Consider the following 113,097-nt stretch of genomic DNA (forward strand, 5'->3'; position numbering starts at 1 on the left):
CTGCCGTGCCATGATAATGTCCCTTCCTGCCATCGCTGCCTCCTTACTTAAAAAGAAGCAGTTTAGCACCTCCTCAATAGGACATTTCTAAATTGGCAACTGAGGACATTATCATTTTGGCGTTACATGAGGCGGTAAAAACGGCCACTATCCTCTCACGCACCCGCACTTCGCCCCCTGCCAGGCGTCCCGCAGCGCGAAGCGGTGTTCAATATCGCGGATGATCTCCTGCCTGTTCCTGCCCCAGAGCGGCGCGATCAGGATATCGTCGGGCGCTGTCGCAAAGAGCCGCTGCAGCACGATATCCGGGGAGAGGCGTTCGATGAAGTCGACGAGGAAATCGAGGTACTCCTCGTAGCCGAAGACCGGGAAGGGCTCCCGCTCGTACAACTGCGCGAGGGGCGTGTCTTTCACGACCTGGAGCTGGTGGATCTTGAGAAACCGCAGGGGGAGGTTCGAGAGTTCGTCAGCCATGGCGAGCATCTCTTCCCTGGTCTCGGTCGGAAATCCGACGATGATATGGGCGCCCGTATGGATACCCCGGTCCCTGGTGAGCGCAAGGGCGTTGAGGAAGGTCCGGTAGTCGTGCCCTCTCAGGATGAAGTCGAGCGACTTGTCGTAAACGGACTGTATGCCGTACTCGACGAGGATGAAATGATCCCTGGCGAGACGCTCGAGGAGCGCGATCTTCTGCTCGTCGATGCAGTCCGGCCTGGTGCCGATCGCGAGGCCTATGATCGAGGGTACGGCGAGCGCCTCCCGGTAGACCTTCTCGAGCTCCTCTATCGGGGCATAGGTATTCGTGAAGGGCTGGAAATAGACGAGGAACCTGCCCGCCTTGTAACGGCCCGAGAGGTAGCGGATTCCCCGCTCGATCTGGTCGGTGAGCGATATCTCCGGGGTGCACGCGGAGGGCCTGAAGCTGTCGTTGTTGCAATAGATGCAGCCGGTCACCCCGAGGGTGCCGTCCCTGTTGGGGCAGGTGAAGCCTGCGTCCACATTCACTTTATAGACCGTCGTGCCGAAGCGCTTCTTCAAATAAGGCCCGAATGCGTTAAATCTGCTCGCCATTATCACTCAATTATCAAGTTTTGATCGCCCGAATGTCAAATAACCGGGCAAAACATCTTTGTTTATAAAAGGGAAAGAATTATTTTTTCTGTTTTATCATTGTCCATGTTTTGCTATAATTTGTAATAGTTTCATTTTTCTCTAAATTTCTTCCTGGGAGGGTACATGACTATACAAGGACTCATGGAACAGGGGTTGAAGGATGTCGTCGAGGTGAGGGATGGAGCGGTAGCGGTAAAGGACAGGAACGCCGTGCGGAACATGATGGATCAGTTGATCTACAACGCGGTGTTCGAGCCTGACGACGAAAAGAGAAAGGCGCTCTTCATCCTGGTCAAGGAGATCGCCAAGGCCTGCGGCGCCGTGCCTGCGTCGATTCAGGGGCTGTATGAAGAGATGGGGAGAAATTATCCGGGATTCACGGTCCCGGCGATGAATATAAGGGGGCTTACCTACGATACCATACGGGCGGTCTTCAGAAAGGCGCAGGAGCTGAAGTGCGGTGCTATGATCTTCGAGATCGCCCGGTCCGAGATCGGCTACACGAAGCAGCGGCCGCTCGAGTACGCGACCGTCGCCCTCGCCGCTGCGGTGCGGGAGGGGTACGAGGGCCCGGTCTTTGTGCAGGGAGACCACTTCCAGCTCGTGAGAAAGAACTACCTGAGCGGCCCGGATCTGGAGATCAACTATATCAAAGGGCTCATCGCCGAGGCGATCGAGGCCGAGTTCTACAATATCGATATCGACACTTCGACGATCGTCGACCTCGACAAGCCTACGGTCAAGGAGCAGCAGCGGCCCAATTTCGAGAGGACGGCGGAGCTTGCGGCGCATGTCCGGCAGATGCAGCCGGCGGGCATCGATGTCTCGATAGGCGGCGAGATCGGCGAGATCGGCAGCAAGAACAGCACGGTCGAGGAGCTCGAGGCCTATCTCTCCGGCTTCCAAGAGACCTTCAAGGGCGCAAAGGGCCTGAGCAAGCTGAGCGTCCAGACCGGCACCAGCCACGGCGGCGTAGTGCTGCCCGACGGTACGCTCGCCAAGGTCAAGATCGATTTCGACACCCTCCGGATACTCTCCGACCGGGCGCGGAAGCAGTTCGGACTCTCGGGCTGCGTGCAGCACGGCGCCTCCACGCTTCCGGAAGACGCTTTCAACATGTTCCCCGAGACCGGGACCTCGGAGGTCCACCTGGCGACGGGGTTCCAGAATATGGTTTACGACAGCAAACACCTTCCCAAAGAGTTCAGGGACGAGGTCTATGCCTTCATCAAGACCGAATACGGCAAGGAGTGGAAGGAGGGCCAGACCGAGGAGCAGTTCTTCTACAGCACCAGAAAAAAGGGCTTCGGGCCCGTAAAGAAGAAGTGGTGGGACCTTCCGGCCGACGTCAAGGGTCCGATCATGAAGGAGCTGGAAGAGAAGTTCGGCCATCTCTTCGAGAAGCTCAAGGTGACCAACACCGTCGATATCGTGAAGAGGACGGTGAAGCCGGTGGCGGTCAAGAAGGAGATCAATACGAGCCTGTTGGGCTTGTAGTCCCGTCTTGCTGTCGAGGGGTTGAGGCCGGCGCTCTCTTGAGCGCGGCCTCGGCCCTTTTTACCATTAATACCCGCTCTTTTCCGGAGGTTGACCATGGAACGGCAGGACGTGGACCCGGGACTCCCCCTCATCCAGGATGCTGACCTGAACGGCAAGGTCGTCCTGGTCAGGTTTGACCATAATGTCGTCAAGGACGGCGCGATCAAGGACCCCTACCGGATCGACCGCTCGATCGGAACGCTCTTCAATATCGTCGAGCGCGGCGGCAGGCCGATCCTGATGACCCATGTAGGACGGCCTAAAGATAAAAAGACGGGGGAGATCACGTGCAGACCCGAGGAGTCGGTGGAGCCTATCGTCGAGTACCTCGAGCACAAGCTCCACACGAGATTCCATATCCCCCGGTTTGCCGTGGATCCGGCCCTCGGCATTACGAGCATCGATACCTCGATCAATATCGCCATACGCGACCTGAGGGCGCGGAACATCGGCGGCATCTACCTGCCCAATACCCGCTGGTTCCAGGGGGAGGAGGCGAAGGGCGAGGCGCGGGAGCGGCTCGCGCTCCAGCTCGCCGGCCTTGCCGACATCTATGTCAACGACGCCTTCGGCTCGTGGCAGGCCCACGCCTCGACCTATGAGGTGACCAAACATCTCCCTTCCTACGCGGGGTTCCTGATGCAGCAGGAGATCGCCAGGCTCAACGCGGTCATCAACCCCGAGCGCCCCTTCGTCGCGGTCGTCGCCGGCGCGAAGTACGACACGAAGATAGGCCCGCTCTACGCGATCTATGATAAAGTAGATAAGCTGATCCTCGGCGGGGTGATCTACAACGCCTTCCTCTGCGCGAAGTACGGGGTGACCGTGAAGGGGGTCTCGGAGAGCGATATCATCGCGGCAAGAGAGCTGGTCGAGAAGGACCGGGTGAACCGCAAGATCGTCGAGCTTCCCTATGTCGTGGAGTCCGATACGCTCGAGGGCAAGGTGGAAGGGAAGTACCGGACGCTCTCGATACGGGATTTCAGGCAGGGCGCCGGCTATAAGTACCTGCTCGACATCGATCCGAAGTCGTTCGAGGACCGGCTCGTCTCCGAAACGATCTCGGCGGCGAGGACGATCTTCGTCAACGCCGTGATGGGATTCACGCCCCATTTTACCGAGGGCTCGGCGGCGCTGGACGGGACGATCGACCAGAACAGGAGCGCGCTCAAGATGTACGGCGGCGGCGATACGCTGCAGGAGTTCAAGAATCTCTGCCCCGGTCTTTACCTCTCCGTGCTGGATAATGCACAATATTACTTCTTCACCGGAGGGGGGACCGTGCTGACCGCCATCGAACAGGGCAGCCCCTACGGCCTCAAGCCGGTGCAGGCCCTGCTCGAAAACAAGAGAGTTACGGTTCGCTAGCTTTTTGTCGATAATAGATATTACGGGTAGAGGAGGAAGTAATGGCGAGCATCAAGAGGATCGGTGTCATAACCAGCGGCGGTGATTGCGGCGGCCTCAATGCGGTCATCAAAGGGATGTCCCGCGAGGCGTATTTTCACGGCATCGAGTCGGTCGTCATCCCCAACGGCTACGCAGGGCTCTACAACCTGGTCGATCTCGAGAATGTCGTGCTGCTCAATGCGGAGCGGGTCAGCAGGATCGAGGCCTCCCTCGCAGGCTCCGAAGCGGGCCACTCCCGGGTGAAGATCAGCAAGATAGCGGACCCGAACAAATACGAGCGGATCAAGGCAGGGCTCAGGAAGTTCGGCATCGACGCCCTCGTTATCAGCGGCGGCGACGATACGGGGAGCGTGGTGGTAGACCTCAACTCCCAGGGCATCCCCTGCATTCACGTCCCCAAGACCATGGACCTCGACCTCCAGCCCTACAGCGTCGGCGGCGACTCCTCGGTGAACAGGATCGCCGAGTTCACGAGGGACCTCAAGACCACCGGGCTGAGCCATAACCGTATCCTCATCATCGAGGTCTTCGGCCGCTATGTTGGCCACACCGCGCTCCGGGGCGGCGTGGGCGCCGAGGCCGACTGCATCCTCATCCCCGAGATCCCGGTCGATCTCGATGTCGTCTACGACCACATGAAGACCACCTATTGCAATAGAGTGCTGCGGAGCGATGTGAAGGCGGGAACGTATATGATCGTGGTCGCCGAGGGTATCAAGAACGCCAGCGGCGAGATGCTCTTCGACGAATCCGCAGGCGTCGACGCCTTCGGCCATAAGAAGCTCGCCGGCGCCGGAAGATTCGTGCGCCAGCAGATGGAAAAGCGGTTGAAGGGCGACCCCGAGATCAAGGAGTTCATGAAACAGACCGGCATGTTCGCCCCCGGCGTCTACGAAGTGCCGGAGGCGCGCGAAGTGACGCCGGGCCACCTGGTGCGGTGCGGCGGCTCTTCGGCCTATGATGTCAATTTCGGCTACAAGGCAGGCGCTGCCTCGGTGCTCCTCCTGCTCCAGGGCAAGGCGGGCGTCACCGTCGTGGATGTCAACGGCCATAAGATCTGTTACATGCCTACGGCCGAGGCGATCAGGCGGCGTGAGGTCGACCTCAACGAGATCGCCCTGTATGAAAGCCTGGGCACCTGCTTCGGGAGAAAGCCGCAGCCCTTCGCCTTCGAGCTGATCGAGAAGAGCGGAGCTGTCGGCAGACACCTGTAAGGCCCCGGGACGCGAGATATGAGAGGATGGTAATGAATAGAAAGGAAAACGGGATCGTAGGGATAATCGTGGGCGGCGGTCCTGCGCCCGGCATCAACGGCGTCATCAACTCGGTTACGATCGAGGCCGTGAACCAGGGCAAGAAGGTGGTCGGCATCAAGGGGGGGTTCAAACCCCTTTTTGACGGCAATACCGATTGCGCGCTGCCCCTTACTATCCAGGACGTCTCGAGGATCCACACCCAGGGCGGCTCGATCCTGAGGACCTCCCGCGAGTATCCCGACAAGGTGAAGCAGAAGTTCAAGACGCTGATGTCTACGCTCAAATATATGGGGATCCAGCACCTCGTGACGGTCGGCGGCGAGGGCACGCTCTTCATGGCCAACTGGATCGAGCGTGAGTCGCGGGGATTGATGAATGTCGTTCATGTACCCAAGACTATCGATAACGACATTCCGCTGCCGGGCGGCGTCGCCACCTTCGGGTACCAGACGGCGCGCCATATCGGCGTCCAGATCGTCCAGAACATCATGGAAGATGCGAAATCGACGGGGCGGTGGTACTTCATCACCACCATGGGCAGGCATGCCGGCCACCTTGCCCTCGGTATCGGCAAGGCCGCCGGCGCAACGCTCACCCTTATCGCCGAGGAGTTCCCCGAAGAGAAGCTTTCGCTGAAGAAGGTCTCCGACCTGATCGCCGGCTCGATGATCAAGCGGATGGCCTACGGCATCGACCACGGCGTGGTCGTCCTCGCCGAGGGCGTCTCCGAGAAGTTCGACCTCGAGGAGCTGAGCCAGCACGAGCAGCTCGAGAAGGACGAGACCGGAAGGATACGCCTTTCGGAGATACAGCTCGGCCGCGTCCTGAAGAACTTCGTGCACAGGACCCTCGATGGCCTGGGGATGAAGGTGACCGTCGTGGACAAGAACATCGGGTATGAGCTGCGGGCCGCTCCGCCCATCCCCTACGATCTCGAATACACGCGCGACCTCGGCTACGGCGCTATCCGCTATCTCCTCAAGGGCGGCACAGGGGCGATGATCGTCCTGATGGACGGCCACCTGAGGCCGATCCCCTTCGTCGAGGTCGTGGATTACGCGACGGGAAAGGTAAAGGTCCGGACCGTCGATATCACCTCCGAGACGTACGAGGTCGCCCGCAAATACATGATACGGCTCAAAAAGAGCGATTTCGAGGGCGAGACGCTCGAGCGTCTTGCCCATACGGTCAACCTCTCCCCCGCTGCATTCAAGGACCGCTTCGAGTATCTGGTCGGTCTTCCCAGCCCTGCCTCCTTCGGTTCATAAATCGGGCCGGTACGCCTCACCACAGGCGCACAGCAATTTCTGGTATCCGGGGAGATAAAAGATCTCTCTGCGTTCCCCTCTGACTGCAGGACCGGCCGGATTTTACCTGCTCCGAGGTGGTCTTGCGGATTTTCCGTCCCTCGTGCTGCCCGGCCCTGTCGCCGCAAAGCTCGGCATTCTTGATGCTGCAAACGGCGTTCCGCTCGAGCAGCCCTTTTTTCATGAAAAAAGAGCGCTATCCGCACCGCTGCCCCCGACGAAGAAGTTGACAATCCGTCTTCTTTCGCTAAAATTTATTTTGGGAGGTAAGTAGAAGCTTGCGTCCTAGCGACTTCAATCGGTATCGTTTCAACCGGGCGATAAGGAGACGGATTGTCAATTTCATGACATTGATTGAAATGACATGGTTCGTGTCAAAACAGGCAGGCCAAAAATGATTCATATAGCGCTCTCTAATATTAAGTCTTTTTAATTTTAAGCACTTTCGAGTCCGGCATCTATTATGCATACAAGTTTTAACCTAAGTTGCCTTTGGAGCCGGGCTTTTTTGATGCCCGCAACGGTGTATATAGGGATAGAGCCGCTCAGCCGGATGCGTTGCCGGCTGGAACCGGCCGGAACAGGAAAGAGGGGGCAGCGAGACGAGACATCGAACAGGACGCTTGGAAGGAGGTGGAAGGGGGACACGCCGGCAGAACAGACTGAAGCCGTCGATTTAGGGGCTGTGACCGTTTCCCCGTAAAGAGGGGGAAAACAGCGGGTTGAACCAGAAGGCGAAGAGCCCGGTTTTCGGAAAAAAACAACAAGAGCGGAGGCTGGTTATGAGAGGGAAGACAACGCGTACTAATGCTTTGAGCAGTTCTTTTTTCAAGGGACTTCTTGCAGTGGTGATGCTCCTTGCCTGGGGGCTGGGGGCGGTATCGGCAGAGGCGATGCCGATCGAGTACCGGTTCTCGGGGCTCGCAGACGGTGCTTTTTATACAGATCCTGCCATGCCTACTGACTTTACAGACAATCCTTTTGTGATCTCATTCAAAACCGATACGAGCGCCATAGATTTTTCAATCCCGGATACGGCGTTCATTTCCGGGCTCAATGGCACGGTATCATTGATAGGCTTAGGTAATTTTACCTTTGCCGGCTTGCTCACGCTCTACAGTATTATCCCGGAGGGTACCATCGGTGTGGCTGATGAGAGCACGCAGACCGATCTTTTTGCCATGCCTGCGGTGGCCCCGGGATATGATTTATCGACGTACTTCACCTCCCCGATTACCGATGTCGTTAACTGGAGTTTTGCCGATATCTCGATGAATGACGGATTCTTCCTGACTCTGGAAGCGTACGATGTAACGTTCTCGGCCGTCCCCGAGCCCTCTTCCGTGCTGCTTCTGGGCGGCGGAGCGCTGGGACTGCTCTTCTTCGGCAGGAAGCTCAGACGGCAGCATAACCCATAGGAGGGAGGATGCTATGATAACGAGACGTCAGTTCCTGAAATATTCGGCGATTGCAGGAGCGGCGGCAACGCTCCCCCTGGGGTTCGGCGTGCGCCCCGCGCGCGCAGCGTTTCTCGGCAGCCCGTCACTGCAGAAGTTCGCACAGCAGCTGCGCGGCATCGAAACGATCCCCGTGGCAGCCTCGGACGGAACGAGGATGTGGGGCAGCACGGAAGCGAAACACTACACCATCAGTATTACGCAGATCCAGGATACGCTCCATCCTTCCTTCGCGCAGTCGACCACGCTCTGGGGCTTCCATCCCGAGAACGTCCTTGTTCCGGGCACCGCGACACCGCGCCATCTCGGCGGCATCATCGTCACCAAGAAGGGCATGCCGGCTCAGATCACCTTCAAGAACAACCTTCCGTCTGCGCACATTCTCCCCGTGGATAACACGGCCACTCCCGGCAAAACGCTCGCCCACAACCGGGCAGCCGTGCATCTCCACGGCGGGCTGGTTCCCTGGATCAGCGACGGCGGGCCCTTCGACTGGTGGACTCCTGCCGGGGTGAGGGGCGACAGTTTCATGCACCATGTGCTGAATCCGTCGCTCGCTCCCAATGAGGCTGAGTACTACTACCCCAATAACCAGAGCGCGCGCATGCTCTGGTACCACGACCATGCCTGGGGCATCACGCGCCTGAACGCTTACGCCGGCATAGCGACGGCCTACATCATCAGGGACGACTTCGAGAAGGGGCTCGTCACGAACAACGGGCTGCCGGACTATATCGAAAACGGCGGTTTCGAGCTGCCGATCGTCATCCAGGACAAGGTCTTTGTCGGCTCGGATATCGGGACGACCGATCCCGGCTGGACGGCTCTCCCGGTGCCGCAGACCGCCGGGAGCCTCTGGTACCCCCATGTCTACGATTCGAGCATATTCAAGCTGAAGCTGGGCGGTAATCCCCCGGCCGTATCGCTGGTGACCGAGTTCTGGGGCGACACCATGCTCGCCAACGGCACGGTCTATCCCGAAGCGACCGTAGAGGCGCGGCCCTACCGGCTCAGGCTCTTGAATGCCTGCAATGCCCGGTACCTGAACCTCCAGCTCCTGGTCGAGCAGGGCCCCGACAGCGTCGCGTACGGCATCAACAATGATCCGCTGAACGCAGCGGGACCCGATTTTCTCCTGCTCGGCACAGAAGGGGGGTTCCTCCCCAGGCCGGTGCTTCTTCCTGGAAAGAGGGCGTTCGACCCGGTTGCGGTCAACGGCGCCCTGCTCCTCGGTCCGGCCGAGCGCGGCGACGTTGTCGTGGATTTCTCGAACTTTGCAGGCCAGAGCCTTATCCTTTACAACGATGCTCCGGCGCCGTTCCCTGGCGGCGACCCGCTCTTCGACTTTATCAGCGGACCGGCGAACGGCTTCGGTCCGACGACCCGGCAGATCATGCGCTTCAACGTCGTTCAGGCGCAGGGCACGGTCGCGCCGGTCACTATCTCGACATCGACGGACCTCACTGCCGGCAATGACCCGCTCTTCTTCGACCCCTACGCACCCGGCCAGACGGCCTATCCGGTGTTCAATCAACCGGTAACGCGGACGAGGAATCTCACCCTCAACGAGGCCTTCGACGAATACGGCAGGCTCATGCCGCTGCTCGGCACGACCACGCCGCTCAGGAGAGGGACCTACGGGAGAAAGCTCGACGACCCGGCGACCGAGACGCCGACCGAAGGAGACGTGGAGGTCTGGAACATCTTCAATCTCACGGGCGATACCCACCCGATCCATTTCCACCTGGTGAACGTACAGGTCATCAGGAGGCAGTCGTTTAAGCTCTACCTCGGCCGCTTTGTCCTCACCGGCACTGCGCGCCGCCCCGAGCCTTACGAGTACGGATGGAAGGAGACGGTGAATATGCATCCCGGCGAGTGCATCACCCTGATCATGCGGTTCGATCTGCCCCAGGTGCCCTTCACCGTTCCGCCGAGCCCGAGGACCGGGGGCAATGAGTATGTCTGGCACTGCCACATACTGGAGCATGAGGAGCACGACATGATGCGGCCCCTCGTCGTGGCCTCCAAGCCGACGACGCCGTAGTGCGCCTTTGCAGAGTATCGAGGAGCCCCGCACAGCGGCTGTGCGGGGCTTTTTGCGGACGGGAGTAAGCCGGCCGGTGACGGCCCCGCCGTTGCGGAACAGTAACAGTAACAGTAACGAGGTATAATACGCTGCATGAAAAAGGGCGCTTACGGGCTTGTCATCATTGCCGTCGCTGTCTTCGCTTTTATTGCCGGCTCGTGGTATGCCCGGTCCTCGGGGAAACACCCAGGGGCAAAGGAGCGCGCGGTCCTTTACTACGTCGATCCCATGCATCCTTCCTATAAGTCCGATAAGCCGGGCATTGCGCCCGACTGCGGCATGAAGCTCGAGCCCGTCTATGCCGAAGGGAGCGGGCAGGCCGAGGGAGAGGACGAGCGTGCCCGGCAGGCCCCCGGCGCCGTGCAGATCAGCCTCCAGCGGCAGCAGCTCATCGGCGTGAAGCTGGCCAAAGTGGAAAAGAGGGCGACAGCCCACTCGCTGAGAGTGCTCGGCAGGGTGGCGGTTGATGAAACGAGACTATACCGCATTAACGCCACTATCGAAGGCTGGATAACGAGGACCCTGCCCATTGCGGCCGGTGACTTCGTCAAAAAGAACCAGATCCTTGGCGCCTTCTACAGTACGGAATTCCTTTCGGCAGGCAAATCGCTGCTCTATGCCCTCGGCTCCAGGGACCGCGCAGCGCCCCGCGACGTGCAGAGCCTGGTGCGCGCCGAGCAGGCGGACCAGCTCGACCTCAGCATCCAACAGCATGTGGACGCCCTCAAGAATTTCGGCATGAGCGAAATGCAGATCCAGGAGATGATCAGGACACGGAAATTCACGGAAGATGTCTATATCGTCTCTCCTGCCGACGGCTTTATCGTCACCCGTAATATTTCTGACGGACAGCGCTTTGAAAAGGGCACGGAGCTCTTCAAGATCGCCGACCTGAGCCGCGTATGGATACTGGCCGATATTTATGAAAACGAGGCGCACTTTCTGAAGCCGGGCATGACGGTGCGCGCCTCCCTGCCGAGCCAGAAGATATCTTTCCCGGCGAGGGTGAGCAGCGCCCTGCCCCAGTTCGACCCGGTCTCGCGGACCCTCAAGGTGCGGCTCGAAGCGGACAATCCGGGTTACCTCCTCAAGCCGTACATGTTTGCCGACATAGAGCTGCCGGTTACGATGCCGCCGTCCCTTGTCGTTCCTGCCGACGCTGTCGTCGACTCCGGCATGAGAAAGCTTGTCTACGTCCACACCGGCAAGGGGCATTTCGAGCCCCGCATGGTCGGCACCGGCTGGCGCATGGGGAACCGGATAGAGATAACAGGCGGCCTGATGCCGGGAGAGGAGATCGTCATCGCCGGCAATTTTCTTGTCGACTCCGAAAGCCGTATGAAGGCGGCGGCAGCGGGCATCTACGGCATGTCGGCCAAAGATCCCGTCTGCGGCATGTATCTCGACGAGGGAAAGGCGAGGGCCGCGGCCAGACAGAGCGACTACCGAGGTGCAACCTACTTCTTCTGCTCTCCTGAATGCAAGCTGGACTTCGAGAAGGATCCGAAAAAGTATACCGCCGGAGGGAGCGGCAGCAGCAAACCCCGGAGCAGCCGGGGCGCCATGAATCCAGGCCATACCGCTTCCCCAGGCGCCGGCCATGATTAACCGCATCATCGACTTTTCGGTCAGCAACAAGCTCATCGTCTTCATCCTCGTGGCCTTTGCCGTCCTGGCGGGGTGGTGGTCGATGAAGAGCGTGCCCCTCGATGCGATTCCTGACCTCAGCGACACCCAGGTGATCATCTATTCGCGGTGGGACCGGAGCCCGGATATCATCGAGGACCAGGTCACCTATCCGATCGTCTCGGCCATGCTCGGCGCGCCGCGGGTGAAGACGGTCCGCGGCTTTTCGGACTTCGGCTATTCTTTCGTCTATGTCATCTTCGAAGACGGCGCCGACATCCACTGGGCGCGGTCGCGCACCCTCGAGTATCTTTCCGGCGCTCTCTCCCGCCTCCCCGAGGGAGTCAGGACAGAGCTCGGGCCTGACGCCACAGGGCTCGGCTGGGTGTTCCAGTATGTCCTCGTCGATACGACCGGCAAGCGGAGCCTCGCCGAGCTGCGCACCTATCAGGACTGGTATCTCCGCTACCATCTGAAGTCCGTAACCGGTGTCGCCGAGGTCGCGCCGGTCGGCGGCTTCGTGCAGCAGTTCCAGGTGAATGTGGACCCCAACCGGCTGCAGGCATACGATATCCCTATCAGCCGCGTGGTCGAGGCGGTGCGGGGCGGCAACAACGAGACCGGGGGACGGCTCATCGAGTTCGGCGGCACCGAATACATGGTGCGCGGCCGCGGCTATGCGACCTCCCTTGCCGATATAGAGAATACCGTCCTTGTTACGAGCGAGAACGGCACGCCGATTCGCGTCAAGGATATCGGGCAGGTGGCGCTCGGACCCGATCTGCGGCGGGGGCTCTCGGATCTCGACGGAGAGGGCGAAGCGGTGTCCGGCATCGTGGTCATGCGGCATGGGCAGAATGCGGTCGAGGTGATCGAGCGGGTCAAGGCGAAGCTCGAGGAGATCGGGCCCGGTCTGCCGGAGGGGGTCAGGATAGTCCCGGTCTACGATCGCTCCGAGCTCATTCAGAGGGCCGTCGACAACCTGCGGTCCACCCTGATCGAGGTGATCGTCACTGTCTCTCTCGTCGTCTTCGTCTTCCTCTGGCATATCCCGAGCGCGATGATCCCGGTGCTGACCATCCCTATTGCCGTGATCATCGCGTTCATTCCCTTCAAGGCGTTCGGCATATCGGCGAATATCATGTCCCTCGGCGGCATCGCCATCGCCATAGGCGCGATGGTCGATGCGGCGATCGTCGTCGTTGAGCAGACGCACAAAAAGCTCGAGCATTGGGAGCAGGGCGGCCGCAAGGAGGATCGCCGGACCGTTATCGTTGCCGCGGTAAAAGAGGTGGCCGGGCCGAGCTTCTTTGCCCTGCTGGTCATAGCGGTCTCGTTCCTGCCGGTCCTCACCCTCGAGGCCCAGGAGGGCCGCCTCTTCGAGCCCCTCGCGTATACCAAGACATTCTCAATGATCGTTGCCGCGGTGCTGGCGATCACCCTCGATCCGGCGCTCCGGCTGGCGCTCACGAATCTGAGGAGCTTCGGCTTCAGGCCGTTCTGGCTCTCGAGAGCAGCGAATGCGGTCCTCGCAGGGAGGATCCACGCGGAGGAGAAGCATCCCGTCAGCCGCTTCCTGGTGAGGGCGTACGAGCCTGTTGTGCGCTTCTCCTTGCGCTCCAAAAAGGCGGTCATCGCGGGCTCGGTCATCGCGACGCTGCTTACGGCAGCGGTCTTCATCTTCCCGATGTTCGGCATCACGCTCTTCCCCTCGATCCAACTGGGCAGCGAGTTCCTGCCGTCCCTGGATGAGGGGGCGCTGCTCTATATGCCTTCGACGATGCCGGGAATATCAGCCACCGAGGCACAGCGGCTGCTCCAGATTACGGACCGGATCATCAAGCGCTTCCCCGAGGTGGATCGCGTGCTGGGCAAGGCCGGCCGTGCAGAGACATCGACCGACCCGGCGCCGCTCTCGATGCTCGAGACCGTCATCACGCTGAAGCCGAAGTCGGAGTGGCGGAAAAAGGAGACCTGGTATTCGGCATGGGCGCCGGCATGGGCGAAACCGGTGTTCCGCCGCATCACTCCGGACCATATTGCCCGGGAAGAGCTGATCGAGGAGATGAACCGGGCGCTCCGGATCGCCGGCGTATCGAATGCCTGGACCATGCCGATCAAAGGGCGCATCGACATGCTCACCACCGGCATACGCACTCCCGTCGGACTGAAGATTTCGGGTGCGGACCTCTCGAAGATAGAGGAGATCGGGACGCAGGTCGAATTCTATCTCTCTTCGGTGAAAGGGACCCGAAGCGTCTTTGCCGAACGTACGGGAGGCGGCTATTTTCTCGACTTCGCCTGGAACCGCGAGGAGCTCTCCCGCTACGGCCTGAATATCGATGAGGCCCAGGCGGTGGTGCAGAACGCGATCGGCGGAGAGAATGTGACGACCGTGGTGCAGGGCCGCGAGCGCTACCCGGTGAACGTACGATACATGCCTGACTTCCGCTACGATATCGGGTCGCTCGGCCGCGTGCTGGTGCCTGCCGCCGACGGCAAGAGACATATCCCCCTCTCGCAGCTCGCTGAGATCAGGGCCGAAAGCGGCCCCTCGATGATCCGGAATGAGAATGGCCTGCTCACGGGATATATCTATGTCGATATCGCGGGACGCGACCCGAGCGGCTATATCAAGGAGGCGGGCCCCCTGCTCAGGGATTTCGTATCCCTGCCGCCCGGCTACGCGATCGCCTGGAGCGGGCAGTACGAGGCGATGGAGCGGTTCTGGCAGCGCTTTCTCCTGGTGGCGCCGCTGACCGTCTTCCTGATCCTCTTCCTCCTCTACCTGAATACGCGGTCCTTTGCCAAGACATTCATCGTACTGTGCGCGGTCCCTTTTTCGGCGATCGGCGCATTCTGGTTTCTTTATCTCCTCGACTATAACATGAGCGCCGCCACCTGGGTCGGCCTCATCGCGCTGCTCGGCGTTGATGCCGAGACAGGGGTCTTCATGCTCCTCTATCTCGACCTGGCGTATGCCGAGGCGAAAAAGGAGGGGCGGATGAAGAGTCTCGCCGATCTGCGGCAGGCGATCATGAACGGTGCGGCAAAGAGGCTCAGGCCGAAATTCATGACCGTCGCGACCATGGCGATAGGGCTCGTCCCGATCATGTGGGCTACCGGCGCGGGCTCGGATGTGATGAAGAGAATCGCCGCCCCGACGATCGGCGGCATCTTCACCTCCTTTCTGCTCGAGCTGGCGGTCTATCCCGCGATTTATGAAGTCTGGAAGTGGGACCTCGGCCTCAAGAGGCAGTCCCGGCCCGAGATGGCGACTGATGGCCGGGCAGCTCTGCAGCAGGACGGAGACGACCTGATCGATGCAAAGGGAGGCGGCTGATGAGCGGGCGTTTTGTGTATTGGCTTAAGCGGGTCGTGGTTGTTCTTCTGTTCATAGCGGGCATAGGGGGCTCTCTGCCGCCCGGCGCCGAAGGGATGCGGGGCTCGACGCTGCAGATCGGCGATTCCCCTCCGAAGATCGTCCTGTCGGATGTGCAGGGCCGGCCGGTTGCGCTTTTCGACGAGATGCGGGGCAAGGTGGTTGTCCTCCATTTCTGGGCGAGCTGCAAGCAGTGTCTCGAGGAGGTGCCGCTGCTCAACTCTTTTTACCGCAGCCATAAGGATAAAGGGCTCGTGATCCTCGCCGTGAACGTCGGGCAGTCCAAGGAGTGGATCGAGAAGTTCTTGAGGGAGGTGAAGGTCTCCTACCCGGTGCTGCTCGATGCGAATATGAAGGCGGCGCGCAGCTACGGAGTTCGGGCAGTGCCGCAGACCTTCATTATCGACAGGAAGGGGCTCATACGCTACAAGATCCTCGGCGGCGTTACCGAGAAGACGCTGAAGCGAAGCGTTCTCGGCCTCCTCTAAGGCGGAACGCCCTCCGGATTGAAAAACGGCGATTGAAGATATAGTATTATCTAAAGTCCTGATTTTAGGCATGGCCTTGCATCTATTGTTTGAGGAGGAATACGTATGAAGAGAGCGAGCATTGTTACTGTCGTGTTCTTACTCGCCGCAGCAGCGGCAGTCGCCTTCGCGCAGGAGGACATCAAGAAGGCGCAGGCGTGCAAGTATTGCGGCATGGACCGGGAGAAGTTCAGCCACAGCAGGATGCTGATCGATTACGACGACGGTGTTTCAGTAGGGACCTGCAGCATTCACTGCGCTGCCGTCGATCTCTCCCTCACTATCGACAAGACGCCGAAGATGACGGGCGTCGGCGACTTCGCCACGAAGAGGCTCGTCGATGCTGAAAAGGCGTACTGGGTGCTCGGGGGCAGCAAGCCGGGCGTGATGACGAAGCGGGCGAAGTGGGCGTTCGGGCAGAAGGGCGATGCCGAGGCCTTCATGAAGGAAAACGGCGGGAAGCTGGTCACCTATGACGAAGCGATGAAGGCAGCCTACGAGGACATGTACCAGGATACGAAGATGATCCGGGACAAGAGGAAGATGATGAAGATGAAGAGCACGGAGCGGCACGCGCAGTAGCCGCGTGTGGTGGTCTAACGATGATGAGATCGTTTATGAAGAGGCCGGAAACGGTAATAGGCGCAGCCCTCGTGGCAGTACTCTTCACGCTATCGCCCTTTGCTGCCGGTTCCGCCGAAGGCCCTCTCAAGCCCTCTCCGAAGGACAAGTGCCCTGTCTGCGGCATGTTTGTCGCCAAATATGTCGACTGGATCGCCGGCGTCACGTTCAAGGACGGCTCCTCCGCGATATTCGACGGGGCAAAGGATATGTTCAAGTATCTCTTCGCTATAAAGAAATACGCTCCGGCACGGAACCGGCAGGATATCGAAAAGATATACGTCACTGACTACTACACCCTGAAGATGGTCGACGGAACCAGGGCTCATTATGTGATCGGCAGCGATGTCTTCGGCCCCATGGGCAGAGAGTTGATTCCCTTTGCCAGGGAAGCGGATGCCCGCGAGTTCCTGAATGACCATAACGGCAAAAGGATACTCACCTTCAAGGAGGTCACGCAGGGTATCGTCGCCTCGCTCGACTGAGACGGCGCACGGCTGCTGATCCGGAGCCTGCCTGCATCAAGGTTTTGTAGAAGGAGATAAAAATTCGTATAATTTTAGTAACGTTATGCGAAAACGGAGGATGTCATGGCACGTGTCTACCTGCTGGTCAATGTCTTGCCGGGGAAGGATGTTTCGATCAGGGATTCGCTCAGGGGAATAAAGGGAGTGGTGAACGCGGACCTGGTGACCGGCCCTTATGATATCATCGCGGTGCTCGAGGCGCCGGACTCCTCTGAGATCTTCAATAATATCATTAAGAAGATCAGAAGGCTGAAGGGCATAAACCGCACCGAGACCTTTGTAGCGATCGAGTAGTATGCAGCCTCCCGGCGCCGATATAGAGCGGGCTGAGCGGCTGAGGGAGGTCTTCCAGAACCTCTACGAGGTGAACAAGAGAATCCCTGTCATTGTCGAGGGCAGAAGGGATGTGAGCGCCCTCAGGAAGATCGGCCTCATCGGCGAGATCATCCCCCTCCACGGCGGCAAGGGGTTCTACGAGTTTTCAGAGGATATCGCCGAGCGTTTTCACCGGGTGCTCCTCCTCATGGATTGGGACGAGAAGGGGGAGCAGCTTCTGAAGACCCTCTCGGTGCACCTGAAAGGCCATTGGGAAGAGTTCGCCCCGTTCAGGGAGATCATAAAGGTGCTCTGCCAGAAGGATGTGAAGGATATCGAGGGCGTCCCCGTCCTCCTCGAACGGCTGGCCGGCGCTGAGGTGACCGTGGGCGAGCCGGAAGAGGGCGAGGGGTTCCGGGACGATTTATGATACAATCCTTCGGGCAGAGGGGCGAGGAGCTCGCCGTCGCCTATCTGAAGGGCCGGGGGTATGCCATCCTCCACCGCAACTACCGGACCCCCCTCGGCGAAGCGGACATCATCGCCAGGCACGAGGGGGCGCTCGTCTTTATCGAGGTGAAGGCCCGGAGCACCGTCGCCTTCGGCCAGCCGTTCGAGGCGGTGGATCTCCGCAAGCAGGAAAAGCTCAAGAAGATCGCTCTTTATTATGTGAAGCATAAGAAGGTCGATGCGCCGGTCCGGTTCGATGTCATAAGCATCATAGCCGGGAATGGAAAGGAAGAGATAAAGCATATAAGGGAAGCCTTTTGAAGGCCGTAACGCGTGATGCGTAAAGCGTAACGGGATAGGGGAGTCTTACCGGTGACCGATTCAGTACCGATCACGCATCACGGATTACGGATCACGAAATCATGTTTGTTTACCTGAACGATAAGGTTGTGCCTGCTGCAGAGGCGAAGGTCTCGGTCTTCGATCACGGTTTTTTGTACGGTGACGGGATCTACGAGACCCTGCGCGTTTATGACGGCGTCGTCTTTCTCCTCGACGAGCACCTGGAGCGGCTCTACCGCTCCGCCTCGCTGATAGGGCTCGATGTCCCGAAGGACATAGCCGGGATAAAGCTGGCCCTCTACGAAACGCTCCAGGCGAACGAGCTGAAAGAGGCGTATGTGCGGCTGACCGTTTCGCGGGGCGAGGGCGAGATAGGGCTCGACCCCGCGCTCTGCCGGCAGCCGACCTTCGTCGTGATAGCCAAGGAGCTGAAGGAGTATCCCCGCTCCTACTATAGTGAGGGGATCGATATCATCATCGCGGAGACGAAAAGAAACCATCGCGAGGCCCTCAACCCCCAGATCAAGTCGCTCAACTTTCTGAACAACATCCTCGCCAAGATCGAGGCCAGGCATGCCGGGGCCTACGAGGCGATCATGACCAATGTAGACGGCTTTCTTGCCGAGGGCACCATCAGCAATATTTTTTTCGTAAAGGACGCGGTCCTCTGTACGCCCTCGATCGAGGTCGGCATTCTCGACGGCATAACACGGCGGCTCGTCCTGGACCTGGCGACCCGCACCAGTATCGAAGTCAGAGAGGGCGCATTCACCCCCGACGACCTCTTCAACGCAGCGGAAGTGTTCATCACCAACACCACCATGGAGGTAATGCCGGTGAGCAGGGCGGGGGGGATATCGTTCAGCGTCGGGGAGACGGCAAAGCTGCTCCACACCTTGTATCGACAGGAGGTTAACGGGTATGTCAGAGAGAAAAAGGGAGAGGGCCCCTCGCTATGGCAGTAAGAAGCTTGCTCCTTCGGACCTTGCGCGGTACATCGACCAGAGCCTCTTGACCCCCTCGGCAACCGAAGCCGATATCATAACGCTCTGCAAAGGGGCTATCAAGTACAACTTCTACGCTGTCTGCGTCCAGCCCTACTACGTGCCGCTCTGCAAGGCCATCCTGACCGGATACGATACAAAGGTAGTGACGGTGATCGGCTTTCCCCACGGCATGACCATGAGGAACGTCAAGGTCTACGAGGCGGGCCAGGCGGTGCTCTTCGGCGCGCAGGAGCTCGACATCGTCGTAAATATAGGGGCCGTGAGGTCGGGCAATTTCGACTTCGTCATAGAGGAGGTTACCGAGGTCGTGAACGCGACGAGGTCCGCGGCCCACAAGATCATCCTCGAGACCTGCTACCTCGATGAACGGGAAAAAAAGGCCGTCGCCGAGATCGCCGCCGCCTGCGGGGCGGGGTTCGTCAAGACCTCCACCGGGTTCGGGACCAGGGGCGCGACGATAAAGGACGTGAAGCTGCTCAGGGAGATCGTGAAAGACCGTGCGGGAATCAAGGCCTCCGGCGGCATCAAGACCCTTGAGCAGATGGTCAAGTTCATCGATGCGGGGGCGTCGCGCATCGGCACGAGCGCAGGCGTCGAGATCATGAAAGAGGCGCTGATCGCGTAACAAGTACACGGAGCGGACACCCCCGCGGCAGAGACCGCAGGGGTGTTTGTTTTTTGGTATAATGGAACATTACCTGGGGAGGTAATGTATGGGAAGCCATGTTCTAAGACCCCTCTTTGTGGTCGTCGGGCTGGTGGCGCTGGTCCTGATCGCCCGGATCTTTGTTGTGCCGGAGGATTTCGGCGTCGGCGCGCGGGGGTACATGTACGGCTGGCACCGGCCGGGCAACGAAGAGGACTGGAAGAATTTCACGGTCAAATACCGGACTGCTGAATACTGCAACGGCTGCCACGCCGATAAGTACACGAGCATCGGGCAGTCGGCCCATGCGGCCATCAGCTGCGAAAACTGCCACGGCCCTGCCGGAGAGCACCCCTCCGATCCCCCGAAGCTCGCCATCGACAGGAGCAGGGAACAGTGTCTCAGATGCCACTATCCGCTTCCCTATGCTGCGAGCGGAAGAGGGGGTATCAGGGGCGTAGACCCCGGGCAGCACAATCCGGGCGTCGAGTGCTCGGCATGCCATAATCCGCACCATCCTTCGCTGGAGGGCCTCAAATGATTACGAGAAGGAATTTCCTGCGCTCCGCGCTCGCGGGCGCTGCGGGGCTGGCGCTGCCGATCACCGCGCTGGAGCTGCTCGGTCCCCGCCGGCTGCGGGCCGAGAGGTACGATTCGTCCGGGGTGCGGTGGGTTTTTCTCGTGGATACGTATAAATGCGTCGGCTGCGGCCTCTGCGTCAAGGCCTGCAAGCAGGAGAACGAGATCCCCTATGATGCGAACGTCACGCGGACCTGGGTCGAGCGCTACGTCCTGACCAGGGACAACAGGCTCTTCGCCGATTCGCCGAAGGGCGCGCGGGACGGCTTCATCACGAGCAGGATCGACCTCGGCCAGGGCAGGTACCAGGATATAAAAAAGGAAGACATAAAGAAGGCGTTCTTCGTTCCCAAGCTCTGCAACCAGTGCGAGAATCCTCCCTGCGTGCAGGTCTGTCCCGTGGGCGCGACCTACCAGGCGGCTGACGGAGTGGTGCTCGTCGACCGGAAGTGGTGCATCGGCTGCGGCTACTGCATCATGGCCTGTCCCTACGGCGTGCGCTTCTTCCATCCGAACTACCATGTTGCGGAAAAATGCAACTTCTGCTACCACCGGATCACCAGGGGGATGAAGAGCGCCTGTGTCGATGCCTGCCCCTTCGGCGCACGGCAGATCGGGAATATCAAGGACCCGGACGACCCGGTCACGAAGGTCATCATGACCGAGCGGGTAGCGGTCCTGAAGGAAGAGTACGGGACCAAGCCGCAGGTCTACTACCTGGGCCTGAGCAAGGAGGTGCGTTAGCCATGGTGCATGGAGAGGCCTGGACCCTGAAAGAGCTCTTCACCTATCCGAACGAGTATATCTACTGGAGCATCCAGATCGTCATGTACCCCTTCATGACCGGTCTCGTCGCCGGCGCCTTCGTGCTCTCGTCGCTCTACCATGTCTTCGGCATCAAGAAGCTCAAGGATATGGCGCGGTTCTCCCTCGTCTTCTCGTTCGCGCTTCTGTTCGTAGCGCCCATGCCGCTCCTTTTCCACCTGCAGCAGCCGCTGCGGGGGCTGTATGTCTTCATGACCCCGCACTTCACCTCGGCGATCGCGGCCTTCGGCATCGTCTTTTCGACCTACGGCGCGATAGTGGCGTCGGAGCTCTGGTTCGTCTACCGGAGGCATTTTGTCGAGGCCGCGCTGCCGCTCAAGGAGAAGTCCGGCAAGAGCCCGGTCGAGTGGTTCACGTATCTCGTCTTCTGCGCCTTGACGCTCGGCGTGTATGACGTGAGCGAGAAATCCCTCGAGAAAGACGAAAAGGCGGTCAAAGTCCTTGCCGCTGCGGGCATCCCGGTGGCGCTCTTTCTCCATGGCTACGCGGGCTTCATCTTCGGCTCGGTCAAGGCGAACGCCCTCTGGATGACCCCGCTCATGCCGGTGATCTTCATCATGTCCGCGATCGTCTCCGGCATCGCCCTCTGCATGTTCACCTATATCGTTGCCATGGAGCTGAGAAAGCTGTTCAGTGCCTCAAGGAGGCGCGCTGCGTTCCGTGCTCTCCCTGCCGATCACTCCCCCGCTCACCAGGGCAGGTCACTGCAGGGCGCCGAGCCCGGAGTGATCCAGATTACGTCGCGCTACTTGCTGCTCTTCCTCGTCGCAGCGATAAGCCTCGAGCTCCTGGACCTTATCTTCAGGGGCTATACGGCGGTGAAGTCGTGGGATGTCCTGAGGAGCGTCATCTACGGCAAGGATTTCATCAGTATCTTCATCCTGCAGTACGGGCTCGGCAATCTTGTCCCCCTGATTCTTTTCCTCATGCCCGGTCTGACGGTGCGGCGCGCCCTGCTCGGAACGCTCCTTGTGCTCTTCGGCGTTTTCATGATGCGGTGGAACGTGGTCATCGGCGGCCAGGCCTTCTCGCTCACCTTTGCGGGATACATGCACTATCACCTGCCGATCATCCCGCACGACTACGAGACCTTCAAGGAAGGCCTCGCCGGTGCGCTCACCGTAGGGCTCATGCCCTTTCCCCTCTTCTGGGTGATGTCGAAGATATTCCCCGTGTTCGACAGCGGCGGGAGACATGAGTGACAGCCGCCTGAGCTTTACCCGGGGATCGGCGAGTTGAAGTACCTCCTTACCCTCGTCATAGCCGGCCTTATCATCCTCTGGATCAACTATCAGTCGCTGCCGGTCAGGAAGCTCCGGGAGCGGATCGGTGAAAAGAAGTTCTGGCTCCTCATGCTCTTCGAGGTGGTGCTGCTGGCGCTGGTGCTCTCGCTCTTCCGGTTCGCCTATTCGCTCATGTTCCGCATCGCCATAGCAGCCCTTGCCGTGGGCATCAGCCTGATGGTCATTACCTATCTCTACGGGAAGAAGAGAAAGCAGTAGGCAAGGGCTTATTCGGGTATCTGGCTGTAGAGGTATACCGACACGACGGCGAAGAGCGCCGGAACGATCCAGGGAGCTACAGCGGCCGGGATGGCGCCGGCATAGCCCAGCGAAAGGAACAGGGAGTAGCTGAACCAGTAGAACAGGCTTATGACGAGCCCCAGGCCCGCTGCGATCAGGCCGCCGTGCGTGGCGAAGCGGGCGGGGATGATCCCCCTGAGCGCCTTCTGGTCGCTTCCTGCGGAGAGCGATATGCCGAGGAGCAGCATGAAGAGGTTGACGAGCGGATAGGAGAGGCGGGAGCTGATATCGACGACGAGCTTCGGGTTCTTGAAGCCCGCCTCGGTGAGCCGCTTCTGGTAGCCCACCAGCTCGATCATCGTCATCTCGCTGAGCTCCCAGAGGTCCTCCTGGAATATCTTCGGCGACCCGATCAGGGGATACTGCAGTTCGGGCATCCTCGTGACCGTGCCGGCAGCGATATCCGAGACAGCGACATCCTTGAGCTTCCAGGTGTCTCCTTCCCATTCGGCGAGCTCGGCGTCGATCCGCTCTTTCAGCCCGTCTGCATCGAGCCTGAAGATGCTCACTCCCTTCGAGAGGTTCTGTTCGGGCAGGTAGAGGCCGATGCGGACGATGGAGCCGTCCTTGCTCCGCATATAAAGCGTGCCTTCTTTGAAGGTGACGCCCTTTTTCTTTTTGGTTATCTGGTGCTTGAGCGCCCGCACCTCCTTTGACGTAAGGGGAACGACGATCTCCCCCAGGACGAAGCCGAAGAAGGTCAGGAGCACGCCGATGCCGACAAAAGGCAGGAGCATTCTCTTCATCCGGCCCGAGGCCGCCTTGATGATCACGATCTCCTTCCGCTTGATCGCCTGCGAGAAGACGAAGAGGCTGCTCAGGAGCGTCGCCATCGCCAGCAGGTAGTGCAGGTTCCGGGGGATGGTGAGGACGATATAGCCCAGCAGCATCCCTATCGAAGGCTTGTGGGGCATGAAATCATCGATCCGGTCGATGAAGCCCATGATGCTGAAGACCAGGGCTATGCCGAAGCCGAGGACCAGCAGGGTGGTGAGGAACTCTTTGATATATAACTTTTGTATAAGCAGCATGGTGAATTACTTCCTGCTCACCCGCTCGAAGACGACGAGGGAGCATATCGTCAGGACAGCGAACGAGAGCCACGCGCCGGCAGCCGGCGGCACCTTGCCGGTCCTCGCCAGGTTCTCTCCATAGAGGAGCAGCATATAATAGAAGGCGAAGACCGCCAGCCCCACCGTAAGCCCGCCCAGCCTTCCCGATTTGCCGGCCATCAGCGAGAGCGCAGGCCCCAGGAATACGAGGACGAGGCAGATCGCCGGCATCGAGATGCGCCTGAAGAACTCGAGCATGAGCGGCGTGCCCTTGTCCGGGGCGCTCCGCGCAGCGCTGAGCAGCTCGAAGGGAGTGAGCTCGCTGTTTTTCCGTTCCGACGGCTCGACCGAGGGGGTCAGCGTGAAGTGGTACTTCCCGAAGGATATCTCGGTAAACGTATTTTTCCTGGTGATATAGATATGGCCGTCCAGGAGAGAGAAGCTCAAGGTCTCCTCTTCAGGCGCCAGCCTCCCCTCCTTTGCGACAATCACCCTCTGCTCCTCTTTCTTCCGCTCGTCGACGATGAATATCCCCGAGAGCCTGTCGGGAGAGGGCTTCTCTTTCACGAGGATGACGATATCCTTGAAGGCGGTATTGAAGATGCCCTCCTCTATGGTCATCGGCGCCCGCCGGGTGAGGATCTCGACCAGGCTCTGCCGCATCGCCGTGCTCCCCTTGGGACCGAGGTAAAAGCTCATGCCGAGGCTGAGGACGAAGCAGGCGACCCCCAGGTAGAGCACCGGGGTAGAGATGCCTTTGAACGACATGCCGCTGCCCCGGAGGATGACGAGCTCGCTGTCGGCGTTCATCCGTCCGTAGGCCAGGAGCACCGAGAGCAGCAGGGCCATGGGAATGGTGAGAATGAGGAGCTGGGGCTGCAGGTAGAAAATGATCCGCGAGATATCGAGCAGGGAGGCGCCGACCCCCGAAAGTATCCTGCTCAGGCGCAGGATCTTCTCCATCATGAGCGTGAAGTTCAGGAAGAGCAGGGAGAGCAGGAACGAGGTGAGGAGCTCCTTGAGTATAGAGCGGTGGAGTAAAAGCATAACGGATTATTATAAATCATTTCCGCGGAGAACGCGCAGGCTGCGCCGGGGCTTCGGGAGACGGCTTACTCTTTTGTCTCGGCGGCCAGGCGTGCGACCTGAATGACGATATTCCTGGAGGTCTTGCCTCTGATCTTCCTGAAGTGCCTGAGGAGCGCGCTTTCGTCCGGAGCTGCATAAGGAGGGCGCTCTTCGGCGATCATCATCGTCGGAGCCGGGGCGGATTCGAAGAAATACACGACCGGCACCGAGAGCGCCTCGGCGATGATCTGGATGTTCTCCGCATTGAGCTTGTTCCTCCCGCTCTCGTACCGCTGCACCTGCTGGTAGGTGACCCCGAGCATATCGGCAAGCTCCTGCTGCGACAGCTTGAGCTCGCTCCGCCGCTTCCTGATCTTCTCGCCGATCTCCCTGCTGGTGACAAGCTTGCGTTTACGCATGACAGTTCACTATACCAAGCTCCTTTTTCGTTTACTACGAACTGTAGCGTGTATTGACATTTGCAACTCAAAAAGTGTATAAAAGGTGGATTTGGGATCGGTTCCCGGCGCCGTTAAGGGCGCGGATGCTGCAGTTCGCCCAAAAGAAGGGGGGCTTTTTGGGGATGTTAGTGAGAAGGGCGGTCGCCATTGATGACGAACAGGCGGTGCTGTCGACGATCGTCGAGCTGACTGCGCTGCTCGGGCTTGAGGTGAAGGGGTTTTTGTGCCCTGCAGCCGCCCTTGCCTATATAAGGGCCAACAGGGTCGACCTCATTCTTACCGACTTCAGGATGCCCGGGATGGATGGGGTGGAGCTGGTGAGAGAGGTCCGCAAGATCGACGGCGATGTGCCGATCGTGATGATCACCGGCAATGCGGAGGACGAGGAGCTGCGCCGGAGGGCATGGAGCAGCGGCGTCACCGATATCCTCGGCAAGCCCATAGACTGCCGGCGCTTCGATGCGATCATCCGCACGATCATGAAGTAGCGCTGCGCCCTGAGCCGGGAGCGCCTTCCCGCCTTTCTGCCAGTCCGAAGATACCGGCGGAGCCCCTCTTCGATTGCTTTTTAAGGCGGTTTCTTTTATGCTAAAGGTATAAAACTTCCGGAGGTACACTTATGATTACGATTACCGATAAAGCTGCCGAGAAGGCGAAATCCATACTGGCGGCCGAGGGCAAGGACAGCTGGGGCCTGAGGATCTACAGCGCAGGCGGCGGCTGCTGCGGGCCGTCATACGGCCTCGATATAGACGAGAGGCCCCTTGCCGACGACGAGGTCATCGAGCAGGCCGGCCTGAGGGTCTTCGTGGACAAGAATACGGGCACGACCCTTGCCGGCATGCAGCTCGACTATCTCGAGGACGGCGAACAGGAGGGCTTTATCCTCACCGGCGGGTCTGCTCCTTCGTGCGGCCCCCAGAGCAGCGGCGGTTGCGGATCGGGCTGCAGCAGCTGCGGGTAAAGACCGTAACGCTTGATGCGTGATGCGTAAGGGGTAAAAGGACGAAGAGAATAACAGCTTAATAGCCTCGTTACGGATTGCGCGCCACGGATCACGGGTTTGAATGTTTCCTGTACATAGATACAGAAGGCTCAGAAAGAACGAAGTCATCAGGAGCATGGTCAGGGAGACGGCCATCGCTCCTGATGATTTTATTTATCCCCTCTTCGTGACCTTCGGCAAGGGCGTGAGGAAAGAGATCTCCTCCATGCCCGGCTGCTACCAGGAGTCGGTCGATGAGGTCGTAAAGCACGCAAAAGAGGTGCACGCCCTCGGCATCCCCTCGATTATCCTCTTCGGCATTCCCGGGCAGAAGGACGAGCTCGGCACCGCGGCCTATGCGGACAACGGCGAGGTCCAGCAGGCGATCAGGGCGGTCAAGGACGCTGTCCCCGATCTCTATGTCATCACCGATGTCTGCATGTGCGAGTATACGAACCACGGCCATTGCGGCTTCATCGAAAAGGGAGAGGTCAACAACGATAAGACGCTCAACCTCCTCGCCATGGAGGCGCTGTCCCATGCGCGGGCAGGCGCTGACATGGTCGCCCCTTCGGATATGATGGACGGCAGGGTCGAGGCGATACGGAAGGCGCTCGACAGCGAGGGGTTTTCGGGTGTCCCCATCATGTCCTATGCCGCAAAGTATGCCTCGGCATTCTACGGCCCCTTCAGGGAGGCGGCTGAATCGACGCCGCAGTTCGGGGACCGCCGCTCCTACCAGATGGACCCCGCCAACCGGCGCGAGGCGATCAAGGAGGTCGCCCTCGACGTTGCGGAAGGCGCCGATATCGTCATGGTCAAGCCGGCGCTGTCGTACCTCGATATTATCTCCGATGTCAAGGCATCCTTCGGCGTGCCGGTCGCGGCCTATAACGTAAGCGGCGAATATTCGATGGTAAAGGCCGCCGGCAAGATGGGCTGGATCGACGAGGCCCGGGTGATGATGGAGATCCTCCTGTCGATCAAGCGCGCCGGAGCCGACCTCATCCTCACCTACTTCGCCAAGGACGCGGCAAAGCTCCTGAACGCCTGACCATAATAATTTCCGCAATCTTCCCGTGCTTTGCGGGGGGGCTTTGTATGCTGGCGCCCGTTCCTCCCCGAACCGAGAAAAAGCCGGCCTCTGTCGTCATCGATTCCCGTCCCTCTCTTTCGATTAAGATATCCGCCTTTCTCACGAAAATAATCTATAAATAACTATAAGTGCTATTCACATGCACACACAAAGAGAGGTGCTTCGCCATGGGATTTACGGTAACCATCAGCAAGAAGCTCAGGGGTTCCTTTACTGCGCTGGTCTGTTTTCTGGTCCTGGTCACGATCCTGGGGTTCAGCGGAATTACGGCGGTGAAGAAGAGGCTGGATCATATCGTCCAGGACCGGGTCGAGAAGATAATCCTCTCGGCCCGCATGTCGGATTCGATCCTGACCGCGGCCCGCATGAGCCGGATGATCCTCATCATCGAAAGTCACGCCAAACGGACCGAGCTCTCTGAAAAGATCAGGGCCGAAAACAGGAAGTTCGGCGAGGCCCTTTCCCAGTTCGAGAAGATGAAATTCACCGAGACCGGGCAGAAGCTCCTCGCGGAGCTCAAGAGCGCCTATGCTCAGGCGGTGCCGATAGACGAACGGCTTATCGATCTGGCCCTGAAGTACGAGAATGAGGAGGCCCGGGCCCTGCTCCTCGCCGAAGCGGCCCCTGCCATGCAGCGGGTGGAGGATACGCTCGAAGCAATTATCAGCCGCCAGGTCGCCAACAGCAAGACCGAGAAGGAGCAGGCAGAGCAGGCGATAGCCCGCGTCCGGATAATCGTGCTCGCGGTCGGGCTCTCGGCGGTGCTCCTGGTCATCGTTATGGGGTATCTCATTCCCAAGGGGATCATAACGCCGCTCAACCAGGCGCGGGCCGTTATGCAGGAGATGGCTGCAGGAGATCTGACCGCAGCCGTGGAAAACGGGAAGGCTGACGAGACCGGGCAGCTGCTGCGGACCATGTCTTCGATGAGCGCCAGCCTTAAGACCGTTATCGCGGAGGTCAAGCAGACAGCCGACAGCGTCGCTGCAGCGAGTCACCAGTTGGCCGCCGGCGCGGACCGGATGTCGCAGGGCATCGGGAACCAGTCGACGCGGTCCGTCCAGATAGCTACCGCTTCGGAGGAGATGTCCCAGACGGTCGTTGATATGGCGAGAAACGCCGCGAGCATAGCCGAATCCGCAACCAGGACCCTCGAGGTTGCCCGCGACGGACGCGCCATCGTCGGCAAATCGATCGAGGAGGTGAACCGCATCGCCGAGACGACGGAGCAGACCGCGCGGAATATCTCATCCCTGAGCGAGCGCTCCCGCCAGATCGGCGAGATCGTCACTGTTATCAAGGATATCGCCGACCAGACGAACCTTCTCGCCCTGAACGCGGCGATCGAGGCCGCCCGCGCCGGGGAACAGGGGCGCGGCTTCGCCGTGGTCGCCGACGAGGTGAGGAAGCTTGCGGAGCGGACCTCCCGGTCCACTGCCGAGATAAGTGAAATGATCGCGGCAATGCAGGGCGACGTGGAAGCGGCGATCCATGCCATCGGCAGCGGCAAGTCCAACGTAGAGAGCGGCGTCTCCCACGCGCGCGAGGCGGGCGATGCGCTCAACTCGATTGTCGCATCGGTGAATGAGCTGCAGGGCATGGTGCAGCAGATCGCGTCCGCAACCGAAGAGATGTCGTCCGCCGCCGAGCAGATCAATATAGATATCAAGTCGATTGCCGATGTCGCGAGCGAAAACTCGGGGACCTCCGGCCAGGTCTCGGATGCGGCGCAGAACCTCGAGCGGACCTCCACCGCCCTCCAGGAGATCGTGGGCAGGTTCAAGGTTTAGGGAGGGCGTTCCGGACCCGGGCACCGAAGGGCGCCGCGCGCGACGGAACTGCCCGCCTACAGGGTTTTGTATGCCGACGCCCTCTGCGTCCAGCGGCTTGCAGGGAACCGGCTCAGGAGGAGGCTGTACGCCTCTTTCATGGCATCGACGCTTTTGGTATGCATGTACTTGCAGAGCCCGCGGTAGTAGATCGCCTCGGGGATCGAGACGCCTTCAGGGCAGTCCGCAATAACTCTCTCCAATATGATAGAGGCGCTATTGATGTTGCCCAGGGCAAAATGCATCTTGGCGATCGCGAGGATCAGAAAGGAGATGAAGTCCTCGGGAGAAAGATACCCCCTCGCGCAGCAATACGCCTCTTTGCTGCTGTCGATGACGATAAACGACGGCGTTCCCGAGACGATGAATTCCGCCGGCAGGCCCGCCTCCCCGGTTATTGTCCATTGGACCGTTATGAAGTTATTCCTGAGAAAGTCTACGGTCCGCTCGTCGGCAAAGGTGTCTACCTCCATCTGCCGGCAGACAGGACAACGAGGATCGATGAACGACAGCAGGATCGGTTTTTGAGCTGCCTCCGCTTCCCTTACAGCAGTCTCAAGGCGTTTCTCCCAGAGTGGCTCCCCTTGCATGACTCCGCCTCCCCTTTTCATCGTGCACGGTGCAGCTGAAAGGCTCTCTGCAGCGCGGTGCATGGAGTTATTCCGCTCCCCTGACCAGGCGCGCCATATCTCCGCGCTCGGTAAGCAGATCCAGCAGGACCTCTTTCATGATCGTGCAGGCCTCGGTGATTTTATAATGGGCAATGTGATAATAGACCACGGCGCCCTCCCTCCGGCAGCTCAGGATGCCTTTGGCTCTCATCAACGAAAGGTGCTGGGAAATATTCGATGCGGGCGAGCCGAGGAGGCTGATGAGCTCGCCGACCGACTTTTCTCCCTCCTCGAGAGCATCGATAATCTCGATCCTCAAGGGGCTCGAGAACACTTTGCATACTTCAGCCTGCATCTCATATATAGATTTAGGACCGTTCATAACTCCTACTTTATACTCTTTTAGACGCAAGTTCAAGATTTTGAGCAGTTGCAAAACAAAGAAATAATAAGATTGTTGATCCCAGCCTGTCGAGAGGTCGGGGACGATACAGAGGGGGCATACTCGGAAGCTTTACAATACAACGGAGATCAGCCGAAGACCTTGCCGGGGTTCAGCATGCCCTTCGGATCGAACACCCTTTTGATCTCGCGCATCAAGCCGAGCTCCCTCTCTTTTATCTCCATCCCGAGATAGGGCGCCTTGGTCAGGCCGATGCCGTGCTCTCCGGAGAGAGAGCCGCCGAGCCCGAGGGCGGCTTCGAATATCTTTTTTGTGAGCGCGCGACCTTTTTCGTACTCCTCTTCCTTTTTGCTGTCGACCATGATATTCACATGCAGGTTGCCGTCACCGGCGTGGCCGAAGCTCGCGATCATGATGCCGCTCTCGTCCGAAAGCGCTCTCAGCCGGGCGAGCATGGCGGAAACCTTATCGCGGGGGACGACGATATCCTCGCTCATCTTGGTCGGCTTGAGGTGGTAGAGGGCGGGAGAGATAGACCGCCGTGCCTCCCAGAGCCGGTCCCGGGCCGCGGTGTCTTCCGCGACCGTCGCCTCGCCGCCGAGGGTGCTGCAGAGGGAGACGACGCGCTCGGCCTCTTTCTGTACGGTCCCGGGATACCCGTCGAGCTCGATGAGAAGGAGCGCCTCGACATCCCGGGGCAGGCCGGTCGGCTTGTAGCGTTCGACCGCTTCGATCGTAGGGCGGTCGAGGAGCTCCAGTGCCCGCGGGATGATCTTCGAGGAGATGATCTTCGAGACTGCGGCGCCGGCGGACTCGAGGTCGTGGAAGAGCACCAGCAGCGTCATGATATCTTCGGGCAGCGGCAGTATCTTCAGCCGTATGCGTGTCGAGAGCGCCAGGGTCCCTTCCGAGCCGACGAGCAGATCCTTGAGGTCGTATCCCACCGTCCGCTTGTAGGTCTTGCCTCCGGTGGTGATGACGGTCCCGTCATAAAGGACCGCCTCGATGCCCATGACATAATCGCGGGTGACCCCGTATTTGACGGCGCGGGGCCCGCCCGCATTCGTGGCGATGTTGCCGCCGATGGTCGAGAAGGCGAGGCTCGCCGGGTCGGGCGGATAGAAGAACCCGAGATACTCGAGCTCTTTCTGGAGCCAGCCGTTGATGACGCCGGGCTCGACGACGACGGTCATATTCCTGGTGTCTATCTCGATGATCTTGCGCATCTTCTCGAAGCTTACGACGAGACAGTCGCCGCGGGGGACCGCGGCGCCGGTCATCCCGGTGCCTGCGCCCCGGGAGATCACGGAGAGACCGTTGTCATTGGCGTAGCGCACGAGCCTGACCACGTCGTCGGTGCTCCGCGGCCATGCCACGGCCCGGGGGAGGGCGGCGTCGGCACGGGAGGCGTCAAAGCTATAGCAGAGGAGGTCTTCCTTTTCTGTCGAGAGCAAGATTCCGGGGAGCGGTGAGGGGGCCTTCTGCTTTTTCATATCCGAAAATTATACTCATTGTGCTTTTTTTCTGTAAAATCCCGCCGGGCTATCCCGGCGAAGAGAGGAATACTGCGATTGCTGAAGGGGGTAAAAGGCAGGAGAAAAGGGCGGTAACCGCATCCCAGCACGAGCAGGAGAGGAGTGGCTGTGCGCTCCGTCGTGCCCGTGCCGGTCTCCCCGGTTACGCCCGTTTGCTTCTTGCAGCGCTTCCCGCGCTCCTGAACCGCTGGGCCTTGAGCCGTTTCCGCCGGGCGGCCCTCTGCTTCTCCTTCTCCTTTTCGGAGGGCTTCAGGTAGAAGCTCTTCTTCTTCAGGTCCCTCAGGAGCCCGTCCCGCTGCACCCGCCGCTTCAGCTCCTTCAGCGCCTTGTCGACATTGTTTTCATGAACAATAACCTGCACGTCATCTCCTTCCTTTCCCCCGACCGCCACCGCCCCGGTTGCCGAAGCCGCCGCGGTCCGGCCTGGGCTGCTGCGGCTTCGCTTCGGCTACGGAGAGCGACCGCTCCATGAAAACGGAGCCGTTGAGCGTATCGATAGCTTTTTGAGCATCCTCTTCCGAGGTCATTTCTACAAACCCGAATCCCTTGAGCTGGCCGGTGTGGGCGTCGGTTATCAGGTTGACGGACTCGACAGGGCCCACCTGTTCGAAAAGCCCCCTGACAGCGTCCTGTGTTGCCTTGAACGAAATATTCCCGACATAGAGTTTCCTGCCCATCGGCCGCTCCTCCGTTTCTGCGGAATAAAAAGCCCGGAGACTTTCCTTTTAAAGGCTCCGGGCTTTAAAAGATATTCTAGTATAGCCTATAACGGCCTTACTGTAAACGGTTATTTTTTCCCCGGCGCGTGCGCGGCCTAGCCCGCCTGCTCGATTTCGGCGAACTGGAGCGACATCGCCCTCGATACGCCGGGCTCGGGCATGGTGATGCCGTAGAGGTAGTCGGCAGACTCCATGGTCGTTTTATTATGGGTGATCACGATGAACTGCGTGCCCTTCGCAAGGTCCCTGATCATCCCGGCGAAACGCACCGTGTTGGATTCATCGAGCGGCGCATCGACCTCGTCGAGGATGCAGAGCGGGCTCGGCTTTATGAGGAACCCGGCAAAGAGGAGGGCGAGCGACGTGAGCGCCTTCTCCCCTCCCGACAGGAGGTTCAGGTTCTGGAGCTTCTTGCCCGGCGGCTGCGCGATGATATCGAGCCCCGACTCGAGGATGTTCTCCTCGTCGGTGAGGATGAGGTCGGCCCTGCCTCCGCCGAAGATGGTGGTAAAGACCTCGACGAAGTGGGTCCTGAGCGCGTCATAGGCCTCGCGGAGCTTGCGCCTCGTCGAGGCGTTGATCCTGCTGATCGCCTCTTCGAGCTCGGCGATCGAGAGGGTGAGGTCCTCCTGCTGCCTGGTCAGGAAATCGTAGCGCCCCTTGAGCTCCTCGTACTCCTCGATCGTGCCGAGGTTGACCGGACCGAGGTCGCGGACTTTGTCATTGAGCTGTTCCACCCGTTCGTCGTCTTCGGCGGGATCGAATCCCTCGATCTCGACCATCTCCTGCCTGATGTCGAGCCCGTACTTCTGGGAGATGCCGCTCTCGATATTCTCGAGCCTGAGCCGGTGCTCGACGGCCTTCGAGGCGGCGTCCGCCAGCTCCTGCGAGACGGCATCGAGCGCGGAGCGGATTTCGCGGAGGACGGCGTTCTGCTCGACGAGCGCCTGCTGCTCCGCATCGATGATCTCTTTACGGGAGGCGCGCTCTTGCCGCATGCCGTCGACTTCGACGACGAGCGTCTTTATGGCTTCCTCATGCCGCTCCAGCTCGACACCGGAGTCTTTGAGCTTCTGCTCCGCCTCTATGATCTCCTTCGTTGCGTTCTCCTTGTCCTGGTCGAGCTCCTCCACGGTGCGGGCGAGGGACGCCTCCTCGCGCTGGAAGGCCTCCATCTTCTCCCGGTACGATGCGATGCTGAGCTTCAGGTCCGTAAGCCGGGTCCGCGCATGCTCATACTCCATTTTCACTGCCGAGAGCGAGTTCTGGATCACCGCGATGCCCTCGTGAAGGGCGGTGTTTTCCCGTTCGAGCTGGCCGATTTCCTCCGCTTTGGCAGTGATGTGCCTGTCGAGCGACTCTTTCTCCGCGGCGAGGGAGGCGACCTCCCCCTCGAGGAACGAGAGCTTCCGGCGTTTCCGCTCGAGGTCGTCCTGGTGGCTCTTCAGCGAGTGGCCGATCAGCGAGATCTCTTTTTCGATATCGATGATGGCGCTCTCGATCGTCCTGAGCGACTCCCTGTGTTCGGCAAGAGAGGCGGTTGCCGCGGTTATGCCGGCCTCGATGCGCGCAACGGTCTCCTGCTGCTCCTGGATCGTCTTCTGGAGCTCCTTGATCTCCCGCTTCCGCTTCAGGATATCCTTGCCGTGGCCGGCGAAGATGACGCCGTCGCGGTCGATGAACTCCCCGTCGAGGGTCACCAGTGCCGCTGCCTCGAGGGTCCGCTCCTTCCGGAGCTCGAGGGCGCCGGCGAGGTCCCTGACGATGTAGATATTTTCGAGGATCTCGAGCACCGTGCTCCGCAGCCCGGTGTTCTCGATGGTGATGAAATCCGAGGCCCTTCCGATGAGTGCGTCATGCGTTACTGCGCCGGGCGTTGCCGCCTTGCCGGCATCCCCTTCGGCGCCGAAGCCTGTATAGAGCAGGGGGGTCCTGCCGAGCTGCTTCTCCTTGATGAGCGCCACGGCAGCGACGATGTCGTCTATCGTGGTGAGGATCACGGCATTGACCTTCTCCGCGAGCGCCGCTTCGAGCGCCTGTTCATAAGCGCTGCCGGCATTGATGATATCCGACAACACCGACCCCGAGAAATGGATGCTCTCCCGCGAGTCGGTAAGGAAGTCCTGGAGGGATTTATCGATGGTGAGCTCCCTGAGCGAGGAGAGCCGGGAGGTGGTGGACGCCAGCGCCTCGCGCTCCCGGGCGAGGCTGATCCTGGCGCTCTCGATCTCGCTGCCGAGACGCTCGGTCGCTTCGGCAAGGCGGTCGCGCTCGGCCTGAAGGTCCATATGGCGGGCGGTAATGGTCCGCAGCGTCTCCTCCGACTCCCTGAGGGTCTGCTCCTGCGTCGTTATGCCTGCCCGTATCGTCTCCATATCCTTGAGCGAGGCCGACTCCCTGTACGTGAGGGTCTCGTTCGAAGACTGGAATTTATGCAGCTCGTTGCGCCGCTGGCTGATCTGTTCCGAGATACTGAACAGCTCGCGACGCTTGTCTTCTATCTCGCCCTCCTTTTCGGCTATCGCGAGCTCGATCTCGGCCAAGGCGCTCTTCCTGTCGGTGAGCTGGTCCTGCAGCCCCGCGATATCGGTCGAGAAGGACGCAATGGTCGCCTTGAGCTCTTCACTTTTGCCCGAAAGCTCTTCCTTCTTGATATCGAAAAAGTTCTGCTGGTTGGCGAGCCGGAGGATATCCGCCTCGCGGTTTTCGATGCCCGCTTTGAGCACCGCGATCTGCTTCTCCGACTCCGCGATGCCCTTTTCCTTTGCATAGAGCCGGTTCTCGAGCTCGGTCAGGGCCTTCTCCTTGCCGACGAGCTCGATCCGCCTGACCTCGATCTGGTTTTCGAGGGTCGAGAGCTCGCCCCGCCTGGAGGAATCGGCCTCCTTCAGCCGCTCCAGGGCCTCTTCGAGCGACCGGAGGGTCTCGCTGAGGCGCAGAAATTCCCTCTTCGCGATGCGCAGCTCGATGCCCTTCAGCTCTTCGATGAGCCGCTTGTAGCGCTCCGCCTTCTTTACCTGGCGGTCGAGGCTGTTGATCTGGCGCCGCACCTCATGGACGATGTCATTGACGCGCTGCAGGTTCTGCTTCGACGATTCGAGCTTGGACAGGGCCTCGTTCTTCCTTACCTTGTACTTCATCACCCCCGCTACCTCTTCGATGAGGAAGCGCCGGTCCTGCGGCTTCGTATTGATGATTTCCGATACCTTTCCCTGGTCCAGGATCGAATAGCTCTTCACATCGAGGCCGGTATCGAGGAAGATATCCTTTATGTCCTTCAGCCGGCACTGCTTCTTATTAAGATAGTATTCGCTCTCTCCCGAGCGGTAGAGCCTGCGGGAGACGGTGATCTTATCGTCGAGCCCGTTACTTCCTGTAGCATTGGCCGTAGCATTGGTGTTACCGTTGCCGTTGCCATTGCCATTGCCCTCGGGCGGGGCCCCTCCTTCCAGCTGGGATACGAGGAGCACCACCTCGGCCATCCCCTTCTGCTTGACCGTCGACGACCCCTGGAAGATGACCTCTTCCATCCTCTCGCCGCGGAGACTTTTGACGCTCTGTTCGCCCAGCACCCACTTGAAGGCATCGACGACGTTGCTCTTGCCGCACCCGTTGGGGCCGACGATGCAGGTGATGCCGCTGTGAAGACTGAGGACCGTCCGTTCTGCAAATGATTTGAATCCGTTAAGCTCGATCTGTTTAATTCTCATAACCCATAATTGTACGGTGTGCAATGCGAAAGGGTCAAGTCAAAAAACCGTGGAATCGGGAGCTGATATCCACAGCTAATATTTGAATTAATTTTTTTTATTTGACGATTGTTGTGCTAAAATATTAGCCTGTAGTGTTCGGGTCTCTAAAAAAACGTAAAAACCCAACAAAAGTTTAAGCCAATCACTTGTTGCTTAAAAATCACACAAGAGGAGGATTCTATGCCAAAGAAGTACGACACTCCACTGCTGGACGAGCTGGAAAAAGGTCCGTTCCCTAGCTTCGTTACGGAGATCAAGAAGGCAGCGGCGAAGAACGACATGGCTGCGGACGAGCTCGGACAGCTCGAAAAGTCATATCGTGACCGGCGCGGCTACTGGAAGCACGGCGGTATCGTCGGCGTCCGGGGGTACGGAGGCGGCGTTATCGGAAGATATTCGTCACTTCCCGAGCAGTTCCCCAATGTTGCCAACTTCCACACCGTCAGAATCAATTCGACCTCGGCCTTTTTCTACACCTCGAAGTTCATCAACGAGATGTGTGATATCTGGGACAAGTACGGAAGCGGCCTTACGAACATGCACGGTTCGACCGGAGACCTGGTCCTCCTCGGCACCAACACCGAAAACCTCGAGCCGATCTTCGCCGAGTTTTCGTCCCGCGGATGGGACCTCGGCGGTTCGGGTTCGGCACTGAGAACCCCGAGCTGCTGCGTCGGCCCGGCTCGCTGCGAGTGGTCGAACATCGATACGCTCGATATCAACTACAGCATCACCCAGGAATGGCAGGATGAAATGCACCGGCCTGCGTTCCCCTACAAGTTCAAATTCAAGACTGCGGGCTGCGCGGTAGACTGTATCGCCTCCATCGCCCGCGCCGACTGCTCGATCATCGGCACCTGGAAGGGAAAGATCGCCGTTGACCAGAACGAGGTCGCCGCGTACGCGAAGAACGGCATGAATATCCAGGAAGAGATCGTGAATATGTGCCCGAGCAAGTGCATGAGCTATGCGGACGGCAAGCTCTCGATCAAGGATGAGGACTGCATCCGCTGCATGCACTGTATCGCGAAGATGACCAAAGCGCTGAAGCCGACCGGCGAGAAGGGCGCTACCATCCTCATCGGGAGCAAGGCCCCCTTCGTTATCGGCGCGACCCTTTCATGGGTCATTGTTCCGTTCATGAAGATGGAGCCGCCCTATGACGAGTTCAAGGACCTTATCAGGAAGATGTGGGAGTTCTGGGATGAGCACGGAAAGAACAGGGAGAGAATCGGCGAGCTCATCATCAGAAAGGGCATGAGGGAGTTCCTCGAGTTCATCGGCGTCGAGCCCCAGCCGCAGCAGGTGAAGGAGCCGAGAAGGGATCCCTTCTTCTTCTGGACCGAAGCTGACTTGCAGAAATAACACATTTACTATACAAATTCAAGCAAGGAGGAACATCATGGCATTACCGCAGAGAAGAACCGATATAGGTCCCCCGCATTTCAAGGATTTCCTGCCTCCGGTCATCCAGAAGAACTACGGTGACTGGAAGCATCACGAAATTCTCAGCCCCGGCGTCATGGTCCACGTGGCGAACAGCGGCGATAAGATATGGTCCGTCAGGGTTGCATCCCCGAGGCTCCTCAGCACCGATACGCTCAGGGAGTATGCAAAGATCGCCGAGAAGTTCAGCAACGGCTATCTCAGGTTCACCACCAGGCACAATGTCGAGTTCCTCGTCTCGGACGAGAAGAACCTCGAGCCGCTCCAGAAAGAGCTGAAGGACAAGAAGTTCATGGCCGGCGGCATCGGCAACAGGATCAGCAACATCGTCCATACCCAGGGCTGGGTCCACTGCCATTCGGCGGCATCGGACGCCTCCGGCATCGTCAAGGTGCTGATGGACGAGTTCGCCGATTACTTCACCACCAAGTCCACCCCGAACAAGGTAAGGCTGGCGGTCGCCTGCTGCGTCAACATGTGCGGCGCGGTCCACTGCTCCGACATCGCCGTCGTGGCGATCCACAGAAAAGTTCCCGTCATTGACCACGACAAGGTCAAGAACATGTGCGAGGTCCCCTCGACCATCGCTGCATGCCCGACCGGCGCGATCAGCCCCGACCCGGCGAAGAAGAGCGTCAAGATCAAAGAGGACAAGTGCATGTACTGCGGCAACTGCTTCACCGTCTGTCCCCCGATCGAGATCCACGATCCCGAGCATGACGGCGTCGCCATCGTGGTCGGCGGCAAGGTCGGCAACCTCAGGAGCACGCCGAAGTTCTCGAAGCTCGCTATTCCCTTCATCAAGAACAATCCTCCGCGGTGGCCGGAAGTCACCGCTGCGGTCAAGAAGATCCTCGACGCCTATGTCGCCGATGCGAAGAAGCACGAGAGGGTCGGCGAGTGGATCGAGAGGATCGGCTGGGAGAAGTTCTTCAAGGTGACCGGGCTGCCCTTCACCTTCCAGCACATCGACGACTTCGTCATCGCGCGAGAGACCTTCAGGACCTCCGCGACATTCAAGTGGTAGTTCTGTATACTTGCAGGTAAAAAAAAGGAGCTTGGTAGGTGAGGGGCGACCCCCTCATCTACCAATCCTTTTTTAGTGATAGTCAAACTACTACAGGAAGGGGTGCACTATGGAAAAGGAGCAAGTGAAGCAGAAGATTTACGAACTGGTCGAGAAGTCCATGGGCAAGAAGAAACTCAAATCGAGCGACATCCAGAAGACCGTCTCTGCCGAGAACAACATCTCGAGGGATGAGGTGAAGGATGCGCTCAAGGACCTCGTAGACGAAGGCAAGCTCATCTATACTTATTTCGGCGGAAGCTTTGTAGAGATTCCCCCCCAGCAGTAATTTTTCTTTTTTGATTATACGAAGGCAGGCCGCGGTATGCGCGGCCTGCCTTTTTCATCGATCCCTCGCCGGGGGCGTGTGCGATTAGGTATAATACAGGGATATGTCTCCCTATCCACGAGTGACCATCGCCGGCATCAGAGGGGGCGGCGGCAAGACGACGCTCTCGCTGGCGGTCATCGCCGCGCTGCGCAGGCTGCGGGGCATGGCCGTCACCCCCTTCAAGAAGGGACCCGATTACATCGATGCGGGCTGGCTCTCTTCAGCGGCGCAGCACCCCTGTTATAATCTCGATCCCTTTCTCATTTCTAAGGAAAAGGTGCTCGAATCCTTTCTCGCCCACTTCCGGGGCGACGCGGCGGTGATCGAAGGCAATCGCGGGCTCTTCGACGGCATGGATGCCGAAGGGTCGTACAGCACGGCGGAGCTCTCGAAGCTCCTGCAATCGCCTGTCGTGCTCATCATCGACTGCACCAAGATGACGAGGACCGCCGCTGCCGTGGTCCTGGGCTGTATGAGCCTCGACCGGGAGGTGCGGGTCGCCGGCGTGGTGCTGAACCGGATCGCCGGGAGCCGCCACGAATCGGTGGTCCGTGCGTCGATAGAAAAATACTGCGGCCTGCCGGTGGTCGGCGCCATCCCGAAGCTGCCGGCAGGGGACCTGCCGGAGCGCCACATGGGCCTTACGCCCCACCAGGAGCATCCCGATACCGCGAGCGCCCTCCGCCTCGCCGAAGAGGTTGGTGCGAAATACCTCGATATCGATGCTCTCGTCACCATCGCGCGGAGTGCCGAACCGCTCAACGGCCGTAATGAGTTATGCGTAATGAGTAATGAGGTAAAGGACAAAACCGATGATTTGTCGTCTGCTGCCCATCACGGATCACGCGTTACGCATCACGAAATCAAGATCGGCATCATCAGGGATGCGGCGTTCCAGTTCTATTATCCCGAGAACCTCGAAGAGCTCGAGAAGCGGGGCGCGGAGGTCGTCGACATCAATGCGCTCTCCGATGCCCGCCTGCCGGAGATCGACGCGCTCTATATCGGCGGCGGCTTCCCCGAGACGAATGCCATAGGGCTGGCCCGCAACGAGGGCTTCAGGAATTCCGTGCGCGCCATGGCCGAGGAGGGGCTTCCGGTTTATGCGGAGTGCGGCGGGCTCATGTTCCTCGGCGAATCTCTCCTCGTCGGCGGCGCGCAGCATCCCATGGTGGGCATCTTCCCCCTCGCCTTCGCCATGCAGAAGAAGCCCCAGGCGCACGGCTATACCATCGTGGAAGCAGACCGGGAAAACCCCTTCTATCCCGTCGGGGCCACGCTGCACGGCCATGAGTTCCACTACTCCGCCGTCATCGGTCTCGGTGAACGGAGTGCGGTGCATACGGCTTTCGCGATGCGGCGGGGAGAGGGGATCCGCGACAGGCGAGACGGCATGGTGTATAAGAACGTATTCGCGACCTATACCCATATCCATGCCCTCGGCTCGCCGCTGTGGGCTGATGGCATGATCGCCCGGGCGAAGGCATGGAGAGCGCGCAGGGACCGCGCTGCCATTTCCGGACAACAAGGAGCTGTGCTGAATGAGTAAATACCCTCCTGAATGCCCCTTTTGCGGACGCGCGGTCGCGCGGCCCGAAGCAACGAAGACCGAGTTCGGCGAAGTGCTGAGCGGCGCCTGCGCCTGCGGCGCCGTCTATGTGTGCGACCCGACCGGCCACAATACCGGGGAGGCCTACGTGGAGGCCCTCGCCCTCGCGAAAGGCGCCTGGGATATCGGGTCGCTGAACGATGAGAGCGACTACCGGACTGACGATATCGACTACGATCTGAAGACACACCAGCGGATTTACACCAAAGGGCAGAGCACCCTGTCGGGCAGGCTCATCTTCGTGAAGATGGAAGGGCCGGCTGCTGCTGCGGCCCCGGCTGCGGCGTCAGCGCCTGCTCCGGTGAGTGCGGCAGTATCCGAAAGGAGGAGCGGCCTGAAGATGAAGCAGACCGTACGAAAGCTGCTGGATACCTCGTCTTTGGATGAGATCGTCGCCCTCGCGGCAGAGGACAAGGGCGTCCTGCGCTGGCTCATCGCTTCGGCCTACGATAAAGAAGAAGTCACGAGCTGGAGGGCCATCGAAGCGATGGGACTTATCTCCCGGCAGCTTTCGAAGACGAGGGCCGAGGTCATGCGGGATACGGTGAGAAAGCTCCTCTGGTCGATGGGAGAGGAATCGGGAGGCATCGGCTGGAGCGCAGCGGAGATGCTCGGGGAGATCGTCGCGGGCAATCCCGACAGCTTTACCGATATCGTCCCTATCATCTGGTCGTTCAAGGATGAGCTGATGTTCAGGGCAGGGGTCGTCTGGGCCATGGGAAAGATCGCCCAGGTGAGGCCCGACCTGGTGCGGTTCGTCGAGCCCGAGCTGCCGGCGCTCCTGGCGGATGAAAATCCCGCGGTGAGGGGATACGCGGTCTGGGTCTGCGGCCTGCTCGGCTGCGGCAGCGGCCATCTCGCCCGGCTGCTCGACGACCGGAGCACGCTGCCGTTTTATGAGGGGCGTGCTTTGCCGGTGAAGACCGTCGGCGAGCTGGCCGCTGCCGCATTGCATAAACCTGTCTAATAAGATTATAATATTATTCTATTTGACCAAAACTCCAATTCTATATTAACTTGATAAGTCATACTGTCACTAAATACCATGAAACGGCAGTTGCATTAAACTACATTAAATCAAACAGAAGGAGGACTGCACTATGCCCACTATGGAAATTGCAGGCAAGCAAGTAGAAGTTGATGAAGACGGTTACATGACCAACCTCGATGAATGGAACAAGGACATCGCGGTTACCATGGCCAAGGGGGACGGGCTCGACCTCACCGATGCCCACTGGGAAATCATCAACTTCCTGAGGGATTACTACCAGAAATACCAGATCGCTCCCATGATCAAGATCCTCGTCAAGGAGATCGGCAAGGTCATGGGCCCGGACAAGGGCAATACGAAGTACCTCTATGAGCTGTTCCCCGACGGTCCTGCAAAACAGGCATGCCGCTATGCAGGACTGCCGAAGCCGACGGGGTGCGTATAAAGCACCGACGAAAAGAGGCAGGAATGTACTTCCTGCCTCTCTTTTTTTATCTTACGGAGGTGAGGGGCGCTGAGGGGCATCGCCACCGTACTTCAAGACTGATAGGGAGATGGTGCCCGGAAGGCGGCCGAAGTTCGCAATGGATTTGACGCAATGGTTATCAGAAAGAAAAGAATCGGTAGTCGGGACCTGGTTTGCCGCTGCTCTTGAGACCTATCCCTCCGAGACGCAGACCTTTCTCACCACGCAAAAAGACCAATTTCATAACCCGGTGGGGCATACCCTCCGCGAGGGGCTCGAGGCGATCTTCGACGAGCTCCTCGGCTCGGCCGACTTCGACAAGATCGCCCCTGTCCTGGACAGCATTATAAAGATCCGGGCGCTCCAGGAGGTTCCCCCCTCCCATGCCGTTGCCTTCGTCTTCGACCTCAAAGGGGTCATCCGCAGAGAGCTGCGGCCGGCGGACCGCACGCCGCGCACCCCGGAAGAACTCGAGGCATTCGATACGAAGATCGACGACCTCGCCCTCCGCGCCTTCGACCTCTATATGAAGTGCCGTGAACGGCTCTGCGAGATCAGGTCGAACGAAGTCAGGAACATGACCGCGAAGCTCGTCGAGCGGGCAAACGATATATTCGAACGGTATTGTAAGGAATCGAGGGAACAGAAACAACCGTAACGGTATAAACCATAGAAAGAGGTGATTCAATGAGAATTTTGTTTCCACTCTTTGCGGTACTGGCACTCATCGTGATCGGCGTAGTGGGGGTGAGCGGGGCCCAGTTGCACTTCCTCTTCGGGGTGATAATTCCCTATGCCGCTCTCGCCGTTTTTATTGCGGGCCTTATTTACCGCGTTGTCACCTGGGGCCGTTCGCCGCAGCCCTTTGCCATCCCGACCACTGCCGGCCAACAGAAGACGCTCCCGTGGATCAAGCAGAACAAGCTCGAGAACCCTTCCAGCACCGGCGGCGTCATCGGCAGGATGCTCCTGGAGGTGTTCTTCTTCAGGTCCCTCTTCAGGAACCTGAAGGCCGAGGTGACATCCGATAGGAATGTCGTGTACGGCTCGGCCAAGTGGCTCTGGATAGCCGGCCTGGCCTTTCACTATTCCTTTCTCATCGTCCTGCTCAGGCATGTCCGGTTCTTCACCCAGCCGGTGGCTGCGTACTCCTCCCTGCTCGAGGGCCTCGACGGGTTCCTGCAGATCGGGGCGCCACGGCTCTACCTGACCGGCATCGTGCTCCTGGCTGCAGCAGCCTATCTCCTCGTCAGAAGGCTTTATATTGCGCAGGTCCGCTATATCTCCCTTGCCGCCGACTATTTCCCTCTCTTTCTCATCATGGCGGTCGCGGCCACGGGGATCCTGATGCGCTACTTCCTGAAGACGGATATCGTGGCGGTCAAGACGCTGACGATGGGACTGGTACACTTCAGTCCCGTCATACCGGAAGGAGTGGGGGCGATCTTTTATGTGCACCTGCTCCTGGTGAGCGCGCTCTTCGCCTATTTCCCGTTCAGCAAGCTGGTGCACCTGGGAGGCGTCTTCCTCAGTCCTACCAGGAACCTCCAGGCGAATACCCGCGAGTTCAGGTACGTCAACCCCTGGAACCCCCCTGTCCATGTCCACACCTATGACGAGTACGAAGAAGAGTTCAGGGAGAAAATGAAAATGGCCGAAATCCCGGTAGAAAAGGAGTAACCATGGCAAAGTTTACTGCTAAGCCTGCTGACCTCTCGAAAATAAGCCTCAAGACGCCCAGGACCGACTGGATGAATACTCCTGTCGAGATCAGGGAGCATATGTACTGCCATCCGGCGAAGGCCAAGGATCTCGAAGCGGTGGAGTTTCCCAATATCCACGAATGGAAGCCGTCCGAAGCGGACTGGAAACTTCCCGAAGGCTGGAAAGAGACGGTGCTGAACGGCATGAAGGAGCGTCTCGAGAAGTTCCGCTCCTTCCATGTCTTCATGGATATCTGCGTGCGCTGCGGCGCCTGCGCCGACAAGTGCCACTTCTATCTCGGCACCGGCGACCCCAAGAACATGCCGGTCCTCAGGGCCGAGCTCCTGAGATCGATCTACCGGAGATACTTCACCACCGGCGGCAAGCTCTTCGGCAAGGCTGCCGGCGGGCGGGAGCTGACCGAGGACGTTATCAAAGAGCTGTGGTACTACTATTACCAGTGCACCGAGTGCCGCCGCTGCTCGCTCTTCTGCCCCTACGGCATCGACCAGGCCGAGATCACGATCATCGGCCGCGAGCTCCTGAACCTGCTCGGCCTGCAGCTCGGCTGGATCGGCGGACCGGTCGCTGCCTGCTACAGGAAAGGCAACCACCTCGGCCTCGAGCCGCACACGATCAAGAGCAACATCGACTTCATGCTCGACGATATCGAGACGATTACCGGCGTGCGGGTCAATCCCACCTTCAACAGGAAGGGCGCCGAGATCCTCTTCGTCACCCCGTCGGGAGACCTCTTCGGCGTGCCGGGCGTCTATACCGCCATGGGATACCTCATGCTCTTCCATGAGCTCGGCCTCGACTACACCTGGAGCACCTATGCTTCGGAAGGCGGCAACTTCGGCTTCTTCACGAGCATGGACATGGCGAAGCGGCTCAACTACAAGATCTACGCCGAGGCGAAGCGCCTGGGCGTCAAGTATATCATCGGCGGCGAGTGCGGCCATATGTGGCGCGTGCTGCACCAGTACATGGATACCTGGAACGGGCCGGCGGACTTCATGGAGACGCCGAAGTCGCCCATCACCGGCACGGTCTTCGAGAACGCGAAGGCCACCAGGATGGTCCACATCGCCGAGTTCACCGCCGACCTGATCAAGAACGGCAAACTGAAGCTCGACCCGCGGCGGAACGACCACCTCAAGGTGACCTTCCACGACTCCTGCAACACCTCCCGCGGCATGGGCATGTTCGAGGAGCCGCGCTACATCATCAAGAACGTCTGCAAGAACTTCTACGACATGCCAGAGAATACCATCAGGGAAAAGACCTTCTGCTGCGGCAGCGGCTCGGGCCTGAACGCTTCGGAGAACATGGAGCTCCGGATGAGGGGAGGCTTCCCCCGGGCGAATGCCGTCAGCTACGTCCATAAGAAGCACGGCGTCAACATGCTCGCCAACGTCTGCGCCATCGACCGCGCGTCCCTGCCGCCGCTCATGGACTACTGGGTGCCCGGGGTACAGGTCGCCGGCGTCCACGAGCTCGTGGCCAATGCGCTGGTGATGAAGGGCGAGAAAGAGCGCACCACCGACCTGCGCGGCGACGACTTCCCGGAGAAGGAGGGAGATGAATAATGTATAACGGCGGAAAAATCATCATCGGTATCATCATCTTTCTGCTCTTTGTGATGTTCCCCTTTTATGCGAACATCGGCAAGGTCAATGCGAAGCCTGAGCCCAAGGTCGATACGCCGGCCATTAAAGAGGCGCAGGCGAAACTGGGCAAGAAGGAGGTCTGTATCGAGCCGAAGGCGTTCATGAAGGCCGAGCATATGAAGCTCCTCAACGACTGGAGAGACCGGGCGCTCAGGGAGGGCGACCGGCTCTACACCGCCTCCGACGGCAGGACCCACGATATCAACCTCCAGAATACCTGTATGCAGTGTCACTCGAACAAGAAGAAGTTCTGCGACGAGTGCCACAACTATACCGACGTGAAGCCGTACTGCTGGACCTGCCACATCGCGCCGAAGGAGGTGGAATAATGAGCAACATGGACAGACGCCAGTTCCTGAAGATAATGGGCATCTCCACGGTCTTCGGCATGGGCATGGCCTCCACCCCTGCCTTCCTCGAGAAGCTCGATGCATCGTCCTTCGGCAAGACGCCGGGAAGACTCGCCGCAAAGCGGTGGGGCATGTACATCGACATGGACAAGATCAACGAGCAGGATGCCGAGCGGATCATCCACGCCTGCCACAGCGCCCACAATGTCCCCCTGCATGCAAACAAGAAGCACGAGGTCAAATGGATATGGACCGAGGAGTTCGGCCGTGCCTTCCCCGAGCAGGAGGGCGAGTATATGGCCGGGAAGCTGGAGCACAGGGAGTTCCTCGTGCTCTGCAACCACTGCGACAAGCCTGCCTGCACGAGGGTCTGCCCGACCAAGGCGACCTACAAGAGGAAAGAGGACGGCCTCGTGCTGATGGACTACCACCGCTGCATCGGCTGCCGGTTCTGTATGGCCGCCTGCCCGTACGGCGCCCGGAGCTTCAACTACATCGACCCCCGGCCGGTGCTCAAAGAGCAGAATGAGAAATTCCCGACCCGCATGATCGGCGTCGTCGAGAAGTGCACCTTCTGCTCCGAGCGGCTCGACAAGGGGCTCAAGCCGGCATGCGTCGAGGCGTCCAACGGCGCCATGATCTTCGGCGACCTGAACGACCCGAACTCGGAGCTGCGGAAGGCGATACACGAACACTTCACCCTGCGCCGCAAACCCGAGCTCGGAACCAATCCCGGCTTGTACTACAAAATAGGAGGTGCTGAGCATGCTGGATAAAGCGTTATCGGGAAGCACGAAATACTGGCTGTGGCTGGGCTTTCTGGGAGCCCTCGCCGGTATCGGGACCATCGCCTATCTCTTTCAATTCAATCTCGGCCTGGGTATAACGGGGCTGAACAGGGATGTCTCGTGGGGGCTCTATATCGGGCAGTTCACCTTCCTCGTCGGCGTCGCCGCCTCGGCGGTCATGCTCGTTATCCCCTACTACCTGCATCACTACAAGAAGTACAGCAAGATCGTCATCCTCGGCGAGTTCCTGGCGGTCGCGGCTGTCATCATGTGCATCCTCTTCATCTTCGTCGATATGGGGCAGCCGATGAGGATCTCGAACGTCATCCTGCACCCCACGCCCAACTCGATCATGTTCTGGGACAGCGTGGTGCTCATGGGCTACCTGGTGCTGAATATCGTCATCGGCTGGACAACGCTCCACGCCGACAAGAAGGGCGTGAAGCCGCCCCAGTGGGTCAAGCCGCTCATCTATCTCTCGGTCCCCTGGGCAGTCAGCATCCACACCGTCACGGCGTTCCTCTACGCGGGTCTCCCGGGCAGGCACTTCTGGCTCAGCGCCATCATGGCAGCCCGATTCCTCGCGTCGGCCTTTGCCGGCGGCCCTGCGCTGCTCATCATCCTCGCCCTTATCGTGAGAAAGGTGAGCAAGTTCGATCCCGGCCAGGAGCCGATCCAGACCCTCGCAAAGACCGTCACCTATGCGATGTTCGCGAACGTCTTTTTTCTCGGCCTCGAGATCTTCACCGCGACCTACAGCGGGATACCGGGGCATGCCCATCCCTTCGAGTATCTCTACTTCGGCATCGACGGGCATAATGCGATCGTCCCGCTCATGTGGACCTCGACGATCCTCGCCTTCACCTCCCTCGCCCTGCTGATCGTGCCTGCGATGCGGAAGAACGAGAACGTGCTCATCTGGGCATGTGTCGCGCTCTTCATCTCGCTCTGGATCGACAAGGGCTTCGGCCTCGTGATCGGCGGCTTCGTCCCCAACCCGTTCGAGCAGGTGAACGAGTACTGGCCGAGCTTCCCCGAGATACTGATCACCGTCGGCGTCTGGGCGATCGGCTTCATCGTCCTTACCGTCCTCTACAAGATCGCGGTCTCGGTAAGGGAAGAGGAGCTGGCGTAGCGGAAATAGACGAGGGACTGTAGACGAGAGACTTAAGACAGTAACAGCGAGGGCTCATCCTGTAGCAGGATGAGCCCTCGTTTATCAGGTGGATGACGGCAGTATCCGACTATTCTCTTATGCTAACCCTGCGGCGGTTCCTTGCGCCGCTTGCCGGAGTGCTTTGTGAGGCGTTGTGTCGTTTTTGCCAGATCGAGTAGTGACCGCAACGCATCGTTCACTGCGGCTGAATCTCCAAATGCCTTGGCAACATCCGGTTCGAGCATGACAACATTTGCGCCCTCCTCTAGAATGCGTTTGTAGTATTTGCCACGAACGGCTTTAGAGTAATCAAAACGGTATTCAGAGCGCAACTCATCACTAACGCTTTTCCTTTTAGCTTTCATGTCTTTTCCTTTCTTGCGCTGTTGCAAGACGGGCACTGATAATACGTATGACGCTGCCTCTCTCCGTATGCGAAACCACCAGTAAACGCCACCGGGAGGAGTAGCCAACCGTTATGAATCTTTCTTCGCCCAACGAGTGGTCAGGGTCATCGAACGTTGCTGATAAGGGATCATAGAATGCCGTTATGGCTTCGTCAAATGATACCCCGTGTTTTCTCTTGTTCTTTTTTGCCTTTTCCCTGTTCCACTCGAATTGCATGCACTTGATTTTATCATAAATCCTGCGCCTGGCGCAGAAGTCTAAGCGGGGTGATCTGCCGTATCCCTGAATAAAATGGGCAGGTGACAAAGGAAGGGGAGATATGGTATAAAATTCTAGTTTCTTCAACTGCTTGAGATGCGGTCACGCCTGGGTTCCGGGGGGAGCGACGTGGGGAAGAGCATAGTAGTCATCGCCACTGCTCAAAGGCGAAGGAATGTCTTGCTCGCCCGAGGGGAGGAGCGGCGGTATCCCGGCGTACCCTCCTGCGCAGTGGAAGGGATAGGTATGGTAAAGGAGCTCCTGGAACAGGATTGCGCCAAACCCCTCAGCCTCGATCAGGCCTGCAAGCTCTCGGGGCTGAGCAGGACCTACTTCTGCGGGTACTTCAAGCGCATCACCGGTCTCCCGTTCAAGAGCTACCAGGAGCATATAAAAATGGAAAGGGCAGGCGAGCTCTTGCAAGACCCGGACCGCACCGTTGCGGATATATCCCGTACGCTGGGATATACCACGCCGGGCTATTTTTCGACTGCCTTCAAGAAATTCACCGGCTTGTCCCCCAGGGCCTTCAGGCTGTCAAGGAAATTTTTGGAAGAATCCTAACGTTTTTTGTACGAAAACGAAAGAATTCGCCTCCTGGTTGTGGTATGCTGGAAGTCAGCTCGTGAAAGACGCTCGTCTTAACGGCTGAGCCTGCGGCATAGTGTTGTAATGTAGAAAATGCAAATTTCCACCCGGGGGGCGTGCATGCGATTACAACGTTTTGCTTTCATCTGCCTTATCCTGGCCTTTCTCCTCATCCCCTCTCAGCACACCTTTGCACAGGAAGTCATCATCGCCCCCGGGGTGTATGTCAATGACCCCGGCAACACCGGGGCTGCAACAGCGAGCATCCCTATAGAGACGCCTCCCGGCAGAAACGGCGTCGCTCCCCGGCTTGTCATCAACTACAACTCCAACAGGAGCAACGGCTGGGTCGGCATGGGCTGGGAGCTCGAGGTGGGCGAGATACAGCGGGCGACTAGGAGCGGGCTCAATTACAGCGCCAACGACTACGTTTTCATAAGCGGCGGCGCTTCTGTCGAGCTGACTGCACGAGGCGATTGGGGGGCGAATTACTACGGCGCCAGGATCGAAGGGGCATTCTCCAAGTTCTACTACAACTCCTCTACCCAGGGCTGGGAGGTCACGACAAAGGACGGCACGAAGTACTACTACGGCACCACTGCTGCATCGCGGCAGGACAGCGCGCAGGGGGTCTTCAAGTGGTGCCTGGACAAAGTGCTGGATACCAACGGCAACTACATGACCGTCTCCTATGTGAAAGACCAGGGGGCGATCTACCTCGACCGGATCGATTACACCGGCAACGCCAACGGCCTTAGCCCTTCCAATTACGTGAAGTTCTACCGCGAGGGCAGGACCGATGTGGTGCCGATCTACACGTCCAACACCGATGCAAAGATGGCATACCGGTTGAAGACCGTAGAGGTCTACGGCAACGGACAGCTTAGCAGGAAGTACGAGCTTCAGTATGCCGTGAGCGGCAATACGGGCCGCTCCCTCTTGAGCAGCGTGACGACCTACGGCAGCGACGGCGTTACCGCCCTGCCGCCTATGACCTTTACGTATCAGACGTCGCCGGAGGGGTTTGTGCAGGGAGCCTCTGTTCCTTCTATTCCCTATTACAGTGCTTTCTTCGGAGATGTCAACGGTGATAAGAAAGCAGACACTCTAAGAACTGAGTATGACCCGGCAACTGCGACAAACGGTGTGCGCGTCTACCTCTCCAACGGCAATGGGTTCAACGATGCAGGCAGATGGCTTACGCTCCCTTCCCATACATCGGGCATCTATGATGTCGGGGATTTCAACAGCGATGGATTCACCGATGTTCTCATGAGACGCTACACGTATGTTAATAATGCCTATCGCTCTTATGCTGTTGTATATTATTCATCCAGTAGCAATTTTTCTGCGGGACAGGTGAGCGCTCCCTACTCCTCCGACTGCAGCTCCACTGTTTCGTGCACATATAGAGCCGGAGACTTCAACGGCGACGGCAAGTCAGATGTCCTCGAAATGGCGACAATGTCTGATAACAGGGTGAGAGTACGAGTTTTTCTCACGCAAGGATTCTCCTTTGTCGATGCAGGTATTTGGGGCTATCTGCCTCCTTTTGTTAATGATCCGAAAATCGGAGATTTCAATGGTGACGGAAGATCGGACCTGTTGATTTTGACATATCGAATTGTTGGTAATAGCGCGATTTATACGTATAAAGTCTTCAAGTCAACAGGCTCGTCGTTTGTGGAAAGTATAGCGCTTCCTGAGGGGATATCCTATGCTCAGGTCGGAGATTTCAACGGCGACGGGATTTCTGATGTCATTACTGCAACTACAACGTCGTCAGAAGCTCGGGTCTATCTCTCCCGGATTGCCGGGTTTGTAGATGCAGGTGTGTGGGCATCGCTTACTTATGGAGAGTTTATGGGGGTGTCTGATTTCAGCGGTGACCAGAAGGCAGACGTGCTTATTGGAGCCTCTCAGCTCCGCTTCTACAAATCCACCGGCCCGCTCCCCGACCTTCTCAGCGGCATCGACAACGGACTGGGGGGCACAACGGCGATTACTTATGCCCCTTCCAATCAATATCCAAATACCCGGCTGCCCTTCATCGCCCAGACCGTCTCGTCGGTGACCGTGGGCGACGGCAACGGCAACGTTTCAACTACGACCTATACCTATTCGGGCGGCAGCTACCAGCCCGACACCAAGGAGTTCAGGGGCTTCATCCAAGTGATAGCGACCGACCCTGCCGGCACTGTCACCGCAACCTCGTTCAGCCAGGACAATGCTACCAAGGGACTCGTAACAAACCAGTACGTCAACGGCGCCTCAGGGAAGTGGTACAGGGTCGCCGGCAATAACTACGATGTCGTTTCTCCCTACACGGGAGTGTCCTTCCCGCGTCTCATTCAGAAAATGGAATCGGTCTTCGATGCCGGCAACCGGAAGCGCACCTTTACCGATTTCAGCTACGATGCTTACGGCAACGTCACCCGGAAATACTTCCAGGGAGACGATCTCATAACGGGAGATGAAAAGGAAGAGCTCATAGAATATAATTACGATACCGCGAAGTGGATCGTTGCGCTTCCCAAGCACACCTCCCTGAAAGACAGCAGCGGCACGACCAGAGCTCAGGCATGGTACACCTATGATACGAAAGGCAACCTCACGGCCAAAGAGGCCTGGCTCGAAGGCGGGGTCAACCCGGTCATCACCTACGGCTACAACGCCTACGGCAACCAGATTTGGGTGAAGGACGCCCGCGGCTCTACTACCACCGTCGACTACGATCCCATGACGTATACCTACCCTGCTAAAACAACCAACCCGCTCGGCTACAGCGTAACGACCGACTATGACTACCGGTACGGCAAACCCCGCACCAGGACCGACCCCAACGGCAATATGTTCACCTATGACTACGACGAGTTGGGCAGGCTGATGCAGTCGACCGACCCCGAAAGCGGGGCCTATGCCTACAAATGGAAAGAGACCTACTTCGACGGCCTGGGCAGAGTGACAAAGACCAAAACGCAAGGGCCCGAGGGGAAGTTCATCGTATCGGAGACAAGATACAACACCCGGGGCCTGGTGGCTACCACCTCCCTGCCGTATTTCGTCGATGCTGCGGGACAGCCCCTGGAGACCATCCGGTGGACCTCCTACACCTATGACCCTATAGGCAGGGTAACGAAAGTCATTAGTCCCGACAATACAACAGTAACGAAATCGTATGAGATATATGTGAATTACAGGGTTGTTACCACCGATGCCAATGGGGGTTATAAGATCGAGGAGAAGGATGTTTACGGCAGGCTTATCGGGGCATATCAGAGCGGCTCCAACGCCACCTATGAATACGACGTCCTGGGCAACCTCCTCAAGGTCACCGATGCCAGGGGCAACCAGACCACCATGACCTACGACACCCTCTCCCGCAAGATAGCCATGAACGACCCCGACATGGGCCGCTGGACGTACTCCTACGATGCCAGTGGTAATCTCATTTCACAGACTGATGCAAAAAACCAGACCATCACCTTCACCTACGATGAACTGAACAGGGTGACGAAGAAGCACTACGAAGGCTGCACCACCTGCACCGATGTCATCTATGCCTACGACGAACCGATCTCCTCGCACTCCGTAGGACGGCTCACTACCGTCATCGACATCTCGGGCACGGCGAGCTACGACTACGACAGCCTGGGCAGGGCGGTGAAAACCACCAAGACCGTCGATAGCGTGGATTATGTAACCGAAACCACCTACGATGCCCTGGGCAGGCAGACGAGCATCCGCTACCCCGACGGCGAGCTTATCGAATACCTCTATGATGAGGCAGGCAATCTCACCAATGTATCGGGTTATGTGACCTATGCCGACTACAACGCCGTAGGACAGGCAGGCACGATCACCTATGCCAACGGCGTCACCACCATCCAGCAATACTACCCGGACAACAGCAGGCTCTTCTCCATCACCACCAACAGCCCCGCCCAGGGCGGGCTCCAGAACATCTCCTATACATACGACAATGTGGGGAACATTACGAAAGTAACCGATTACCTGGATAGTAACCGCACCCAGACCTTCGCCTACGATTACCTCAACCGGCTCACTCAAGCCCAGAGCGCATCATACGGCACGCTTACCTACCAGTACAACGAGATCGGCAATATCATCTATAACTCACAGGTGGGAAACTATACCTACGACCCTGCCCATCCTCATGCTGCGACACAGGCGGGCTCGATCTCCTATGCCTATGACAGTAACGGCAACATGATCACCCGCGGCGGAAAGAGCATCGTCTATGACTATGACAACAGGCCGACCCGTATTGCCGGCACTAACGGCACCGTCGATTCAGTGTATGACTATACCGGGCAGAGAGTAAAGAAGATCGCCCCTTCGGGCACGACCATCTACATCGGCAAGCACTACGAGTGCAAAAACGGCTCCTGCACCAAATACCTCTTTGCCGGAGGCCAGCGCATCGTCTCGAAGACGGCTACTGACACCTACTACTACCATGCCGATCATTTAGGCAGCGCTACCATTATCACCAATGCTTCGGGCAGCAAAGTGCAGGAGACGTACTACTACCCCTATGGAGGCGTGAGGTCGAATGTCGGCAGCGTCAACCTCAAACACAAGTTTACCGGCCAGGAGGAGGATGCCGAGACAGGGCTGTACTACTACAATGCCCGATACTATGACCCCGTGCTGGCGCGGTTCATCAGTCCCGACACCATAGTGCCCAATCCGCGCGATCCGCAGGACTTGAACAGGTATACCTATGCGGGCAATAATCCACTCCGCTATACCGATCCCACCGGACACTTTAAATTCGGCAGTTTCTTCAGAAGCATTAAAAAGGTATTTAAAGCAGTAGTGGGGGTTGCAGTTGGTGCGGTAGTTACCGTGGCTACCGGAAACCCTGTGCTTGGCGGAATGGCTGCCGGTGCTGTATCATCAGCGTTCAATGGTGGTAATATCGCCCTGGGTATGCTGAGCGGAGCAATAACCGGCGTAGCATTTTACGGAGCTGGAGAAATTATTTCAACGGGAAACATTTTAGACGCAAGTGGGCAAATAATCGGCAACTCCTTCAGCTCGTTCGCACAGGCAGGGATACATGCAGCAGCAGGGGCTATAGCCGGAGGAATCAGCAGTGCAATTTATGGTGCAGATGTAGGAATGGGAATGCTTGTAGGAGGGATATCCGCTGGAGTTGCACAGTATGCGGGATCACAAATGTTTACTGGAAACGAATCATTTCAAGCCCAATTGGCTGGACGTTTTGCAATCGGAGGAGTTACAGGCGGAATTACTGCGGAACTCTCCGGCGGTGACTTTGGGGACGGATTTGCGTCAGGAGGGATAACAGGAGCAGCGGGATTTTTATTTAATCATTGGTTGCATGATATGGCAAAAGGCACAGCGTTTGGTTTTGCAGCTGCCGGAGTTGTAACATGGGAAGCTGCTAAAATGGTAACTGCCGATGTTGCAAAGCTCCTCGTTACCAGTAAGATTCCCGCTACCCACGCTGGAGAATTTGCAATGGATAAATCTTTTACCGCGCTTGAAGTTACCAAAAACGTTGCAGGAGACTATCAAGAGATTGGTGAAAGGGTCGGACGCCGTATAGAAACACTTAAAAAATGGTTTGGAATAAAGGAATGATGAGTTTAAAGGAAATTGCACATTCAATAACAATTGTACTTATGAGCACTCTTATCATTTTTGCATTGCTCGATAATATTCTAATTGTTATTGTAAAAGCTCGTAAGCCGTCATTACAGAATAAGTATTATGACTTTCATAGAAGACATGGTTTTTTAAAGGTTACTTTCTTAAAACTGATTGGCGCTTTAATTATTGTTTACTTTTTATTAGAACCAATAGGAAAATCTGGTGCATTAGCAGCACTTATTTGGGCTTATGGCTTTTTCGTTACAAAATTACTAATTGATCTCATAAAAAGAAAAGCTTGACGCTTAGAAGGAGCTCAGAAGGGACAGCACCCATTAAAGCCTACCCCTTCCTGACCTTCTGCACAAACGATGTGACATCGACGATCTTGATGCCGTGGAAGTGCTTGAGGTTTCTGAGGTGCTTATCCCCAGAGACGATGAAGTCGGCCTTTGCCTCCAGGGCGCAGGCCAGGAACATGTTATCGGAGGGGTCTGAGGCAAGCCTGTCGGTTGAGTAGATATCCTTGGTGATGAGCGCCTTTCTGAAGATAAGCCTGAAGAACCGCTTGATCGCCTCATCCTTGAGCTGAAGGCGCTCCCTGATCCGTGGGTACTTCAGCACCCGGCTCACCTCTCTCAAAATCTCAAGGGAGGTCACAAGCTCGAACCTCCGGGTGATCCAGAGCTCCTGGAGCTCAGTCGCCGGGGAGTCCTTTGCAAAGAGCCCGCTGACAAACAGATTGGTATCGACGACAGCCCTAAGCTTACGCTCCAACTTTCGCTCGTTTGCGCTTTTCTTTTTCTTCCGCCCTCACTGCAGCGACCGCCTCATCGACAATGCTTTCGATCTCCTCGGTAGAGTATCCCTCAGCGCCTTTCCTGAACTCAGCGACCACCTTGCGCATCTCCTTTGTCCATACCGTATCCGACATCGGCGGCAGCACCTCCTGGAGCTTGTTCTTTATAATCACGCTTTCGATAACGGTCATGAGCGCCTCTTTATCATGGGGGTTCAGGCGTGCAATCGTCTCGAACTGCTCAAGCAGTTTTTTATCGAGAATCCTCGAAGGGGCCACCCCTTCGTTTTCGCCGAAGATCAACTCATCGGCCGAGACCCCGAGCGTCTTAGCCATACCCTTGATGACCTCCAGGGTAGGAGAAGAAGCGCCCTTTTCATAGCGTCTCATCTGAGCGATCCCCACGCCGATCTTTTTCGCCAGGTCTTCCTGTGTAAGCCCTTTGGCCTTCCTCAGCTTTGAAAGCGTCTCTGCAAACGGCATAGTGTGGACCTCCAATTCTGTTTTGATCGGATTATAGCACGGGAGTTTCGGGGCACCGTTATTATGAGAGCGCTTCATCACAGATAAACCTTGACAATGAAAATCATATATGATACTTTAGAGTTCATATAAGATATTACCCTAAATATCGGGGTTTTGCAACATTTTCCTCTTGACAGGGTTTTCAGGGAAGGAGGGGCGGCACTTGAGGATATCGAAGGCGGAGATCGAGGCGATCAAGAGAGATCACGACCTTAAAGCGGTCATCGAGTCCCACGGCGTCAAGCTCACCAGGAAGGGGACCAACTACGTGGGCCTCTGTCCCTTCCATAAAGAAAAGAAACCATCCTTCACCGTCAATCCCCGTACCAACCTCTATCATTGCTTCGGCTGTAACGCTGGCGGCGATGTGATAGCCTTCATCAGTAAGAAAGAGGGCATCGGCTTCAGGGCCGCAGTGCATAAGCTCTCCGGAAACGGCAGCAATGGAGCGAAGAGCAAACCGAAATCGAAGCAAGCCGCGCCTTCTTCCTTAACTGCTCCTTCTCCTTCCATCAATCGTTCTCGTCTGTTAAATCGTGTCGTCTCTTTCTATCATAAGAGCTTCTGTGAGGATCAGAGGGCAATGGAATATCTCAAAGGGCGTGGCATCACTGATAACAGCATCTACGCCGACTTTCAGATCGGCTACAGCAACGGAACACTATTGAACACGATCCCCGACGAAGGCGATATACGCGCGGCCCTCAAAGAGATGGGCCTGCTGAATGCAAAAGGCAAAGAGATGTTCTACGGCTGCGCCGTCTTCCCTGTCTTCGATGAGAACAAGGATTGCGTAGGGCTCTACGGGAGGAGGATCGACAAAGGAGAGCCCGAACACCTGTACTTACCGGGTCCAAGAAAAGGAGTCTTCAACCACCAGGCCGTAAAGAGATCGAAGTCAATCATCCTCACCGAATCAATCATCGACGCTCTGACCTTATACAACGCCGGATTCAGGGACGTGATCCCCTGCTATGGCGTCAACGGCCTCACCGAGGACCACATGGCTCTCTTTGCGAGGCATCAGACCAAGGAGGTCTACATCTGCTTCGACCGAGACGACGCCGGCACAAGCGGCGCAGAGCGGATCAAAGAGCAGTTAAAAGAAAAAGGCATCGACGCCTACATCGTGCAACTTCCGGAGATCGAGACAACCGCGGAGGGGACTGTCCCGGATTTACGGGCGGAAGCCGTAGAATCGGGACTGTCCCCGGCGTCAAAGGTAGACGTAAACTCCTTCTTCTCCTTAACCGCCGATGCAGCAGCAGCCTTTGAGCGCCTGTTAAAGGAAGCCAACCCCCGCGCTGCAGTACGATCCGACAAGATCGTCAAGCACGAGCAGAAAGCTTACGAGAAGACCGACACCGGCTTCATCGTGCAATACGAGAGCAGGCGTTACGAAGTGCGGAGCATCATCAGAGACGGCGTGAAGCTCAAAGCAACCATCAAAGCAGTCAAGCAGAGCGCAGAGAAACAGCGCTTTCATTTGGACACCGTAGACCTCTACTCAAACCGAAGCCGTCTCTTCTTTGCAAAGGCATGCGCCGTGCTCTTTTCGGAAGGAGACGACATCATCACCGAGGACATCACCAGGCTCATCGACCTCTGCGAGTCCTGGAAATCCGAAAGCACAGAGACACCGCCGGCGCAGCGAATGACCAGGACCGAGGAAGAAGAAGCATTGGAGTTCCTGAAAAGTTCATCTCTCTTTAAGAGCATCCTTGAGGACTTTGAAGTCATAGGCCTCACCGGAGAGGACGGCAACAAGCTCATGGGCTATATCGCCGCAACGAGCAGAAAGCTCGATGAGCCGCTCTCCATACTCATCCAGTCAAGAAGCGCTGCCGGCAAGAGCACCCTGCAGGACGCCATCATCATGCTCATGCCCACCGAGGACTGCATCAAATACACCCGCCTCACCGGCCAGGCCCTCTTCTACAAAGAAGAAGACAGCCTTGTGCACAAGCTCCTTGCTATCGAAGAAGAGCACGGAGCCAGGGACGCCTCCTACAGCATCCGCAACATCCAATCATCCAAATACCTCTCCATAGCGGCCACCGGCAAAGACCCCGTAACCGGCAAGCTCAGAACCGAAGAATACAGAGTCAAAGGACCGGTTGCCCTCATGATCACCACCACAGAGGTAGAGCTTGATTACGAGACCTCTAACCGGTTCATCACCTTGACCATTGACGAATCAAAAGAGATGACCGAGCGGATACTCAAGAAGCAGAGAGAACAGGACACCCTTGAGGGTTTGATAAGGAAGGCAGAAGTAGAGCGGATCATTAAACGCCACCATAACGCACAGCGCCTATTGCGACCGCTCCACGTCATCAACCCTTACGCCGAGCATCTCACCTTCCCTTCGGAATCATTACGTGCACGCCGTGACCACAAGAAGTACCTTGGCCTGATCAAAGCAATCGCCTTCATTCATCAGTACCAAAGAGAAATAAAGAGCGTTGCCTATAACGGCGACGTGCTTCAGTACATCGAAGTCACCCTTGAGGACATCGACAAAGCGAACCGCCTTGCCGGCGAAGTCCTGGGCAGAACGCTTGATGAGCTGTCCCCTCCCTCCCGGCTGCTGCTTAAGATGATCCGCGAGATGGTGCAGAGCAGATGCAAGGAACTAAAGATCGATCCTAAAGAGTATCGTTTCAGCAGGAAGGACATACGGGAGTGGTCCAGGTGGAGCGACTTTCAGATCAAATGCCACATCAGGCAGCTTGAGGACCTGGAGTACCTCTACTCCCTGAGCGGCAAGAAAGGCAAAGAGTATGTCTACGAGCTCCTGTACGGAGGTGGAGGAGAAGACGGCCGTCACTTCCTCATGGGACTGACTACCATCGAGCAGTTAAAGAAGAAGATCAGCGATCAGCCCTCAGCTCTCAGCTCTCAGCGATCAGTCACGAACCAGGAGGGCAAAGGCGTGAACTTGGAGGGCAACAAAGCCTACTTGGAGGGTACTTGGAGGGCGGTAGTAGGGCACCTGGAGGGTAAGGGTAAATCGGCGCAAACCCTTGTGCAGAGCCAATCTACAGCCATAATCCTATCAACTTGGAGGGTTTTGGGGAAAAGCATATATAGAAGAAACACCATTGAAACCGCTTGTTCATAGGTGTACCCGATGAAGACCATGAATGATCTTCTGTTCGGATTCACCGAGCATCTTAAGGTGAGGAACTACTCTCTGAAGAGCATCACCGCCTACTGCCAGCACCTGCAGGGCTTCTTTGCATATCTGAAAGAGGCGGGCGTCACCGACATCAAACGGGTGACGAGGGATATGCTCAAAGCCTATCAGCTTAGGATCACTGAACACGGAGGACCGCGCTGTAGCAGCTATACCATAGCAACCATCTCGGTAAAGGTAAGAGCTGTAAAGCGCTTCTTTGAATACCTGGAGCAGAGCAATCAGATCCTCCTGAACCCCGCAGAGCACATCAAAGAGCCGAAGAAAGAAACCCGGCTGCCGAGGGCAGTCCTTACCGAAGAGGAAGCCCGGAAGCTCCTCGATGCTCCGAACCTCTCCACCCTGTTCGGCATCCGTGACAGGACCATCATGGAGGTCCTCTACTCCACCGGCGTGAGGCTTGCCGAGCTGCTGGGCCTCACCATCTACGACTGCGATCTCCAGGGCGGACTTCTGAGAGTCAAAGGCAAGTTCTCAAAGGACAGAGTAGTGCCCCTGGGAAGATACGCAATCCGCTTCCTCAAAGAATACATCACCCGCGTGAGGCCGCGCCTCACGAGGAACAACAAGGCTGTGCGCACTCTCTTTGTGAACTACCTGGGAGAGCCCCTCTCCGCGATGGCAGTGCAGATCATGATCAGAAAATATACAAAGGAGGCTGGAGTAAAGAAGCACGTCACCCCCCACGTCTTCAGGCATACTTTCGCAACACAACTGGTGAGAAACGGCGCCGACATAACGGCAGTGCAAAAGATGCTCGGCCATAAGGACCTGCGGGTAACGCACCTCTACACAAAGGTTGCCGGCGTTGAAGTCAAGAAGACCCACAGCAAACACCACCCCAGGGAAAAAGACAAAGCGGCCAAAGAAGAACTAAAGCCGCCTGCTGTCAAACACTTCCGCCGTGACTGACGCCGAAGCCTACAAAGCCAAATACAGCGAGCACCTGCGTCTCCTTAACTTTGCCCCTACCACCATCAAAAGCCATCTCTTCTATCTTAACCGCTTCCTCCGGTATCTGAGAGAAACCGGCATCAGTGAGATCACCGCAGTCACCAGAGACACCATCAGGGACTACCAGGTGCACCTCTATGAAGAGATCAACTTCAAAGGCGAGCCCAACAGCGTCCGCGCACAGAACAATGCCCTGAAAGTCGTCAAAGCCTTCTTCCGCTTCCTCCAGGGCAGTAACTACATAATCGGAGATCCCGCAAAAGATATCCTCTATGCAAAGACCCCCAAGAGACTGCCGCGCTCCATCCTCACACAATCGGAGATGAGGAAACTCCTGCAGGCTCCCGACACCAGCACGATCCTGGGCTACAGAGACAGGACCATCCTTGAAGTCCTCTACTCAACGGGAATACGAAAAGAAGAGATCAACAGCCTCCTCGTCGAGGATGTCGATTACAACGAAGGCTACATCAGAATCAACAGCGGCAAAGGAAGAAAAGACAGAGTAGTACCGATCGGCAGGATCGCCTGCCGTTATCTTGAAAACTACATCAAAGCGGTACGCCCGGTCCTCGTCAGGAACCCGCGTGAAAAACATCTCTTTATATCGATGAGAGGGAGAAGACTTTCCAAGAACGTCGTGTGGGAGATCGTCAAAGAGTACGCAAAGAAAGCCAGGATCAAAAAGAACATCTCTCCGCACACCTTCCGCCACACCTGCGCAACCCTCATGCTCAGAAACAAAGCCAACATCCGGCACATACAGGAACTGCTCGGCCATGCCTCACTGGATTCAACCCAGGTCTATGCAAGCGTAAGCATCACCGACTTGAAGGAAGTGCATTCAAAATGCCATCCAAGAGAGAAGGACAAAGAATAGCGGAAGGGGTCTGCGTGCTCGGGCTCCGGCCCCTTCGTGTCCTTCGCTCCCTGCGCTCGCAGCCCTTGATTGATGGAGATCCCCCGCCCAACCCCGCTACGAGCGGCAGAGGGAGAGCAAGCAGAGTGCCGGCGCCTCCCCCCGCCGAGCCCTCCCCCTTTGGAAACCCCCTCCCTGGCACCCCCCTCCCTCTAAGGAACTCCCAAAGGGGGAGGGCTCTCTCGGCGCATTGATCCATAGCGCCTTAGGGGGGAGGGGTCGCCGTGTGGGGCCGACCCTCCCCACACCCTTGGCAGGGGCACAGTGCTTGCAGAAACTGCCGCTCTCCGCTCCCGTCCGCCCCCAAGGGGCTCCCCCAGGGATAGCTGCGGAATGGGGCTTCGTGCTTCCGCTCTCGCTTCAGCACCAAGCCCATGTCCCGCTCAGTCATGCGCCGTGCACTGATCCTTCGCCTTCGCTCAGGATGCACAGCACCCTCCTGCGCTCAATCACCCGCCCGCCCACACAAGAGGCGGCCCATGAGACTGCCTCTCTTCGGTCGGCAGACTCCCGGCCCGCTTGCAGCCCTGTCCGCCCTCTCATGGGCTCCCGGCAGAGGCAGTTAAAAAGAAAATATGTTGACATAGATCGTAGTCAGTGCTTTAATAATAGGGCTTTACTACACCTATGATCGTTCACTGGGGGGACGGCCATTATGACATGCCTTGCATATCAGCATTCCTTTCAACACCACGCTACAACTGTCTTTACACATAGAGAGCTTGACTGTTTTGGGTGTCTGCTACACCTATGATCTTTCAAAAATCGACTTAAAACGCAGGACGCCCTGCAGACGACGGAGTGCCCGCAAAAGCGCGTGGTTGCTTGATTTGCGCCTGTAGAGGGGGAAGTCTTACGGGATTGTTGCGGGCAATAATCCGCTCAGATATACTGATCCTACGGGGCATTTCAAATTCGGAAGTTTTCTGAAAGCAGTTGTCAGCGCGTTTATTGGCGGTGTGGTTACCGCTTTTGCTGGCCCTGTAGTAGGCGGTATGGTAGCCGGGGCAGTGGGCGGAGCAATGACCGGGAAAACGGAGAATATCATATTCGGAGCGATAGGGGGCATGGTATTCGGAGGGGCTGGCTATGCAGTATATGATGCCTTCGGGATGGTAGGCGTTGGTGCCATGATAGCCGGTGGGGGCGGGTATGCGTATGCTAGAGGCGGATGGAATGGGGTGGCGTATTATGCCGGAGGAGTGATGGGAGGAATGGCGGGATATGCGGCGGGGAGCTACATTAATACTAAGTGGTCTAGCTGGTTCCCAACGACTCCATCTGCAAACATAAGCCCCAATGTAAACAACAGTACAAACAGTAATGATCAAATACTCATTGCGAGATGGGAATATTCTCAGTCAACAGGCGATATATACTATGTTGACGATACAACGGAACTACCATATATCCAAGGACGAGGCTATGCAGGTCATGGGGAGGGATTGAATAACCCTGATATGCAGGATATACCAAATATCGGTCCACCACCAGAAGGCGACTATACGATAGGTCCTGAGCAAACAAATGTCACAGGCAGCGGTACAGTATTACGTGGATCAATGAGATTGACGCCATCTCCTGAGAATGAAATGTATGGACGTGGAGGATTCCTCATTCATGGGGGCAATATGCAAACAATGGATTCCTCGCGCGGTTGTATTATTTTACGACGGGATATGAGAGACATTATTGGCGGTAGCGGTGATAATGCTTTGCGGGTGACACAATGAAGAGAGTGTTTGAGCTGATCGTTTGGTTCTCAGCTATGCTGCTTATTGCAGAAGGGTATGGGAATACGCTGCAGCGGATGCCGATAGCACCCAACGGACAAACAATTATTGAGGGTAGGTTGCACAAACATAATGTAAAAGTGACGATTGAAACTCATATTGTACAAATTGGAAAGCCGTCTGATAAAAGACCGGTCAGAGTAAATTCAAGTTGCACTTATAGCAGATACCCTTGCAGTCTTGTCGACAGCATCGACATTACAGTGAGCGGTAGTCCAATTAGGATTCCTCGATCTGTGTTTTGTGATTTAGCTGACTTGAACAGTGCAACAATTAATGAAGAGAAAAAAAGATTGCTCCTTACGCTGACTGGCGGTGATGCATCGGAAAGCTACATTATGAAAATTGAATTTGATACACAGCGTGTCAGAAAAAGAAGTTTGTTTAGTGGAGAGTCAAATAGGCTTTTACAAGAGACAACATACTATCAAGTAGTAATAGACGGCGATTAGAACGTAGCTGTATGGGTAGCAACAGAACGGAAGTATCCGGGACGGTTCCATTTAGAAGTATCCGGGACGGTTCCATTTATGAGCAAGATACAAAGGCGCAAAGAGGTGGAGTGACATGATAGCGCGTAAAGGAGCGACACAGAGCTGTGTACCGGAACGAGGGATTACCAGTTTCTGGTTCGTATTGATTCTCAATATCCTCGCTGCCGGATGCGCCACCGGTTCCGGGGTGAACCGTCACCTGCTATTCAAAGAGAACCCTGTGCAAGCATTGCCTTTCAAGGTTGTTGTTGGTGATACCTCACGTTCTATCGAGACAGGCGCAATCATGAGCGACCCTTCTTTATCTTTTCTCCTCTTCGGCATGGGAGGCGGGGCCGCTGCCGCAACTCCGGGAGCGGTCGGTGCTATGCGAGGAAAGTTTGCAGCCGGAGAGGTATTCGATCAAGCATCAAAAGCACTATCTCCTGCCGGTGCTGCCGCCTCAGGACAAACATTGCACCTCAAGCTGATTCGTTTCCAGCACTATCTTGTGCCGGGACTGTCCCCCGGTCTCAAAGCAGTCATGGAGTTCAGTGCCGATTTTGCCGGTACGGATAAAACCACGAAATCTTCATATGCGTTCAGCTGGAAAAGGGATGGAATGACTATCCTGCCGGGGAGGGAGAAAGATGTCCTTCGCGAGATGGTCGAATATGCTTTATCTCACTGGAGCCGGATGCTCCTCGGTCATTATGCAAAGAACGCTTCAAAAGATAATCTGATCCCGGATTTCCCGCCGGCCCTGCGGGGCCAAATCTCGCATGATATCGTCGAAGGTGTGTACGAGATATTCGCTCAAACGATGGAGAAAAGAGGGGGAAAATGAAAAGAGGACATATGTATAGAAAGCTGCTGCTTTGGCAAATCATTGCATTAGTATTAGCTTGCCCTATTTTCTCCTTTGCCGAGACTACGACCTATACCTACGACCATGTCAATCGTGTCATCCGCGTGGAAGCAGGAACCGGCAGCCCGATTATTACCGCGACGGCCAAGCTCAACGGGAGCATTGCTCCTTCAGGCGATGTCAGGGTTGATTTCGGGAAAAGCAAGACTTTTGCTATAACCCCTAATGCCGGTTACCACATAGCTGATGTGCTGGTTGATGGTGTTTCCAAAGGTGCGGTTTCCAGCTATACCTTCAGCAATGTGACGGCGCTCCATACTATCGAGGCGCGATTTGACGCTGATTCCTTCACTATTGCAGCAGGCGCCGGGGTTAACGGAAGTATTACCCCTGCCGGTAATGTCGTGGTAAGCTCCGGCTCCAACCAGACTTTCTCCATCACTCCCAACGCCGGCTATCACATAGCTGATGTAGTGGTGGATGGAGCATCTGCAGGAGCAGTCGGCAGCTATGCATTCACCAACGTTACTGCTGACCATACTATATCTGCATTGTTTGCCCCTAATACGTATGTGGTGACTCCAAGCGCAGGCACAGGAGGCAGCATCAATCCGGCTGTGGCGCAAACAATAACTTTCGGCAATACCGTGTCGTTCATTGTAACGCCGCATACCGGCTACTATGTTGGCTCGGTGAGCGGCTGCGGAGGCGCTCTCTCGGGCAGCACCTACACTACAGGGCCGATCACTGCGGACTGTACGGTGAATGCAATTTTCGCCATCAACACGGTTGAGCTGCGGACCTATATCAAGGGTATAGGGACTGCGACGGGAACAATAACGAGTAGTCCTGCAGGTATCAACTGCGGCATTGATTGCTCTGAGAGCTACAGCCCCGGTGCCAGTGTAACCCTCACTGCCACCCCTGCCGACAGCTCCGTCTTTTACAGCTGGATGAGCGACATCCCCGTAGTGGGGGACTGGAACGGCACGGGAAGAGACCGTATCGGGATAGTGAATGGCAGCCGCTGGTTTCTCGACCTGAACGAGAACAATATCTTCGATGACTGCCCTGCAGAAGGCTGCTTCACCTTCGGGCAGGCCGGAGATGTTCCCGTCACCGGAGACTGGAACGGGGACGGCAGGACTGAAGCCGGTGTCTTCAGGAGCGGAACATGGTATCTGGACCTCAATGGCAACAGGGTGCTCGATAGCTGTTCGCTCGACGGCTGCTATACTTTCGGAGCTGCAGGTGATACGCCGGTCACCGGCGACTGGAACGGCGATGGCGTCACCGACATAGGGACATGGAATGCCGGCTCTTGGAAGCTGGATTACAACGGCAACAAGGTGTGGGAAGCGGGCGTTGACAAAACCGGCTCTTTAGGGGTAGTTGCGGGAGATATCCCGGTTACGGGAGACTGGAACGGCGATGGAAAGACCGAGATCGGTGTCTTCAGATTAGGCGGCTACTGGTATCGCGATTACAACGGAAGCGGACAATGGGATAGCAGCGATGGGACTGTTTATAGATTCGGCACCGTGACTGGCGATATCCCCGTAGCGGGAGATTGGAACGGCGATGGAAGAGCAGAAATCGGTATACTGAGGACGAGCGGTCTTTGGTATTTAGATTTAGACGCCAGTGGTGTTTTTGATCCCGTGGTCGATATTTCTCCCACCTTCAGTTACACCGGAGCTGTGCCCTCTACCAATACCTGGACGATCACCATGAACACCAACAAGTACGTCACCGCCAAGTTCAAACTGAAGACGTACACGATCTCCGTAACGCAGCAGGCAGGGGGAACCATTACTCCCGGTACAGGATCGGTCAACCACGGGGCCAACCAGACCTTCACCATAGCCCCGCTGTCCGGATATCGGATCACCGATGTTAGAGTTGACAGCGCCTCTGTGGGGGCCGTCACAAGCTACACCTTCACCAACGTGACCGCATCTCATACCATCACTGCAACGTATGGAGTAGATACCTTGAGTGTAGCAAAGACAGGTACCGGGACCGGCACGGTGACGAGCAGCCCGGCAGGGATCACCTGCGGCACCGACTGCTCGGAAAACTATAGCCTTGGCACCTCAATAACCCTGACGGCAACCCCTGATGCGGGCTCCACTTTTGAGGGATGGGTGGGAGATACCCCACTCGTAGGAGACTGGAATGGGACAGGGATCTCAAGAGTAGGAGTTATCAATGGCGATCGCTGGTATCCCGACCTCAACGACAACAGTATTTTTGATGACTGCCCTCCTGAAGGATGCTACACCTTTGGCGTGCTCTCGGATGCCCAGATCGCCGGAGACTGGAATGGCGATGGTAAATCAGAGATAGGAGTGTTCCGGAACGGAGCCTGGTATCTGGACATGAACAGTAACGGCCGGTGGGAGGCGGCCCTTGATGGATATACTGCCTCGTTCGGGCTTGCCGGTGATATTCCGCTTGCAGGGGACTGGGACGGTAACGGAACCACTGAGATAGGGGTATTCCGTAACGGGGCTTGGTATTTGGACATGAACGGTAACGGACTGTGGGAGCCCGCCCTTGACAAGACCATTGCCGCCTTCGGCATGGCCGGGGATGCCCCAGTTATCGGAGACTGGGATGGCAACGGAACATCCGAAATAGGGGTGTTCCGGAACGGAGCATGGTATCTTGACCTTAATGGCAACGGTAGATGGGAGGCCAGCATCGATAAAACCATCGCCGCCTTCGGACTGGCAAATGATGTGCCGGTCGCAGGCGACTGGACAGGAGATGGAAAGTCAAAGATAGGCGTGTTCCGGAGCGGAGCGTGGTACCTCGACAGCAATGGTAACGGTGTCTGGGATGCCTCGATCGATACGACCATTGCTGCCTATAGTTTTATGGGAGCAGTCCCTTCGACAGCGGAATGGACTATCCTCGTTGATAAAACAAAAAGGGCCACTGCCAAGTTTAAAATCAAGACCTATACCATCACGGTGACACAGGGTGCAAACGGAACCATCTCACCCGGAACGGTGACGGTCAACTATGGAGCGAACCAGACCTTTACGATCACCCCGGCGACGGGCTATCACATAGCTGATGTGGTGGTCGATGGAACATCGGTCGGTGTGGTTACGAGCTATACCTTCAGCAATGTAAAGGCGGCCCATACCATCACGGCATCGTTCGCGGCGAATTAGAAGCTTCTCGCAGATACGGTTCGGAGGGGTACGGCCAATCCGGGCGCTCCCGGTTATCCCGGCTCCCCTGATGCATGCCTGCCCAGCTTTCTCAGCTCGCCGGGATATATCTTACGGTCCTCTATGGGAGTCGGGTTTTCCACCGGGGGCCATTTGTCGGGCCGGGGTTCGGGGCCCTCTTGGGCAATAGCAGAGGGAGCGGCATCGAGCATGCGCGGCTCTTTGCGTATATCAACGCCCTCTACGCTATAGCAGAATTCGAGGGCGATGCCGTTGGGGTCGAAGGTGAAGAGCGAATGGATGAAGCCGTTGTCCACGACCTCCGAGACCCAGATATCGGCAGCCTCGAGTTTATCTTTCAGCACCCAGAGGGTATCGCTGTCCTCGACCTCGAAACAGACGTGGTCGAAGGCGACGCGGCCGGCGTCCTTCTCGGGGATGGGCTCGACCCCGGGCCATTCGAAGAAGGCGATCGTGTCCCGGTCGGAAATCTCGAAGAAATAGTGGCGGTATCCCGGCTTGCCCGCTGCCGCCACCAGCCGCATGCCGAGCAGGTCCCTCCAGAAGCGGATCGTGGCGTCCATAGCTCCCGTTGCCATTGCGAGGTGGTTGATGCCCCTGTACTTCATCGCCGCACTCTCCTTGCCGCACGCGCTCTTCAGGCGGCCTCTTTACGATTATCGACGAAAAAGAGGCAAAAAATCAAAGGAGGCGCCCGGCGCCGGGGCATAAAAATTGGGTGTACATTTCCGGGGAAATGGGGTACAATAAAAAATTGCAAAACTCTTCAGGAGGTGGCGTCGTTATGTATATGGTGGCTGTCAATGCGGCGAAGTGCGAAGGCTGCGAGGAGTGCGTGAACAACTGTCCCCAGGATGTCTTCAGGATGGTCGACGGGAAGTGCGATCCTTACCAGACTTCAGAATGCGTTTTCTGCGAGACCTGCCTGAGCGTCTGTCCTACTTCAGTAATAACCATAACCGAGATGTAGTGCACTCTTCACCCGGCGGGACAGTCGGTCTGCCCTGCCGGGAAGACTCTTTCCCTCTCCCCCGCCGTTTTGTCGCGCCCCGGAACTTTGAAAAAAAAACAAATGGACGTTTCAAAAATAAATTGTTTACAATAAAAGGTGCATTTCGATTTCAGCAACAGGAGGTGAACAGTATGTACATGGTCAATGTGAGCGTAGAGAAGTGCGAGGGCTGCGAGGAGTGCGTGAACGTATGCCCGCAGGGCGTTTTCAGGATGGTCGACGGGAAATCCGATCCCTATCAGACTGCCGAGTGCGTCTTCTGTGAGAGCTGTCTCGGCGTTTGTCCGACAAGCGCGATCACTATAAACGAGATGTAATAACTCTCTTTCCTCGAAAGGCTCAAAAGAAAAGGAGCGCCGGGCCGGTGCTCCTTTTCTTTTGTTCGATCGCGACAGCGCTTACTTCTTCTGGATGTAGATTTCCCAGTAGCCCTTGTCCTCGAGCTTGATCACCTCGATGGGATAGCCCTGCTTCTCGGCGTAGCGGGGAATGGAATCCTCGGCCGACGCCGGGGCGTCGCACAGGATCTTGAGCAATCCGCCGCTGCCCATCTTCTCGAGCTGCTTCTTGGTCAGCACGAGCGGGTAGGGACATACCCGTCCCAATACGTCCAGTGTCTCTGTCGGTGCCTGAGCCTTTAAGTCTGCCATTGCTGTAACCTCCTCAAGGTAGTGTGCTGTCTAATTGAAAAGGAGATGGTCCACAGAGTCCATCACCTTCTGAATCTCGCTGAAGGGAACGATCTTCGCCCTGGTCTCTCCTCCCAGATCCTCCGCATCCATGATCAGCTGGTCCTCCTTGAGACCAAGGCGGTCGATGTCTTCCTTGCAGTACATGACGTTCAGATCGAGGAGCAGGGAGTTCTTTATATGCTGTTCGAGGCTGGTTATGCCGTAATGCTTCGAGCCCTGCTGCCCCTTCAGGCAGTTGAGCACGCCGTCGCCGATAAAGCAGACCGCGGGCTCGACATTGTCGCCGTCCTCGAGGTATATCTCGACCGTCTGGCTCGCTATGGCGTGGGTCATCGCAAGCCGCGAGGCCTCTGTCTTGTAGGGAAGTGATCTGACAATGAATCCGAGTTTCTTGATCGCCATATTAATCGCCTCCTATATGAAGAACTCTGTCTGCGCCGAAGGTGCTGGCAAGATACCAATCCATGCTGTGCCGTTTCCAGCCTTCCATCGTATCATCTTTATGGTAGCCGCGGGCTTCTGCGCAAGCCTCACAGGCGGTCGCCTGGAACTTCCCGGTAGCGAAGAGCTCGGTAAGCGTCTTGGCGAGCGCCGAGTAGTCCTTGAACGCCCTCTGCCCTTTTTTGGAGAGCATGGTTGCATTGCCGGATACCCAGAAGTCTACCGAGTGCCCCTTCTGCACCGCTGCCTGGGAAAGCTTTACTGCGAAGTCAAGGGATAACGAGCCTACCAGTGATGAGAAGCAGCCTATCGTCAATTTTCCCATTTCGGTCTCCTTTCTATACCCAGATTATCTTTTCGTAGTCGTTGAAGATGAGGTCGACGACGTCGCCGTAGTTCACCGGCTTGACGCGGCTGTCGAGGTTTGCTGCGGTGAAGCCCCTGCTCTCGAGGTCCTCGGTCAAAACGTAGAAAGATGCCTTCTTGTCGAGGACGGGGGACGCCTTGCCGCTCTCCTTGACCGTCGCATGGTACACGCCGTTGCCGACGAGCACGACGCCGAGCTTGTCAGCGGTAAGCCTGTCGAGGATATCGGTCCCTGTCCTGTAGTCGCTTAAGAAAATACCCAGTTTCACGCTCACACCTCCTTCTGAACTTTTTAGTCTGCCACACAGACTTTGGTATAGTAAAAATATGAAGAAAGAATCGGCTGGCGTAACAGTATTTATACCAGTCTACCAGTATAACCGGCAGCAGGAAAGAAAGAAAAATAAGAATAAATTATATTTTCATAATAAGGGCTTATAATGACGACCCGTCCGAGCGTATTCTACAGGGGCAGAACGGATAAGCCTCTCGTCGTGTTCATCCACGGGATGGGGCTGGACGAGCGGATATGGGTGCGACCCGCTGAGGCGCGCGTGCTCGGCGGGAAATACCCGCTGACCGTCCTCATGCGGGGCGCCGGAGCAGGGCTGAAGACCCTCTTCGAGAGCTGCAGGGAGCAGGGGTTCACGGTGCTCACCTGGTCGCAGCGCCGTCCGGTGGGGCCGATCGCCGCTGCTGCGGGGGAGCTGAGCGACCTCATCGAACGGCACCGCCCCTACACGGGGAACGGGGTGATCCTCGTCGGCCACAGCCGGGGCGGGCTGGTCGCGCGCAAGTATCTCGAAAGGAAGAGCGGCGTGGTGAGGGGTATCGTAACGATCGTCACCCCGCACCACGGCACCTCGCTGGCAAAGTGGGTGGACTACGTCGGCCCCCTCGCCTCGGTGGCGCATCGGTTCGTCGGCGCCCGGAACGAGGAGGAAGCGCGCACCGTGCTCCAGCGGATTGTCGGGTTCCTCGTCAGCACAGGGGTGCGGGAGCTCTATCCCCGCTCTCCTTTCTTCGCTGAGCTGAGGGACGGGCTGCGGGAGGGCATCCGGTCCGTATCGGTCGGCGGCACCGATCCTCACCTGGTGAAGCTCGGGCCGGTCTCGCTGGCCGACCTGATGCGGAGGATAATGCCGTCGCCCCTCGTGCCTGTGGAACTGAAAGACGGCTGCGGCGACGGCATGGTATCGGCCGAGAGCGCCGTGCTCCCCTACGGCGGTGAGCACCGGGACTTCCCGGTGAACCATGTGACCGTTCTCTTCGATAACGAGGTGAGGGAGTATATCATGAATGCAGTGGAAGGGATGAGCTGATATGCCGGCGCCGTATCCGTGTCCCTGCCGCACCGCGAAAAGGAGTAGTGTTGCTCGGATCCATTTTCAACCTGCTGCTGTTCCAACGCAGCTTATCTCGGAGCTCTCCCTCCTTGGCACTTGCCTTTATCCGGGATCTGGGCTATAAGTTTTGTATGGAAGTCATCTCGTAAATACCGCTTCAACAAAGTAAGAATGCACGCAGGATGAAGGGCATCAGCCGGGACTTCTAATAACCATTCCCTTACCCCGGAGCGGGTCCATTGCCGGCGAGCAGGTTCCGGAATTGACATTTCGATATGGTCCATTATTCATCAGTTAACTCCAAGCTTTTGATTGTTTCAGATCCGATGAGAAGGCAAGGAGGTCTTTATGGCATCGGAAACGGGCACTTCATCAGGTCAGCCGGTCGACCGCCGGCTTAAAATGGTTGAAGCGACAATGCGACGGTACGGCAATGAGCCTTCCGCGCTGATAGAAACCCTGCACACGGTCCAGGAGGCCTTCGGCTACATCGATGAAGAGATCATGAAGTATGTCGCAGCAGTCCTGAACGTTCCGCTCAGTAAAGTATACGGGGTCGCTACGTTTTATCACTTCTTCAATCTCAAACCTCAGGGAAAACACACCTGCGTCGTCTGTACCGGAACCGCCTGCTACATCAAGGGAGCGCAAAACCTGATAGAGACAATCGGGCACGAGACGGGAGTAAAGCCTGGAGAAACGACCGCCGACCGCTCATTATCGCTGCTTACCGCGCGGTGTCTCGGCTCGTGCGGGCTGGCGCCGGCAGTCGTATTCGACGGTGATGTCGCGGGCAGACTGACCCCTCCGGATGTTCTGCAGCGAATAAGGGGGTGGAAAGAACATGCATCCTGACGAACTGCTTGACCTCATCGATAAAGAGAATGAAGCAAGATCCCGCTGGAAACATACCATACATATCTGTACGGCGGCAGGCTGCCTCTCCTGCCGGAGCGATGCGCTGAAGGAAGCCTTTGACAAAGAGGTCGCGGCAAAGGGCCTTGCAGAGGTGTGCGCGGTAAAAGGGGTGGGATGTATGGGCACCTGCAATGCCGGTCCCATGGTGCGCATAGAACCGGGCGGAATACACTACGGTCCGGTCGCCCCGGAAGATGTGTCTGAAATTGTGATGTCCCTGGACGGCGACCCGATAAGCCGTCTCCTGTGCAAGGAAAGCGCGGTCTTCTCGTCCAGGCAGCACAAGATCGTTCTCGAGAACAGCGGCATTGTCGATCCCGAAAGGATAGAAGACTATATCGCGTCAGGCGGATACACGGCATTATCAACGGCGCTTGCCACAATGTCGCCGTCCGATGTCATCGCACATGTAGTGCAGAGCGGTTTGCGGGGCAGAGGCGGCGCAGGCTATCCGACAGGACTGAAATGGACGACGGTCGCCAAGACCGGGAGCAGGCGAAAATATGTCGTCTGCAACGCCGACGAAGGGGACCCCGGCGCCTTCATGGACAGAAGTGTTCTCGAGAGCGATCCGCACCGCGTCCTGGAAGGAATGGCAATAGCGGCCTACGCGGTGAGCGCATTTCACGGCTACCTCTATGTGCGGGCCGAATACCCCCTTGCCATAAAGCGGCTTGCAAAGGCGATCAGGGATGCCGAAAGACACGGTCTGCTCGGGAACAATATCTGCGGCACCACCTTCAAATTCGGCGTACAAATAAGGCTCGGCGCCGGGGCCTTTGTATGCGGCGAAGAAACTTCCCTGATATCGTCGATAGAAGGGAACCGCGGCGCCCCGCGTCCCCGGCCGCCGTATCCGGCCGAATACGGGCTTTGGGGACATCCCACCCTTATCAACAACGTCGAGACCTTCGCGAATATTCCGCCGATCATCAGGAACGGGGGCGCATGGTTCGCAAAGACCGGTACTGAGAAGAGCAAGGGGACAAAAGTTTTCGCGATCGCAGGCCGGGTCAACAATACGGGCCTGATAGAAGTGCCCTTCGGCATAACCCTTCGCGAAATAGTGTTTGATATAGGCGGCGGGATTCCCGAGGGCAGGAACTTCAAGGCAGTGCAGACAGGGGGACCTTCCGGCGGGTGCATTCCGGCAGAGTTCCTCGATATGCCCGTGGATTACGAGTCGCTGGCATCCGTCGGCTCCATTTTGGGGTCGGGCGGGCTCATCGTTATGGACGACACCTCCTGCATGGTGGATGTGGCGAAGTACTTCATGGAATTCTCGAGGAGCGAATCCTGCGGGAAATGTCTGCCCTGCAGAACAGGGACCCCGCAGATGTACCACATCCTCGGAAGAATCAGCGAGGGCGGGGGGACTAGGTACGACGTTCAGCTGCTGGAAGAGCTCTGCGACCTGTTGAAAAACACGAGTCTGTGCGGCCTGGGACTGTCGGCGCCGAACCCTGTTGTCAGCACCCTCAGGTATTTCAAAGACGAATATGAGGCCCATATCCTGGACAAAACCTGCCCGGCCGGAGTATGCGCCATGGCGTCGGGAAGGATGGTGAGGCAATGAATGAATCCGCCCGCATTGTTACGTTCAAAATGGACGGGAGGGAAATAGGCGCCCGCGAGGACGAAACCATTCTCCAGGTTGCGACCGATAACGGCATCTTCATCCCGACGCTCTGCTATCTCGAGGGACTGTCCGCCATGGGCGGGTGCCGTCTCTGCATGGTCGAGGTAAAGGAGACATCCAAACTGGTCCCTTCGTGCGTGACCTATGCGCGTGAAGGGATGGAAGTGATCACGAACTCGGAACGCCTGGCGAAATACCGCATCATGCTGCTCGAGCTCTTCTTTGCCGAGCGCAACCACATTTGCGCCATCTGTGTTGCAAACGGCCGGTGTGAACTGCAGAATCTCACCGTCAACCTCGGCATGACGCATGTCCACTTCCCTTACTTCTATCCGCGGGTGCCGGTGGACGCATCCCATGAGCGTTTCGTGCTCGACCATAACCGCTGCATCCTCTGTACACGATGCGTACGGGTGTGCGCCGAGATCGAAGGAGCCCACACGCTCGACGTCATGACGAGAGGAATGGATTCAAGGATCATCACCGACCTGAACCAGGCCTGGGGCAGCTCGGTAACCTGTACGCGCTGCGGCAAATGCGTGAACGTCTGTCCTACGGGCGCTCTTTCCGAAAAGGGCAAAGCAGTTGCCGACATCGCCGTAAAAAAGCAGTTTCTTCCCTACCTGACGCGGATGAGAAGAGGAAAACAATGAGCAAGATGAAAATAGCGACCGTATGGCTGGACGGCTGTTCAGGGTGCCATATGTCCATGTTCGATATGGACGAGAAGCTTATCGATATCCTCGAAAAAGTCGACCTCGTGTACAGTCCCCTGGTGGATGCAAAAGAGTTTCCTGAAGGAGTCGACGTTACGGTGATCGAAGGCGGGGTCGGCAGCGAGGAAGACAAGCATATGCTCGAGCTCATAAGGGCCAGGACCCACATGCTCGTCTCCTACGGCGACTGCGCGGTTACGGGGAATGTGCCCTCTTTGCGCAACAGGTTTTCCGTCGACGATCTGATCAAAAGGTCGTATATCGAGAACGTCTCGGCTCACGGAGACGGGGGAGGGAACGTTCCGGGCGATGCGGTCCCCCGGCTCCTCCCTGTCGAACGTCCGCTGCACGAGGTGGTGAGGGTCGATGTCTTCATCCCCGGATGTCCGCCCCGTCCGGGCCTGACGTATTTCATGCTGAAAGAGCTCCTCGAAGGACGGATGCCGGACCTGAAGGAAAAAACACGTTTCGGTTTGTGAGATAAAGGGAGTGCACATGCCTGATAAGATCGTTATCTCGCCGGTTACACGCGTAGAAGGACACTCTAAAATCACAATTCAGCTCGGCAGCGACGGCACGGTCGTAGACGCGCACCTCCATATAACACAGTTCAGGGGATTCGAGAAATTCTGTGAGGGAAGACCTTATTATGAAATGCCCTACATCGTGGCGCGCATCTGCGGTATCTGTCCCGTCAGCCATTCGCTCGCATCGGCAAAGGCATGCGACGCCATATGGGGCGTGAAGGTCCCCTATGCGGGCGACCTGCTCAGAAGGGTAATGCACCTGGCGCAGTTCGTGCAGTCGCATGCGCTGAGCTTTTTCCATCTCTCCTCTCCGGACTTCCTCATGGGGATGGATGCCGACCCGGCGGAGCGGAACCTTGCGGGCGTCATCAGGAAATACCCGGATATCGCCCGCGACGGCATCAGCCTGAGGAGTTACGGACAGCAGGTCATCGAGCGGCTCGGCGGCAAGAGGGTGCATCCTTCGGAAATAGTTCCCGGCGGCGTCATCTCTCCCCTCAGCGAGGAAGACAGGGAGTGGGTGCTGGCGGGGATTCCTCCCGCGCTGCAGATCGCGGAGCGCACGCTCGGCTGGTTCAAGCAATCGATAGAAGAGCACAGGGAAGAGATACGGACCTTCGGCAATTTCCCGACCCTCTTCCTCGGGCATGTAAGAGACCGCGGCAGCCTGGCGCTCTACGACGGGTTGTTGCGCTTTATAGACGCCTCCGGGAAAATTATCCATGACGATATCGAGCCGCAGCATTACGAACGGTGGATCGGAGAGATGGTAGACACCGAATCCTACCTCAAGTCGCCCTATTTCAAACCCCTGGGACACGCCGAAGGCATTTACCGGGTAGGACCCCTGGCACGGTTCAATGTAGCGGACAGATGCTCAACGGCAACGGCGAACCGGGAGTTCGTCGAGTTCAAGGCGCTCGAACGGGGGGCCGTCCACAGCTCCTTTTTCTATCATTATGCCCGTCTGATAGAAATCATCTATGCGCTCGAACGCATGGAGCAACTACTCAATGACCCCGGCATCATGAACAGCCATGTGCGCGCATTCGCATCTCCCAATAATACCGAGGGCATAGGTGTTTCCGAGGCTCCGCGGGGTACGCTCATACACCACTATAAAGTTGATGAGAACGGCCTGATAACCTGGGTAGACCTGATCATAGCGACGGGACACAACAACCTGGCCATGAACCGCGGGGTGCTCCAGGTTGCGAAACATTTCATCAGGGGCGATAAGATCGAAGAGGGCGCGTTGAACAGGATAGAAGCCGTGATCAGGGCGTTCGACCCGTGCCTGAGCTGTTCGACCCACGCGGTCGGGGCCAGTAACTACCTGATCCAGCTCATCGGACCTGACGGCGAAGTTCTGCACAGTGTAAACAGGTAGTGATTTCAGACTGGATTTCCAAGGGTATGGAGCAGCCCTGTTTCCGATCTTCAGTGCCCGCAGGAGCTCCGTTAGAGGGGACACTCAAAGAGGCACATCACACGCGGCAATGGCAAAAGAGCTCGCAGCTCGGCAAGAGGATAAGTAAAGTATAATAAAGCATGCCTCTTGATAAGAGCCGGATGAGCGATCTGAGCCAGCCCTGCCATGTGCTTTCACGGGGCGCGATGCTCCATGTCAGCGCTCTTTTCCGGCACTATGAGGGGAGGCTGGATAAGGTTTGCCTCCTTGCGGGGAAGGTGAGGGATGCCATTCAGGCCGTCGATGCGTTCATCCAGCACCATTCGGCAATCGCCTGTCCCCGCTGCGAGGACGTATGCTGCGAGAACCGCCATGCCTATTACAATTACGAGGATCTCGTCTATATACACGGCCTCGGGCTCACACCGCACGATTGCGAGCAGCGGGACGATGCAGCACCCTGCCAGTTCCTCTCTCCGCAGGGATGCAGGCTGGAGCGCGCGCTGCGGCCCTCCCGGTGCAACTGGTATTTCTGCGACGCGCTTTATGACAGCATGGAGAAAGCGCCCGGGGAAGCGTACGCCCGGTACGATGAATCGCTGCGGAGCGTGGCAGAGCTCTGGATGGAGATGATCGAGGAGTTCAGGAAGGTTACGGGAGATGCGCCGGAATTGTGGAGCGGTTAAAGGGCGCGGGAGCTTTTATTCCCTCGCGCCCTTTGGCCGCTCAGCTCTCTCTGCCAGCAGCGCCTCCCGGGGCTAGTGCTTCCCTCCGAGCTTTATGGCGTCATCGAACATCCCCTTCAGGATTTTCGAGGCGCAGAAGCTGCCGCACATGGTGCAGGACTCTTCGCTGGCGGGCTGGCGCTCGCTCCGTATCCGTACGGCCTCCTCCCTGGAGAGCGCGAGGTCGAACTGTTTCTTCCAGTCGAGATCCCTTCGCGCTATGGACATCTCTCTATCCCTCTTTCTCTCTTTCAGCTTCACCATATCGCCGATGTGGGCTGCGATACGGGCGGTGATGACCCCCTGCTTTACGTCGTCGGGATAGGGGAGGCCTAAGTGCTCTGCGGGGGTGACATAGCAGATGAAGTCAGCCCCGCAGGCGGAGGAGAGTGCTGCACCGATGGCCGAGGTGATGTGGTCATACCCGGGCGCGATATCGGTGGTGATCGGGCCGAGCATGTAGAAGGGAGACTCCCCGCTCATCTTCTTTTCGAGGAGCACGTTCGCCTCGATCTCGTCGATCGGGATGTGGCCGGGGCCTTCGACCATGGTCTGGCACCCGGCGTTCCTGCCGATCTCCGCGAGCTCGCAGTTGATGATGAGCTCCTGTATCTGCACCCTGTCCGACGAGTCGTGGATCGCCCCGGCCCTGAAGCCGTTGCCGAGGCTCAGGACGACATCATGCTTCTTCAGGATCTCGACGACGCGATCGAACTTCTCGTAGAGCGGGTTCTCCCGGTTGTTGTGGAGCATCCAGGCGGTGAGATAGGAGCCCCCCTTCGAAACGAGACCGCCGTAGCGGTACCCCTGCTTCCTGAGGCGCTCGATGGTCATGAGATTGATGCCGCAATGGATCGCCATGAAAGCGACCCCCTCTTCGCACTGCCGCTCCATGACGTCCCAGAGCAGCTCTTCGGGCATGTGGACGGCGCCGCCGTACTTGTCGATGGCGATGGCAAAGGCTTCATAAAGAGGCACGGTCCCGATGGGGAGCGTTACGGCATCCATGACCGCTCTCCTGATGCCGCTGATGGGGCCGCCGACGCTGAGATCCATGAGCGAGTCGGCGTGGTACTGCTCGGCGATCCGCGCCTTCTCCACTTCGAGCGCAACATCCGAAATATCGGTCGAGGTGCCGATAGAGGCGTTGATCTTTGTCCTCAAGCCTTTTCCAATGCCGGTGATTCTGCTCGCCCTGTTTCTGTTCGCCGGTATGACGATCTTCCCTGCCGCGACCCTGCGGCGCACTACTTCGACATCCTGACCTTCTTCTGCTGCGACGCTGCGAATTTCCGGGGTTATCTCTCCCCGTTTTGCCCTCTCAAGCTGAGTCATTACTCCTCCTTTATGATGAAATAGATGTGAAAGAAACCAGCTACGGGATGCTGCCGGGAACAAGCAATGCGTATAGAAGCCGGTCTGTCTCGTCGATCAGCTTTTTGAACGCGCCGCCATAGCTCTTCGCGCTGGAAAAAAGATGCATTCTGATCTCCCGTATTTCGGGATCGTCGCACTTCTCGTACGTGATGCGGCCGTTCTGGAGCGCCTGCCGCTCGAGAAGGAGCAGACGTTGTGCCTGTTTGATGAAAGGAACAAGCAGGGTTTCGGTCCCCCTCATCTTCTCCGCGATGATCGGCGAGGACGTTGCTCCGTTTTCGGCTCTTCTCATCAGCATGCCGATCTCCTTGATCAGGATAAAGAGGGTGTTGTACTCGAGCCCCCTTACCCCTCTCCGCCATTGGAGGAGCAGGGGGTTCCGCCAGAACCAGAGAAAGTTCCGGAGGCCGAGCGCAATGAGCTCATCGACGGCTTCTTCCATCTCCGACATGAGCGCGGAAGCATCATGGTACGGAAGCGCGGAAGTTCGGAGGCTCGGAAGCTCGGAAGGCTGTTGCGCTTCCGTATGCCCCAGACAGCTCCATAGATTGATGAGTACCCTTCTCCCGTTATCATCATCGGGGGTATCGAAATGGATAAGCGAAAGCACCACCGTGCCCTTTCCATACGATCCCTGGATGACAGCAGGGTCATTCAGCAGCCTTCCCGGATCGAGATTGATTCCGTAGCGCTCCTCAAGACCGGACCAGGCGCCGATCGCTTCGACATCGCCTGCGTTGAGGTCGGAGCTGAAGGCATCGGGCAGCGCAGCGCCGTAGGTGGCGAGGACCTTGATGCTGCTATCCTCCACGATGAACTGGGAGGGCCACCATGCGTGGAAGATGAGCGATTCGTCACCGCGTTCGTTTAATCCCTTCCAGAGAGGATGATCGGTAATGTTCAGATGAATCCTTCCGCTGAAGCTCGGTACGCGCTCCTTCGTGGGTCTGCGTTTCACCTCCAGGAGGCCGATGCCGTCCTGCGTGGCGAGGCCTGCGCCTCCGCAGATCCCGAGATAGGAGCCTCCCTCATGGACGAAACGCCTGATCGCCTCGGCGCCCTCTTCTCCGAGGGCTTTCGCCTTGTTCGACGCCCACCCGCCGGGGACGAAGAGCATGGTATGGCCGTCCAGCCGTCCTGCCCTGATGTCTTCGGCACGCAGCAGGGCGAAGGGGAGGCCCGCTGCCCGGAGCGCACGCACGGCCATTACGCCCCAGAGGAACGACTCATCCCACAACAACGCAACCTTATTCGTAAATAGATTCATCATGTTATATCTCGATTTTTGAAATCGTTTAGAACTTAGTGCTTCTAACAAAATGAAAGAACTTAGAGTCAGACAAGGTATAGTACATGAGCGGCTTGGGCAGCCCGAGCGTAATCCAGGGATGGTGGAGCGGGTCGGTACGACTCGATACCGAGCTGCCCCGCCTCGGAGCAAGGCGTGGATGCCTTGTGAGAATGAGCGAATGTACTGTGCCTTGTCTGACTCTCTTTGCTCATTCTGTTAGACTCTCTAAGTGTTTCGTGTTCAGAATTTGCCTTTATCCCCGTACCCCCTCGGGGTGATCATCCATTTATCCCAGGTGAAGGTCCGTGAATTCCCGATGATCACGGTCGTCTGCATATCGATGTCGTGGTTCAGCATGTCGCGCAGGGTGGTAATGACGATCCGTTCGTTTTCCCTCATCGCTCCCTTGACGATGCCCACCGGGGTCTCGGTGCTCCGGTATTTCAGGCAGATGGCCCGCGCTGTGGTGATATGCTCGGGACGCCCCATGCTCTTCGGGTTGTAGAGGGCGATGACGAAGTCGGCGGAGGCAGCGGCAGTGAGCCGCTTCTCGATCACCTCCCAGGGCGTCAGTCTGTCCGAAAGGCTTATCGCCGCAAAGTCGTGCATCAGAGGAGCGCCGAGCCGGGCAGCGCAGGCGTTGAGCGCCGAGATGCCGGGAACGACCTCGACGGACAGCCGATGGCTGATGTCTGACGGCTGACGGCTTTTAAGGAGCTCGAACACCAGCCCTGCCATGGCATAGATGCCGGGGTCTCCTCCGCTGATGACGGCGACGCTCTTGCCCCGTTCTGCGAGCTCGATCGCCTTTCTACAGCGGTCGACCTCCCTGGTCATGCCGGTCGAAAACACCTCTTTGCCCGCTACGAGCCCGGGTATCAGATCGATATATGTTCCATAGCCTACGATGACATCAGCCTCTCGTATGATCTTCTGTGCATACGGTGTAATGTGCTCGGCGCCTCCCGGTCCGGTGCCGACTATGCAGATTTTTCCATGAGCCCGGAATTCTCCTTCAAGATTTTCTTTGCTCTCTGCTGTTTCTGCACTTCCGGGTTTCCGTATCTCGGCAACCGCAACCGTGACATTGCCGGTCTTCTGTTTAGGAATTGCCAGCGCCTCTGCGCCCGCGGCGAGGAGCGCTGCGGGCGCCGCGACCGCATACGCGCCGGTAGCTTTATGGACCGTATCGGATTTCACGACGCCCGGCACTGCATTCAGCTCGCCGGCTGTATACGTGATCATTTCGAGTCCGCTCTTCCGTGCAAACTCCACGAGCCCGGGCTCGCCGGCCTTGAGATCGATGGTGGCGACAGCGCGAAGGGAGAGCGGAGAGAGGTTGTACGCCTCCAGCGCCCTCCGGACGGCATCGCCTATTTCCGCTTCGGGCGTGCCGCTGTTGCACCCTATTCCCAGGATCAGGTTTCTCGGGCGAAGGTAGAGCTGCTCTTTGACATGACAGAAGCCGGCGGCGCACGACGGTTCTGTGAAAAGGCTTTCGGAAGCGACTGGAGGATCTGAAGAAAGGGATGGTGCGCTCCGGTACACAGCGGCCTTATTGGTTATGATGATATCGGCAAAGCGCGGATCCACCACCCGGGAGAATGCACCCGGCAGCCTGAGCCCTGCCTCTGCATAGACGCTCAACCCGCAGTTGTTGATCAGACGCGTGCCGAGAGCAGGGAGGAGCGTCCACTCCTCGATCGCGAGATCGTTTTCCGCGGCCCAGAGGTCGATCGCGGGCATATCGTTTACGTCCGAGGCCGTGGTGACGACCGCCTCGCCGGACAGGAAGCCGGCAATCTCTTTTGCGCGGTCATTCGCGCCGCCCAGGTGACCGCAGAGGAGACTGATGCAGAACTTCCCCTTGTCGTCGAGGACGAGCACCGCGGGGTCGGTCCGCTTATCCTTGACCAAGAGCGCTACCGTGCGCACCACGATCCCCGCGGCCATGATAAAGATCAGCGTGCCGGCGCTCTTCCATACCTCGGCAACTCGTGCCGCGTTGAACTTCTCGACAGCGCTTCGAGGGTAACGCTGCTCGAGCCGCTCTGCAAGCGCACGGCCGTTGTCGGTTATATAGAATATGATCGTCTTATGCTTTTCGGCCTCTGGCTTATTTCCGGTACTCATGGCTGAAATCCTTATGGTAGAGTTTCGATTCCTTTCCGAGCGGCCCTTCGGAGGCCCCGAGGGATTCGCCGACATAGATGAGCGCTGTCTTCCTGATGCCCGCATCGGCAGCGAGCGCGGCCATATCATCGATCGTCCCGCGCAGTATCCTCTGTTCGGGCCAGGACGCCTTCTCGATGATCACGACCGGCGTGTCGGGAGGATATCCTTCGAGCAGCTCGCTCCTCACCTTCTCGATCATGCCGGCGCTGAGAAAGATGACCATGGTGGCGCGGTGCTGCGCCAGGAGGCCGAGCCGCTCCGCATCGGGCACGGGGGTCCGGCCCTCGAGACGGGTGACGATCACGGTCTGGCTTATCTCGGGTATCGTGAGCTCCTGCCCGAGCGCTGCTGCCCCGGCCATTGCCGAAGACACGCCGGGAATGACCTCGTAAGCGATGCCGAGATTCCTCAGCCGCTCGATCTGCTCCGATATGGCGCTGTAGAAGGCGGGGTCGCCGGTATGGAGGCGCGCCACGGTCTTGCCTGCTTTTATCGACCGCTCCATAAGGGCGATCGTCTCGTCGAGCGTCATCGATGCCGAGTTGTGTATCTCGGCGCGAAGCCCGTCGAGGAGTGCGGGATTGACCAGGCTGCCGGCGTAGATGACGACCTCCGCGGCATCGAGCACCCTTCTCCCTTTGACGGTTATAAGCTCGGGGTCGCCGGGACCCGCGCCGATGAAATATACCTTGTGCATCATCTTCCTCCTGTAGCCTTCCGCCGTATGCAGCCGAGCAGGAAGACGACGGCGCGCTCTATCTCATCCGTCCGGGGCAGGGTGGCAGCGATGCGCCGTATATAATTGCTCTCCTCCAGCATAATGAAGGAGGTGTCGAAATTGAGATCGAAGACCCACGCCATCTGCGCGAGCTTGAAATCAGCCTGCGTTTTGAGCATGGCGAGGGATATGAGCTGTTCCCTGAAGATGCACGCGAGCACGTCAGCCGAATATTCGGGGACATCGGGCAGGCCGAGGCCTGCTGCCGATGCGCGGTCTTCGTCTCTCGCCTCGTAGTATTCGGTGAAGACCCGCCAGATATCGAGCTTGTCGGCATCGCGGACCAATCTGATGAAGAGCAGCTCCTCCGCATTTTCGAGGGCGGGGACTTTGAAGACGTTGTGAAATTTAACTGCCGTCAGGACGAGCTCCCGCTCTTCAGGGGGGAGGCGGTCGAGGAGACGCTCTTCCCTGAGAATCTTCACTCCGAGCTCGGCGTGGTTCACCGATACCCCATCCCTGAAGGTCTTGTACTGCGCATATTGCGGGAAGCGGCCTAGATCGTGAAAGAGCCCCACTGTTTCGGCGAGCAGCGTCCGGGTCTCGTCGAGCGACTGGGCGCAGGCGATCCGTACGATGTTCTTGCAGACCTGCAGCGTGTGCTGCTCCTTGAGCGCTATATTCCGCTGGTCCTCCGGATCGGGCATCGCAAAGGAGGCGCAATACGCGGCAAACCACGTTTTATAAGAGTCCCTGTCAGCCGCGATCATTTCTTTACGATCACCAGGGAAAAGTAGTTGAGCTCTTTGCCGGCCAGCTCCCGCAGATTATGCACTACCTGCTCGTCCTCCATTCCCGCGCGCGAGACATAGACCGCCTTGTCGACGAGGCCCAGCTCCTCGAGCACGGCGACGACTTTCGGTAAGACCTTATGCACCTTCATCAGCACAACGGTATCGAAGGCGCTCAGGATGTCCCGGAGGTCATCGGTGTAGGTCGCGGGCAGTATGGCGATCTTCTCGTCGGCGAGGGAGAGCGAGAGGTGAGCCCGTGCAGCCGCGGCAGTGATCGACGAGATGCCCGGAACGATCTCTATGCGAATGTCCGGATTCGATCCGATAATCCGGTCGTACAGGTAGAAGAAGGTGCTGTAGACGGTCGGATCCCCGATCGTGATGAATGCCATGTCGGTGCCCCTGTTGAGGATACTCAGCACCGCCTCCACCGTCTCATCCCATTTGGCGTCGAGCTCGCACGCGGCATGATCAGGAGCACCCGGCCCGCCCGCTTTCTGCGCGCTCCGGCGCTTCCGTGCCTCGGCGCTCTTCCTCATCGGGAAATGGGCCTCGATGATCTGTTTGCCGGCAAGGTCCAGCGCTCCCTTCACGATCGAGAGGGCGAGACTGCTTCCCTCCTCCCTGCCCTTGGGAACGCAGAGGCACTGGACCTTCTTGAGCACCTTGACGGCCTTGAGCGTCAGCAATTCAGGATCGCCGGGGCCGACACCGATAACATAGAGTGTTCCTGCCATGGCCTAAAACCTCTCGTAGTGCAGCTTGCTTTTATCGAATTCCCCATCCCGGTGCGGCTCTGCCTGCTGTGCCGGATAGCCGAGGGGCATGAGGCACTGCACCCGGAACGGCGCGGGGATGGCGAGCAGCTTCTTGACGTATGCCTCCGGCTCGCCCACGCCGGCCTCGGTGCCCTCGGCGATCTGGACAAAGCAGGTGCCGAGCCCCTGGTTGAGCGCCTCCAGATAGATATGCCCGGCGGACAGGGAGCAGTCTTCTTTGAACCGGTTTCCCTCCCGCGTGTCGTAGCAGATGACGATGACGAGGGGAGCGTCCTTGGCGAATGCGGCATAGGGCGTTGCGAGCGAAAGCTGCCGCCTCGTTTCCTGATCGGCAACGATGATGAACTCCCAGGGTCTTTTGTTCTTCGCCGTCGGCGCAACCATGGCTGCCTTCAGGATTTCGTGCAGCTTCTCCTGTTCGACCCCTTTGTCGAGAAACCTCCGTACGCTCCTTCTCTTCCTGATGATCTCAAGCATGCCGCTCCTCCCTTATTCCCCGTATGACAAAGACGGGATTGAGCGGTGCAAAGAGGTTGCCCTTCCCGATCTCCTTTAATCGCGAGGCCGAGACCTGCACCGCATCGACGGCAAAGCCGGCCTCGCGCAAGGCATCGAGCGCCGCATGCAGCGTCTCTATCGTCGCCGCGTTGACGACGACCGTTCCTGCCGGCATCCGTTCCGAAACAGCCCGGATAATACTATCGATCGAGCCCCTGCTCCCGCCGATGAATACCCTGTCGGGATCGGGAAGACCGGCGAGCGCATCGGGCGCGCTGCCCTCGATAACCCGGATCGTGGAGACGTCGAAGCGGCCTGCATTCTCCTTGATGTGCTCTGCCTGCTCGCGGTCCCGTTCGATCGAGAATACCTTCAGGCGTGGGGAAAGCCGCGCTGCCTCGATCGAGATCGACCCCGACCCGGCGCCGATATCCCAGAGCACCCCGCGCCCGGGCAGCTGCAGCTTATGGAGGCTCACCGCCCGCACTTCGTCTTTCGTGATGAGGCCGCGCGAGTGAGCGATCTCGTTTTCGGAGAGACCGAATCGCAGCGCGGAAGCCTCTTCCGGACCATCCGGTTCCCTGGCGCTCTTCCGGGCTTCTGCGCTTATTATGATTACCACATTCGGCTCGATGAACGACAGGGCCGCGATCTCTCCGGGCGTGCCGCTCGTGATCCTCTCGTCGGGATATCCAAGCCGTTCACCGACGTACATGCGAAGATCGGAAGAGCGCCAGGGAACCGGATGATCCGGAAGCCCGGAAGCGCTGAGCAATGCATGTGCAATGCTAGCGGGATTATTCTCTCTGTCGGTGAGAATCGCGAGCTTGCCGTGCTTGTGCACGAGAGAGGGAATATCGTCGAGGGTGAAGGGCAGACGCCTCCTCTTGACCGGATCGGGACCGCCGTGGAGGCTCATGAGGAACGCATCGTCCCAAGCCTCTTTTATCCGCGCGAAGGCGACCTGGACGCTCGAGAGCTCGGGGAGTATCTCGACCGCCTCTCTGCCGAGCTCCTTGACCGCCTTCCTGCCGATGCCGAAGAAGAGCGGGTCTCCGGATGCGAGGAGGACCACCCTGGCAGCAGCATACCTGCTGCGAATGAACTCCATGGTCTCGTCGACATTGTTGATCACCTGCACTCTGCTCTCGACGGAAGGGAACTCGTCGTACTCCCTGAAGACCTCGGCGAGCCGCCGCGAGACGAGGATATGGTCGGCCCTGAGCACGACCTCCCGCGCCTTTCTATCGAGCGGCTTATAGCCGATCCCTATGACATAAACCTTACTCACTGCCCGCTATGATCTCTCCTTCGTAGGATACCAGGTGGGCAGCGACCGGCACGCCTGAAGCGACGGATTCGCTGTAGCGCCTGGCTGCATCGCATACCCCGGCGAGCAGCGAGGCGCCTTCTCCGGCTGACGAGCGGATACCGTCGAGGATCTCTCGCGCCGTATTGAACGATAAGGCCTGGAACTGCTCCTCATACCCCATGCTGCAGAGCAGATCGATGGCGCTCTTCAACGAGATCGCGCCGTGCCGGACATGGGTCTGGGGTGTCCCCAGGGCGATCTTGAGCATCTTGGCCCACTGCGCCGCAAGGTGTATCTGCCTGAACCCGTGATGTTTCGCCTCGCGCAGTGAATACTCGAGGTAGTCGCCCATCATTACATAACACTCTTCCGGAAGGCGAAACTTCTTCATATGCGCTTTTTCGGAGGCCCTCCCTGCCGAGAGCACGATCTCCTCGCGGCCCATCGCCTTTGCGACATCCATCGAGGAGGAGATCGTCGCTGTCCAGGCCGCGGCAGATACGGGGCGGACGATGCCGGTGGTGCCGAGGATCGAGATGCCGCCGACGATACCGAGCCGCTCGTTCAGTGTCTTCTTTGCGAGCTCCTTGCCGTCAGGCACCGAAATAGTGACTTCGAGCAAGGGGCAGGCCTCATCGCAGTTGCTGCCCCCTGACCCATGCCCCTGGACCCTGGCCCCTTCCCTTATCGCCTCCTCGATCATTTTTCGCGGTACAGGATTGATCGCCGGTTCTCCGACAGGGACCGGCAGTCCCGGCTTGGTCGCCAGACCGACGCCTCTGCCTCCTTTGATAAGTACTCCCGCTCCTGATCCCTCGGTTGCTGCCGTTACCGTTGCCACTATCTCCGCTCCGTTCGTCACATCGGGGTCGTCGCCGGCGTCCTTGATGACCGAGGCCCAGGCGGTCCCGTTCCCGCAGCCCGAAGCATGAACGGCAAAAAAAGCCCTGCTGCCGTCAGGGAAGGGAATCTCCACATCCGTAACGAGTGATGAGTGATGAGTGATGAGTGAGTTGCCGTTGCTCATCACGCATAACGCATTACGCATTACGAGTAACGTTGCCGCCTTTGCAGCTGCTGCGGCGCAGGCGCCGGTGGTGTAGCCCGAACGGAGCGTCTTCTTCCTCACCATTCGATCCCCACCCTCGCCTTGACGCCCTTGTCGTAGTAGTGTTTGATCTCTTTCATCTCCGTCACCAGGTCCGCTGCCTCGATGATCTTCGGGTCGGCATATCTGCCGGTGAGCACCACCTCCACAGGGCCGGGCTTCCCTTTCAGAACCGGAAGAAGATCGTCGACCGCGATAAGGCCGTGGTGCACGGCGATAGTGATCTCATCGAGGATAACCAGGTCGTACTCTTTCGACATGATCGCCCCGGCTGCCTCTTCGAGCCCTTTCCGTGCCGCAGCAGCAGCCGCTTTCTTCGACCGCTCATCTCTCAGGAAGCCGGTGCCATACTGCCTGATGGTAATGAGGTCGCCGAAACGCTCGAGCGCCTTGTGCTCGCTGCACTTCCTCTTCTTGATGAACTGGGCAATGAGCACTTTGTGGCCTGCCCCCGCAGCGCGCAATGAAAGGCCCAGCGCAGCCGTGGTCTTGCCCTTGCTGGTTCCGGTATATACCTGTACATATCCCTTACGCATCACGGATTACGCATCACGGTCTTTATTATTTCTCTCCTCGCCTCGCCGACGGTGAGGGGCACCTTTTCGAACGGGAGGCGGTCCTCGTGTTTCAGTCTGTAAATCAGCTCGGCTATTTGGGGAAGCCGGAGCTTTACGGTCGACATCTCCTCGGGCGCAGTGAAGACCTCCTCGGGCGTGCCCCCGCGTGCGATCGTTCCTTTACTCAGGATGTGGAGCCGGTGCAGGAAGAGAGGGACGAGGTCGACGCTGTGGGTCGCCATGACAATGGTGACCCCTTTCTCCCGGTTCAGCTTCGTGAGGAGATGCATCATCCTGTATTCACCCATCGGGTCGAGCCCGGCTGTCGGCTCGTCGAGCAGGAGGATCTCGTGCCCCATGGCGAGCAGGCCTGCTATGCAGACCCGCTTCTTCTGGCCGAAGCTGAGGTGGTGGATCGACTTGTGCGACAGCCCCCCCATCTCGACATCCTCGAGCGCCGCCTGCACCCGCCGCCGCACCTCGTCTTCGGCAAACCCCATATTCAGCGGTCCGAAAGCGACATCCTCGAAGACGGTGGGGGCGAAGAGCTGATCGTCGGGATTCTGAAAGACGAGGCCGACCTTCCGGTAGATCTGCCGCGGCGATAGTTTTCGCACGTCCTGTCCGTCGAGCAGAACGCTTCCCTTGAAGTCTTTGATGAGTCCGTCCATGATCTTCAGGAGCGTCGTCTTCCCCGAACCGTTGGACCCCAGGATGCCGATGAACTCCCCCTGTCCGACATCGAAGCGGATATCGGAAAGGGCAGCTGTTCCATCGGGATAACTGAAGGCCCGGACATCGACGCCGATGCGCACTACAGGCTCCATAAGCACCCCATGACGACGATGAAGAGCACCGATGCGAACGCTTCCGAGCGCTTGAACGGCTTGTGCTTCAGCAGCGGCATGGCGCCGTCATATCCACGCTGCACCATCGATACCGTCGTGTTCTGGCTCTGCTCGAACGCCTTCAGCACCAGTGCGCCTGTCAATGTCCCGAAGGAGGCCAATCCCCGCCGCATGCTCGAATAGCCGAGCCTGTTCCGCTGGGCCTGGTAAATGACCATCGCTTCCTCGAAGAGGACAAAGATATAACGATAGGCGAGCATCAGTATCTCGATAAATCCCCGGGGGACCCTAAGCCAGGAGAGTCCTGCCATGAGCTCAGCGAAAGGGGTCGAGAACCCGAGGACCGCCACAACGGAAACAGCTCCCACGATCCTGCACGCCATCTCCAGGCCTTCCAGGAGACCGTCACGGTGCCCGGTAACGGAGAGGCCGAAGAGGTCGAAAGAGAAGAGAACGTCCCTGCCTGACAGGAACAGCTTGAGCAGGACGAGCACCGAGACGATGAAGAGAGGCTCCGAAAAGCGCAGGAGGAACGTCCTGAAAGACACCTTCATCTTCCTGCAGAGCAGGACAGAAAGAACTGAAACGAACAGGGGAAAAGCGAATCCCCGGTAGCTCGTGATCATGAGCAAGAGCAGCATCGATGCAAGGATCTTGATCCTGGCGTCGATGCTCAAGAGATGTTTCCCGGCCTGGGCCTGAGCCTGAGCCTGAGAATGTTCAGACAGCAGTTCCATTCTTCCCCGGTATCGTTATCGTTGTTTTGTCCCTCTTCTCCGTGAGCGCCCTCCAATAATACCCTGCAACAAAGCCGCCGACGGCTCCGGCAAGGAGAAAGACGAAGAGCAGAAGATCCCCCTGGTCCGTATTGATCAGCGGCTCTCTTGTCTCCCTGCCGTGCTGCTGAGCGATCTTCTCGATCACCGACTCATCCACACCGGACCATCTGCTCTCCCCGGCAAGGGCGACAGCAGGCAGCAGACAGCAGACGGCGAATAAAGCGATCTGAACGGTACAATGCGAGACGAAGCGACTCATAGCGCCACCTCCTCCGGCTTCAGCACCCTCATTTTAACGAGAAGATCGGGTCTTTTCTTGTAGAGCAGTCCTACCATGCCCGCAGTCATCGCCCCTTCGAGAATGCCGAGGGGGAGCTGCGTGGGAACAAAGGCGACGAGGATCTTCCCGAAGAGGGACAGGAAGGGCGACTTACCCCGTACGCCCGACGCGAGCTGGACCGAGGTCATGCAGTACGTAGCCCAGTCGGCGACCACCCCCGCCATGAACGCAGAGAGCGTCAGATTCATCCTCAGGGCGCGCAGCCCCTTGTACGTCATGTATCCCGCAAAAGAGCCCACGACACCCATCGATACGATATTGGCCCCCCAGGTGCTCAGCCCGCCGTGCGCCATGAAGAGGGCCTGAATGAGGAGCGCAACCGCTGCAACAAGGGCGCTGATGACAGGGCCGACGAGTATTCCCGATATGGCGGTCCCGGCCGGGTGCGAGCAGGTCCCTGCTGTCGGCACCGGTACGGGCATGCAGGAGATGATGAAGATCGCCGCAGCCATCAGCCCCACGAGGGGTTTGAAGGAGAGATCGCCGGCAGACCGCTGCCTCAGCCGGTACAATCCGAAAGCCACAAAGGGCAGGGCGACAGCCGACCAGAGCGCCGCCCACCCAAGGGGCAGTATCCCTTCCGCGATATGCATCGCGTGGGCTTCGGAGGCGGTGAAGAACGGATGAGAGAGCGCGAGCGCCAGCGCGCCCGCGATGACGGGTGATTTCTTCCGGCTCATGTCTTCCGGCTCCCGCTTCTTCATTATCACACCTCCGCCATTTTCAAGAGAGCGTTTACTGCTGCCACCGCCACCGGTGTGCCGCCTTTCCTGCTCAGGGTGGTGATAAAGGGAAACTGCTGTGCAGCGAGCAGGGCCTTTGATTCGAAGGCATTGACGAACCCCACCGGCACGCCGATTACGAGGGGCAAGGGGCAAGGGGCAAGGGCCATGTCCTGGTTATCATTTCTTGCCCCATGCCCCATGCCCCATGACCCGTTTGTCAAAAGCTCTACGGTTTTAAGGAGAGCGGTCGGGGCATTGCCGATCGCTATGATGCCGACGTTGTGCTCGCCGAGCCCCTTCTCGATAGCGATCTCGGCCCTCGTCGCCCCGGTCTCTTCGGAGCGCCGGCGGACCTCCTCGTCGGAGATGGCGCAGATGACCCTGCCTCCCCAGCGCGCAAGCCGCTTCTTGTTGATCCCTGTCTTGACCATCTCGACATCGGTAAGGATGTCTTTCCCCTCGCGCAGCGCCGTGAGCCCGCAGGCGACCGCATCCTTGTGGAACACGAGGCTCTTCTTGAACTCGAAATCCGCGGTGGCGTGAATGATGCGCTGCACGATGGGGCGCTGTTCGGCAGGGATGTCGCACAGGTCGAGCTCCTCCTCGATGATGGAGAAGCTCCTCTTCTCGATATCGTCGGGAGTTCCTTTCTGCGCGGCGCCGATCCGCTCCATGACGATGCGCGCCAGCTTCTCGTGGGTGCCGAGGGGTTCGGTGTAAACGAATTCGACATGCGGATACCGCCCCCGGGCCTCTTCGATCATCTCGGGGATGTCCTTGGTGACATGCATCCCTGCGCTCAGGAAGAAGGGGTGCAGAATGACCTTCGTCGCCCCGCTCTTCACCTGTGCGGTGATGGTATCCATGATAGACGGCTCGGTAAACTGGAGGTACGAGACCTTTACGCAGTCGCTGCTGCATCCGGCGTGGAGCATGCCGTGCAGCATGGCGCCGATATGTTCGAGATTGTTCGCCTCTTTCCTGGGGCTGCCGTGTCCTATGAGGATTATGCTTTCCATGATGCCGTCACCGTCTCCTTTGCGAAAGTAATAAAGCGTTCCGGAATGCCGGGATTGCTCCCGAAGTGGATATGGATATAACTCGCGAGGGTATTTTTTACGCTGTATCCCTCGGCGCCGATCGCGTGTCCGCTCCTGTCCTGAACCGAGTAAGCCGAAGATACGAGATCGGAAGATGCTTCCGCGCTCTTCTTTATCTCGGAATAGTGGAACTCATGCCCCCTGCACTCCTCCCCTTTCTTCCCGAGGATGCAGTCCTTATCGAGAACGACCTTCCGGTAGCCGAGGTGCGCCCTGCCTTTTTTCATCACGGTCTCGAACGGCAGCGTTCCGACCATAGGGAAAAAAGAGCCGTCGAACGCATGGATGCCCCGGGAGAGGTACATGAGACCGCCGCATTCGGCGTACAGGGGCCTTCCCGACCCGGACCACTCGGCAAGGGCAGCCCGCAGGGAGCCATTCCGGGCGAGCTCCGCTGCATAGAGCTCCGGATAGCCTCCTCCGATATAAAGGGCATCGGCCGCATCGGGAAGAGCGGAGTCGGCCAGCGGACTGAACGGAACGATCTCAGCGCCTGCAGCCCTCAGGAGATCGAGGTTGTCTTCATAGTAGAAGCAGAAGGCCTTATCGTAAGCGACCGCGATCTTAATTGTGGACGGTAACCCCTCCTCGCTCCTCCCCTTAGGTAAGGGGAGGCAGGGAGGGGTTACTCCACTACCGCGCATCGAGAGATCTGCTCTCGCCACCAGTGCGTCCATATCGATGTATCTCAGCACCGTATCGGCCAGCTTCCCGATATTCTCCCGGGCTATCGGATGTTCCTCTGCTGTAGCGAGGCCGAGGTGGCGGTGGGGGATCTCGAAATCGAGACTCCTCGGCAGGCAGCCGAGGACCGGAACGTCCCGAACGCTCTCCTTCAGCCTGGCATAATGGCTCTCCGACGCAACGCGGTTGAAGAGGACTCCGGCAATGAGTCCGGAAGAGGCATCCGCGCCATAGCGTGCGAATCCTTGTACTATCGCCCCGGCGCTTTCGGCCATGCCGTAGGCATCGACGACGAGAACGACCGGAAGGCGGAGAACGCGGGCGAGGGCGGCGGTGCTCTGCTCGCCGTCGTACAGGCCCATCACTCCTTCGACCACCGCGATATCGGCATCTCCCGTATGCCGGTCGAAGCAGTCGATCACGCTCTCCTCCCCGCACATCCAGAGGTCGAGGTTCCGCGAGGCGCGGCCGGTGATGAGCCGGTGGAGGCCCGCATCGATGAAGTCGGGCCCTGCCTTGAACGACTGTACCGAGCAGCCCCTCCGCCTCAGCGCCGCGAGTATGCCGAGGGTGACGGTCGTCTTTCCGCAGCCGCTGTGGGTGCCGGCTATTACGAAACCCTGCATAAACGCTCCAATTCCTTGATCAGCCGCCGGTTATCCCTGCTGGTCTTTACCGCAACCCTCATATAGGTCTCATCGAGACCGGTAAAATTGACACAATTCCGCACGAGAATCCCCTTGCTGCGCAGGCCGGCGATGATATCCTGCGCAGCATCGAGCCGCAGCAGATAATAGTTGGCAGCCGAGGGAACATAATCGATGCCGAGGCGCCTGAACTCCCTCTCCATGAACGTCTTTTCCTCTTTGATGAACGCCAGCGACTCCTTTCGGTAGTGCTTGTCATCGAGGGCCGCGCTCCCGGCCCTCTGCGCAAGGCTGTTGACGGTCCAGGGCTCCTTATGGCGCCTGAGGAGCTCGGCAACAGGAGGCGGCGCCGCGGCAAAACCGAGCCGCAGCCCCGAGAGGGCATAAAACTTCGTCAGCGACCGCAGCACGATCAGGAAGGGATTTCTTGCAACCTCTTTGATGACCGATTCCTTCGGCGTGAAGTCGATGAAGGCCTCATCCACGACGAGATAGCAGCCGAGCTCACGGGCTGCATCGGCGATGCCGAGGAGCGTACTCTTTTTTATAAGCCTGCCCGTCGGATTATTGGGATTGCAGAGGAAGACCATGCTGCAGCCCTGCATGGCGTGGATGAGCTGTTCGGCATTTACGTCAAAGCTGTTCGACGGTTTCAACAGGGGATGTTTGAGGGTGATCTTTTTCGACCGGAACTGGAGGAGCACCGCCCGCTCATACTCCTGGAACGTGGGCGCAGGTATGACCACGCTCTCGGGCTTCAGCGCCCTGGCGACGAGATAGATCAGCTCCGTGCTGCCGTTGCCGCAGATGATGGAGCCGGCATCGATCCCGTACTGCCGGGCGATCCGGGAAGTGAGGCGGCGCGCATCGGGGTCGGGGTAGTGCGGGAGGCTGCGTATGCCTTTCCTGATCTCCGCGGCTGCGGTCCGGGGGACCCCGAGCGGGTTTATCGATGCGCTGAAGTCGAGGATCCTCTGCTCCGGAAGCCCGAGCTCCCGGGCGGCTCTATGGATATTGCCGCCATGCGGTTCCTGCATTATCTCCCTCCCCCTGCGGCAATGATGATGAGGGATATCCCGATGCCGAGGAGCGCCGCGGCCCTCACCAGGGTAATAGCACGCTCGGAGGCGGCCAGGTAGTCATCGGTCCTCTCGCTTCCGATATAGGGCTTTTCGATTAGTATACCACCGTAGGTCGAGGGACCTCCCATCCTGATGCCGAGCGCCCCGGCCATCGCCGCTTCGGGAATGCCGCTGTTGGGGCTCGTATGGTTCCTGCCGTCGCGCAGCATCGTGAGAAGGGCGGCACGGGCCGATGCGGCAGAGGCGTTGCCCCGTTTCAGAAGGGCGACAATGAAAACAGCGGCAATGAGCAGCCCCCCCGTAAGCCGCGCCGGGATATAGTTCGCCGCATCGTCGAGTCGGGCCGCTGCCCAGCCGAAGAAACGGTACGTATCGTTCTTGTAGCCGACCATCGAGTCGAGCGTGTTGATCGCCTTGTAGGTTATGGCGAGCGGCAGACCGCCGAGCGTCAGGTAGAAGAGCGGGGCGATGATGCCGTCGGAGAGGTTCTCGGCGAGGGTCTCCATGGTAGCCTTCAGAATATCCTTTTCCGCAAGGTTCCCGGTATCGCGGCCGACGATCATCCCGAGCGAGCGCCGCGCCTCGTCGATGCTCTGCTCCCGCACCGCTTCGATGACCGCACGCGCCGCGTCGACCAGTCCCCGCAGCGCAAGGGTGGTCGAGGCGAGATAGACGAGTACCGCCGAACCGACGAGACCGCCGAGCGCGCCCGGCAGCTGTCGCGCTCCGGCCACTATAAGGGCGGCGACCGCAAAGGAAGAGAGAGTGACGGCGAGCACCAGGAGGACTCCGCCGAGCCGCTCTCCCGCAGCGCTCTTGCAGAAGCTCCTGATGACCTTCTCCAGGCTGCTTATGGCCCGGCCGATGATGCGCACCGGGTGCGGCAGCCAGCGCGGATCGCCGACGAGGAGATCGAGCAGGAAGGCGCAGAGCAGCTCGAGCGGCAGTATCATAGGCCTGCCACCTTGTTCACGAAATCCATGTCCACGTGCTCCCTTACGACGCCGGCGAGCGCATCGAGCGCCTTGTCCTTCACTTCCGAGAAACTATAGACGGCGCCGAGCGGCCCCAGGCCTTTCCGGACCCGTATGCAGTCGAGAATATCCCTCCTGAAGCTGTCGTTGTCGAAGATGCCGTGGAGGTACGTTCCCCAGCAGGACTCCTTCCGGGAGCCATCGAGCACCGGGGCCGAACCCGAAGACCGGCGAATCCTGAACAGGCCTATATCCCCCCGGCTCTCGCCCATATGGATCTCGTATCCCTGCAGCGGCACACTGCTGTACGCATCTCCCCGGGCGGCGGACCATGAGCTGTCGGCGATCTCGGCCTCGCTCCGGCAGGTGGTCTTGGTCCTTTCGAAGACGGTCTCTATGTCGAGAAGGCCCAGCCCGTCGACCGTTGCATGCGGGCTCTCGATACCGTGGGGGTCCGCAATCGTCCTCCCCAGCATCTGGTATCCCCCGCACATGCCCATCACCTGTACACCCTTTGCAGCGGCCCGCCGTATGCTCCGGTCGAGCCCGCGCTCACGGAGGAGCAGGAGGTCCTTCACCGTATTCTTCGACCCCGGGATGATCACCAGGTCGGCATTTTCTATATCCGCCGGGCTGCTCGAGTACACCATCTCGACATCGGGCTCGTAGAGGAGGGGGTCGAAGTCCGTAAAGTTCGAAATATAGCGGAGCCTCACGATAACGACTTTTATATCTGCGTGCCGTCTCCCCTGGTCCGCCCCCTGTCTCTGGAGCGCGAGGCCGTCCTCTTCGGGCAGCCCGATGTTGTGGATATACGGCAGCACGCCGATGACCGGCTTGCCCGTCTTGGCGCGGATCATATCGAGACCCGGCCTGAGTATCTCGAGATCGCCGCGGAACTTGTTGATGAGGAGCGCCCTGATGTATCTGCTCTCCTTTCCGAGGAGCTTCACCGTGCCGAAGAGGGATGCGAAGACGCCTCCCTTGTCGATATCGCCGACGAGGAGCACCGGGGCTTTGGCGTATCGTGCGACCGCCATGTTCACCACATCGACATTCATGAGATTGATCTCGGCAGGGCTTCCCGCTCCCTCGATGACAATAAGGTCATTGTCCCGGGAGAGCGTATCGAAAGAGGAGGTGACCGACTTCCACGCCTCCTTCTTGAAGGCGTAATACTCCTGCGCCTTCATGGTGGCGAGTACCTTCCCTCTGATGATCACCTGCGACCCGATCTCTCCCGATGCCTTGAGCAGTATGGGATTCATGTCCACCGTTGCCGGGACCCGGGCTGCCTCGGCCTGGAGCGCCTGCGCCCTGCCTATCTCGCCGCCGTCAGCCGTGATATAGGAGTTGAGCGCCATGTTCTGCGCCTTGAACGGGGCTACCGCAATACCCCTGTCCCTGAAGATCCTGCAGAAGGCGGCGGCGATGAGGCTCTTGCCCGCACCCGACCCGGTCCCCTGTATCATCAGCGATCTAGCCATTCCTCGAATCACCCCTGCCAGGCTCGACGACGTAGTTGATCAATTTTGCGACCGGATACTTTTCCCAGAACTCGACGACATTGATGCTGCCGAGGCTCTGCTCGATCCTGAAGATATTCTCGAGCGGTATGCCGAGCAGGTGGCAGAGGATGATCCTGTTCACCCCTCCGTGGGCCACGACGACGATGCTCTCTCCCGGATGCGCGGCAATCGCGGCATCGAGGGCCGGGATCACCCTGTCCCTCACCTCGAGCGTGCTCTCTCCGTTTATCGGACTGTAGCGGAGCGGGTCCGTAGCCCATGCCTCGAATTCTGCAGGATAGCGCTCTTTTATCTCGATGAAGGAGAGGCCTTCCCATACGCCGAAGCTCCGCTCCCGCAGCTCCTGCCGGACGGTCGGCTTCAACCCGTGAGGAGAGGCGATGATCTCGGCGCTCGTGAGCGCCCTGCTCAGCGGCGAACAGTACACTGCGGCAACGAACGGCCCCTTATCCTCCCGGTCTCCACCTGACCCGGCATCGACCGGCGCCGTATGGATGTCCCGCAGATAGCTCAGCCGCTGGGAGAGGCGCGCTGACCGCGGATGGTCGAAGAGGAATGCAGCGTTCCTGCGCGCCTGCTCGCCCCCCCGCTCCGAGAGGGGGACATCGATGCTCCCCTTGTAGCGCTTGACGTCTCCGCCTTCGGTTTCGCCGTGCCTGATCAGATAAAGCGTCGTAACCATAGGGTAAAGACCGCCAGGAATAAGATCTCCGCAATTTCGCTGAGAGCACCGAGGGTGTCTCCCGTAAGCCCGCCGAACCTCCGGCTGCAGAACCTGATCGCTGCAAGGCAGAAGAGGTAGAGGCTGATGAAGAGGACGAGGAAGAGCGTTATGCTCTCGGCGCCGTACATCCTGAGCAGGTGAAGCTCCGCAACGATGATGAAGAGGAGCCCGACGAGGAGCGAGGCGGTGATGACCGTGTTGAGGGCAACGCCGTCGATGAAGACCTGGCCGAGCCCCTCGCGCCGCGCGGAGGTGCCGTGGTACATGGCGGGCACCATCACCCATTTCGAGAAGACGGGCATAAGGAAAACCGCCGAATACGCGGTAAAGATCGGCGCGGCAACCAGGAGATGCCGGATGAAGAGAAGCTTCACTACGATGGTGATGACGATCGCCACCACCCCGATCGCGCCGGTGGCGCTGTCTTTCATCACCGCGAGCCGCCGCTCCCGGTCGAGCGCCTCATCCCCTTTCGATTTCACTGAAAGGGCATCGAACGTATCGGCAAGCCCGTCGAGATGGAAGCCCCCGTTGCTTATGATGAGGAGCAGGATGATGAGGCCGCTGGTGATATCAGGAGAAAAGAGCATGAGCAGAAGCGATGCCGCGCCATAGAGGACGCTCCCCTGCAATGCCCCGACCGCCGGGAAAAAGGCCGCCGACTGGGCGACCTCCCGCTCGGAGACATCCCCCCGCACCCGCGTGGGAATGATCGTGAGGAACTGGAACGCTAAAAGTAATTGCCGCATAGGTTGTCAGTTTTGTGACTCATTCGACACCCCGGCCTCTCCGAAGGTGGCCATCTCCTTGTAGATCTTCAGTCCGCCCTCTATGAGGAGCATCGCGAGCGCTGCGCCGGTGCCTTCCCCCAGCCGGAGATCGAGGTCGAGGATGGGCCGCAGGCCCATTTTGTTGAGCATCGCCGTATGCCCTCTCTCGATCGACTGGTGGGCGGCGAACATATAGTCCTTCGTCTTCGATTCGATGCAGTAAGCGACGAGCGCCCCCGCAGTCGAAATGAAGCCGTCGATCACGACCGGTATCCTGCTTGCCGCAGCGCCCAGTATCAGACCGGCGATCCCCCCGATCTCGGCTCCTCCGACCTTTGCGAGCACATCGAGCGGGTCGTTCGGGTCGGGCCGGTTCACGCTGATCCCTTTCTCGATCACCTGAATCTTCCTCCTGAGGGATTCGTCGCTGATGCCGGTGCCTTTGCCGGTCACCTCGACAACCGGCGAGGCAGTCAGCACTGCCGCGATGGCGCTCGAAGGGGTGGTGTTGCCGATCCCCATCTCGCCGGTGCCGAAGATCTTATACCCTTTCTTGACATAGCCTTCGGCAACGGTGATGCCGACTTCGATGCATCGGACCGCCTCCTCTCTCGTCATGGCAGGGCCCTTGGCAAAGTTTTTTGTCCCCTTCACGACCTTCATCGAGAGGAGCCCCTTGACCTCCTCGAAGTCGTGGTCAACCCCGATATCGACAACGACGACCTCTGCACCCGCGTGGCGGGCGAGCACATTGATGCCGGCGCCGCCCCTGATGAAATTCAGGACCATCTGCCGGGTCACCGCCTTGGGGAAGGCCGATACTCCCTCTTCGGTGACGCCGTGGTCTCCGGCAAAGGTGAAGACGACCTTTTTATCGAGCAGGGGGTTCTTGTTCTCCGTTATCGCCACCAGTCTTCCGGCGAACTCTTCGAGTCTTCCCAAGCTGCCGAGCGGCTTGGTGAGGTTGTCGAGATGCTTCTGGGCGATGCCCGACCACTCCTCGTTTACAGGCTTGATAGTTTGAAGCGTCCTGGTGAGCACGTCCATAGCGTCTCCTTGTAGTGGCGTAGTGCGAAGCTTCTATTTTATGCGCAGCGGTATCCCGGCGGTCACGAGGAATACCTCGCCGGCGACGGCGGCGACCTTCTGGTTGAGGGCGCCGGCAAGGTCCCTGAACCGGCGGGCGAGCAGATTGTCCGGGACAATGCCGAGACCCACCTCGTTCGCAACCACATAAACGGCGCAGCCATTGCTTCCCTCGAGCGCTGCGATAAATTCATCCGTCCGCTCTTCTATATTCCCGATTTCGGAAACGAGCAGGTTCGATACCCAGAGCGTAAGGCAGTCGACGAGGAGCACGGAGTGGGCTCCCCGAGCAGACGTCAGAGAGGCGGCGAGGTTAAGCGGCTCCTCGATCGTCGTCCATGCATCGGTCCGCTCCTGCTGATGCCGCGCGATCCGCTCCCGCATCTCGTCGTCGAGCGCCTGCGCCGTCGCAATATATGCCTTGGACCCCGCTGCTGCCGATGCCTTCTGCAGCGCAAACCCGCTTTTGCCGCTCCTCGCTCCGCCGATAACGAAGGTGACCACGTTCCTCCTCAAAATAAAAAATCCCCAGAGCATCGATGCCCTGAGGATTGCACCCTGTTTACTTCATCCTCATTACTCCGGCCCGCTTCCACGAGAGGCCTTTCGTCGTCCGCAGCCCATAGCGATAAAGATTGCTCCCTGCTATGAGCGGGGACTGAGAGCTGCTGCTTTCAGGCAGGTCTTCTGGCTCTCCCGACCTTTACCAGCCTTCCCATTCGCTCGTGAACAGTGGCGTGTTGTTAGGTAAAGGGCTTACTCCTCGATGTTGCCGGGGAGTCGGGATCACAGCGGCGGGACCGCTCCCGATTTGGCCTGCCTCGCGGCTGAACGACCGCACGGGATTCCCTATTAAGCCTTGCGGCACCTGGTACCTTATATTATCGGAATGCTTCTGCTAAATGTCAAGAAAAGCCGGGGAAGAGAGGGGGGAAGAAAAGGGTGAGGGGATTTATCGCAATCGCTTTCCGCACTTCGGACAGAAGTCGATCCTGATGACATCCACGGTGCCTGTTGCCGGGCATGACAGCTCCATGAGCTCTATCTTGAGCATCTCCCTGCAGACCCAGCAGGTCAGGTTCTTCTCGAGGGGCTGGCTCGAGCGGAAGTCTTTCCAGAGCTCTTCGGAGTCTATATTGCCGGTTCGCTTGTTTTCCATCGCCCTTGTCGCTCGCGGTAGTGTGGTTTAGTTATCGGCAACAGAAGGCATCCGCTTTAGTGTAAAGAAGGGCGTTGACGGGAGTAAAGGAAATTTTACCGATCATTGGGTCTTGTTGACAGGGCACGGAGGCTGCCCCGTATGATAGGAGATGATGGGTCGCCCCTGCACGATCTCGGTAATCATTCCGGTGCTCCATGAAGCCGCTGTCATTAATGAAACGGTAATGCATCTCCATCGTCTCGAGCCGGCGGCTGCAGTCGAAGTCATCGTGGTCGACGGCAGCCCTGACGGAACGACGCTCCAGGCCGTCAGCGATCCCTCTGTTGTACAAGTTGTTTCGGAAAAGGGGCGGGCGCTCCAGATGAACGCCGGCGCAGCGCGCGCTTCGGGGGAGGTGCTGCTCTTCCTTCATGCCGATACCCTTCTGCCGCCCGATGCGCTCGCCCGGATTGTGGAAGTCGCGGACGAGGGCCGGTCCGTTGCCGGCGCCTTCGACCTGGGCATTCGGTCGGACCGCTTCATCTTCAGGATCATCGAGCGGCTCGCCTCGCTCCGCTCCCGGCTGACCAGGATCCCCTTCGGCGACCAGGGGCTCTTCATACGCAGGGAGTACTTCGAGCGTACCGGGGGATTCGAGCCGCTGCCGCTCATGGAGGATGTCGAGCTCATGCAGCGTATCAAGCGGCGGGGAGATCCCGTTACCATCATCCCTGAAAGGGTTTCGACCTCTCCGCGGCGCTGGGAAAAGGAGGGCGTCATCTACTGCACCCTGAGGAACTGGACCCTGCAGCTCCTCTATCGCCTGGGAATTCCGCCCGAAAAGCTGGTAGAATTCTATAAATGATTGCGGACCCCGGGTTCGTGGATACATCACATCGAGTAAGGATGAAGGAGATCGATTTCGACGCCTTCAGCCCGGAAATCACCTGCGACGAGCACTGCTATGCCTGCACCGTCGGCAAAGGGAGCAGCTGCCACGGCGCTCTCATCGGCCGGGGAGCCGGCGCGAAGTCCCCATTACGCCCATTACCAATGAAGAGCTCAGAAAAATCTTCGGCGCCATGCTCCTGTGATGTCGGACAACAAGAGCGGCCCGGCAGGAGCATGCGGGTGCTGATGCCTCCCTCGCTGCATGCAGAAAGCGGCGCCGGTGCATAAGAGGTGTCTCCTCCTCTTCGTAAAGTCGCCTGAAAAGGGCACGGTGAAGTCCCGCCTCGCAAAAGACCTCGGCGAGGATGCTGCGCTCGACCTCTACCGCTGCTTTGTGCTCGATCTCCTGCAGACCCTGAAAGGGGGAGAGTACGCATTCAGCATCTGTTACCACCCGCCGGAGGCAGGGGACGCCGTGGAGCAGTGGCTGGGGAGCTCTTATGCCTCTATGCCGCAGAGGGGAAACGATCTCGGCGAGAGAATGAGAAGCGCCTTCGAGGAAGTCTTTGCCGCAGGATTTTCTGCAGCCGTCATCATGGGCAGCGATATCCCCGACCTGCCGCACGCCCTTATAGACGAGGCCTTCTCCTCGCTCGAGTCGGCCGATAGCGTGATCGGCCCGGCCGTCGACGGCGGCTACTATCTCATCGGGTTCAGAAGAGACGCGTTCCTCCCCGATATTTTCGAAAACATGCCCTGGAGCACCGATACTGTTTATGAAGAAACAATGGCGGTGCTCGAAAGGAATCATGCGGATGTCCACGTCCTCCCCGCATGGAGAGACATCGATACCCTGGATGACGTGAAGGACCTCCTGGCGAGAAATAAAACATCCGAGTTCAGAACATCCCGAACCATGGCCCGTCTGCTCGCTATGAGAGGCGAGTTGTTCTCCAGCCGTTAGATCCCCGATGCCGGGCTCGGCAGCTCCTTGACAATGGCATATATATCATGCATACTTATGCATACATATGAGCATATACTGCAAGGAGGAGCTGTGAGGACAACGCTGAACATCGAAGACGATCTCCTCGATAAAGCCGAGAGATTGACGGGTATTAAGGAAAAGACCGCCTTGATCAAGCTGGGACTCGAGGCATTGATATCGCGGGAGAGCAGCAAACGGCTTGCCAGACTGGGCGGAACCGAGAAGAGACTCGAAAAGATACCCCGGAGGAGAACGGAATCTGCATAATATGGTTCTTGTAGACACCTCCGTATGGGTAGCCCATCTCCGCGAGGGGAATATCGGTCTCGAAGCGCTCTTGAATGAGGGTCGCGTTGCGTGCCATTCGTTCATCATCGGCGAGCTCGCCTGCGGAAATCTCAAGAACAGGTCGGAACTGCTCTCTCTCCTCAACGCGCTCCCTATGGGAACGCATGCAGAGCATGAAGAGGTCATGCTGTTTATAAAGGAGCACCGTCTTATGGGGAAAGGCCTCGGCTATATCGATATGCATCTGCTTGCATCGGCTCTCCTGACCGGGATACCGCTATGGACGTTCGATAAACGATTGAGCGAGATCGCCGCAGCGCTGAAAGTGCGGTACTGACAGCGGATCACGTATGCGGACTTTGTTCTCCTGCGCCGTACCGTTCAATTCGTTAGTCCCTTCTTTCGTATCGATCAATTTTCAGTAATGCGTAATCGCCGACTTTTTCGGTGGTCACCTGTATATCATATGCATTTATTTCAGCATGCTTCTTGATTTCTAATATCGTGGAGACGCCGTTGAATGACGTGCCTGTAATAAATGTCCCGACTACAGCGTTTTTGATTTTACAATTCTCGCACTGCTTGTCTTTGCCGCAGCCTGCCTCGGAGAGGGAGTGTATACAATCAAAGACCTGCCCGCCTCGGTGCTGTTCGATCCTCGATAAATCCTTTTCAACGAGAGCGCATGCCTCTTGATTTGCGGTAACTACCTGTCTCGGGTTGCCCTGCATAAGGAGAAGGGGAGCATCGCTCTCGTCGAGGAATTTGACGAGGGCACTGATGTCGCCTTGCTTCACTACATCATTTCTGCAGGCTGTACAAAGCCCCTTTGTAATAGGCCTCCTTGCTTCTTGCTGGATAGCAACGGCGTCTAACGCAGAACCGCACCAGATGCAAATCGTTTGCATACCGCCTCCTCGTTCTCTCTGTGATATGATCATTATTTATCCTCCTGGATGGCCTGATCGCTCTCCAAGTTCTTCTATCATGGTATCCATATCAACGTGGACAGCCTCTGCGAGCAATCCCTTGTCTTTGCAATAACTGACTGTTTCATCAAGTACTGACCTGAGCTCATCTCTGAGATTATTGAGCTCTCCCAAGCCATCGCAGCCTTTCTGCCTTCTTTTGGCATAGATATAAAGGAGAGCGTACTCCTCCATAGTTCGGAGGAGTGTTTCGAGCTGGAGGTCTTTTTCCGCTGTGCCTGCAATGATTTCGAGCATCACTTTCCTCACGTCTGGCAGAGTCTTTTATCCTTTATATCGTTAGACGGAAATGGGCGAGGAAAGGATACGGATCATAGCGTGCGGCGGAATGGAAGCATGGTGCTTTTACGGTCGCAGGCGAATTCGTTGCGGTGATCGCGATAAAAGATACACTGCGCTTCGAGCTCTTTTCTCAGGCATGCTCTGGCTCGGTGCAGCCTGATCTTTACGTTCCCCGCACTGATCTGGAGAATCGAGGCGATCTCCTCATGGGAGAGCCCTTGCATATCCTTGAGCGCAATCACAATCCTGTGTTCTGCCGGAAGGTTCCTGATTATATCGCGTATGCACTCGTTCATTTCCTTCCTGATGATGCCCAGGTCGAGGGGCTCTCGTTTGACTCCGCTGCCATCTCTGTCCTCAATATCATCAGCGACATCCGGGTCGGCAGGTATACTCCTGATTGCATGCCGATATGAGGCCTCCCGCGCACGGTCCGCAACAGTATTTATCGCGATACGGTAGAGCCATGTTGAAACGTTCGATTCTCCTCTGAACTCCTGCAAACTTCGGCCTGCCTTGAGAAAGACCTCCTGCGTCAGGTCAGCAGCCTCACAAGGGGAAGTCAGCCGCTCAATGAGCCTCAGTATATCGGGCTGATAGGTCGCATAGAGCCGTTCAAAATCGAGTGCCATCGTGCTCTCCCGGTATCGTTAACTGCTTCTGCCTAGGGGAAGTATAACAGGTTTGAGGAGGTGAAGTGCAGGTGTGCTCTGCCGCAAAACAGGGCTAGAATACGAACAATCCTGCCCGGCACTGGGTGCCGCGGTCATAGAACTGGGTCACGAAATCAAGCCTGATCCCGCTGGTCTGACCATTGACGACAATTGGCTCCATGTTTTATATTTGGATATGGCAATTCCATATTTGGACTTAAAATGGAAACGATAAGGCGGTTTCTTAAAGCAGAAAGGCAGAGTTTTTTCCTGCTCGGCCCGAGGGGGGCAGGGAAATCGACCTTTATCAAGACAGCATATCCTGAGGCTTTGTATATAGATCTCCTCCTTCCCGATGTCTTCAGGAATTACACCGCCTATCCGGAGAGGTTGAGGGAGGTGGTGCATGCGCAGAAGGGAAAAAAGACCGTTGTCGTTGATGAGGTGCAAAAAGCGCCGCAGCTTCTCGAAGTGGTGCATAGCCTCATAGAGGAAAAGAAGGGACTTCAGTTTATTCTGACCGGCTCAAGCGCGCGAAAGCTCAGGAAAGCAGGAGTGAACCTGCTCGCCGGCCGAGCACTCATGAAACACATGCATCCTTTCACGGCTGCTGAGCTCAAAGAACTGTTTGACCTGGAGAGGGCTCTGGGCATCGGCATGATACCGCTCATTCTTAGCAGCGCAGACCCTGCAGCAACACTTCAGGCATATGTCGATCTTTACCTTAGGGAAGAAGTGCAGCTGGAAGGGCTCACAAGGAATATCGGAAACTTCTCCCGGTTTCTCGAGACCGTGAGCTTTTCCCATGGGGCCGTTCTTAATATAAGCAATGTGGCTCGTGAATGCCAGATAGAACGCAAGGTGGTAGAAGGCTACATCGGCATCCTCGAAGACCTGCTTTTAGCATACAGGATTCCGGTGTTTACCAGGAGGGCGAAGCGAGCGGTCGCTTCGCACCCGAAGTTCTACTTTTTCGATGCCGGCATTTTCAACGTCCTGCGACCATCGGGACCTCTTGACCGTCCTGAAGAAAAATCGGGTGCAGCCCTTGAGGGGCTCGTCTGCCAGCATCTGAGGGCATGGATCGACTATGCCCATTCGGGCTGCCAGCTCCACTATTGGAGGACCAGTGCCGGATCCGAGGTCGATTTCGTCGTGTACGGAAAGGACATATTTTCGGCAATAGAGGTGAAGAATGCGGCAACCATACATCCTCAAGACCTCCGCGCGCTCAAGTCATTTGGCGAGGACTACCCAGAAGCAAAAAGGTTTCTTGTATACCGAGGCAAAGAAAGGCTGATAAGAGATGGTATTTCCATTGAGCCTGCCGATGAATTCCTGCTTGGGTTAAAGTAAGAAGCATTCAGGGCGACATTTCTGAAGGTATGCAACTGCATATTATGCCGGGGCGTTCGGTGCTGCAGGGAAGGCTAGAATACGAACAATCCTGCCCGGCACTGGGTGCCGAGCGGCATGCTCCATTGGACGACGGCGTGAGAGGGGAGATCGTCTCCGCCGTCGCTCCTGAACTCGATGAACTGGCCGAACAGGAGAAGGGAGTCGGTGACGATGCCGATGCCGCTCTCGCTGATGTCGACGCTCGTGCAGTGGTAGCACTCTTCCAGCGGATCGCCGTAATGCAGGTACTGCATGGCCGTCGTGAAAGGGATCCTGAACTCTCGCCGTTGCTCCTTCATAACGTATTACACGTTACCAGATATGTCCCGGCAAGTCAATCGCCGTAAAAGGGGCGGAAAGGGGCGGCTTATCCTTCTGTTAATGCCCGGCCCCTCGCAGGCCCCGGGAGCCGGGTTTACAAAAATTAACAGGTAATTTACCGTTCATTTACTGCGTGAATGACTATGATGTAATTAGGACCGGCGTTTGCAGCGATAGAACGGTTGTTGCGCTGGAATAGGCGGCACTATCTCCGCCGGTCCAAGAAATTACCACCCTCACTCGTACACCGCCGGGAGAGCGGAAGATAGCGGCGTGAGGGAGAGGAGGTACGATATGGGCGTGACACGCAGGGGTTTCCTCAAGCTGTGCGCTGCGGGAGCGACGGCGGTCGCGGGGTCTCGGTATTTCGAGATCGCGCAGTCTGCGGACCGGCAGTACGAATCGATCGACCTGATCAGGTCGACCTGTTCGCCGAACTGCACAGGGGCGTGCGGGTTCAAGGCGATGGTGCACAAGGGCAGGATCGTCTCGCTCGTTCAGGCAGCGGACTATCCCGACCGGGAGTACAATCCCCGGGGCTGCTTGAGAGGGCAGTCGATGCTCAATCTCATCTACGGACCGGACCGGCTCAAGCATCCCCTCATCCGCGTCGGGCAGCGCGGCGAGGGAAAGTTCAAGGCGGTAAGCTGGGACGAGGCGCTGGACTACGTCGCCGATAAGCTCGCCGCGATCATGGCGAAGTACGGGCCCGAGTCAGTCGCGACCTCCATTCAGGTCCCCGGCACGGGCTATGTCAACAAAGGGGCGTTCATGAGGCTCTCCTCGCTCTTCGAGTGGAGCGTGCTGCATGCCTATACCATGAACGGCGACCTCCCCGCCTTCTGGCCCATGACCTTCGGGGTCCAGACCGAGGAGCTCGAGTCACTCGAGTGGATGAATTCACGGTACACCGCGATATTCGGATCGAATATCCTGGTGACGAGGGTGCCGGACGCCAAGTTCATCACCATCGGCAGGGAGCGGGGCGCCAAGGTCATCATGGTAGACCCGAACTATACGCCGACCGCCTCGAAGGCCGATGAATGGATCCAGATCAATCCTGCCACCGATGCGGCTATGGCGATGGGGATCGTCACGGTCATCGTCAACGAGCGGCTCTACGACGAGGAGTTCATCAAGAGTTTTACGGATATGCCGCTCCTCGTGCGGCTCGACAACCGGAAGAAGCTGAGAGCGTATGAGGTGAAGTCCCTCAGCGGGCAGGCCGCTGCGCTCAAGGCGAGGATTCCCGAGTACCGCGATCTTTACGTGGCCTACGACCGCGCTGCGAAGCGGTTCGTCATCCCCGACCCCGAAGACCTTTCACGGAAATTCGATCCCGCGCTCGAAGGGAGCTTCGAGGTCGAGCTTGCCTCGGGAGAGCGGGTGAAGGTGAAACCGGTGTTCCAGCTGCTCAAGGAGTTCACGAACGAGCACTATACCCCCGAGAAGGCGGCGAAGATCATCGCGCCCGATGAATCCATGGCGCCGGGATACGCCGAGACCATAAAGCGCCTTGCCCGGGAGATGGCGACGATAAAGCCGCTCCATATCGTCTACGGGGCGAGCAACTACCAGTGGTTCCACGGCGACCTGAAGGGCAGAGCGCTCTCCCTGATCGTCACGCTCACTGGCAATCTCGGGAAGCCGGGAGCGGGCATTTCGACCTATGCAGGCCAGTACCGCGTGCGCTGGCCCCTCGCCGCTTGGTGGAGCTTCAAGGAGAAGAAGAACCGCTGGGTCACCTACCTGCTCTGGATGAACGATGAATACCGGAACGGCGAGGAGTATAAAAAATACAATAAAGAGACGCCGTACCCGAAAAATGGCGTCAAGGCGTTCCTCTACGGCTGGCACAATCCTTTTGACCAGCACAACATGGCGAACCGGATGCGTGAGAAGGCGCTCAGCGGCGACCTCGAACTGATCGTCGCGACCGACTTCCAGATGAGCACCTCCTGCCTCTGGTCCGACGTGGTGTTGCCGGGAGTCGCCTGGTACGAAAAATACGATCTTACCGCTACGGTCTCGCATCCCTATGTCCAGCTGCAGCAGCCCGCCATTCAACCCCTCTTCGAGTGCATGCCCGAGATATGGATATTCAAAGAGCTTGCCAAGCGGGTGGCTTACCGCGTGGGCGACGACAGACTTAAGAAAGAGGTGGAGGAGTTCTACCCCGACCCCGCGCTCTTCAGGCAGGAGGAGGAGGCGCGGCGGAGCGGGACCTGGAGCCTGAAGCTCGCCCGCGATATCACGGAGAGGGCGTCCCTCGATGCAGCGGCGCTGATGCTCAGGACCGGCGGCGAGCAGGTCAAGGATATCACGGTCGAGATGCTTAAAAAGGGGCCGGTGCGGCTGAACCTGCCGACCCCGGGCAAGCGGCAGATCATGTTCTGGGAGCAGGTGGTGCAGAAGCAGCCCTTCCCGCCCGTCTCCTACCCCGCGCCGCTGCCGAAGACCGCCCGGTTCGTCAAGAGCGGAAGGGCTGAGTTCTACAAGGACGAGGACGTTTTCATCGACCTCGGGGAGATGCTGCCGATGCACAAGAATCCCTTTACCGACACGGAGTCCAGAAACCGCAAGGCAGTCAAATACAATCTCTCCTTCGTCACGAGAAACGCCCTCTACCGCGTCCATTCGACGCATAGCAACAACATCACCATGCTCGAGCTCCAGAATTTCAAGCCCAAGGTATGGATGAATCCGAAGACCGCCGACGCGCGGAAGATAAAGGAGGGCGAGCTCGTCGAGGTGTTCAATGACCGGGGGAGGGTCTGCGGCTATGCGGTTCCCGATCCCGGCCTCCATCCAAGGGTGATCGTCTTCGAGCAGGGCTGGTGGAGCAGGTACCTGAAGGGCAGCTCGTATAATACCTTGACCTATCCATGGATAAAGTCGTCCCATGTCATCTACTTCGTTCCGGGGGTATGGGAACCGACCACGGCATGGAACGAGGTAGCCTGCGAAGTAAAGCGGGCAGAGGGGGTGCGCCATGCGTAACTACGGAATGGTCATAGATCTGAATCGGTGCATCGGCTGCAGGAGCTGCGCCGTTGTCTGCAAGATCCACAACTCCGTGCCGCCGGGCACCTGGTGGCAGCGGGTGGAATCGGTCGGCTCCTCGGAGCACATGGTGCCTGCCGGCGAGGCGCCCGACCTCTCCGAGCCGTTCCTGCCGGTGCCCTGCATGCATTGCGAAGACCCGGCCTGTGTCAAGGTATGCCCTGTCGGCGCTACCTGGAAGCGGGAGGACGGTCTCGTGCTCGTCGATTATGAGCGGTGCGTCGGCTGCAGGTACTGCATGACCGCCTGCCCTTACGGCGTCAGGCAGTTCAACTGGCAGCATTCCGACGAGAGCTTTAAACAGGGATTCAGGAATGCGGGGTTCAGCGAGGAGTGGTTCCAGGACAAGGGCTACCGGTACGGCTATCCCCTCGACCACAGGACCAAGGGCAGATTGGTCTATACTCCGAAACGGCCGAAAGGCGTTGTCGAGAAGTGCACCTTCTGCGTTCAGTATGTAGACCAGGGCCTGCCGCCGGCGTGCGTCCGGGGCTGTCCCGGAAACGCGCGGGTCTTCGGGGACATGAACGATCCGAACAGCGAGATCGCGAAGGTGCTCAGGACGAGGGAGATCTTCAGGCTGAACGAGGACCTCGGCACGAAGCCCAAGGTGTTCTACATCCCGCTTGCGCGGAGAGAGGGCAAAGGAGGCATTCACTATGACAGCAAACTATAAGAAAATAATGACGATCCTCGCTGTGATCGTGGCGGTGGGACTCGGCGCATGGATATACCAGCTCCAGAGGGGGATGATCGTGACCAACATGCGTAACTCCTTCTCCTGGGGGCTCTATGTGGCGATGTGGGCCTTCTATGTCGGCACTGCCGCCGGCGGCCTCGTCGTCTCATCCGCCATTTACCTCTTCGGGGCAAAGCAGCTGAAGCCCATCGCAAAAGTGGCGTCACTGACCGCCTTCATCTTCGCCGTGGGCGCGATGATCGTGCTGCTCCCGGATATCGGGCGGCCCGAGCGGCTGCTGTACATGCTTGTCTATGCTAATTTTACCTCCATGCTCCCCTGGGACATGGTAGTCCTTTCGTCCTATGCGGTCGTTTCGGCGGTCTATACCTACGTTCTCCTGCGTCCCGATATCCTGAGCAAGGGCATTACCGTGCCCTTTGTCGGGACCCTCATGAAGCGTTCCATGACCCTCGAAGAGCTCGAGAGAGAACGGGAGAAGTCCGAGAGACGCGCAAAGCTCCTGGCGCCAGTGGCGCTGCCGCTTGCCATACTCATCCATACGGTAACGGCCTGGGTGCTCGCCACACAGCTCGCCCGGCCCTGGTGGTTCGGCGGCGTGCTCGCTCCCACGTTCATAGCAGCAGCCCTCGCCACAGGGCCTGCAGTCGTGATCCTCGCCGCGCTCACGGCATACGGATATAAGGAAAAGCTGCAGGATACCTATCGCCTGCTGGCAAAGGTCTCGGCGGCAGCGTCGATCATCATGCTCTTCATTTACTACAATGATTTCGTGGTGCGGCTCTGGTGGAACAGCGGCAGGGAGGCAGAGGCGGTGAAGCTCGTATTCCACAACTACCTCGCCATCCACGCAGTGGAGGTCGCCTTCATCCTCCTCTCGGTGGCGATTTTCCTGTCCCGCCCCTCGAGCAGGAACCGGCTGGTTGGAGGGAGCCTGTCGGTCATCACCGGGGTGTTTGCGCACCGGTTCCTGCTCATCCCTCCCGCCTATAACCTCATACCGCTGAAGCTTCCCGTCATCACGCGGGGATCGACTGCGGAATGGTCCTACCCGATAGCGATCGGAGAGGTGCGGGGGAGTCTGCTCGATCCGCAGCCGGTCTTCGCCTCGTACTGGAAGTATGTTCCGTCGATTACCGAGGCGGCCATAGCGGCAGGGGTAATGGCATTCATCCTGCTTGCGTTTATGGCCCTGATCAAAATGCTTCCTATCGAAGAGCCCGCCGGCGAGGTGAAGCAATGAACCCCTACCGGCTCTTCTCGCTCGTCTTCTCCTACCCCACGGAGAAGACGGTAGCGGCTGTTTCGGAGGCAGTGGACGACGAGGCTGCCCTCCTCACCGCCTGCGTCCAGCAGATGCAGTGCACGCCCCTCGAGCAGCTCCAGGAGGAGTACACGCGGCTCTTCATCAATTCCTATCCCACGCTCCTCTGTCCTCCCTATGAATCGTTCTACCGGGACGGAACGCTCTACGGGTCCTCCTCTGCGGAGGTGAAAGAGATTTACAAGACATACGGCCTTGATTATACCTACGAGGGGGAGCCTCCCGATCTTCTGAGCGTCGAGCTCGACTTCCTGGCATTGACGAACGACGGGGCCTTTCTCGAGCGGCTCAACGGCTGGATCTTCGCATTCACCAAGCGGGTAAAGGAGCACTCCGGGATATACGGCCCCTGTGCAGAGGAGCTGGAGGAGTTCCTGAGGGCGGCGGTGGCTCGGTGATATAGAAGAGTGCTCCCGCTAATGCAAGAAGTGGGTATCCGGAGCAAACGCTCCGGATACCCACTTCTTTGTGTGCGACAGATGAATTCTAGTATGTCGGATTAAGTCTAACCTTTTACACTTTTTATACACAGCTGATTGCTCCGCTGTTTAGTCCTCCGTGTCGGCATGTCTCGTTGCCAGAAGTTCTGACTGCCCGAGCCAATAACACGCCAGAAGGGCCGGAATCTTGAGGAGCCGGGTGCTTGCCGGAGTGCCGTCCAGCGGAACCACAGTGAAGTCCTCCATTCCCCTTGTTACCACATAACCGCGAGAAATCTTTTTTGAGGTGCAAAATTCAATGATGCCCTTCAGCTCATCGAGATCGGTATGGTGGTGACGGTACTTTATTTCGAACGGGACCAGCCTTCCTCGAACATCCGCTACGATATCTACTTCATCGCTTCTTTTTCCGCGCCAGTAGGAAAAGCCGACGCTCATATCATAGTAGCGTGTGAATACATGTTTGAAAAACGCCGTCTCCACCGCCCGGCCCACTGCAACCGCATCCTGCAGCATGGCTTTCCCTTTTAATAATACACTCGGTGCAATAGCGGCATCGGCCAGGTAGACTTTGTGCCGCGCCCTGAGGATTTCTTTTCCATAACCGTAGGGCGGCAGGCGATGGATCAAATGAGTGGCCTCCAGCAGAGAGATGAAACTTGTTGCCGTGGGCTTCTTGACCTCCAAGTTTCTGCATAAATCCTGCACATCCAGAAGACCGCCGTCATGCAGACAGAGATAGAGGAATGTCTGTTCCAGCTCCAAAACCCTTCGCACACCGAAAAGCGCCGTCATGTCACGTTTGAGGACTTTGTCCACAATATCTTCGCGTAACAGTTTCTGCGCAAGGTCCACGCTTGCTACAAGGGCGCACTGGGGAAAACCGCCGCGCATCAGGTACTCGTGGAAGTGAGGAATCAGCGGTCGCGCAATGTCTCCCGCACGAACGAACTGGGCCGGTGACCAGCGAAAGAGTGTTGTCAGTGAGGCCACTTCCGGCAGCGGAGGCACGGTGATTTTTTTGAGTTGCAGGTACTCGAAAAAAGACAGGGTCGCCAGTTTAATAGTGTGCCAGCGCCCCACACCCGACTCTTGTCCCTCTGCTGTCAGCGGCGTTGCCGAGCCGGTAACAATAATGCGGCGGTTTTTGTGAAAATCGACCTGGAGCTTCAACCACGTCTGCCAGTCTCTCATAAACTGGATCTCATCAAGAAGAAGATATTCCGGTCCCTCGGCGGCAGATTCGAACTCGCGCCACAGTTTCAGCGTACCGTCAAGTCCGGCTAATTTCAGCAGTGGATGGTCAAAAGTAGCATAGAGAATATTCTGGGGTGGTACACCCGATGCTACAAGGGATTCAACAGCCTGCAGCAGCAGCGTTGTCTTGCCCACCTGCCGGGCCCCGCTCAGGAGCACTGCCCGCGGTGCAGGCGGTGTGCGAAGCCAGAGTTCCAACTCGCGAAACGCAGCTCTTCGCCATTCTGGCAGATCGGGAACACGCATTCCCGACCACCAGGGGTTGTACTGCCTGAGTACTGCAATAAGCTCTTGAGGCAATGTAATCATATGAAAGCTACCTTAATGTATTATATAAGTAAAGTATA

Annotated in this window: 113 protein-coding genes, 1 pseudogene and 1 riboswitch; of the genes and pseudogenes, 66 read left to right on the forward strand and 48 right to left on the reverse strand. The window is 58.0% G+C overall.

Annotated elements, in window-relative coordinates; translation table 11 throughout:
• Positions 1-147: 147 nt before the first annotated feature.
• Entirely contained in the window at positions 148-1,071 is a 924-nt protein-coding gene (locus AB1805_08575) for a TIGR01212 family radical SAM protein (protein ID MEW5745470.1), read from the reverse strand.
• A 165-nt stretch (positions 1,072-1,236) separates the two neighbouring features.
• Here AB1805_08575 and AB1805_08580 point away from each other — a divergent pair, with 165 nt between their 5' ends.
• The 20 genes from AB1805_08580 to AB1805_08675 all read left to right on the forward strand — a co-directional run bounded on the left by AB1805_08580 (position 1,237) and on the right by AB1805_08675 (position 22,520).
• Positions 1,237-2,610, forward strand: coding sequence for a class II fructose-bisphosphate aldolase (locus AB1805_08580; GenBank protein MEW5745471.1), 1,374 nt, complete (start codon positions 1,237-1,239; stop codon positions 2,608-2,610).
• Positions 2,611-2,706: 96 nt separating this feature from the next.
• Complete coding sequence (locus AB1805_08585) at positions 2,707-4,020, forward strand: phosphoglycerate kinase (GenBank protein ID MEW5745472.1); 1,314 nt, start codon at positions 2,707-2,709, stop codon at positions 4,018-4,020.
• 50 nt (positions 4,021-4,070) lie between these two features.
• Positions 4,071-5,276, forward strand: a complete 1,206-nt coding sequence (locus AB1805_08590; protein ID MEW5745473.1) for a 6-phosphofructokinase — start codon at positions 4,071-4,073, stop codon at positions 5,274-5,276.
• Positions 5,277-5,308: 32 nt separating this feature from the next.
• Positions 5,309-6,586 (forward strand): diphosphate--fructose-6-phosphate 1-phosphotransferase, encoded by a 1,278-nt coding sequence (gene pfp / locus AB1805_08595; protein MEW5745474.1) that lies wholly within the window; start codon positions 5,309-5,311, stop codon positions 6,584-6,586.
• Between the two features lie 761 nt (positions 6,587-7,347).
• Positions 7,348-8,043, forward strand: coding sequence for a PEP-CTERM sorting domain-containing protein (locus tag AB1805_08600; protein MEW5745475.1), 696 nt, complete (start codon positions 7,348-7,350; stop codon positions 8,041-8,043).
• A 13-nt stretch (positions 8,044-8,056) separates the two neighbouring features.
• Positions 8,057-10,129 carry a multicopper oxidase domain-containing protein gene (locus tag AB1805_08605; protein MEW5745476.1) on the forward strand — a complete coding sequence of 691 codons (2,073 nt, stop codon included), beginning with the start codon at positions 8,057-8,059 and terminating at the stop codon, positions 10,127-10,129.
• A 135-nt stretch (positions 10,130-10,264) separates the two neighbouring features.
• Complete coding sequence (locus AB1805_08610) at positions 10,265-11,779, forward strand: efflux RND transporter periplasmic adaptor subunit (GenBank protein ID MEW5745477.1); 1,515 nt, start codon at positions 10,265-10,267, stop codon at positions 11,777-11,779.
• On the forward strand, positions 11,772-15,140 hold the full coding sequence (locus AB1805_08615) for a CusA/CzcA family heavy metal efflux RND transporter (GenBank protein ID MEW5745478.1): 3,369 nt from the start codon (positions 11,772-11,774) through the stop codon (positions 15,138-15,140). Before AB1805_08610 ends, AB1805_08615 begins: the two co-directional genes overlap by 8 nt.
• The gene (locus AB1805_08620; protein MEW5745479.1) at positions 15,140-15,667 is read left to right on the forward strand and encodes a TlpA disulfide reductase family protein; all 528 of its coding nucleotides are present in this window, start codon (positions 15,140-15,142) and stop codon (positions 15,665-15,667) included. The genes AB1805_08615 and AB1805_08620 overlap by 1 nt, the downstream gene beginning before the upstream one ends.
• Before the next feature lie 105 nt (positions 15,668-15,772).
• Positions 15,773-16,288: a nitrous oxide reductase accessory protein NosL gene (locus AB1805_08625; GenBank protein ID MEW5745480.1), complete on the forward strand. Its 516-nt coding sequence runs from the start codon at positions 15,773-15,775 to the stop codon at positions 16,286-16,288.
• A gap of 35 nt (positions 16,289-16,323) precedes the next feature.
• A complete protein-coding gene (locus tag AB1805_08630) occupies positions 16,324-16,812 on the forward strand; it encodes a nitrous oxide reductase accessory protein NosL (GenBank protein MEW5745481.1) in 489 nt (162 codons plus the stop codon).
• Positions 16,813-16,917: 105 nt separating this feature from the next.
• Positions 16,918-17,148, forward strand: a complete 231-nt coding sequence (locus AB1805_08635; protein ID MEW5745482.1) for an Lrp/AsnC ligand binding domain-containing protein — start codon at positions 16,918-16,920, stop codon at positions 17,146-17,148.
• Between the two features lies 1 nt (position 17,149).
• Positions 17,150-17,599 carry a hypothetical protein gene (locus AB1805_08640; protein MEW5745483.1) on the forward strand — a complete coding sequence of 150 codons (450 nt, stop codon included), beginning with the start codon at positions 17,150-17,152 and terminating at the stop codon, positions 17,597-17,599.
• Positions 17,596-17,940 carry a YraN family protein gene (locus AB1805_08645; protein MEW5745484.1) on the forward strand — a complete coding sequence of 115 codons (345 nt, stop codon included), beginning with the start codon at positions 17,596-17,598 and terminating at the stop codon, positions 17,938-17,940. The genes AB1805_08640 and AB1805_08645 overlap by 4 nt, the downstream gene beginning before the upstream one ends.
• A 101-nt stretch (positions 17,941-18,041) precedes the next feature.
• A complete protein-coding gene (locus tag AB1805_08650) occupies positions 18,042-18,926 on the forward strand; it encodes an aminotransferase class IV (protein MEW5745485.1) in 885 nt (294 codons plus the stop codon).
• Positions 18,883-19,593, forward strand: a complete 711-nt coding sequence (gene deoC / locus AB1805_08655; GenBank protein ID MEW5745486.1) for a deoxyribose-phosphate aldolase — start codon at positions 18,883-18,885, stop codon at positions 19,591-19,593. Before AB1805_08650 ends, deoC begins: the two co-directional genes overlap by 44 nt.
• 88 nt (positions 19,594-19,681) lie before the next feature.
• On the forward strand, positions 19,682-20,155 hold the full coding sequence (locus AB1805_08660; GenBank protein ID MEW5745487.1) for a multiheme c-type cytochrome: 474 nt from the start codon (positions 19,682-19,684) through the stop codon (positions 20,153-20,155).
• Complete coding sequence (locus AB1805_08665) at positions 20,152-20,937, forward strand: 4Fe-4S dicluster domain-containing protein (GenBank protein MEW5745488.1); 786 nt, start codon at positions 20,152-20,154, stop codon at positions 20,935-20,937. The genes AB1805_08660 and AB1805_08665 overlap by 4 nt, the downstream gene beginning before the upstream one ends.
• A 2-nt stretch (positions 20,938-20,939) precedes the next feature.
• Positions 20,940-22,220: an NrfD/PsrC family molybdoenzyme membrane anchor subunit gene (gene nrfD, locus AB1805_08670; GenBank protein MEW5745489.1), complete on the forward strand. Its 1,281-nt coding sequence runs from the start codon at positions 20,940-20,942 to the stop codon at positions 22,218-22,220.
• Positions 22,221-22,253: 33 nt separating this feature from the next.
• A complete protein-coding gene (locus tag AB1805_08675) occupies positions 22,254-22,520 on the forward strand; it encodes a hypothetical protein (GenBank protein ID MEW5745490.1) in 267 nt (88 codons plus the stop codon).
• A gap of 8 nt (positions 22,521-22,528) precedes the next feature.
• Here AB1805_08675 and AB1805_08680 read toward each other — a convergent pair whose 3' ends face one another.
• The 3 genes from AB1805_08680 to AB1805_08690 form a co-directional block, all read right to left on the reverse strand.
• Positions 22,529-23,632: an LptF/LptG family permease gene (locus AB1805_08680; protein MEW5745491.1), complete on the reverse strand. Its 1,104-nt coding sequence runs from the start codon at positions 23,630-23,632 to the stop codon at positions 22,529-22,531.
• A 6-nt stretch (positions 23,633-23,638) separates the two neighbouring features.
• Positions 23,639-24,700 (reverse strand): LptF/LptG family permease, encoded by a 1,062-nt coding sequence (locus AB1805_08685; GenBank protein ID MEW5745492.1) that lies wholly within the window; start codon positions 24,698-24,700, stop codon positions 23,639-23,641.
• A 65-nt stretch (positions 24,701-24,765) separates the two neighbouring features.
• A complete protein-coding gene (locus AB1805_08690) occupies positions 24,766-25,140 on the reverse strand; it encodes a helix-turn-helix transcriptional regulator (protein MEW5745493.1) in 375 nt (124 codons plus the stop codon).
• Positions 25,141-25,304: 164 nt separating this feature from the next.
• Between AB1805_08690 and AB1805_08695 the strand changes: the two genes are divergently transcribed.
• From AB1805_08695 to AB1805_08710, 4 genes are all read left to right on the forward strand, one after another.
• Positions 25,305-25,670 (forward strand): response regulator, encoded by a 366-nt coding sequence (locus AB1805_08695; GenBank protein MEW5745494.1) that lies wholly within the window; start codon positions 25,305-25,307, stop codon positions 25,668-25,670.
• A gap of 131 nt (positions 25,671-25,801) precedes the next feature.
• Positions 25,802-26,146, forward strand: a complete 345-nt coding sequence (locus tag AB1805_08700) for an iron-sulfur cluster assembly accessory protein (GenBank protein ID MEW5745495.1) — start codon at positions 25,802-25,804, stop codon at positions 26,144-26,146.
• A gap of 103 nt (positions 26,147-26,249) precedes the next feature.
• The gene (gene hemB, locus AB1805_08705; protein MEW5745496.1) at positions 26,250-27,221 is read left to right on the forward strand and encodes a porphobilinogen synthase; all 972 of its coding nucleotides are present in this window, start codon (positions 26,250-26,252) and stop codon (positions 27,219-27,221) included.
• A 209-nt stretch (positions 27,222-27,430) separates the two neighbouring features.
• Complete coding sequence (locus tag AB1805_08710) at positions 27,431-29,053, forward strand: methyl-accepting chemotaxis protein (protein ID MEW5745497.1); 1,623 nt, start codon at positions 27,431-27,433, stop codon at positions 29,051-29,053.
• Between the two features lie 56 nt (positions 29,054-29,109).
• On the opposite strand, the gene AB1805_08715 is transcribed toward AB1805_08710, so the two are convergent.
• From AB1805_08715 to smc, 6 genes are all read right to left on the reverse strand, one after another.
• Positions 29,110-29,682 (reverse strand): thioredoxin fold domain-containing protein, encoded by a 573-nt coding sequence (locus tag AB1805_08715; protein ID MEW5745498.1) that lies wholly within the window; start codon positions 29,680-29,682, stop codon positions 29,110-29,112.
• Positions 29,683-29,749: 67 nt separating this feature from the next.
• Positions 29,750-30,085: a metalloregulator ArsR/SmtB family transcription factor gene (locus AB1805_08720; protein ID MEW5745499.1), complete on the reverse strand. Its 336-nt coding sequence runs from the start codon at positions 30,083-30,085 to the stop codon at positions 29,750-29,752.
• Positions 30,086-30,234: 149 nt separating this feature from the next.
• Positions 30,235-31,599 (reverse strand): FAD-linked oxidase C-terminal domain-containing protein, encoded by a 1,365-nt coding sequence (locus AB1805_08725; protein ID MEW5745500.1) that lies wholly within the window; start codon positions 31,597-31,599, stop codon positions 30,235-30,237.
• Between the two features lie 184 nt (positions 31,600-31,783).
• Positions 31,784-32,002 (reverse strand): 30S ribosomal protein S21, encoded by a 219-nt coding sequence (gene rpsU / locus AB1805_08730; GenBank protein ID MEW5745501.1) that lies wholly within the window; start codon positions 32,000-32,002, stop codon positions 31,784-31,786.
• Between the two features lies 1 nt (position 32,003).
• On the reverse strand, positions 32,004-32,318 hold the full coding sequence (locus AB1805_08735; GenBank protein ID MEW5745502.1) for an RNA-binding protein: 315 nt from the start codon (positions 32,316-32,318) through the stop codon (positions 32,004-32,006).
• 137 nt (positions 32,319-32,455) lie between these two features.
• Positions 32,456-36,070 carry a chromosome segregation protein SMC gene (gene smc, locus AB1805_08740; GenBank protein MEW5745503.1) on the reverse strand — a complete coding sequence of 1,205 codons (3,615 nt, stop codon included), beginning with the start codon at positions 36,068-36,070 and terminating at the stop codon, positions 32,456-32,458.
• 222 nt (positions 36,071-36,292) lie between these two features.
• Between smc and dsrA the strand changes: the two genes are divergently transcribed.
• The 12 genes from dsrA (at position 36,293) to dsrP (ending at position 47,671) form a co-directional block, all read left to right on the forward strand.
• A complete protein-coding gene (gene dsrA / locus AB1805_08745) occupies positions 36,293-37,477 on the forward strand; it encodes a dissimilatory-type sulfite reductase subunit alpha (GenBank protein ID MEW5745504.1) in 1,185 nt (394 codons plus the stop codon).
• Between the two features lie 37 nt (positions 37,478-37,514).
• On the forward strand, positions 37,515-38,585 hold the full coding sequence (gene dsrB / locus AB1805_08750) for a dissimilatory-type sulfite reductase subunit beta (protein MEW5745505.1): 1,071 nt from the start codon (positions 37,515-37,517) through the stop codon (positions 38,583-38,585).
• Between the two features lie 109 nt (positions 38,586-38,694).
• Entirely contained in the window at positions 38,695-38,913 is a 219-nt protein-coding gene (locus AB1805_08755; protein MEW5745506.1) for a hypothetical protein, read from the forward strand.
• Between the two features lie 103 nt (positions 38,914-39,016).
• Positions 39,017-40,504: a cobyrinate a,c-diamide synthase gene (locus AB1805_08760; GenBank protein ID MEW5745507.1), complete on the forward strand. Its 1,488-nt coding sequence runs from the start codon at positions 39,017-39,019 to the stop codon at positions 40,502-40,504.
• Complete coding sequence (locus AB1805_08765; protein MEW5745508.1) at positions 40,497-41,531, forward strand: DVU0298 family protein; 1,035 nt, start codon at positions 40,497-40,499, stop codon at positions 41,529-41,531. Before AB1805_08760 ends, AB1805_08765 begins: the two co-directional genes overlap by 8 nt.
• Positions 41,532-41,664: 133 nt before the next feature.
• Positions 41,665-42,000, forward strand: a complete 336-nt coding sequence (locus tag AB1805_08770) for a TusE/DsrC/DsvC family sulfur relay protein (GenBank protein ID MEW5745509.1) — start codon at positions 41,665-41,667, stop codon at positions 41,998-42,000.
• A 139-nt stretch (positions 42,001-42,139) separates the two neighbouring features.
• Positions 42,140-42,679, forward strand: coding sequence for an RsbRD N-terminal domain-containing protein (locus AB1805_08775; protein MEW5745510.1), 540 nt, complete (start codon positions 42,140-42,142; stop codon positions 42,677-42,679).
• Positions 42,680-42,708: 29 nt separating this feature from the next.
• Positions 42,709-43,701, forward strand: a complete 993-nt coding sequence (gene dsrM, locus AB1805_08780; protein MEW5745511.1) for a sulfate reduction electron transfer complex DsrMKJOP subunit DsrM — start codon at positions 42,709-42,711, stop codon at positions 43,699-43,701.
• 2 nt (positions 43,702-43,703) lie between these two features.
• Positions 43,704-45,317: a sulfate reduction electron transfer complex DsrMKJOP subunit DsrK gene (gene dsrK / locus AB1805_08785; GenBank protein ID MEW5745512.1), complete on the forward strand. Its 1,614-nt coding sequence runs from the start codon at positions 43,704-43,706 to the stop codon at positions 45,315-45,317.
• On the forward strand, positions 45,317-45,727 hold the full coding sequence (gene dsrJ, locus AB1805_08790; protein ID MEW5745513.1) for a sulfate reduction electron transfer complex DsrMKJOP subunit DsrJ: 411 nt from the start codon (positions 45,317-45,319) through the stop codon (positions 45,725-45,727). The genes dsrK and dsrJ overlap by 1 nt, the downstream gene beginning before the upstream one ends.
• Positions 45,727-46,524, forward strand: a complete 798-nt coding sequence (dsrO, locus tag AB1805_08795; protein ID MEW5745514.1) for a sulfate reduction electron transfer complex DsrMKJOP subunit DsrO — start codon at positions 45,727-45,729, stop codon at positions 46,522-46,524. The genes dsrJ and dsrO overlap by 1 nt, the downstream gene beginning before the upstream one ends.
• Entirely contained in the window at positions 46,514-47,671 is a 1,158-nt protein-coding gene (dsrP, locus tag AB1805_08800; GenBank protein ID MEW5745515.1) for a sulfate reduction electron transfer complex DsrMKJOP subunit DsrP, read from the forward strand. The genes dsrO and dsrP overlap by 11 nt, the downstream gene beginning before the upstream one ends.
• A gap of 122 nt (positions 47,672-47,793) precedes the next feature.
• On the opposite strand, the gene AB1805_08805 is transcribed toward dsrP, so the two are convergent.
• Positions 47,794-48,057, reverse strand: coding sequence for a hypothetical protein (locus tag AB1805_08805; GenBank protein MEW5745516.1), 264 nt, complete (start codon positions 48,055-48,057; stop codon positions 47,794-47,796).
• Positions 48,047-48,316 carry a BrnT family toxin gene (locus tag AB1805_08810; protein ID MEW5745517.1) on the reverse strand — a complete coding sequence of 90 codons (270 nt, stop codon included), beginning with the start codon at positions 48,314-48,316 and terminating at the stop codon, positions 48,047-48,049. Before AB1805_08810 ends, AB1805_08805 begins: the two co-directional genes overlap by 11 nt.
• Before the next feature lie 171 nt (positions 48,317-48,487).
• Between AB1805_08810 and AB1805_08815 the strand changes: the two genes are divergently transcribed.
• From AB1805_08815 to AB1805_08825, 3 genes are all read left to right on the forward strand, one after another.
• Entirely contained in the window at positions 48,488-48,922 is a 435-nt protein-coding gene (locus AB1805_08815; GenBank protein MEW5745518.1) for an AraC family transcriptional regulator, read from the forward strand.
• Between the two features lie 144 nt (positions 48,923-49,066).
• The gene (locus AB1805_08820) at positions 49,067-54,580 is read left to right on the forward strand and encodes an RHS repeat-associated core domain-containing protein (protein ID MEW5745519.1); all 5,514 of its coding nucleotides are present in this window, start codon (positions 49,067-49,069) and stop codon (positions 54,578-54,580) included.
• Positions 54,577-54,891: a hypothetical protein gene (locus AB1805_08825; GenBank protein MEW5745520.1), complete on the forward strand. Its 315-nt coding sequence runs from the start codon at positions 54,577-54,579 to the stop codon at positions 54,889-54,891. Before AB1805_08820 ends, AB1805_08825 begins: the two co-directional genes overlap by 4 nt.
• A 40-nt stretch (positions 54,892-54,931) precedes the next feature.
• Here AB1805_08825 and AB1805_08830 read toward each other — a convergent pair whose 3' ends face one another.
• Positions 54,932-55,366, reverse strand: coding sequence for a putative toxin-antitoxin system toxin component, PIN family (locus tag AB1805_08830; GenBank protein MEW5745521.1), 435 nt, complete (start codon positions 55,364-55,366; stop codon positions 54,932-54,934).
• Entirely contained in the window at positions 55,356-55,871 is a 516-nt protein-coding gene (locus AB1805_08835; GenBank protein MEW5745522.1) for a helix-turn-helix transcriptional regulator, read from the reverse strand. The genes AB1805_08830 and AB1805_08835 overlap by 11 nt, the downstream gene beginning before the upstream one ends.
• A 205-nt stretch (positions 55,872-56,076) precedes the next feature.
• Here AB1805_08835 and AB1805_08840 point away from each other — a divergent pair, with 205 nt between their 5' ends.
• The 8 genes and pseudogenes from AB1805_08840 (at position 56,077) to AB1805_08875 (ending at position 67,304) form a co-directional block, all read left to right on the forward strand.
• Complete coding sequence (locus tag AB1805_08840) at positions 56,077-59,037, forward strand: CHC2 zinc finger domain-containing protein (GenBank protein MEW5745523.1); 2,961 nt, start codon at positions 56,077-56,079, stop codon at positions 59,035-59,037.
• An 18-nt stretch (positions 59,038-59,055) separates the two neighbouring features.
• Positions 59,056-60,024, forward strand: coding sequence for a tyrosine-type recombinase/integrase (locus AB1805_08845; GenBank protein ID MEW5745524.1), 969 nt, complete (start codon positions 59,056-59,058; stop codon positions 60,022-60,024).
• A complete protein-coding gene (locus AB1805_08850; protein ID MEW5745525.1) occupies positions 60,017-60,946 on the forward strand; it encodes a tyrosine-type recombinase/integrase in 930 nt (309 codons plus the stop codon). Before AB1805_08845 ends, AB1805_08850 begins: the two co-directional genes overlap by 8 nt.
• Positions 60,947-61,980: 1,034 nt before the next feature.
• The gene (locus AB1805_08855; protein ID MEW5745526.1) at positions 61,981-62,718 is read left to right on the forward strand and encodes a tlde1 domain-containing protein; all 738 of its coding nucleotides are present in this window, start codon (positions 61,981-61,983) and stop codon (positions 62,716-62,718) included.
• The gene (locus tag AB1805_08860; protein MEW5745527.1) at positions 62,715-63,230 is read left to right on the forward strand and encodes a hypothetical protein; all 516 of its coding nucleotides are present in this window, start codon (positions 62,715-62,717) and stop codon (positions 63,228-63,230) included. Before AB1805_08855 ends, AB1805_08860 begins: the two co-directional genes overlap by 4 nt.
• Positions 63,231-63,345: 115 nt before the next feature.
• Positions 63,346-64,098 (forward strand): hypothetical protein, encoded by a 753-nt coding sequence (locus AB1805_08865; GenBank protein MEW5745528.1) that lies wholly within the window; start codon positions 63,346-63,348, stop codon positions 64,096-64,098.
• 11 nt (positions 64,099-64,109) lie between these two features.
• Positions 64,110-64,625, forward strand: a pseudogene (locus tag AB1805_08870) (hypothetical protein).
• A gap of 111 nt (positions 64,626-64,736) precedes the next feature.
• Positions 64,737-67,304 carry a hypothetical protein gene (locus AB1805_08875; protein MEW5745529.1) on the forward strand — a complete coding sequence of 856 codons (2,568 nt, stop codon included), beginning with the start codon at positions 64,737-64,739 and terminating at the stop codon, positions 67,302-67,304.
• A 53-nt stretch (positions 67,305-67,357) separates the two neighbouring features.
• Here AB1805_08875 and AB1805_08880 read toward each other — a convergent pair whose 3' ends face one another.
• Positions 67,358-67,933 (reverse strand): VOC family protein, encoded by a 576-nt coding sequence (locus tag AB1805_08880; GenBank protein ID MEW5745530.1) that lies wholly within the window; start codon positions 67,931-67,933, stop codon positions 67,358-67,360.
• Positions 67,934-68,109: 176 nt separating this feature from the next.
• On the opposite strand from AB1805_08880, the gene AB1805_08885 reads away from it, so the two are divergent.
• Together AB1805_08885 and AB1805_08890 are read left to right on the forward strand one after the other, a co-directional pair.
• Positions 68,110-68,295 (forward strand): 4Fe-4S binding protein, encoded by a 186-nt coding sequence (locus tag AB1805_08885; protein MEW5745531.1) that lies wholly within the window; start codon positions 68,110-68,112, stop codon positions 68,293-68,295.
• Between the two features lie 173 nt (positions 68,296-68,468).
• Positions 68,469-68,654 (forward strand): 4Fe-4S binding protein, encoded by a 186-nt coding sequence (locus AB1805_08890; protein MEW5745532.1) that lies wholly within the window; start codon positions 68,469-68,471, stop codon positions 68,652-68,654.
• Between the two features lie 81 nt (positions 68,655-68,735).
• Here AB1805_08890 and AB1805_08895 read toward each other — a convergent pair whose 3' ends face one another.
• From AB1805_08895 to AB1805_08910, 4 genes are read right to left on the reverse strand one after another with little or no spacing between them, the layout of a single operon-like run.
• A complete protein-coding gene (locus AB1805_08895) occupies positions 68,736-68,987 on the reverse strand; it encodes a sulfurtransferase TusA family protein (protein ID MEW5745533.1) in 252 nt (83 codons plus the stop codon).
• A gap of 30 nt (positions 68,988-69,017) precedes the next feature.
• A complete protein-coding gene (locus AB1805_08900; protein MEW5745534.1) occupies positions 69,018-69,431 on the reverse strand; it encodes a DsrE family protein in 414 nt (137 codons plus the stop codon).
• A 1-nt stretch (position 69,432) separates the two neighbouring features.
• Positions 69,433-69,795: a DsrE family protein gene (locus tag AB1805_08905; protein MEW5745535.1), complete on the reverse strand. Its 363-nt coding sequence runs from the start codon at positions 69,793-69,795 to the stop codon at positions 69,433-69,435.
• A 13-nt stretch (positions 69,796-69,808) separates the two neighbouring features.
• Positions 69,809-70,105, reverse strand: a complete 297-nt coding sequence (locus tag AB1805_08910) for a DsrH/TusB family sulfur metabolism protein (GenBank protein ID MEW5745536.1) — start codon at positions 70,103-70,105, stop codon at positions 69,809-69,811.
• Between the two features lie 171 nt (positions 70,106-70,276).
• Between AB1805_08910 and AB1805_08915 the strand changes: the two genes are divergently transcribed.
• The 7 genes from AB1805_08915 to AB1805_08945 all read left to right on the forward strand — a co-directional run bounded on the left by AB1805_08915 (position 70,277) and on the right by AB1805_08945 (position 77,079).
• Positions 70,277-71,158: an alpha/beta fold hydrolase gene (locus tag AB1805_08915; protein ID MEW5745537.1), complete on the forward strand. Its 882-nt coding sequence runs from the start codon at positions 70,277-70,279 to the stop codon at positions 71,156-71,158.
• Positions 71,159-71,530: 372 nt separating this feature from the next.
• Positions 71,531-72,037 (forward strand): bidirectional hydrogenase complex protein HoxE, encoded by a 507-nt coding sequence (hoxE, locus tag AB1805_08920; protein ID MEW5745538.1) that lies wholly within the window; start codon positions 71,531-71,533, stop codon positions 72,035-72,037.
• The gene (locus AB1805_08925) at positions 72,027-73,676 is read left to right on the forward strand and encodes a NuoF family protein (GenBank protein MEW5745539.1); all 1,650 of its coding nucleotides are present in this window, start codon (positions 72,027-72,029) and stop codon (positions 73,674-73,676) included. Before hoxE ends, AB1805_08925 begins: the two co-directional genes overlap by 11 nt.
• Positions 73,673-74,392: a bidirectional hydrogenase complex protein HoxU gene (gene hoxU, locus AB1805_08930; GenBank protein MEW5745540.1), complete on the forward strand. Its 720-nt coding sequence runs from the start codon at positions 73,673-73,675 to the stop codon at positions 74,390-74,392. The genes AB1805_08925 and hoxU overlap by 4 nt, the downstream gene beginning before the upstream one ends.
• Positions 74,389-74,934 carry an NADP oxidoreductase gene (locus AB1805_08935; GenBank protein ID MEW5745541.1) on the forward strand — a complete coding sequence of 182 codons (546 nt, stop codon included), beginning with the start codon at positions 74,389-74,391 and terminating at the stop codon, positions 74,932-74,934. Before hoxU ends, AB1805_08935 begins: the two co-directional genes overlap by 4 nt.
• 16 nt (positions 74,935-74,950) lie before the next feature.
• Positions 74,951-76,372, forward strand: a complete 1,422-nt coding sequence (locus AB1805_08940; protein MEW5745542.1) for a Ni/Fe hydrogenase subunit alpha — start codon at positions 74,951-74,953, stop codon at positions 76,370-76,372.
• Positions 76,373-76,533: 161 nt separating this feature from the next.
• Positions 76,534-77,079: a hypothetical protein gene (locus tag AB1805_08945; protein ID MEW5745543.1), complete on the forward strand. Its 546-nt coding sequence runs from the start codon at positions 76,534-76,536 to the stop codon at positions 77,077-77,079.
• Positions 77,080-77,151: 72 nt separating this feature from the next.
• Here the strand turns inward: AB1805_08945 and thiC are convergent, their stop codons facing one another.
• From thiC to AB1805_09065, 24 genes are all read right to left on the reverse strand, one after another.
• Positions 77,152-78,453, reverse strand: coding sequence for a phosphomethylpyrimidine synthase ThiC (thiC, locus tag AB1805_08950; protein MEW5745544.1), 1,302 nt, complete (start codon positions 78,451-78,453; stop codon positions 77,152-77,154).
• 40 nt (positions 78,454-78,493) lie between these two features.
• Positions 78,494-79,765, reverse strand: a complete 1,272-nt coding sequence (locus AB1805_08955; protein MEW5745545.1) for a BPL-N domain-containing protein — start codon at positions 79,763-79,765, stop codon at positions 78,494-78,496.
• A 261-nt stretch (positions 79,766-80,026) separates the two neighbouring features.
• A complete protein-coding gene (cobJ, locus tag AB1805_08960; protein MEW5745546.1) occupies positions 80,027-81,919 on the reverse strand; it encodes a precorrin-3B C(17)-methyltransferase in 1,893 nt (630 codons plus the stop codon).
• The gene (cobM, locus tag AB1805_08965; GenBank protein MEW5745547.1) at positions 81,903-82,658 is read right to left on the reverse strand and encodes a precorrin-4 C(11)-methyltransferase; all 756 of its coding nucleotides are present in this window, start codon (positions 82,656-82,658) and stop codon (positions 81,903-81,905) included. Before cobM ends, cobJ begins: the two co-directional genes overlap by 17 nt.
• Positions 82,658-83,449: an HD domain-containing protein gene (locus AB1805_08970; protein MEW5745548.1), complete on the reverse strand. Its 792-nt coding sequence runs from the start codon at positions 83,447-83,449 to the stop codon at positions 82,658-82,660. The genes cobM and AB1805_08970 overlap by 1 nt, the downstream gene beginning before the upstream one ends.
• Complete coding sequence (gene cobI, locus AB1805_08975; protein MEW5745549.1) at positions 83,446-84,210, reverse strand: precorrin-2 C(20)-methyltransferase; 765 nt, start codon at positions 84,208-84,210, stop codon at positions 83,446-83,448. Before cobI ends, AB1805_08970 begins: the two co-directional genes overlap by 4 nt.
• Before the next feature lie 3 nt (positions 84,211-84,213).
• The gene (locus tag AB1805_08980) at positions 84,214-84,729 is read right to left on the reverse strand and encodes a nitroreductase family protein (GenBank protein ID MEW5745550.1); all 516 of its coding nucleotides are present in this window, start codon (positions 84,727-84,729) and stop codon (positions 84,214-84,216) included.
• Positions 84,722-86,041 (reverse strand): precorrin-6y C5,15-methyltransferase (decarboxylating) subunit CbiE, encoded by a 1,320-nt coding sequence (gene cbiE, locus AB1805_08985; GenBank protein ID MEW5745551.1) that lies wholly within the window; start codon positions 86,039-86,041, stop codon positions 84,722-84,724. The genes AB1805_08980 and cbiE overlap by 8 nt, the downstream gene beginning before the upstream one ends.
• Positions 86,034-87,194: a cobalt-precorrin-5B (C(1))-methyltransferase CbiD gene (cbiD, locus tag AB1805_08990; protein ID MEW5745552.1), complete on the reverse strand. Its 1,161-nt coding sequence runs from the start codon at positions 87,192-87,194 to the stop codon at positions 86,034-86,036. Before cbiD ends, cbiE begins: the two co-directional genes overlap by 8 nt.
• The gene (gene cobO / locus AB1805_08995) at positions 87,188-87,706 is read right to left on the reverse strand and encodes a cob(I)yrinic acid a,c-diamide adenosyltransferase (protein ID MEW5745553.1); all 519 of its coding nucleotides are present in this window, start codon (positions 87,704-87,706) and stop codon (positions 87,188-87,190) included. Before cobO ends, cbiD begins: the two co-directional genes overlap by 7 nt.
• A complete protein-coding gene (locus AB1805_09000; GenBank protein ID MEW5745554.1) occupies positions 87,706-88,542 on the reverse strand; it encodes an ATP-binding cassette domain-containing protein in 837 nt (278 codons plus the stop codon). Before AB1805_09000 ends, cobO begins: the two co-directional genes overlap by 1 nt.
• A complete protein-coding gene (gene cbiQ, locus AB1805_09005; protein ID MEW5745555.1) occupies positions 88,542-89,312 on the reverse strand; it encodes a cobalt ECF transporter T component CbiQ in 771 nt (256 codons plus the stop codon). Before cbiQ ends, AB1805_09000 begins: the two co-directional genes overlap by 1 nt.
• Entirely contained in the window at positions 89,296-89,613 is a 318-nt protein-coding gene (locus AB1805_09010; protein ID MEW5745556.1) for a hypothetical protein, read from the reverse strand. Before AB1805_09010 ends, cbiQ begins: the two co-directional genes overlap by 17 nt.
• The gene (locus AB1805_09015; GenBank protein MEW5745557.1) at positions 89,610-90,287 is read right to left on the reverse strand and encodes an energy-coupling factor ABC transporter permease; all 678 of its coding nucleotides are present in this window, start codon (positions 90,285-90,287) and stop codon (positions 89,610-89,612) included. Before AB1805_09015 ends, AB1805_09010 begins: the two co-directional genes overlap by 4 nt.
• Before the next feature lie 113 nt (positions 90,288-90,400).
• Complete coding sequence (locus AB1805_09020; protein ID MEW5745558.1) at positions 90,401-91,438, reverse strand: precorrin-8X methylmutase; 1,038 nt, start codon at positions 91,436-91,438, stop codon at positions 90,401-90,403.
• A complete protein-coding gene (locus tag AB1805_09025) occupies positions 91,426-92,829 on the reverse strand; it encodes a cobyrinate a,c-diamide synthase (GenBank protein MEW5745559.1) in 1,404 nt (467 codons plus the stop codon). The genes AB1805_09020 and AB1805_09025 overlap by 13 nt, the downstream gene beginning before the upstream one ends.
• Positions 92,814-93,887, reverse strand: a complete 1,074-nt coding sequence (cobD, locus tag AB1805_09030) for a threonine-phosphate decarboxylase CobD (GenBank protein MEW5745560.1) — start codon at positions 93,885-93,887, stop codon at positions 92,814-92,816. The genes AB1805_09025 and cobD overlap by 16 nt, the downstream gene beginning before the upstream one ends.
• Entirely contained in the window at positions 93,887-94,885 is a 999-nt protein-coding gene (gene cbiB, locus AB1805_09035; protein ID MEW5745561.1) for an adenosylcobinamide-phosphate synthase CbiB, read from the reverse strand. The genes cobD and cbiB overlap by 1 nt, the downstream gene beginning before the upstream one ends.
• On the reverse strand, positions 94,882-96,393 hold the full coding sequence (locus AB1805_09040; protein MEW5745562.1) for a cobyric acid synthase: 1,512 nt from the start codon (positions 96,391-96,393) through the stop codon (positions 94,882-94,884). Before AB1805_09040 ends, cbiB begins: the two co-directional genes overlap by 4 nt.
• On the reverse strand, positions 96,386-97,117 hold the full coding sequence (locus AB1805_09045; GenBank protein MEW5745563.1) for a histidine phosphatase family protein: 732 nt from the start codon (positions 97,115-97,117) through the stop codon (positions 96,386-96,388). The genes AB1805_09040 and AB1805_09045 overlap by 8 nt, the downstream gene beginning before the upstream one ends.
• Positions 97,096-97,908, reverse strand: coding sequence for an adenosylcobinamide-GDP ribazoletransferase (locus tag AB1805_09050; protein MEW5745564.1), 813 nt, complete (start codon positions 97,906-97,908; stop codon positions 97,096-97,098). The genes AB1805_09045 and AB1805_09050 overlap by 22 nt, the downstream gene beginning before the upstream one ends.
• A gap of 6 nt (positions 97,909-97,914) precedes the next feature.
• Positions 97,915-98,976 (reverse strand): nicotinate-nucleotide--dimethylbenzimidazole phosphoribosyltransferase, encoded by a 1,062-nt coding sequence (gene cobT, locus AB1805_09055; GenBank protein MEW5745565.1) that lies wholly within the window; start codon positions 98,974-98,976, stop codon positions 97,915-97,917.
• A 33-nt stretch (positions 98,977-99,009) separates the two neighbouring features.
• Positions 99,010-99,519: a bifunctional adenosylcobinamide kinase/adenosylcobinamide-phosphate guanylyltransferase gene (gene cobU, locus AB1805_09060; protein ID MEW5745566.1), complete on the reverse strand. Its 510-nt coding sequence runs from the start codon at positions 99,517-99,519 to the stop codon at positions 99,010-99,012.
• Between the two features lie 155 nt (positions 99,520-99,674).
• Positions 99,675-99,902: riboswitch (cobalamin riboswitch) on the reverse strand.
• Between the two features lie 65 nt (positions 99,903-99,967).
• The gene (locus tag AB1805_09065; protein MEW5745567.1) at positions 99,968-100,174 is read right to left on the reverse strand and encodes a hypothetical protein; all 207 of its coding nucleotides are present in this window, start codon (positions 100,172-100,174) and stop codon (positions 99,968-99,970) included.
• Between the two features lie 151 nt (positions 100,175-100,325).
• Between AB1805_09065 and AB1805_09070 the strand changes: the two genes are divergently transcribed.
• The 5 genes from AB1805_09070 (at position 100,326) to AB1805_09090 (ending at position 102,660) form a co-directional block, all read left to right on the forward strand.
• Positions 100,326-101,021, forward strand: a complete 696-nt coding sequence (locus AB1805_09070) for a TIGR04283 family arsenosugar biosynthesis glycosyltransferase (GenBank protein ID MEW5745568.1) — start codon at positions 100,326-100,328, stop codon at positions 101,019-101,021.
• 41 nt (positions 101,022-101,062) lie between these two features.
• Positions 101,063-101,335: a DUF3641 domain-containing protein gene (locus AB1805_09075; protein MEW5745569.1), complete on the forward strand. Its 273-nt coding sequence runs from the start codon at positions 101,063-101,065 to the stop codon at positions 101,333-101,335.
• On the forward strand, positions 101,328-102,011 hold the full coding sequence (locus AB1805_09080; GenBank protein MEW5745570.1) for a TIGR04282 family arsenosugar biosynthesis glycosyltransferase: 684 nt from the start codon (positions 101,328-101,330) through the stop codon (positions 102,009-102,011). The genes AB1805_09075 and AB1805_09080 overlap by 8 nt, the downstream gene beginning before the upstream one ends.
• Before the next feature lie 93 nt (positions 102,012-102,104).
• Positions 102,105-102,302: a type II toxin-antitoxin system VapB family antitoxin gene (locus AB1805_09085; protein MEW5745571.1), complete on the forward strand. Its 198-nt coding sequence runs from the start codon at positions 102,105-102,107 to the stop codon at positions 102,300-102,302.
• Position 102,303: 1 nt separating this feature from the next.
• Complete coding sequence (locus tag AB1805_09090) at positions 102,304-102,660, forward strand: type II toxin-antitoxin system VapC family toxin (protein ID MEW5745572.1); 357 nt, start codon at positions 102,304-102,306, stop codon at positions 102,658-102,660.
• A gap of 52 nt (positions 102,661-102,712) precedes the next feature.
• On the opposite strand, the gene AB1805_09095 is transcribed toward AB1805_09090, so the two are convergent.
• From AB1805_09095 to AB1805_09105, 3 genes are all read right to left on the reverse strand, one after another.
• On the reverse strand, positions 102,713-103,264 hold the full coding sequence (locus AB1805_09095) for a hypothetical protein (protein MEW5745573.1): 552 nt from the start codon (positions 103,262-103,264) through the stop codon (positions 102,713-102,715).
• A 3-nt stretch (positions 103,265-103,267) separates the two neighbouring features.
• Complete coding sequence (locus AB1805_09100; GenBank protein ID MEW5745574.1) at positions 103,268-103,549, reverse strand: hypothetical protein; 282 nt, start codon at positions 103,547-103,549, stop codon at positions 103,268-103,270.
• Positions 103,550-103,623: 74 nt separating this feature from the next.
• Positions 103,624-104,226: a sigma-70 family RNA polymerase sigma factor gene (locus AB1805_09105; GenBank protein ID MEW5745575.1), complete on the reverse strand. Its 603-nt coding sequence runs from the start codon at positions 104,224-104,226 to the stop codon at positions 103,624-103,626.
• A gap of 243 nt (positions 104,227-104,469) precedes the next feature.
• Between AB1805_09105 and AB1805_09110 the strand changes: the two genes are divergently transcribed.
• Positions 104,470-105,603, forward strand: a complete 1,134-nt coding sequence (locus AB1805_09110) for an AAA family ATPase (GenBank protein MEW5745576.1) — start codon at positions 104,470-104,472, stop codon at positions 105,601-105,603.
• Between the two features lie 74 nt (positions 105,604-105,677).
• Here the strand turns inward: AB1805_09110 and AB1805_09115 are convergent, their stop codons facing one another.
• A complete protein-coding gene (locus AB1805_09115) occupies positions 105,678-105,944 on the reverse strand; it encodes a PilZ domain-containing protein (GenBank protein ID MEW5745577.1) in 267 nt (88 codons plus the stop codon).
• Positions 105,945-106,260: 316 nt separating this feature from the next.
• Here AB1805_09115 and AB1805_09120 point away from each other — a divergent pair, with 316 nt between their 5' ends.
• Genes AB1805_09120 through AB1805_09135 form a run of 4 tightly spaced genes read left to right on the forward strand, consistent with a single transcriptional unit; the run spans position 106,261 to position 111,451 of the window.
• Positions 106,261-108,966, forward strand: coding sequence for a molybdopterin-dependent oxidoreductase (locus AB1805_09120; GenBank protein ID MEW5745578.1), 2,706 nt, complete (start codon positions 106,261-106,263; stop codon positions 108,964-108,966).
• Positions 108,959-109,705 carry a 4Fe-4S dicluster domain-containing protein gene (locus AB1805_09125; GenBank protein MEW5745579.1) on the forward strand — a complete coding sequence of 249 codons (747 nt, stop codon included), beginning with the start codon at positions 108,959-108,961 and terminating at the stop codon, positions 109,703-109,705. Before AB1805_09120 ends, AB1805_09125 begins: the two co-directional genes overlap by 8 nt.
• Positions 109,689-110,972: an NrfD/PsrC family molybdoenzyme membrane anchor subunit gene (gene nrfD, locus AB1805_09130; protein ID MEW5745580.1), complete on the forward strand. Its 1,284-nt coding sequence runs from the start codon at positions 109,689-109,691 to the stop codon at positions 110,970-110,972. The genes AB1805_09125 and nrfD (AB1805_09130) overlap by 17 nt, the downstream gene beginning before the upstream one ends.
• Complete coding sequence (locus AB1805_09135) at positions 110,969-111,451, forward strand: molecular chaperone TorD family protein (protein MEW5745581.1); 483 nt, start codon at positions 110,969-110,971, stop codon at positions 111,449-111,451. Before nrfD (AB1805_09130) ends, AB1805_09135 begins: the two co-directional genes overlap by 4 nt.
• 150 nt (positions 111,452-111,601) lie before the next feature.
• Here the strand turns inward: AB1805_09135 and AB1805_09140 are convergent, their stop codons facing one another.
• Positions 111,602-113,059 (reverse strand): ATP-binding protein, encoded by a 1,458-nt coding sequence (locus AB1805_09140; protein ID MEW5745582.1) that lies wholly within the window; start codon positions 113,057-113,059, stop codon positions 111,602-111,604.
• Positions 113,060-113,097: the final 38 nt, after the last annotated feature.

Source organism: Nitrospirota bacterium, assembly GCA_040752355.1.
Taxonomy (GTDB): Bacteria; Nitrospirota; Thermodesulfovibrionia; order Thermodesulfovibrionales; family Dissulfurispiraceae; genus JBFMCP01.

Bases quoted from the DNA above. Each gene is read 5' to 3' on its own strand.
- AB1805_08575 (MEW5745470.1), bottom strand. From the start codon at position 1,071: ATGGCGAGCAGATTTAACGCATTCGGGCCTTATTTGAAGAAGCGCTTC.
- AB1805_08580 (MEW5745471.1), top strand. From the start codon at position 1,237: ATGACTATACAAGGACTCATGGAACAGGGGTTGAAGGATGTCGTCGAG.
- AB1805_08585 (MEW5745472.1), top strand. From the start codon at position 2,707: ATGGAACGGCAGGACGTGGACCCGGGACTCCCCCTCATCCAGGATGCT.
- pfp (MEW5745474.1), top strand. From the start codon at position 5,309: ATGAATAGAAAGGAAAACGGGATCGTAGGGATAATCGTGGGCGGCGGT.
- AB1805_08605 (MEW5745476.1), top strand. From the start codon at position 8,057: ATGATAACGAGACGTCAGTTCCTGAAATATTCGGCGATTGCAGGAGCG.
- AB1805_08610 (MEW5745477.1), top strand. From the start codon at position 10,265: ATGAAAAAGGGCGCTTACGGGCTTGTCATCATTGCCGTCGCTGTCTTC.
- AB1805_08615 (MEW5745478.1), top strand. From the start codon at position 11,772: ATGATTAACCGCATCATCGACTTTTCGGTCAGCAACAAGCTCATCGTC.
- AB1805_08620 (MEW5745479.1), top strand. From the start codon at position 15,140: ATGAGCGGGCGTTTTGTGTATTGGCTTAAGCGGGTCGTGGTTGTTCTT.
- AB1805_08625 (MEW5745480.1), top strand. From the start codon at position 15,773: ATGAAGAGAGCGAGCATTGTTACTGTCGTGTTCTTACTCGCCGCAGCA.
- AB1805_08630 (MEW5745481.1), top strand. From the start codon at position 16,324: ATGAAGAGGCCGGAAACGGTAATAGGCGCAGCCCTCGTGGCAGTACTC.
- AB1805_08635 (MEW5745482.1), top strand. From the start codon at position 16,918: ATGGCACGTGTCTACCTGCTGGTCAATGTCTTGCCGGGGAAGGATGTT.
- AB1805_08640 (MEW5745483.1), top strand. From the start codon at position 17,150: ATGCAGCCTCCCGGCGCCGATATAGAGCGGGCTGAGCGGCTGAGGGAG.
- AB1805_08645 (MEW5745484.1), top strand. From the start codon at position 17,596: ATGATACAATCCTTCGGGCAGAGGGGCGAGGAGCTCGCCGTCGCCTAT.
- AB1805_08650 (MEW5745485.1), top strand. From the start codon at position 18,042: ATGTTTGTTTACCTGAACGATAAGGTTGTGCCTGCTGCAGAGGCGAAG.
- deoC (MEW5745486.1), top strand. From the start codon at position 18,883: ATGTCAGAGAGAAAAAGGGAGAGGGCCCCTCGCTATGGCAGTAAGAAG.
- AB1805_08660 (MEW5745487.1), top strand. From the start codon at position 19,682: ATGGGAAGCCATGTTCTAAGACCCCTCTTTGTGGTCGTCGGGCTGGTG.
- AB1805_08665 (MEW5745488.1), top strand. From the start codon at position 20,152: ATGATTACGAGAAGGAATTTCCTGCGCTCCGCGCTCGCGGGCGCTGCG.
- nrfD (MEW5745489.1), top strand. From the start codon at position 20,940: ATGGTGCATGGAGAGGCCTGGACCCTGAAAGAGCTCTTCACCTATCCG.
- AB1805_08680 (MEW5745491.1), bottom strand. From the start codon at position 23,632: ATGCTGCTTATACAAAAGTTATATATCAAAGAGTTCCTCACCACCCTG.
- AB1805_08685 (MEW5745492.1), bottom strand. From the start codon at position 24,700: ATGCTTTTACTCCACCGCTCTATACTCAAGGAGCTCCTCACCTCGTTC.
- AB1805_08690 (MEW5745493.1), bottom strand. From the start codon at position 25,140: ATGCGTAAACGCAAGCTTGTCACCAGCAGGGAGATCGGCGAGAAGATC.
- AB1805_08695 (MEW5745494.1), top strand. From the start codon at position 25,305: ATGTTAGTGAGAAGGGCGGTCGCCATTGATGACGAACAGGCGGTGCTG.
- AB1805_08700 (MEW5745495.1), top strand. From the start codon at position 25,802: ATGATTACGATTACCGATAAAGCTGCCGAGAAGGCGAAATCCATACTG.
- hemB (MEW5745496.1), top strand. From the start codon at position 26,250: ATGTTTCCTGTACATAGATACAGAAGGCTCAGAAAGAACGAAGTCATC.
- AB1805_08710 (MEW5745497.1), top strand. From the start codon at position 27,431: ATGGGATTTACGGTAACCATCAGCAAGAAGCTCAGGGGTTCCTTTACT.
- AB1805_08715 (MEW5745498.1), bottom strand. From the start codon at position 29,682: ATGCAAGGGGAGCCACTCTGGGAGAAACGCCTTGAGACTGCTGTAAGG.
- AB1805_08720 (MEW5745499.1), bottom strand. From the start codon at position 30,085: ATGAACGGTCCTAAATCTATATATGAGATGCAGGCTGAAGTATGCAAA.
- AB1805_08725 (MEW5745500.1), bottom strand. From the start codon at position 31,599: ATGAAAAAGCAGAAGGCCCCCTCACCGCTCCCCGGAATCTTGCTCTCG.
- AB1805_08735 (MEW5745502.1), bottom strand. From the start codon at position 32,318: ATGGGCAGGAAACTCTATGTCGGGAATATTTCGTTCAAGGCAACACAG.
- smc (MEW5745503.1), bottom strand. From the start codon at position 36,070: ATGAGAATTAAACAGATCGAGCTTAACGGATTCAAATCATTTGCAGAA.
- dsrA (MEW5745504.1), top strand. From the start codon at position 36,293: ATGCCAAAGAAGTACGACACTCCACTGCTGGACGAGCTGGAAAAAGGT.
- dsrB (MEW5745505.1), top strand. From the start codon at position 37,515: ATGGCATTACCGCAGAGAAGAACCGATATAGGTCCCCCGCATTTCAAG.
- AB1805_08755 (MEW5745506.1), top strand. From the start codon at position 38,695: ATGGAAAAGGAGCAAGTGAAGCAGAAGATTTACGAACTGGTCGAGAAG.
- AB1805_08760 (MEW5745507.1), top strand. From the start codon at position 39,017: ATGTCTCCCTATCCACGAGTGACCATCGCCGGCATCAGAGGGGGCGGC.
- AB1805_08765 (MEW5745508.1), top strand. From the start codon at position 40,497: ATGAGTAAATACCCTCCTGAATGCCCCTTTTGCGGACGCGCGGTCGCG.
- AB1805_08770 (MEW5745509.1), top strand. From the start codon at position 41,665: ATGCCCACTATGGAAATTGCAGGCAAGCAAGTAGAAGTTGATGAAGAC.
- AB1805_08775 (MEW5745510.1), top strand. From the start codon at position 42,140: ATGGATTTGACGCAATGGTTATCAGAAAGAAAAGAATCGGTAGTCGGG.
- dsrM (MEW5745511.1), top strand. From the start codon at position 42,709: ATGAGAATTTTGTTTCCACTCTTTGCGGTACTGGCACTCATCGTGATC.
- dsrK (MEW5745512.1), top strand. From the start codon at position 43,704: ATGGCAAAGTTTACTGCTAAGCCTGCTGACCTCTCGAAAATAAGCCTC.
- dsrJ (MEW5745513.1), top strand. From the start codon at position 45,317: ATGTATAACGGCGGAAAAATCATCATCGGTATCATCATCTTTCTGCTC.
- dsrO (MEW5745514.1), top strand. From the start codon at position 45,727: ATGAGCAACATGGACAGACGCCAGTTCCTGAAGATAATGGGCATCTCC.
- dsrP (MEW5745515.1), top strand. From the start codon at position 46,514: ATGCTGGATAAAGCGTTATCGGGAAGCACGAAATACTGGCTGTGGCTG.
- AB1805_08805 (MEW5745516.1), bottom strand. From the start codon at position 48,057: ATGAAAGCTAAAAGGAAAAGCGTTAGTGATGAGTTGCGCTCTGAATAC.
- AB1805_08810 (MEW5745517.1), bottom strand. From the start codon at position 48,316: ATGCAATTCGAGTGGAACAGGGAAAAGGCAAAAAAGAACAAGAGAAAA.
- AB1805_08820 (MEW5745519.1), top strand. From the start codon at position 49,067: ATGCGATTACAACGTTTTGCTTTCATCTGCCTTATCCTGGCCTTTCTC.
- AB1805_08825 (MEW5745520.1), top strand. From the start codon at position 54,577: ATGATGAGTTTAAAGGAAATTGCACATTCAATAACAATTGTACTTATG.
- AB1805_08835 (MEW5745522.1), bottom strand. From the start codon at position 55,871: ATGCCGTTTGCAGAGACGCTTTCAAAGCTGAGGAAGGCCAAAGGGCTT.
- AB1805_08845 (MEW5745524.1), top strand. From the start codon at position 59,056: ATGAATGATCTTCTGTTCGGATTCACCGAGCATCTTAAGGTGAGGAAC.
- AB1805_08855 (MEW5745526.1), top strand. From the start codon at position 61,981: ATGGTAGCCGGGGCAGTGGGCGGAGCAATGACCGGGAAAACGGAGAAT.
- AB1805_08860 (MEW5745527.1), top strand. From the start codon at position 62,715: ATGAAGAGAGTGTTTGAGCTGATCGTTTGGTTCTCAGCTATGCTGCTT.
- AB1805_08865 (MEW5745528.1), top strand. From the start codon at position 63,346: ATGATAGCGCGTAAAGGAGCGACACAGAGCTGTGTACCGGAACGAGGG.
- AB1805_08880 (MEW5745530.1), bottom strand. From the start codon at position 67,933: ATGAAGTACAGGGGCATCAACCACCTCGCAATGGCAACGGGAGCTATG.
- AB1805_08885 (MEW5745531.1), top strand. From the start codon at position 68,110: ATGTATATGGTGGCTGTCAATGCGGCGAAGTGCGAAGGCTGCGAGGAG.
- AB1805_08890 (MEW5745532.1), top strand. From the start codon at position 68,469: ATGTACATGGTCAATGTGAGCGTAGAGAAGTGCGAGGGCTGCGAGGAG.
- AB1805_08895 (MEW5745533.1), bottom strand. From the start codon at position 68,987: ATGGCAGACTTAAAGGCTCAGGCACCGACAGAGACACTGGACGTATTG.
- AB1805_08900 (MEW5745534.1), bottom strand. From the start codon at position 69,431: ATGGCGATCAAGAAACTCGGATTCATTGTCAGATCACTTCCCTACAAG.
- AB1805_08905 (MEW5745535.1), bottom strand. From the start codon at position 69,795: ATGGGAAAATTGACGATAGGCTGCTTCTCATCACTGGTAGGCTCGTTA.
- AB1805_08915 (MEW5745537.1), top strand. From the start codon at position 70,277: ATGACGACCCGTCCGAGCGTATTCTACAGGGGCAGAACGGATAAGCCT.
- hoxE (MEW5745538.1), top strand. From the start codon at position 71,531: ATGGCATCGGAAACGGGCACTTCATCAGGTCAGCCGGTCGACCGCCGG.
- AB1805_08925 (MEW5745539.1), top strand. From the start codon at position 72,027: ATGCATCCTGACGAACTGCTTGACCTCATCGATAAAGAGAATGAAGCA.
- hoxU (MEW5745540.1), top strand. From the start codon at position 73,673: ATGAATGAATCCGCCCGCATTGTTACGTTCAAAATGGACGGGAGGGAA.
- AB1805_08935 (MEW5745541.1), top strand. From the start codon at position 74,389: ATGAGCAAGATGAAAATAGCGACCGTATGGCTGGACGGCTGTTCAGGG.
- AB1805_08940 (MEW5745542.1), top strand. From the start codon at position 74,951: ATGCCTGATAAGATCGTTATCTCGCCGGTTACACGCGTAGAAGGACAC.
- AB1805_08945 (MEW5745543.1), top strand. From the start codon at position 76,534: ATGCCTCTTGATAAGAGCCGGATGAGCGATCTGAGCCAGCCCTGCCAT.
- thiC (MEW5745544.1), bottom strand. From the start codon at position 78,453: ATGACTCAGCTTGAGAGGGCAAAACGGGGAGAGATAACCCCGGAAATT.
- AB1805_08955 (MEW5745545.1), bottom strand. From the start codon at position 79,765: ATGATGAATCTATTTACGAATAAGGTTGCGTTGTTGTGGGATGAGTCG.
- cobJ (MEW5745546.1), bottom strand. From the start codon at position 81,919: ATGAGTACCGGAAATAAGCCAGAGGCCGAAAAGCATAAGACGATCATA.
- cobM (MEW5745547.1), bottom strand. From the start codon at position 82,658: ATGCACAAGGTATATTTCATCGGCGCGGGTCCCGGCGACCCCGAGCTT.
- AB1805_08970 (MEW5745548.1), bottom strand. From the start codon at position 83,449: ATGATCGCGGCTGACAGGGACTCTTATAAAACGTGGTTTGCCGCGTAT.
- cobI (MEW5745549.1), bottom strand. From the start codon at position 84,210: ATGGCAGGAACACTCTATGTTATCGGTGTCGGCCCCGGCGATCCTGAA.
- AB1805_08980 (MEW5745550.1), bottom strand. From the start codon at position 84,729: ATGCTTGAGATCATCAGGAAGAGAAGGAGCGTACGGAGGTTTCTCGAC.
- cbiD (MEW5745552.1), bottom strand. From the start codon at position 87,194: ATGGTGAGGAAGAAGACGCTCCGTTCGGGCTACACCACCGGCGCCTGC.
- cobO (MEW5745553.1), bottom strand. From the start codon at position 87,706: ATGCGTAAGGGATATGTACAGGTATATACCGGAACCAGCAAGGGCAAG.
- cbiQ (MEW5745555.1), bottom strand. From the start codon at position 89,312: ATGGAACTGCTGTCTGAACATTCTCAGGCTCAGGCTCAGGCCCAGGCC.
- AB1805_09010 (MEW5745556.1), bottom strand. From the start codon at position 89,613: ATGAGTCGCTTCGTCTCGCATTGTACCGTTCAGATCGCTTTATTCGCC.
- AB1805_09015 (MEW5745557.1), bottom strand. From the start codon at position 90,287: ATGCATATCGCGGAAGGGATACTGCCCCTTGGGTGGGCGGCGCTCTGG.
- AB1805_09020 (MEW5745558.1), bottom strand. From the start codon at position 91,438: ATGGAAAGCATAATCCTCATAGGACACGGCAGCCCCAGGAAAGAGGCG.
- AB1805_09025 (MEW5745559.1), bottom strand. From the start codon at position 92,829: ATGCAGGGTTTCGTAATAGCCGGCACCCACAGCGGCTGCGGAAAGACG.
- cobD (MEW5745560.1), bottom strand. From the start codon at position 93,887: ATGCAGGAACCGCATGGCGGCAATATCCATAGAGCCGCCCGGGAGCTC.
- cbiB (MEW5745561.1), bottom strand. From the start codon at position 94,885: ATGATACTGCCGCTCGAGCTGCTCTGCGCCTTCCTGCTCGATCTCCTC.
- AB1805_09040 (MEW5745562.1), bottom strand. From the start codon at position 96,393: ATGGCTAGATCGCTGATGATACAGGGGACCGGGTCGGGTGCGGGCAAG.
- AB1805_09045 (MEW5745563.1), bottom strand. From the start codon at position 97,117: ATGGTTACGACGCTTTATCTGATCAGGCACGGCGAAACCGAAGGCGGA.
- AB1805_09050 (MEW5745564.1), bottom strand. From the start codon at position 97,908: ATGCGGCAATTACTTTTAGCGTTCCAGTTCCTCACGATCATTCCCACG.
- cobT (MEW5745565.1), bottom strand. From the start codon at position 98,976: ATGGACGTGCTCACCAGGACGCTTCAAACTATCAAGCCTGTAAACGAG.
- AB1805_09065 (MEW5745567.1), bottom strand. From the start codon at position 100,174: ATGGAAAACAAGCGAACCGGCAATATAGACTCCGAAGAGCTCTGGAAA.
- AB1805_09070 (MEW5745568.1), top strand. From the start codon at position 100,326: ATGATGGGTCGCCCCTGCACGATCTCGGTAATCATTCCGGTGCTCCAT.
- AB1805_09075 (MEW5745569.1), top strand. From the start codon at position 101,063: ATGAAGGAGATCGATTTCGACGCCTTCAGCCCGGAAATCACCTGCGAC.
- AB1805_09090 (MEW5745572.1), top strand. From the start codon at position 102,304: ATGGTTCTTGTAGACACCTCCGTATGGGTAGCCCATCTCCGCGAGGGG.
- AB1805_09095 (MEW5745573.1), bottom strand. From the start codon at position 103,264: ATGATCATATCACAGAGAGAACGAGGAGGCGGTATGCAAACGATTTGC.
- AB1805_09100 (MEW5745574.1), bottom strand. From the start codon at position 103,549: ATGCTCGAAATCATTGCAGGCACAGCGGAAAAAGACCTCCAGCTCGAA.
- AB1805_09105 (MEW5745575.1), bottom strand. From the start codon at position 104,226: ATGGCACTCGATTTTGAACGGCTCTATGCGACCTATCAGCCCGATATA.
- AB1805_09110 (MEW5745576.1), top strand. From the start codon at position 104,470: ATGGAAACGATAAGGCGGTTTCTTAAAGCAGAAAGGCAGAGTTTTTTC.
- AB1805_09115 (MEW5745577.1), bottom strand. From the start codon at position 105,944: ATGAAGGAGCAACGGCGAGAGTTCAGGATCCCTTTCACGACGGCCATG.
- AB1805_09120 (MEW5745578.1), top strand. From the start codon at position 106,261: ATGGGCGTGACACGCAGGGGTTTCCTCAAGCTGTGCGCTGCGGGAGCG.
- AB1805_09125 (MEW5745579.1), top strand. From the start codon at position 108,959: ATGCGTAACTACGGAATGGTCATAGATCTGAATCGGTGCATCGGCTGC.
- nrfD (MEW5745580.1), top strand. From the start codon at position 109,689: ATGACAGCAAACTATAAGAAAATAATGACGATCCTCGCTGTGATCGTG.
- AB1805_09135 (MEW5745581.1), top strand. From the start codon at position 110,969: ATGAACCCCTACCGGCTCTTCTCGCTCGTCTTCTCCTACCCCACGGAG.
- AB1805_09140 (MEW5745582.1), bottom strand. From the start codon at position 113,059: ATGATTACATTGCCTCAAGAGCTTATTGCAGTACTCAGGCAGTACAAC.